At 71.5% G+C, this 115,343-nt stretch carries 96 protein-coding genes (2 of these 96 only partly in view); 41 read left to right on the top strand and 55 right to left on the bottom strand.

Features of this window, described 5'->3' with window-relative positions; translation table 11 throughout:
* From WMF29_RS31860 to WMF29_RS31905, 10 genes are all read right to left on the bottom strand, one after another.
* A protein-coding gene (locus WMF29_RS31860) for a glutamate--cysteine ligase (protein WP_437323894.1) crosses the window boundary here: on the bottom strand, positions 1-117 show its beginning. The gene continues 1,215 nt to the left of window position 1, outside the view; only the first 117 of its 1,332 coding nucleotides appear in the window; its start codon is at positions 115-117; its stop codon lies off the left edge, out of view.
* A gap of 73 nt (positions 118-190) precedes the next feature.
* Complete coding sequence (locus WMF29_RS31865) at positions 191-1,096, bottom strand: homocysteine S-methyltransferase family protein (RefSeq protein WP_437323895.1); 906 nt, start codon at positions 1,094-1,096, stop codon at positions 191-193.
* Positions 1,097-1,345: 249 nt separating this feature from the next.
* Positions 1,346-4,168, bottom strand: a complete 2,823-nt coding sequence (locus tag WMF29_RS31870) for a VWA domain-containing protein (protein WP_437323896.1) — start codon at positions 4,166-4,168, stop codon at positions 1,346-1,348.
* Positions 4,165-6,072 carry a vWA domain-containing protein gene (locus tag WMF29_RS31875; protein WP_437323897.1) on the bottom strand — a complete coding sequence of 636 codons (1,908 nt, stop codon included), beginning with the start codon at positions 6,070-6,072 and terminating at the stop codon, positions 4,165-4,167. The genes WMF29_RS31870 and WMF29_RS31875 overlap by 4 nt, the downstream gene beginning before the upstream one ends.
* A gap of 2 nt (positions 6,073-6,074) precedes the next feature.
* The gene (locus tag WMF29_RS31880) at positions 6,075-7,028 is read right to left on the bottom strand and encodes a DUF58 domain-containing protein (protein WP_272094834.1); all 954 of its coding nucleotides are present in this window, start codon (positions 7,026-7,028) and stop codon (positions 6,075-6,077) included.
* Positions 7,029-7,046: 18 nt separating this feature from the next.
* Positions 7,047-8,051, bottom strand: a complete 1,005-nt coding sequence (locus WMF29_RS31885) for an AAA family ATPase (RefSeq protein ID WP_437323898.1) — start codon at positions 8,049-8,051, stop codon at positions 7,047-7,049.
* A gap of 72 nt (positions 8,052-8,123) precedes the next feature.
* Entirely contained in the window at positions 8,124-10,064 is a 1,941-nt protein-coding gene (locus WMF29_RS31890) for a hypothetical protein (protein ID WP_437323899.1), read from the bottom strand.
* A gap of 364 nt (positions 10,065-10,428) precedes the next feature.
* Complete coding sequence (locus WMF29_RS31895) at positions 10,429-11,262, bottom strand: response regulator transcription factor (RefSeq protein WP_437323900.1); 834 nt, start codon at positions 11,260-11,262, stop codon at positions 10,429-10,431.
* A gap of 125 nt (positions 11,263-11,387) precedes the next feature.
* A complete protein-coding gene (locus WMF29_RS31900; RefSeq protein WP_437323901.1) occupies positions 11,388-12,062 on the bottom strand; it encodes a hypothetical protein in 675 nt (224 codons plus the stop codon).
* A complete protein-coding gene (locus WMF29_RS31905; protein WP_437323902.1) occupies positions 12,062-12,667 on the bottom strand; it encodes a hypothetical protein in 606 nt (201 codons plus the stop codon). The genes WMF29_RS31900 and WMF29_RS31905 overlap by 1 nt, the downstream gene beginning before the upstream one ends.
* 453 nt (positions 12,668-13,120) lie before the next feature.
* On the opposite strand from WMF29_RS31905, the gene groES reads away from it, so the two are divergent.
* The 3 genes from groES (at position 13,121) to WMF29_RS31920 (ending at position 15,735) form a co-directional block, all read left to right on the top strand.
* Entirely contained in the window at positions 13,121-13,411 is a 291-nt protein-coding gene (groES, locus tag WMF29_RS31910; RefSeq protein WP_012238539.1) for a co-chaperone GroES, read from the top strand.
* A gap of 33 nt (positions 13,412-13,444) precedes the next feature.
* Positions 13,445-15,073 carry a chaperonin GroEL gene (groL, locus tag WMF29_RS31915; RefSeq protein ID WP_012238540.1) on the top strand — a complete coding sequence of 543 codons (1,629 nt, stop codon included), beginning with the start codon at positions 13,445-13,447 and terminating at the stop codon, positions 15,071-15,073.
* A 128-nt stretch (positions 15,074-15,201) separates the two neighbouring features.
* Positions 15,202-15,735 (top strand): GNAT family N-acetyltransferase, encoded by a 534-nt coding sequence (locus WMF29_RS31920; protein ID WP_437323903.1) that lies wholly within the window; start codon positions 15,202-15,204, stop codon positions 15,733-15,735.
* 40 nt (positions 15,736-15,775) lie between these two features.
* Here the strand turns inward: WMF29_RS31920 and WMF29_RS31925 are convergent, their stop codons facing one another.
* Entirely contained in the window at positions 15,776-16,303 is a 528-nt protein-coding gene (locus tag WMF29_RS31925; protein ID WP_437323904.1) for a TrmH family RNA methyltransferase, read from the bottom strand.
* A 15-nt stretch (positions 16,304-16,318) separates the two neighbouring features.
* Complete coding sequence (locus WMF29_RS31930) at positions 16,319-17,158, bottom strand: PDZ domain-containing protein (protein WP_437323905.1); 840 nt, start codon at positions 17,156-17,158, stop codon at positions 16,319-16,321.
* Between the two features lie 64 nt (positions 17,159-17,222).
* Here WMF29_RS31930 and asnS point away from each other — a divergent pair, with 64 nt between their 5' ends.
* From asnS to WMF29_RS31950, 4 genes are all read left to right on the top strand, one after another.
* Positions 17,223-18,563 carry an asparagine--tRNA ligase gene (gene asnS, locus WMF29_RS31935; RefSeq protein WP_437323906.1) on the top strand — a complete coding sequence of 447 codons (1,341 nt, stop codon included), beginning with the start codon at positions 17,223-17,225 and terminating at the stop codon, positions 18,561-18,563.
* Between the two features lie 589 nt (positions 18,564-19,152).
* Positions 19,153-19,890: a class II glutamine amidotransferase gene (locus tag WMF29_RS31940; RefSeq protein WP_272094844.1), complete on the top strand. Its 738-nt coding sequence runs from the start codon at positions 19,153-19,155 to the stop codon at positions 19,888-19,890.
* A 28-nt stretch (positions 19,891-19,918) separates the two neighbouring features.
* Complete coding sequence (locus WMF29_RS31945) at positions 19,919-20,617, top strand: hypothetical protein (protein WP_437323907.1); 699 nt, start codon at positions 19,919-19,921, stop codon at positions 20,615-20,617.
* Between the two features lie 41 nt (positions 20,618-20,658).
* Entirely contained in the window at positions 20,659-21,573 is a 915-nt protein-coding gene (locus WMF29_RS31950) for a patatin-like phospholipase family protein (RefSeq protein WP_272094847.1), read from the top strand.
* 168 nt (positions 21,574-21,741) lie between these two features.
* Here WMF29_RS31950 and WMF29_RS31955 read toward each other — a convergent pair whose 3' ends face one another.
* The 5 genes from WMF29_RS31955 to WMF29_RS31975 form a co-directional block, all read right to left on the bottom strand.
* The gene (locus WMF29_RS31955) at positions 21,742-22,227 is read right to left on the bottom strand and encodes a hypothetical protein (protein ID WP_437323908.1); all 486 of its coding nucleotides are present in this window, start codon (positions 22,225-22,227) and stop codon (positions 21,742-21,744) included.
* Between the two features lie 122 nt (positions 22,228-22,349).
* The gene (locus WMF29_RS31960) at positions 22,350-24,257 is read right to left on the bottom strand and encodes a beta-ketoacyl synthase N-terminal-like domain-containing protein (protein ID WP_437323909.1); all 1,908 of its coding nucleotides are present in this window, start codon (positions 24,255-24,257) and stop codon (positions 22,350-22,352) included.
* Positions 24,254-25,165, bottom strand: coding sequence for a hypothetical protein (locus tag WMF29_RS31965; protein ID WP_437323910.1), 912 nt, complete (start codon positions 25,163-25,165; stop codon positions 24,254-24,256). The genes WMF29_RS31960 and WMF29_RS31965 overlap by 4 nt, the downstream gene beginning before the upstream one ends.
* A complete protein-coding gene (locus WMF29_RS31970; RefSeq protein ID WP_437323911.1) occupies positions 25,162-27,474 on the bottom strand; it encodes a beta-ketoacyl synthase N-terminal-like domain-containing protein in 2,313 nt (770 codons plus the stop codon). Before WMF29_RS31970 ends, WMF29_RS31965 begins: the two co-directional genes overlap by 4 nt.
* Before the next feature lie 25 nt (positions 27,475-27,499).
* On the bottom strand, positions 27,500-27,766 hold the full coding sequence (locus WMF29_RS31975; protein ID WP_044969499.1) for a phosphopantetheine-binding protein: 267 nt from the start codon (positions 27,764-27,766) through the stop codon (positions 27,500-27,502).
* An 84-nt stretch (positions 27,767-27,850) separates the two neighbouring features.
* Here WMF29_RS31975 and WMF29_RS31980 point away from each other — a divergent pair, with 84 nt between their 5' ends.
* Positions 27,851-28,642, top strand: coding sequence for an enoyl-CoA hydratase/isomerase family protein (locus WMF29_RS31980; RefSeq protein WP_437323912.1), 792 nt, complete (start codon positions 27,851-27,853; stop codon positions 28,640-28,642).
* Between the two features lie 168 nt (positions 28,643-28,810).
* Positions 28,811-29,659, top strand: a complete 849-nt coding sequence (locus WMF29_RS31985; RefSeq protein WP_437323913.1) for an RNA polymerase sigma factor — start codon at positions 28,811-28,813, stop codon at positions 29,657-29,659.
* Between the two features lie 61 nt (positions 29,660-29,720).
* Here the strand turns inward: WMF29_RS31985 and WMF29_RS31990 are convergent, their stop codons facing one another.
* The gene (locus tag WMF29_RS31990) at positions 29,721-31,265 is read right to left on the bottom strand and encodes a flavohemoglobin expression-modulating QEGLA motif protein (protein WP_437323914.1); all 1,545 of its coding nucleotides are present in this window, start codon (positions 31,263-31,265) and stop codon (positions 29,721-29,723) included.
* 130 nt (positions 31,266-31,395) lie between these two features.
* On the opposite strand from WMF29_RS31990, the gene WMF29_RS31995 reads away from it, so the two are divergent.
* Entirely contained in the window at positions 31,396-32,430 is a 1,035-nt protein-coding gene (locus WMF29_RS31995; protein WP_437323915.1) for an AAA family ATPase, read from the top strand.
* A gap of 34 nt (positions 32,431-32,464) precedes the next feature.
* Here WMF29_RS31995 and sixA read toward each other — a convergent pair whose 3' ends face one another.
* Together sixA and WMF29_RS32005 are read right to left on the bottom strand one after the other, a co-directional pair.
* Positions 32,465-32,992 (bottom strand): phosphohistidine phosphatase SixA, encoded by a 528-nt coding sequence (sixA, locus tag WMF29_RS32000; RefSeq protein ID WP_437323916.1) that lies wholly within the window; start codon positions 32,990-32,992, stop codon positions 32,465-32,467.
* A gap of 80 nt (positions 32,993-33,072) precedes the next feature.
* Entirely contained in the window at positions 33,073-34,968 is a 1,896-nt protein-coding gene (locus tag WMF29_RS32005) for a MopE-related protein (RefSeq protein ID WP_437323917.1), read from the bottom strand.
* Positions 34,969-35,751: 783 nt separating this feature from the next.
* Here WMF29_RS32005 and WMF29_RS32010 point away from each other — a divergent pair.
* Together WMF29_RS32010 and WMF29_RS32015 are read left to right on the top strand one after the other, a co-directional pair.
* Positions 35,752-36,312: an SMI1/KNR4 family protein gene (locus tag WMF29_RS32010; protein ID WP_437323918.1), complete on the top strand. Its 561-nt coding sequence runs from the start codon at positions 35,752-35,754 to the stop codon at positions 36,310-36,312.
* A gap of 53 nt (positions 36,313-36,365) precedes the next feature.
* Complete coding sequence (locus WMF29_RS32015) at positions 36,366-37,436, top strand: RluA family pseudouridine synthase (protein ID WP_437323919.1); 1,071 nt, start codon at positions 36,366-36,368, stop codon at positions 37,434-37,436.
* Here WMF29_RS32015 and WMF29_RS32020 read toward each other — a convergent pair.
* The 3 genes from WMF29_RS32020 to WMF29_RS32030 all read right to left on the bottom strand — a co-directional run bounded on the left by WMF29_RS32020 (position 37,417) and on the right by WMF29_RS32030 (position 40,205).
* Complete coding sequence (locus tag WMF29_RS32020) at positions 37,417-37,680, bottom strand: hypothetical protein (protein WP_012238561.1); 264 nt, start codon at positions 37,678-37,680, stop codon at positions 37,417-37,419. The two genes, WMF29_RS32015 and WMF29_RS32020, sit on opposite strands and share 20 nt — an antisense overlap.
* Positions 37,681-37,764: 84 nt before the next feature.
* Positions 37,765-39,306, bottom strand: a complete 1,542-nt coding sequence (locus WMF29_RS32025) for a hypothetical protein (RefSeq protein WP_437323920.1) — start codon at positions 39,304-39,306, stop codon at positions 37,765-37,767.
* Positions 39,303-40,205, bottom strand: a complete 903-nt coding sequence (locus WMF29_RS32030; RefSeq protein WP_437323921.1) for a Maf family protein — start codon at positions 40,203-40,205, stop codon at positions 39,303-39,305. Before WMF29_RS32030 ends, WMF29_RS32025 begins: the two co-directional genes overlap by 4 nt.
* Here WMF29_RS32030 and WMF29_RS32035 point away from each other — a divergent pair.
* The gene (locus WMF29_RS32035) at positions 40,138-42,159 is read left to right on the top strand and encodes an OmpA family protein (RefSeq protein WP_437323922.1); all 2,022 of its coding nucleotides are present in this window, start codon (positions 40,138-40,140) and stop codon (positions 42,157-42,159) included. The two genes, WMF29_RS32030 and WMF29_RS32035, sit on opposite strands and share 68 nt — an antisense overlap.
* On the top strand, positions 42,156-43,097 hold the full coding sequence (locus tag WMF29_RS32040) for a PPC domain-containing DNA-binding protein (RefSeq protein ID WP_437323923.1): 942 nt from the start codon (positions 42,156-42,158) through the stop codon (positions 43,095-43,097). The genes WMF29_RS32035 and WMF29_RS32040 overlap by 4 nt, the downstream gene beginning before the upstream one ends.
* Positions 43,098-43,217: 120 nt before the next feature.
* Here the strand turns inward: WMF29_RS32040 and WMF29_RS32045 are convergent, their stop codons facing one another.
* The 10 genes from WMF29_RS32045 to WMF29_RS32090 all read right to left on the bottom strand — a co-directional run bounded on the left by WMF29_RS32045 (position 43,218) and on the right by WMF29_RS32090 (position 57,635).
* Positions 43,218-43,733 carry a polysaccharide biosynthesis/export family protein gene (locus tag WMF29_RS32045; RefSeq protein ID WP_272094869.1) on the bottom strand — a complete coding sequence of 172 codons (516 nt, stop codon included), beginning with the start codon at positions 43,731-43,733 and terminating at the stop codon, positions 43,218-43,220.
* A 77-nt stretch (positions 43,734-43,810) separates the two neighbouring features.
* Positions 43,811-45,196 (bottom strand): hypothetical protein, encoded by a 1,386-nt coding sequence (locus WMF29_RS32050; RefSeq protein WP_437323924.1) that lies wholly within the window; start codon positions 45,194-45,196, stop codon positions 43,811-43,813.
* A 38-nt stretch (positions 45,197-45,234) separates the two neighbouring features.
* Positions 45,235-45,810: a hypothetical protein gene (locus WMF29_RS32055; RefSeq protein WP_272094871.1), complete on the bottom strand. Its 576-nt coding sequence runs from the start codon at positions 45,808-45,810 to the stop codon at positions 45,235-45,237.
* A gap of 209 nt (positions 45,811-46,019) precedes the next feature.
* A complete protein-coding gene (locus tag WMF29_RS32060) occupies positions 46,020-47,468 on the bottom strand; it encodes an AgmX/PglI C-terminal domain-containing protein (RefSeq protein ID WP_437323925.1) in 1,449 nt (482 codons plus the stop codon).
* Between the two features lie 190 nt (positions 47,469-47,658).
* Positions 47,659-48,279: a hypothetical protein gene (locus WMF29_RS32065; RefSeq protein ID WP_437323926.1), complete on the bottom strand. Its 621-nt coding sequence runs from the start codon at positions 48,277-48,279 to the stop codon at positions 47,659-47,661.
* A 9-nt stretch (positions 48,280-48,288) separates the two neighbouring features.
* Positions 48,289-48,543 carry a hypothetical protein gene (locus tag WMF29_RS32070; RefSeq protein ID WP_437293850.1) on the bottom strand — a complete coding sequence of 85 codons (255 nt, stop codon included), beginning with the start codon at positions 48,541-48,543 and terminating at the stop codon, positions 48,289-48,291.
* An 8-nt stretch (positions 48,544-48,551) separates the two neighbouring features.
* A complete protein-coding gene (locus WMF29_RS32075; protein ID WP_437323927.1) occupies positions 48,552-49,904 on the bottom strand; it encodes a tetratricopeptide repeat protein in 1,353 nt (450 codons plus the stop codon).
* A complete protein-coding gene (locus tag WMF29_RS32080; RefSeq protein WP_437323928.1) occupies positions 49,901-54,292 on the bottom strand; it encodes a hypothetical protein in 4,392 nt (1,463 codons plus the stop codon). The genes WMF29_RS32075 and WMF29_RS32080 overlap by 4 nt, the downstream gene beginning before the upstream one ends.
* A complete protein-coding gene (locus WMF29_RS32085; RefSeq protein ID WP_437323929.1) occupies positions 54,289-56,697 on the bottom strand; it encodes a tetratricopeptide repeat protein in 2,409 nt (802 codons plus the stop codon). The genes WMF29_RS32080 and WMF29_RS32085 overlap by 4 nt, the downstream gene beginning before the upstream one ends.
* A gap of 26 nt (positions 56,698-56,723) precedes the next feature.
* Positions 56,724-57,635, bottom strand: coding sequence for a hypothetical protein (locus tag WMF29_RS32090; RefSeq protein WP_437323930.1), 912 nt, complete (start codon positions 57,633-57,635; stop codon positions 56,724-56,726).
* A 533-nt stretch (positions 57,636-58,168) separates the two neighbouring features.
* On the opposite strand from WMF29_RS32090, the gene WMF29_RS32095 reads away from it, so the two are divergent.
* Both WMF29_RS32095 and WMF29_RS32100 read left to right on the top strand, forming a co-directional pair.
* On the top strand, positions 58,169-58,789 hold the full coding sequence (locus tag WMF29_RS32095; protein ID WP_012238576.1) for an RNA polymerase sigma factor: 621 nt from the start codon (positions 58,169-58,171) through the stop codon (positions 58,787-58,789).
* A 19-nt stretch (positions 58,790-58,808) separates the two neighbouring features.
* Entirely contained in the window at positions 58,809-59,795 is a 987-nt protein-coding gene (locus tag WMF29_RS32100) for a zf-HC2 domain-containing protein (protein WP_437323931.1), read from the top strand.
* Positions 59,796-59,932: 137 nt separating this feature from the next.
* Here the strand turns inward: WMF29_RS32100 and WMF29_RS32105 are convergent, their stop codons facing one another.
* On the bottom strand, positions 59,933-60,433 hold the full coding sequence (locus tag WMF29_RS32105; protein WP_437323932.1) for a TIGR02266 family protein: 501 nt from the start codon (positions 60,431-60,433) through the stop codon (positions 59,933-59,935).
* A 129-nt stretch (positions 60,434-60,562) separates the two neighbouring features.
* The gene (locus WMF29_RS32110; protein ID WP_437323933.1) at positions 60,563-63,136 is read right to left on the bottom strand and encodes a glycosyltransferase family 39 protein; all 2,574 of its coding nucleotides are present in this window, start codon (positions 63,134-63,136) and stop codon (positions 60,563-60,565) included.
* Positions 63,137-63,739: 603 nt separating this feature from the next.
* Between WMF29_RS32110 and era the strand changes: the two genes are divergently transcribed.
* Positions 63,740-64,963 (top strand): GTPase Era, encoded by a 1,224-nt coding sequence (gene era / locus WMF29_RS32115; protein WP_437323934.1) that lies wholly within the window; start codon positions 63,740-63,742, stop codon positions 64,961-64,963.
* Positions 64,960-66,774, top strand: coding sequence for a ribosome biogenesis GTPase Der (gene der, locus WMF29_RS32120; RefSeq protein ID WP_437323935.1), 1,815 nt, complete (start codon positions 64,960-64,962; stop codon positions 66,772-66,774). Before era ends, der begins: the two co-directional genes overlap by 4 nt.
* Before the next feature lie 81 nt (positions 66,775-66,855).
* Here der and WMF29_RS32125 read toward each other — a convergent pair whose 3' ends face one another.
* Positions 66,856-68,082, bottom strand: a complete 1,227-nt coding sequence (locus WMF29_RS32125) for an ArsA family ATPase (RefSeq protein WP_437323936.1) — start codon at positions 68,080-68,082, stop codon at positions 66,856-66,858.
* Positions 68,083-68,276: 194 nt separating this feature from the next.
* Complete coding sequence (locus WMF29_RS32130) at positions 68,277-68,819, bottom strand: hypothetical protein (RefSeq protein ID WP_437323937.1); 543 nt, start codon at positions 68,817-68,819, stop codon at positions 68,277-68,279.
* 71 nt (positions 68,820-68,890) lie between these two features.
* Between WMF29_RS32130 and WMF29_RS32135 the strand changes: the two genes are divergently transcribed.
* From WMF29_RS32135 to WMF29_RS32145, 3 genes are all read left to right on the top strand, one after another.
* Positions 68,891-69,625 (top strand): tyrosine-protein phosphatase, encoded by a 735-nt coding sequence (locus tag WMF29_RS32135; RefSeq protein WP_437323938.1) that lies wholly within the window; start codon positions 68,891-68,893, stop codon positions 69,623-69,625.
* Between the two features lie 73 nt (positions 69,626-69,698).
* Positions 69,699-70,313: a TetR/AcrR family transcriptional regulator gene (locus tag WMF29_RS32140; RefSeq protein WP_437323939.1), complete on the top strand. Its 615-nt coding sequence runs from the start codon at positions 69,699-69,701 to the stop codon at positions 70,311-70,313.
* A gap of 90 nt (positions 70,314-70,403) precedes the next feature.
* Positions 70,404-72,524, top strand: a complete 2,121-nt coding sequence (locus WMF29_RS32145) for an ATP-binding domain-containing protein (RefSeq protein WP_437323940.1) — start codon at positions 70,404-70,406, stop codon at positions 72,522-72,524.
* Here the strand turns inward: WMF29_RS32145 and WMF29_RS32150 are convergent.
* The gene (locus tag WMF29_RS32150) at positions 72,472-73,854 is read right to left on the bottom strand and encodes a protein kinase domain-containing protein (RefSeq protein WP_437323941.1); all 1,383 of its coding nucleotides are present in this window, start codon (positions 73,852-73,854) and stop codon (positions 72,472-72,474) included. The two genes, WMF29_RS32145 and WMF29_RS32150, sit on opposite strands and share 53 nt — an antisense overlap.
* A 293-nt stretch (positions 73,855-74,147) precedes the next feature.
* On the opposite strand from WMF29_RS32150, the gene recA reads away from it, so the two are divergent.
* The 4 genes from recA to WMF29_RS32170 all read left to right on the top strand — a co-directional run bounded on the left by recA (position 74,148) and on the right by WMF29_RS32170 (position 78,161).
* Positions 74,148-75,326 (top strand): recombinase RecA, encoded by a 1,179-nt coding sequence (gene recA, locus WMF29_RS32155; RefSeq protein WP_272094893.1) that lies wholly within the window; start codon positions 74,148-74,150, stop codon positions 75,324-75,326.
* Between the two features lie 20 nt (positions 75,327-75,346).
* Positions 75,347-75,856 (top strand): SixA phosphatase family protein, encoded by a 510-nt coding sequence (locus WMF29_RS32160; RefSeq protein ID WP_437323942.1) that lies wholly within the window; start codon positions 75,347-75,349, stop codon positions 75,854-75,856.
* A 386-nt stretch (positions 75,857-76,242) separates the two neighbouring features.
* Positions 76,243-77,013, top strand: coding sequence for a hypothetical protein (locus WMF29_RS32165; RefSeq protein WP_437323943.1), 771 nt, complete (start codon positions 76,243-76,245; stop codon positions 77,011-77,013).
* Between the two features lie 176 nt (positions 77,014-77,189).
* Positions 77,190-78,161 (top strand): HDIG domain-containing metalloprotein, encoded by a 972-nt coding sequence (locus WMF29_RS32170; protein ID WP_437323944.1) that lies wholly within the window; start codon positions 77,190-77,192, stop codon positions 78,159-78,161.
* Between the two features lie 62 nt (positions 78,162-78,223).
* Here WMF29_RS32170 and WMF29_RS32175 read toward each other — a convergent pair whose 3' ends face one another.
* Positions 78,224-78,958 carry a hypothetical protein gene (locus WMF29_RS32175; protein WP_437323945.1) on the bottom strand — a complete coding sequence of 245 codons (735 nt, stop codon included), beginning with the start codon at positions 78,956-78,958 and terminating at the stop codon, positions 78,224-78,226.
* 131 nt (positions 78,959-79,089) lie between these two features.
* On the opposite strand from WMF29_RS32175, the gene WMF29_RS32180 reads away from it, so the two are divergent.
* The 5 genes from WMF29_RS32180 to WMF29_RS32200 all read left to right on the top strand — a co-directional run bounded on the left by WMF29_RS32180 (position 79,090) and on the right by WMF29_RS32200 (position 83,512).
* Complete coding sequence (locus WMF29_RS32180) at positions 79,090-80,520, top strand: hypothetical protein (protein ID WP_437323946.1); 1,431 nt, start codon at positions 79,090-79,092, stop codon at positions 80,518-80,520.
* Between the two features lie 101 nt (positions 80,521-80,621).
* Complete coding sequence (locus WMF29_RS32185; RefSeq protein ID WP_437323947.1) at positions 80,622-81,830, top strand: serine/threonine-protein kinase; 1,209 nt, start codon at positions 80,622-80,624, stop codon at positions 81,828-81,830.
* Positions 81,831-81,945: 115 nt separating this feature from the next.
* On the top strand, positions 81,946-82,413 hold the full coding sequence (locus tag WMF29_RS32190; protein WP_437323948.1) for a peroxiredoxin: 468 nt from the start codon (positions 81,946-81,948) through the stop codon (positions 82,411-82,413).
* Positions 82,414-82,686: 273 nt separating this feature from the next.
* Positions 82,687-83,067 (top strand): hypothetical protein, encoded by a 381-nt coding sequence (locus WMF29_RS32195; protein WP_437323949.1) that lies wholly within the window; start codon positions 82,687-82,689, stop codon positions 83,065-83,067.
* A 73-nt stretch (positions 83,068-83,140) separates the two neighbouring features.
* Positions 83,141-83,512: a hypothetical protein gene (locus WMF29_RS32200; protein ID WP_437323950.1), complete on the top strand. Its 372-nt coding sequence runs from the start codon at positions 83,141-83,143 to the stop codon at positions 83,510-83,512.
* 200 nt (positions 83,513-83,712) lie between these two features.
* Here the strand turns inward: WMF29_RS32200 and WMF29_RS32205 are convergent, their stop codons facing one another.
* A complete protein-coding gene (locus WMF29_RS32205; RefSeq protein WP_437323951.1) occupies positions 83,713-84,642 on the bottom strand; it encodes a hypothetical protein in 930 nt (309 codons plus the stop codon).
* 125 nt (positions 84,643-84,767) lie between these two features.
* Between WMF29_RS32205 and WMF29_RS32210 the strand changes: the two genes are divergently transcribed.
* A complete protein-coding gene (locus WMF29_RS32210) occupies positions 84,768-85,169 on the top strand; it encodes a hypothetical protein (RefSeq protein WP_437323952.1) in 402 nt (133 codons plus the stop codon).
* Between the two features lie 135 nt (positions 85,170-85,304).
* Positions 85,305-86,126 carry an alpha/beta hydrolase gene (locus WMF29_RS32215; RefSeq protein ID WP_437323953.1) on the top strand — a complete coding sequence of 274 codons (822 nt, stop codon included), beginning with the start codon at positions 85,305-85,307 and terminating at the stop codon, positions 86,124-86,126.
* 27 nt (positions 86,127-86,153) lie between these two features.
* Here the strand turns inward: WMF29_RS32215 and WMF29_RS32220 are convergent, their stop codons facing one another.
* Both WMF29_RS32220 and WMF29_RS32225 read right to left on the bottom strand, forming a co-directional pair.
* Entirely contained in the window at positions 86,154-86,903 is a 750-nt protein-coding gene (locus WMF29_RS32220; RefSeq protein ID WP_437323954.1) for a metallophosphoesterase family protein, read from the bottom strand.
* Positions 86,900-87,940 carry a hypothetical protein gene (locus tag WMF29_RS32225; protein WP_437323955.1) on the bottom strand — a complete coding sequence of 347 codons (1,041 nt, stop codon included), beginning with the start codon at positions 87,938-87,940 and terminating at the stop codon, positions 86,900-86,902. The genes WMF29_RS32220 and WMF29_RS32225 overlap by 4 nt, the downstream gene beginning before the upstream one ends.
* Before the next feature lie 264 nt (positions 87,941-88,204).
* Between WMF29_RS32225 and WMF29_RS32230 the strand changes: the two genes are divergently transcribed.
* The 3 genes from WMF29_RS32230 to WMF29_RS32240 all read left to right on the top strand — a co-directional run bounded on the left by WMF29_RS32230 (position 88,205) and on the right by WMF29_RS32240 (position 91,002).
* Positions 88,205-89,611 (top strand): NAD-dependent succinate-semialdehyde dehydrogenase, encoded by a 1,407-nt coding sequence (locus tag WMF29_RS32230; protein WP_437323956.1) that lies wholly within the window; start codon positions 88,205-88,207, stop codon positions 89,609-89,611.
* A gap of 131 nt (positions 89,612-89,742) precedes the next feature.
* Positions 89,743-90,525, top strand: coding sequence for a dienelactone hydrolase family protein (locus WMF29_RS32235; protein ID WP_437323957.1), 783 nt, complete (start codon positions 89,743-89,745; stop codon positions 90,523-90,525).
* Positions 90,526-90,648: 123 nt separating this feature from the next.
* The gene (locus tag WMF29_RS32240) at positions 90,649-91,002 is read left to right on the top strand and encodes a DUF1801 domain-containing protein (protein ID WP_437323958.1); all 354 of its coding nucleotides are present in this window, start codon (positions 90,649-90,651) and stop codon (positions 91,000-91,002) included.
* Between the two features lie 48 nt (positions 91,003-91,050).
* Here the strand turns inward: WMF29_RS32240 and WMF29_RS32245 are convergent, their stop codons facing one another.
* Positions 91,051-93,516, bottom strand: coding sequence for a substrate-binding domain-containing protein (locus WMF29_RS32245; protein ID WP_437323959.1), 2,466 nt, complete (start codon positions 93,514-93,516; stop codon positions 91,051-91,053).
* A 141-nt stretch (positions 93,517-93,657) separates the two neighbouring features.
* Here WMF29_RS32245 and WMF29_RS32250 point away from each other — a divergent pair, with 141 nt between their 5' ends.
* The 4 genes from WMF29_RS32250 to WMF29_RS32265 are packed head-to-tail and all read left to right on the top strand — an operon-like array spanning position 93,658 to position 97,647.
* Complete coding sequence (locus WMF29_RS32250) at positions 93,658-94,635, top strand: fumarylacetoacetate hydrolase family protein (RefSeq protein ID WP_437323960.1); 978 nt, start codon at positions 93,658-93,660, stop codon at positions 94,633-94,635.
* Positions 94,632-95,297: a maleylacetoacetate isomerase gene (maiA, locus tag WMF29_RS32255; RefSeq protein ID WP_437323961.1), complete on the top strand. Its 666-nt coding sequence runs from the start codon at positions 94,632-94,634 to the stop codon at positions 95,295-95,297. Before WMF29_RS32250 ends, maiA begins: the two co-directional genes overlap by 4 nt.
* Positions 95,298-95,335: 38 nt before the next feature.
* Positions 95,336-96,487: a 4-hydroxyphenylpyruvate dioxygenase family protein gene (locus WMF29_RS32260; RefSeq protein WP_437323962.1), complete on the top strand. Its 1,152-nt coding sequence runs from the start codon at positions 95,336-95,338 to the stop codon at positions 96,485-96,487.
* On the top strand, positions 96,487-97,647 hold the full coding sequence (locus WMF29_RS32265; RefSeq protein ID WP_437323963.1) for a homogentisate 1,2-dioxygenase: 1,161 nt from the start codon (positions 96,487-96,489) through the stop codon (positions 97,645-97,647). The genes WMF29_RS32260 and WMF29_RS32265 overlap by 1 nt, the downstream gene beginning before the upstream one ends.
* A gap of 25 nt (positions 97,648-97,672) precedes the next feature.
* Here WMF29_RS32265 and WMF29_RS32270 read toward each other — a convergent pair whose 3' ends face one another.
* From WMF29_RS32270 to WMF29_RS32295, 6 genes are all read right to left on the bottom strand, one after another.
* Complete coding sequence (locus tag WMF29_RS32270) at positions 97,673-98,254, bottom strand: hypothetical protein (protein WP_437323964.1); 582 nt, start codon at positions 98,252-98,254, stop codon at positions 97,673-97,675.
* A 25-nt stretch (positions 98,255-98,279) separates the two neighbouring features.
* Positions 98,280-99,383 carry a deoxyhypusine synthase family protein gene (locus WMF29_RS32275; RefSeq protein ID WP_272094920.1) on the bottom strand — a complete coding sequence of 368 codons (1,104 nt, stop codon included), beginning with the start codon at positions 99,381-99,383 and terminating at the stop codon, positions 98,280-98,282.
* A gap of 68 nt (positions 99,384-99,451) precedes the next feature.
* Complete coding sequence (locus tag WMF29_RS32280; RefSeq protein ID WP_437323965.1) at positions 99,452-102,625, bottom strand: hypothetical protein; 3,174 nt, start codon at positions 102,623-102,625, stop codon at positions 99,452-99,454.
* Between the two features lie 48 nt (positions 102,626-102,673).
* Positions 102,674-103,753 carry a DUF72 domain-containing protein gene (locus WMF29_RS32285; RefSeq protein ID WP_437323966.1) on the bottom strand — a complete coding sequence of 360 codons (1,080 nt, stop codon included), beginning with the start codon at positions 103,751-103,753 and terminating at the stop codon, positions 102,674-102,676.
* Between the two features lie 178 nt (positions 103,754-103,931).
* Positions 103,932-104,504 (bottom strand): RNA polymerase sigma factor, encoded by a 573-nt coding sequence (locus WMF29_RS32290; protein WP_437323967.1) that lies wholly within the window; start codon positions 104,502-104,504, stop codon positions 103,932-103,934.
* A gap of 446 nt (positions 104,505-104,950) precedes the next feature.
* A complete protein-coding gene (locus WMF29_RS32295) occupies positions 104,951-106,402 on the bottom strand; it encodes an RNA polymerase sigma factor (RefSeq protein WP_437323968.1) in 1,452 nt (483 codons plus the stop codon).
* Positions 106,403-106,999: 597 nt separating this feature from the next.
* Here WMF29_RS32295 and WMF29_RS32300 point away from each other — a divergent pair.
* Entirely contained in the window at positions 107,000-108,103 is a 1,104-nt protein-coding gene (locus tag WMF29_RS32300) for a hypothetical protein (protein ID WP_437323969.1), read from the top strand.
* A 127-nt stretch (positions 108,104-108,230) separates the two neighbouring features.
* Here WMF29_RS32300 and WMF29_RS32305 read toward each other — a convergent pair whose 3' ends face one another.
* Entirely contained in the window at positions 108,231-109,259 is a 1,029-nt protein-coding gene (locus tag WMF29_RS32305; RefSeq protein ID WP_437323970.1) for a hypothetical protein, read from the bottom strand.
* Between the two features lie 610 nt (positions 109,260-109,869).
* Between WMF29_RS32305 and WMF29_RS32310 the strand changes: the two genes are divergently transcribed.
* Positions 109,870-110,688, top strand: a complete 819-nt coding sequence (locus WMF29_RS32310) for a hypothetical protein (protein ID WP_437323971.1) — start codon at positions 109,870-109,872, stop codon at positions 110,686-110,688.
* A gap of 76 nt (positions 110,689-110,764) precedes the next feature.
* Here the strand turns inward: WMF29_RS32310 and WMF29_RS32315 are convergent, their stop codons facing one another.
* The 5 genes from WMF29_RS32315 to WMF29_RS32335 form a co-directional block, all read right to left on the bottom strand.
* Positions 110,765-111,157: a hypothetical protein gene (locus tag WMF29_RS32315; protein ID WP_437323972.1), complete on the bottom strand. Its 393-nt coding sequence runs from the start codon at positions 111,155-111,157 to the stop codon at positions 110,765-110,767.
* Between the two features lie 177 nt (positions 111,158-111,334).
* Positions 111,335-112,405, bottom strand: a complete 1,071-nt coding sequence (locus tag WMF29_RS32320) for a hypothetical protein (RefSeq protein WP_437323973.1) — start codon at positions 112,403-112,405, stop codon at positions 111,335-111,337.
* Between the two features lie 30 nt (positions 112,406-112,435).
* The gene (locus tag WMF29_RS32325) at positions 112,436-113,494 is read right to left on the bottom strand and encodes a hypothetical protein (RefSeq protein WP_437323974.1); all 1,059 of its coding nucleotides are present in this window, start codon (positions 113,492-113,494) and stop codon (positions 112,436-112,438) included.
* Positions 113,491-114,774 (bottom strand): hypothetical protein, encoded by a 1,284-nt coding sequence (locus WMF29_RS32330; RefSeq protein WP_437323975.1) that lies wholly within the window; start codon positions 114,772-114,774, stop codon positions 113,491-113,493. Before WMF29_RS32330 ends, WMF29_RS32325 begins: the two co-directional genes overlap by 4 nt.
* Before the next feature lie 250 nt (positions 114,775-115,024).
* Positions 115,025-115,343, bottom strand: partial view of a hypothetical protein gene (locus WMF29_RS32335; RefSeq protein ID WP_437323976.1) — the 3' end only. It continues 743 nt past the right edge of the window; the window shows 319 of its 1,062 coding nt (coding positions 744-1,062); its start codon lies beyond the right edge, outside the window; its stop codon occupies positions 115,025-115,027.

Below are 115,343 nucleotides of genomic sequence, written 5' to 3' on the forward strand. Positions count from 1 at the left end.
GGCAGCGCCCGTCCTGGCGTCGACCCCGAACTTCTCCGCCTCGGCGCCGATCCGGTGAAGGGCTTCGGGCTTCGTGGCTTCGTGGAAGGGAAACAACAGATCGTCGAACGTCTCCAACGGTTGAGACTTCGACTCACTCCCGTGGCTTGCATCGGCCATCATCACGTTTCCGGTTGGGTTTCGTTCTCGCTTAGAGCGCGCGCCTGAGCAGGGGCGCGCGCTGCGCCGTACGGAGCATCTTCGCGAGCGCGCCGAGGTGCGCCAGCGTTGTCCCCGTCCCTCCCCCGAGCATTCGCGCGCCCGCCTCGATGAGCCGCGCCGCTGACGCCGCCCACGCATCGCAGATCTCGGCGGGCGCGATGCGATCGGCCCCGTCCGCCTGCGCAGGTTCGGCGCCGAGCAGCACGCCGACCTGAACCTCGTGCGCGACGCCCTCGAGGCGCCGGAGCACATTGAGCCCGAGATCGACCGACGCCACCTCGAAGAGCAGCGCGTCCGCGCCGCTGTCGAGGGCCGACCGGGCGACCTCCTCGAACCCCTCGCCATCGGCGGTGCGCCCCGCGCCGTCGAGCTCCACGAGCGCCCACGTCGCCAGCTGCGTCGTGCTGGCGCTGACCACCGCCGCGCGGCGCGCGAGCCGCGCGACCGTGGGGCCCACGCACGCTGCCTGGGCTGGATCGAAGCCGCACGCGACGAGGATCTCGCAGCCTGCCGCCGCCAGCCTGGCCGCATGGACGGCGTAATCCTCCGCGATCCGATCGGCCATGGGTGCGGCGGCAGTGTGGCCCAGGATACCGGCCACCGCCACGCGGCGCGCGGCCGCGCCCGCCGCCTCCGTCGCGAGCTCGACCGCGGTTCCGGTCAGCGCGGCGGCGCGGAACGCCATGCCGATGGGCGCCAGAGCGCGCGTCGTCGTGGCGGACGTGAGCGCCCGGACGACGTCGATCCCCAGCGCGATCTCCTGCTCGTGCAGCTCAGCGATCGCTCGAGGCGACTCGCGGAGCAGCCGGCCGAGGGCGGTGGTGGAGGAGACCGCGGTGCCTCGTCCACGGAGCGACGCGAGCGGATCGCCGCCGATGATGAGCGGACGACCCACGGGAGGCCGAGAGGTGGAGGCCTCGAGCGCATTCACGTCCTTCGCTGCTTTCCAGGGCTCCTCTACCACCGGTCTATAAGGGGAAACTAGCCCAAGACGGCCCTTCCGCGTCGCGAAATGGTGCAGGCCAGCGGGCTGGAGCACAGCGTTCCACGCAGCGCAGTCGGGGGCAACCTGACGGACGCGCACCGGCGCCGGGGAGGAACGGGGGATCGGCCGTCATGAGGGGCTCCGCTTTGCCATGGGTCCTCATGTGGCCGGGAGGCGCCGGCCCCCTACCCCTCGGCCCCGGCGCGCGACGAACTTCCGGTCGAAGAGCCGCACCCGGCGGACGAACAGATCGAGCAGGAAGACGACCATCGCGGCGTAGATGAACTGCTGCCAGAGCTCCTCGTGGAACGTCACCTTCTCCCCTGCCGGGTCGAAGATGGCCGCCACGCCGTTCGGATCGACCGCCCCGCCGGTCGACGTCGCGGCCTTCTCGAGGATGGCGAGCTCGGGCTCGAAGCTCGCGTACTCGCGGGGGTACGGGTTCGAGACATGCCCGTAGCTGACGGCGACGGGCCGGAGCGAGCCGTCCTCGGCCTCGCGCAGGTGCTCCGCCCGCAAGAGGAACGAGCCGTACCGATCCAGCGCAAGCGCCGTCTCGTAGCGCCCCGGCGCGGTCTGACGCATGTCGACGACCCGCGTCGCGCCGCCTGGCTCGGGCCCGATGAGGGTGAGCCGGGACGTCAGGTTGTTCTCGAACCGGTCGTCGGCCCCGAACGCGTCGACGGACGCGCGCAGCTCTCCGTCGACGATCTCGGCCTTCATGTCGAGCTCGCGCCGGTGCTTCTGGCGCATGTGCTCGTGGACGAGCTGCCCCCAGAATTTCTCGAAGCCTGGCCACCTCAGCCACTCGACGGCCCAGCGCGCCTTGACGTCGCTCGTCCAGGCCAGCGTCCACCCGAGGCCGACGCGCCAGCGCGCGAGGATCGGCTCCTCGCTGTCGCTCGTGAGCAGCTCCTGGGCCGGCGGCGGCTTCAGCTTGGTCGAGACGTAGCCGTGCAGGTTGGGCGCCGTGCGGACGTCGACGCCCCGGAGGAACGCCGCGTCGCCGACCTGGGTCACCGGAAACCACTCCTCGACGGCCGCGGCGCGCGCGACCATCTCGGTCTCCTTGGTGAAGATCCGCGGCAGGTTGTTCGGATCCGGGACCGCGTGGAAGCGCCCCCCGCCCACGTCGGCGATCATCTTGAGCAGCTGCTCGTCGAGGTCGTTCCCGAGCCCCACGGTGGTCACGGTGATCGACTCGGCGATCATGGCGGACACGAGGTCCCGGATGCCGCCCGTCGACGCCTTGCCGTCCGTGAGGAGGATGACGTGCTTCTTGCGCGCCTGCGTGACGGTCATGTCCTGGTAGGCGGCGTCGAGCGCGGAGAAGATCTCGGTCCCGCCGCCCGGCTGGATGCGCGCGATCTCGCCCGCGATCCGCGAGCGGTTGCGCGCGGGCTGCATCTTCACGTAGCGGGTCGGCGCCGAGTCGAACGCGATCACCTCGATCAGATCGTCCGACGACAGCACCCCCGCGGTCGCCTTCGCCGCGGCCTTGGCCATCTCGAGGGGCAGCCCGGTCATCGATCCCGAGCGATCCATGACGAGCGCCATCGCGACGCTCGGCATGTCCTTCTTTCGCTCGTTGTCCATCCGGACCGGCAGGATCCGCTCGATGGTGGTGCGGTACCAGCCGCCGAGGCCGTACCCCGACTCGCCGCCGGCGAAGAGGAACCCCCCGCCGAGATCCCGCACGTAGCTCTCGATGATCTCCTGCCCCTGCAGGCTGAGCGCTTCCTTCGGGGTATCGGACACGATCAGGAAGTCGTAGCGCTCCATCTCCTTGAGGGAGCCGGGGAAGCCAGCCGGCGGCCTGACGTCGACGTCGAGCTGCTGCGCGGTGAGCGCGCTCGAGAGCGGGCCGGCGTGCTGCGGCGTCCCCTCGACGTAGAGCACCGACGGGCGCCCAGGCACGTCGATGGTGGTCGCGTACCGGTTGTTCTCCTTGAACTTGTCGTCCGCGATCTGGTCGAGCTCGAGCGCGTAGGTCACCTGCCCCGCGATGCGCACGACGCTCTTGAACACGACGTCGTTCGGCCCCGCCTTGAGCTCGAGATCCCGGATGCCCTCGAGGCCGTTCAGCGCCTCCCCCTGGAAGAGCCGCGCGCGCGCCTTGGTGGCGCGGCTCGCATAGATGTCGGCGTGGATCTCGAACGTCTCCCCGACCTTGACCCGGTCGGGCATCCTCAGCTCTCGCACCGCGACCTCGGGCGGCGCGGGCCGCCGGTACGGGATGGAGAACAGCCGCACCCCGACGTCGCGCGCCCGGTTGGCCTCGGCGAGCACGTCGCCGTCCGTCTGCACGCCGTCCGACATCAGCACGGCGCGCTTGAGGTAGCCGGGCGGATACAGCCCGTAGGCGAGCTGCAGCGCGGCCTGGAGGTTCGAGCCTGCGCCGAGATCGCTGCGCTGTCCGTTCGCGTCGAGGTGGCGGCCGATGGGCGGCGCGCGCCGCTCCGCCTCGCGACCGGCCGCCTCGCCGGCCGCGCGCTCGGCGAGCCGCGGCCGCCGCGCGAAGGTGATCACCTTGATGACGCCGTCCTCGGGCCTCTCGGCGAACGCCTTGTCGAGCGTCGCGCGCGCGTCGTCGAGCGCCTCGTCGGTGACCGACTCGGAGACGTCGATGAGGTAGATGGTGGCGACCTTCTCCGTGGTCGCGGACCTCGCGAGCCGCGACAGCCCGAGCGCGATCAGCGCGACGAACGCGACCCGCAACAGCACCGAGAGCACGCGCTGCGGCAGGGGGAGGTCGGCGAGGGATCCCGCGAGGACACCGACGAACCAGGGCGCGAGCAGGATCGCGCCGAGCATCTTCGGGTTGAGGAGCTCGTACTTCACCCCCTCGCGCACCCACGTCAGCGTCGGATCCGGGTGCAGGAGGACGTACCTCCGGTACGCCCAGAACAGGATCCCGCCGAGCGCGACGCATGTGATGGCCCACGCGACGATGCGCAGCCTGCGACCACGGAACGCGCTCACACCGTCACCCTCCTGTGGTACGTGAACCACTCGATCGCGGTCACGACGAGCACCGCCGCGAGCAGGTAGACCCAGAGCTCACGGCGAACGCCGATCTTGAACTCGCTCACCGCGCCCGCGCCGCGGCCGTCGACCTTGAGCTCGGCGGCCGGGGCGATCGCGCTCTCCTCCGGCGCCGAGAGGTTCGCGGCGAACATGCTCTCCTCCTGCGCGCCCGCGGCGCCGACGCGCAGCGTGTAGAAGCCGGCGTGCTGCCCGAGGAACACGGCGCGCCCTTCCTGGATGGGGACCGTGCGCGTCGTCCCGTCGGGCTGCTCCAGGCTGGCCACCTCCGCCGACGAGGACGCCGGGATGTGCCAGACGGAGCCCGTGCGGAACGAGGAGATGTAGCTCGTGTCCTCCTCGACGAAGTTGTTGATCGCGTTGAGCAGGAAGAGCGGCCAGGCGATGCGGAGGGGGAAATCGCTCTCGCGAACGTCGAAGCCGAGCGCCACGAATTTCACGCCGCTGCGCCGCCCCTCGATCAGCAGCGGGCCCTTGTAGCTCCGGCCGACGACCCTGTCTTCCTTGTTGCCCTTGAGCACGTGGGCGCGCGCGACGTTCACGTCGCTGAGCGCCGTGTAGCGCAGGAGCGGGTGCTTCGCGTCGAGCTCGTCGAAGCCCAGGCGGTAGTTCGGGTCGTCGTCGAGGACCTCCTTGCCCACCTCGAACGGGACGCTGGTCCCGGTCGGGTTGAGGTAGAGCAGGCTCCCGCTCCCGGGCGCGACGCTCGGCGCCACGCCGTCGAAGATGGTCACGTCGAACGAGGCGGCCGCCGGGTACCGCTGCGGATCGACGAAGGTCACGTCGAGGTACTCGTCGAGGAGCAGCGCCGCCTCGAGGAACATGTTCCCCGCGGAGACGACCTGGACGCGCGCGCGGCGCCGCTCGGGGAGGAGCGCGTAGGCGCGGTTGTCCGCGGGGAGGTCGTCCGAGCTGCCGTCGGCCAGCGAAAGCTTCGCCTCGAGCGTCTTCGATGCGCCGGAGAGGTTCGGGTAGAAGCGGGGCAGCTTCTCCCTGGGCTTGAGCCGGATGCGCGTCAGATCCGTGAGCTGGCCGTCGCCGAGCAGCGACAGCTCGAGATCGAGGGGCTCGTCGCTCGTGTTGGTGACCTCGAGCATCACCTCGTAGCGGCTCTTGTCGAGCGGGTAACGCCGCACCGAGAACTCGGTGATGGCGGCGTTCCTCGATCCCTTGCCGACCGGCAGGTACGAGAGCTTGATGTCGCCGAGGCGCACCTGTCCGCCGGCGTCGGTCGGCTCGCCGAGCGCGCCGTCGCTCACGACGATGACCTCCGGCGACGGGAGCCCGCTCAGGGTGTCGCTCGCGAAGCGGAGCGCTCGCGCGAAGTCGGCGGTGGCGTCGGTCGGCCTCACCGCCGCGACGGCCGCCTCGAGCTCCGAGATCTCTCCGGTGAGCGTCGACAGGGGCGTGATGGCCGCGTCCATCTGGGCCAGCAGCATGCGGTCGCTGCCGGAGAGGCCCCGGACCATCTTCTTGACCTCTTCCTTCGCGAGCTCGAGGCGCGAGGGCGCGACGTCGATGGCCTGCATGCTCGCGCTCGCGTCGATGAGGACGACGATGTTGCGCCCCTCGACGAGGTTCGCCTGCGGGCGCGGATCCCCCAGCGCGAGCAGGAGCAGCGCGAGGAGCGCGAGCTGCAGCAGCAGCGACAGGAGCCGCTTCAGCTGCGAGAACAGGCTCGTCGCCTCCTTGTCCCGGAGGATGCGCTCCCAGATCCTCGAGAAGGGGACCGCGACGGGCCGCCGGCGCAGCTTGAGGATGTAGAAGACGACGACCACGGCCCCGGCGAGGGCGCCGATCTGGAGCAGTGTCTGCAGCGGAACGCCGGTGAAGTGCAGCATCGCTACCGGAGGAAGCCGCCTCGGCGAAACACGCGAAGGATCAGCTCATCGAAGGGGACGGACACGTCCGCGCGGAAGTAGCTCACCTGCCGCGACGTGCAGAAGCGGCGGATCTCGTCGAGGTACTGCTCGTAGGCCTCGGCGTAGCGCTCGAGCACCTTGGGGGTCACCGTGACCTCGCGCTCGTCGCCGGTCTCGCAGTCGTAGACGCGCACGTCCCCGCGCAGCGCAGGCCGGGCCTCGCGCGCGTCGACGACGTGGAGCACGAACGGCTCGAACCGGTTGTACCGGAGGACGTTGATGCCGCGCTCGAAGCCCGCCGGATCATAGAGATCGCTGAGGATCACGGCGAGGCCGCGCCGCTTGTGCTGCGCCACGAAGGTCTTCATCGCCTCGCCGAGGTCGGTCGGGCCCTCGGCGCGCGCCTGCCCGAGGAAGCGGAAGATCCTGAAGATGCGCGCCTTGCCCCGGGTCGACTGCATGCGCCCGCTGATCTCGTCGGTCGCGGTGACGATCGCGATGCGGTCGAGGTTGGCGAGCCCCACGTACGCCAGCGCCGCGGCGAGGCGCTTTGCGTGCCGCAGCTTCTCGCCGTCGCCGAACGCCATCGACGCCGAGGTGTCGACGATGAAGTAGATCGAGAGATCTTCCTCCTCCTCGTAGAGCCGGATGAGGAGCCGGTCGAAGCGCTGGTACGCGGCCCAGTCGAGGTACCGGAAATCGTCGCCGGGCGCGTAGTCGCGGTGGTCGGCGAACTCGACCCCTGAGCCGGTCTTCTTGGTTCGCCGCTCCGCGCGCATCGCCCCCGAGAAGACGCGGCGGCTCACCATCGCGAGGTAGTCGAGCTTGCGCTGGAACTCGTCGTCGAAGAGCTCCTCGTCGGGGGCGCCCGCGGAGAGCGCGGAGAAGCGGCGCAGCGGCGCGGCGGCCCTCTTGAACGCGTCGAAGAGCCCCATGCTACCTTCGACGGCGCCTCATTTGCTCTCCGGAAGGTGCTTGAGGATCGCCTGCAGCACCTCGTCGGTCTTCACGCCCTCGGCCTCGCCCTCGAAGTTGAGCAGCACGCGGTGCCGGAGGGCGGGGAGCGCGCACGCGCGCACGTCGTCGACCGACGCCGCGAACCGCCCCTCGAAGAGCGCGCGGATCTTCGCGGCGAGCAGCAGCGCCTGCGCCCCGCGCGGCGATCCGCCGAACTTCACGAACCGCTTCACCTCGTCGAGGCTGCCTCCCTCGGCGGGGTGGGTGGCCTGGAGCAGCCGCACCGCATAGTCCTGGACGTGCTTCGCCACCGGCACCTCGCGGACGAGCCGCTGCATGGCGATGATCCGCTCCTTGTTCAGGACCGGCCGCACCTCGATCGCGTCGGTGCCGGTCGTCCGCTCGAGGATCGAGTTCAGCTCGTCGCGGCTGGGGAACGGCACGTGCAGCTTGAAGAAGAACCGATCGAGCTGCGCCTCGGGCAGCGGGTACGTCCCCTCGCTCTCGAGGGGGTTCTGCGTCGCCAGGACGAAGAACGGCTCTTCCAGCGTGTAGCTCTGCCGCGAGACCGTGACGCGGTGCTCCTGCATGGCCTCGAGGAGCGCGCTCTGCGTCTTCGGCGTGGCCCGGTTGATCTCGTCGGCGAGCACGATGTTCGCGAAGATCGGCCCCTTGCGGAACGAGAACGACCGCTGCCCGCCCGCGTTCTCATCGATGACCGTGGTGCCGATGATGTCCGCGGGCATCATGTCCGGCGTGAACTGGATGCGCGAGAACTGGAGGTCGAGCGCCTCGGCCATGGTGCGGACGAGCATCGTCTTGCCGAGCCCCGGCACGCCCTCGAGCAGCGCGTGCGAGCCCGCGAGCATGCACGTGAGCACGCCGTCGACCACCTCGCGGTTGCCGACGATGACCTTCCCCACCTCCTCGCGCAGCTCTCCGATGCTCGCGCGGAACTCGTCCACCTCGGCCCGCGCTGCTTCCTTCGTCTTCTCGGCCATGACTTCCTGCTTCGCGCCCGCTGTCGCGGGGCGCCTGGTGAGGCGCGGTCGCGTTCGAGCCGCCGGCTCGACTCACTCGCGCGGCCTGATGAGCTGGAAATACCGGTTCACGTAGAACCGGTATCCATCAGGGATCTGATCCTTGTTGATCTGCTGCTCTGCGACCGTGTGATAGTCGGTGAAAACCTTCTTGTAGCCGGTCCCCTTGAAGCCCCGCTCGGCCGCGCTGAGGATCACCTCGCTGTTCGAGGGCCCTTGCTGCGTGTCGAGCCCCTGCGCCTGGACGTCCTGGGTCCCCATCTTGGGGTCGGTGCGCTTGCCCGCGATCTCGCCGCCACGGCCGGAGCCGACGCCGTCGCCCCCGGGCTGGTTGCCGCCGTTGCTGTTGCCCTGGCCGCTCCCGGCCCCCTCCTGCCCCTGCCCCTGCCCGCCGCCGGGCATCAGGATCTTCTTGCCGCCGGGCCCGATCACCAGCTCCTGCCCCTGGCCTTGCCCGCCCTTGCCCTGACCGCCCTGGCCTTGCTGGCCCTGCTGCCCTTCCTGCTCGCCGTCGCCCTGCCCCTGTTGGCCCTGCCCCTGCTGCTCGTCGCCGCTGCCCTGGCTGCCGCGCGCGCGCTTTCCGAAGCGGAGCATCCTGGCCATCCGCTGCTTGCCCCCCTGCCCTTGCTGGCGCACGAGCTCCCGGAGCTCCTCGAGCCGCTGGCGCAGCTCTTCCTTCTCCTGCTCGGACATCTCCTCCTGCTGCATCCGGTTGATGTCCTCGGCCGCCTGCTCGAGATCGTCCGCTGACATCCCGAGGTCGCGCATCAGATCTTCCGCGGCCTTGGCGAGCTCGCGGTCGAGCCGATCGAGCTGGCGCCCGGTCCGCTCCTTCTGCTCGGCCTCGCGGTCGAGCCGCTCCAGATCGCGCTCCTTCTTCTTGAGCAGCCTCTCCTGCTCGGATCGCTCCTGCTCGTTCGCGGGGGCCTTCTGCTTCTGCTTGAGGAGCTGCTCGCGCGCCTCTGCGCGCTTCTCGTTGATCGCGGCGAGGGCCTCCTTGCGGCGCGACGCCGCCTCGGAGAGCGCCTTGCGCAGCCGCTCGATTTCGGCCTTGTCGAACTTCTGCTTCTTGTCGCGGAGCTTCTCGGCGAGCTCCTTCAGGTCCTTCTTCGCCTTCTCGAGGTCCTTCTTCTCGAGGGACTCCCCCACGCCCTTCGCCAGGTCGCTCTTCTTGAGGTCGACCCCCGTCTCCTTCAGCGCCTCATCGAGCGCCTTCAGGTCGGCCTCGGCGCCCTTGAGGAGCTCGCGCTCGAGCGCCTCCATGCGGCGGAACGCCTCGGTGCGATCGAGGCGCTTGTTCGCGATGTCCTCGATGAGCTGGTTGAACCGCTCGACCGCGGACTTCATCTCCGGGCTCTGGTCCTGCCGATCGAGCGCCTTCGCCGCGTCCTTGAAGAGCTCGAGGTCGTCGGGCGACATGGTGAGCGCGTCGATGGTCGCCGCGACGGGCGCCTGCTTCCGCGGGGTGCGCACCTCCAGCAGCGCCACCGCGAGCACGCCGAGCCCCACCGCGGCGGAGGTCCAGAGCTCGCGAGGGACCGCGAGCGGCGCGGCGCCAGCGGCGCGCAGCCCTGAGGCGTGCTCGCAGGCGTCGTCGATCGCCGCCTCCATCAGGGGGGTGCGCTGCGCTGCGGGCAGCGCCTCGAATGCGAGGGCGATCGTCAGCCGGTCGTGGAGGCCGTGGTGCCGATCGAGGGCGATGGTGCCGGCGCGGGGAGGCAAGCGTCGCAGCATCGCCACGACGAGGGTGGCCAGCACGAGCAGCCCCGCGCCGAGGAGGAGCTGACGGGCGCGCGGCTCGCCGAGGTACGCCGGGAGCGCCTTGTGCACCGCGAGCGTCCCGGCAGCGAGCGCGAGCGCGAGGGTCAGCGCGCTCGGCAGCGCACGCAGCGCGCGCCCGAACCGGAGCCTCAGCTCAACCACGAGCGCGGCGCTGCGAATGCGGTCCAGTTGCTTCGTGCGAGAGTCGCTCACGGTGCTCAGCGCTCCGGGCGCCCCCCGCGGGGGCCCTCGAAGGGGAAACGTCGCAGCATTGTACCTGCTGACGGGTCAGGCGCCCGAAAGTTCCTGGGAGGCTCCGCGCGACGTGCGACGTGCGTAAAGGCTGCGCGCGACGTATGAGGCAATGACGCACGGCGAGCCCTGATGATTCCCGTGCAGGGCAGCCTCTGCGCTCAGCGTGCTGCCGGCATGGATGCGTGCTGCCGGCGGTGGGTGCGGGTCCTCCCTCCGAGCGCTGATCGGACGGTTCCTCTGCACCCGGCTCGGCGGCGGCATGCGTACGTTGCGTGGGAACGAGGGGTCGGGCCACTGCGCACGGCGCCCGCCTCGGATTGGATCACTTCATCGACTTCTTCTTGGGCGCTGCCTTGGCGGCAGGCTTCTTCGCCGCAGCAGGCTTCTTCGCCGCAGCCGGCGTAGCAGCCGGCTTCTTCGCCGCCTTGGCTGCCGGCTTCTTCGCCGCGGCCGGCTTCTTCGCCGCGGCCGGCTTCTTCGCCGCCTTGGCTGCCGGCTTCTTCGCCGCGGCCGGCTTCTTCGCCGCCTTGGCTGCCGGCTTCTTCGCCGCGGCCGGCTTCTTCGCCGCCTTGGCTGCCGGCTTCTTCGTCGCGGCCGGCCGCTTCGCAGCAGCCCTGCTCGCCACGGCACCGTTTGCCGCCGACTTCTTCGCCCCCGTCGCCCGTTCCCTGGAGGACGGCAGCGCAGCGGCCTCACGCTCCTCGCCGACCGCGCTCGCCTGGGCCTTGGCGCCGTTCGCTTCAGGCACCTGCTTCGCATAACGGGCGAGCGTCTCGCGCACCCGCGCGTCCAGATCCGCGAAATCGAACGGCTTGTTCAACCAGGCGTCCGCGGCGAAGAGCGGCGAGGTCATCTCGTTCAGGTTCTCGCCGATCCCGGTGAGCATGATGACGCCGGTGCTCGCGAACGGCCGTCCGTCGGACGTGTCGCTCTTCAGCCGCTTGCAGATCTCCCAGCCGCTCATGCCGGGCATCATCACGTCCAGGATCACCAGATCCGGCCGGTGCTCACGCGCGAGCTCCCAGGCAGCATCCCCCTCGGAGGCCTCGATCACAGAGAAACCCAGGTTCCTCAGGTGACGCGCAACGAGGCTCAACATCGCCGGTTCGTCTTCGGCCACCAGCACACGGGGCGGCATCATGCTCGCGGAAGGCATCGTGGATGCGGATGAGAGTACGTGCGCGCGAACCGGTCAAGAGAGAACGAGACCGCGCTGCCGCAGCCAGCGCTCTTCGCCGTTCGCCGTCCTCCCGAGCGACCCGAGCGCCAGGGAGGATGCGCTCACGCGGCGCGCGCCAGCGCGATCTTTTCCGTCTGCCCCGCCGCATAGAAGCGTCGCAGCGCGGCGAGCAGCTCGGCATGACGCCCATGGCGGGCAAACTCGGCCTCGAGTCGGCCCGCGAACCGCGCGGCCAGATCGTTCGCGATCCGGTAGCGATCGCCGGTCTCCGTGCCGGGTGGATCCATGAAGGTGACCCGCTCGAAGAGATGGGCGCGGATCCGCGCGGCGCGCTCGGGCTCGAAGCGCCCCGCCCCCGATGGGGCCGCCTCGTGGCGGCGCCGGAGCGGCGGGCCTGGCGGCTCGACCTCGTCAGCCAGATCGCCATGAACAAGCAGCACGTATTTGTCGACCTCGGCCTGGAGCTCGAGCTCGAGCTGGGTCGCCGGCAGCTCCCTGCGGGCTCGCTCGGCCACATAGAGGAAGTGGCTCACGCCCTCGACGATCTGGCAGATCTCGTCCAGCGTCCCCTCTCGCCCCCGCGTGATCGCCCGGCGGGGCAGGTGCAGCGCGACCTCGATATCGCCGCCATCTCCGCCGGCGTGCCGGATCAGCAGCGCTTCGCGGGCGCTGCCGTCCGTCAGCTGGATGAAATCGTCGACCACGGGCGCGTCATCGAGCGCATAGGTGCGCGCCAGGTGCTGCTGGATCCGGGCCGGGAAGGTCGCCCCCCGCATCAGTTGAGCCCGCCCGTGCCACGGCTCGGCACGAGCCCTCGTGCCCCGAGCTCATCCGCGAGGCGGCTCGATCCCGTACGAACCCAGCGCTCGTACAGCCGGAGCACCGAGCGCTCGTCCCGAGCCCCCGACGCGAGCGTACCGTCGGCCACATCGTTCAGGACGCTCACGAACCGCTCGAATTTCTCGGCCATCTCCGAAAGAACATCCGGCCCCTGGCCGACGCGCGCATTGAGGCGCAGCATAGCGGCCGCATGGTGGTAGGCGGTCGACCCGACCCCGACCACGTAGCCGCGATCGACCCCCTTGACCTCGATGTGGCCGCCGAAGAAGCCGACCACGTAGAGGACGCTGTCTCCCAGGTTGCGCAGCCGCTGGAAACGCTCGGCCCCGGAGGCTTCCAGCGCATCGCGCAGAAGAAAGGTCAGGGGCTGGTTGAAGGCAGACTCGGCATGCTCGTCCGGGTGAGCAAAAGCACAGAGCAGACCGACGAGGTAACTCGACGCCGCCTCGGTAGCAGCGACGTTCCGAACTCGGAGCGCCTCGTCCACAACCTCCTGGAAATAGCGGGTCATGCTCGGGGAGAGAGAGATCGCTTGGCTCACAGCGGCACCTCACTTATGCGGGTGCCCTGGATACCGACGTAACCCGGGCCACCGCGCGCTCAGGTCAACCAGACACGTCCTGGCGGCCTCCCTCGGGTTGGAGACCGTGAGGGCATCGCGTCACTGTGCTGCCGCAGCTTTGCCCTCATAAGGGCATTTTAGCCGAGGGGCTCCGCCGAGCCCAGCCTTGCGCCACGCACCTTCCCCTGCGATCTCCAGGACTTACAGCCACCTCTGCGCCTGGCTGCCAACGCGCAAAGTGCCGGCCTGGGGCCACTCTTGACACCCTCCAGGGGGTGGCTATCTTCGGCGCGCTCGCTAGCACTCGCCATAGGTGAGTGCTAGCAAAGTGCCCAGACTGCAATCGTATGGGACCTTGCCGCTGCTCAGACGGGCCGGCTGGGGTCTTGCCGTTCGTGGGACGCGGCGCTCGTCCCCGGAGGATTTGCAAAGATGAAGATTCGACCGCTCCAGGACCGCGTGATCGTTCAGCGCGTGAAGGAAGAAGAGAAGACCAAGGGAGGTCTCTACATTCCGGACACCGCGAAAGAGAAGCCGATCGAGGGGACCGTCGTCGCCGTCGGCAACGGCAAGGTCGCCGAGGACGGTACCGTGCGGAAGCTCGACGTCAAGGAGGGCGATCGCGTCCTCTTCGGCAAGTACTCGGGCACCGAGGTCAAGATCGACGGCGAAGAGCACCTCATCCTCCGCGAGGACGACATCCTCGGCGTGATCGAGAAGTGACGCGGGCGACAGAAGGAACTTAGGAGAGACACCATGGCAGCCAAGGAAATCATCTACAACGAGTCCGCCCGCAGCATGATCCTCGCGGGGGTCAACGCCCTCGCCGACGCGGTCAAGGTCACGCTCGGCCCGAAGGGGCGCAACGTCGTCATCGAGAAGAGCTTCGGCTCGCCGACGGTCACCAAGGACGGCGTGACGGTCGCCAAGGAGATCGAGCTCGAGAACCGCTTCGAGAACATGGGCGCCCAGATGGTCCGCGAGGTCGCCTCGAAGACGAGCGACATCGCCGGCGACGGGACGACCACCGCGACGGTGCTCGCCCAGGCGATCTACCGCGAGGGCTCCAAGCTCGTCGCGGCCGGGCACAACCCGATGGAGATCAAGCGCGGCATCGACAAGGCGGTCGAGGCGATCGTCGAGCACCTCCGCGGCTCCGCCAAGCAGACGAAGGACGCGAAGGAGATCGCGCAGGTCGGCACGATCAGCGCGAACGGCGACGAGACGATCGGCAAGCTCCTCGCCGACGCGATGGAGAAGGTCGGCAAGGAGGGCGTGATCACGGTCGAGGAGGCCAAGAGCGCCGACACGACCCTCGACGTGGTCGAGGGCATGCAGTTCGACCGCGGCTACCTCTCGCCGTACTTCGTGACCGATCCCGAGGCCATGAAGGCGAACCTCGAGGACTGCTACATCCTCATCTCGGAGAAGAAGATCTCCAACATGAAGGACCTGCTCCCGGTGCTCGAGGCGATCGCCAAGAGCCAGAAGCAGCTCCTCATCATCGCCGAGGACGTCGAGGGCGAGGCGCTCGCGACCCTCGTCGTGAACAAGCTCCGCGGCACGCTGCACTGCGCGGCCGTCAAGGCGCCGGGCTTCGGTGATCGCCGCAAGGAGATGCTGAAGGACATCGCCACCCTGACGGACGGCCAGGTGATCGCGGAGGAGCTCGGCCTCAAGCTCGAGAACGTCACGATCAGCGATCTCGGCCGCGCCAAGACCGTCATCATCGACAAGGACAACACCACGATCGTCGGCGGCCAGGGCAAGAAGGACAAGATCAAGGCCCGGCAGCAGGAGATCCGCGCCCAGATCGAGAACACGACGAGCGACTACGACCGCGAGAAGCTCCAGGAGCGCCTCGCGAAGCTCGTGGGCGGCGTCGCGGTCGTCAAGGTCGGCGCCGCGACCGAGACCGAGATGAAGGAGAAGAAGGCCCGCGTCGAGGACGCGCTCCACGCGACCCGCGCGGCCGTCGAGGAGGGCATCGTCCCGGGCGGCGGCGTGGCGCTCATCCGCGCGCAGAGCTCGCTCGAGAAGCTCAAGGTCAACGACGAGCAGCGGTTCGGCGTGAACATCATCCGCCGCGCCATCGAGGAGCCCCTCCGCCAGATCTCGGCCAACGCCGGGGAAGAGGGCTCGATCGTCGTGCAGAAGGTGCGCGACGGCAAGGACTCGTACGGCTACAACGCGGCGTCGGGCGACTACGGCAACCTGCTCGAGATGGGCGTCATCGATCCGGTCAAGGTCGTCCGGTCGGCGCTCCAGAACGCGGCCAGCGTCGCCAGCCTGATGCTCACCACCGAGGCGCTCATCGCCGAGCGGCCGAAGGAGGAGAAGCCGGCGGCCGGCGGCGCCCACGCGGGCCACGGCCACGACTTCTGATCGCGACGCGCCGCGCTGACCGCTAAGCCCGGCGGGCGAGGGCCGACTTCCTTCTCGGGAAGTCGGCCCTTCGCCATTTCGACTTCCGGCGGGCCGCGGCGCATGATCTGATCCGGCGCAGGTTCGCGATGAGCACCCTGACTACCGAGCGCCTGGCGCTCACCCCGGTCTCGCTGCCCCTGCTCGAGGCGGTCATCCGCGGAGATCGCGCCGAGGCCGAGGCCCTGTCCGGCGCGCGCTTCCCCGACGCCTGGCCTGGGCGCGCGCTCGTCGAGCGCGCCTTCAGCTCGCCGCTCGACCGGCTGCGGGACGATCCAGAGGCGTTCCTGTGGGGCACGCGGCTGATGGTGACGTGCGGGCAGGAGGAGCGCGTCGTCGTCGGCAGCGTGGTGCTGAACGGCCGGCCCGACGCGACCGGCACCGTGGAGATCGGCTACGGCGTCGAGGGCAAGTCCCAGGGCCAGGGCTACGCCACGGAGGGGTCGCGCGCCGTCCTGCACTGGACGCTGCAGCAGCCGGGCGTGAAGCGCGTGATCGCGACCACGCCGGCCTGGCATCGCGCGTCGCTCCGGGTGATCGAGAAGCTCGGGATGCGCCCTGCTGGAACGCTCGAGCACGACCTCCTGGGCGAGCTCCTCGTCTTCGAGCGCTACCCCGAGTAGCGCCCCGCCGTCCACGGGCGGGGGCCCGCCGCGGCGCCGCTCACCCGCCTGCGCGGCTCACGCCGCCGCGCGGGTCGCGCCGCCGAGCCCACTCGCACAGGGTCATGCCCGCCGCGATGGCCACGGGGTACGAGTGGTTGATCCCGTACATGGGGATCGCGATCACGTCCTCGCACGCATCGAGCAGCGCCTGCGGCAGCCCGTCATCCTCGCTGCCGAAGAGGAAGACGAGCCCGCTGGGGAACGGCGCCTCCCAGAGGGTCCGCCGCGCGTGATCGCGCTCCACGCCGATGAGCGGGCGGCCGCGCGCCGCTTCGAGGAAGCTCGCCTCGTCGGGGCACTCGACGATGGTCTCGTACTTCTGCATGCCCATCGAAGCGCGCTCGTAATAGGGCTCGGTCCCGATCAGGAAGATCTCCCGGACCAGGAACGAGTGGGCGACGCGGATGATGGCGCCGATGTTGAACGGGTTCTTCGCGCGGCAGACGGCGATGGAGAAGTCGTTCCGCAAGGGGGCGAGCTCTTCGCGGATCTCCCGGGTGGTGAGCCCGAAGGGCGGGATCTTCACGGCGCGCTGGCTCCCCTACTCGGCGGCGAAGCGATCGAACAGCGGATAGATGGGCCCCTCGTGGACCCTGATCCGCTCGGTCGTGCCCGTGGCGTGCTTGACCAGGAGCACGAGCCCGGCGCGCGGCACGGCGTCGAGCGCGCCCCGGATCGCCGCGACGGACATGCGCCGCAGCGGCTGCCCGGCGATCTCCAGCACCTCGTCGTCCTTGCGGAGCCCGGCGCGCTCTGCAGGCCCGCCCTCCATGGTGCGCGAGATGAATGCGGAGCCGGAATGCAGCTGGTACCAGAGGCCGAGGCCGAACCTGGCGTGCGCCGGCTGGAACGCGAGCGTGAGCGAGCCGCCCGCATCGAGCTCGACCTCGATCTCGCCTGCGGCTCGCTGCGTGTCGCTCGGACGGCCGATGTCGCGCACCCCGATCGGCTTGTCGACGAGCGGGTCCGCTTCCCAGACCTCCACCCGGAGCCGATCCTCGGGCAAGATCTGGAAGTTCCCGCTGGGTCCTTCGGGCCAGGTCGGCTCGAGCGTGTTCGTCTGCTCGGCCGTCCGAAAGATCTCCGCGCCGTTGACGAAGACGCGGACATAGGGGTCCGGGAGGTCGCCGGCGCCGGAATCCCAGGCTCGGCCGTCCCGAGTGCGCTCCGGGATTCTCGCACGGACGACCCGAAGCCATCGGACGTCCTCGGGCGGCGGAGGATGCAGCTCCTGGTCTGAAGGAGGCTCGCGCAGGCGGGTCGAGAGCTCGGGATAGAGCGCCGAGCAGCCGCCCGCGGCGAGCGGCGTGCCACCTGCAGCGAGCAGCACGATGAACGCGGGCAAGCAGAGCGAGAGCGCGCGATGCCGTCGGAGGACCAAGATGGCGCCATTTTTGGCCGGAGCCGGCGTCAGCCGCAACTAAACCGTGCTATTTCGGGCGCCCATGCAGGATCGGCCCGTCATTGCTACCAGCGACCTCAGCGCGCACGTCGGCAGCACTGTCGTGCTCCGCGGATGGCTCTACAACAAGCGCTCGAGCGGCAAGCTCCACTTCCTCGAGCTGCGCGACGGCTTCGGCACCGTCCAGTGCGTGATGGCGAAGAGCGACGTCGGCGACGAGGTCTTCGCGGCCGCCGACAAGGTCACCCAGGAGAGCGTGATCGATGTCGTCGGCGAGGTGAAGGCGCACCCGAAGCGCGCCGGGGTCTACGAGATCGCCGCGTCCGCCTTCCGCGTGCTCGCCCCCACCACCGGCGAGTACCCCATCTCCCCGAAGGAGCACGGGACCGACTTCCTCATGGATCACCGCCACCTCTGGCTGCGATCGAGGCGGCAGCACGCGATCTTGCGCGTTCGTCACACCATCATCCAGGCCGTCCGCGACTTCTTCGACGGGCGCGGGTTCACGCTCGTCGATGCGCCGGTCTTCACGCCGAACGCGTGCGAGGGGACGAGCACGCTGTTCCAGACCGACTACCACGGCGAGAAGGCGTACCTCACCCAGTCGGGGCAGCTGTACATGGAGGCGGCAGCGGCCGCGTTCGGGAAGGCGTACTGCTTCGGCCCCACGTTCCGCGCGGAAAAGTCGAAGACCCGCCGCCACCTGGCCGAGTTTTGGATGGTCGAGCCCGAGGTGGCGTTCATGGACCTCGCGGGCGACATGGACCTCGCGGAAGACTTCCTCTGCTTCATCGTCGAGCGGGTCCTCGAGCGCCGCCGCCCCGAGCTCGCGGTGCTCGAGCGCGACGTCGGGAAGCTCGAAGCCGTCAAGAAGCCGTTCCCGCGCATCCGCTACGACGAGGCCGTCGCCATCCTGAACGAGGCGCGCGCGGAGAAACGCAAAGTGGCTGGAGAGGCTGAAATTCCGGACTTTCCCTGGGGCGAGGATTTCGGCGGCGAGGACGAGACGGTCATCTCCGGCCGGTACGATCGTCCCGTCATGATCCACCGCTATCCGGCTCAGGTGAAAGCCTTCTACATGAAGCGCGATCCGACGGACGACCGGCTCGCGCTCTGCGTCGATGTCCTGGCGCCGGAAGGTTATGGAGAGGTGATCGGCGGCGGGCAGCGCGAGGATGATCTCGCCACCCTCGAGCGGGCAATCGAGGCGCATCGGCTGCCCCCCGAGGCGTTCGGCTGGTACCTGGATCTGCGCCGGTATGGCACCTTCCCGCATGCGGGCTTCGGGTTGGGCATCGAGCGGAGCGTCGCCTGGATCTGCGGTCTGCCCCACGTGCGCGAGACGATCCCGTTCCCGCGCATGCTGAATCGGCTCTCGCCGTAGTGCCGCGCGTCAGAGATCCTGCCGGGAAATCTGGGCACCGCTTGGCAGCGCCTCGTTCACGGCGCGATGCGCCACGGCGCCGACGCGACGGGCCGAACGCGTGCGAGCGTGGAAGCGTGGAAGCGTGGAAGCGTGGAAGCGTGGAAGCGTGGAAGCAGACGAGGCTAGCCGCTCCCCGCGCGCGCCCACGCGTCGGAATCGCAACGCTGTGCGAGGAGCGTGAGTAAGAGGTAACGCGATCGGCAAACCCGCGCGACAACGGCGGCCAGTGTGGTCAGGCCGTGCCCGCGCCGCAGCTCGCCGCTGGGGATCCGTTTTTGCTCCGCTTGCAGGGCGACTCTGTCGTATCAAGAAAGCATAGGGCGCAACCCGCGACCCACGCTCACTCGGCCGACCGACGGAGCCACCCCTGCTTGCAGATGAGGGAGCGCTCTACCGGCGAGCCGGACCCTGCCCCCGCCTCCCCGACCCAACTCGCGAGGACAAAGCTATGGCTCGTCTCGTCGGCTTTATCGGTAACCGTCCGGATCTCGGCGCGCGTGCGATCGAGCTCGAAGAACGTGCCCTCACGGTTCGCCGAAGGGAGGGCGTGATCCCTGGCTGGGGGGTCGGCTTCTACCAGGGAGGAGAGATTCTCCTCAAGCGCCGGCCGATCGACGATCGACCCGAGATCAGCCTGGTCGACATGACCAAGGACGTGCGCGCCGACATCCTCGTGGCGCATGTCCGGGCTGCGACCGTCGGCAGCTTGCGCACCGAGAACACGCACCCGTTCCGCTATCGGCAGTGGCTGTTCGCCCACACGGGCACGGTCGAAGGGTTCGCCCGCCTGCGGAACCAGCTGAGCGACTCGCTACCGCAGTTTCTCCAGCGCGACGTTCGCGGCGAGACGGACAGCGAGATCCTCTTCCACCTGTTCCTGTCCTTCCTCCACGACAGCGGCCAGCTCGATCGGCCCAACGTGGACGCGGCGAGCGCGCGGACGGCCCTGCGGTCCTCCATCGCGCTCGTCGACCGGCTCTGCGCGGAGGAAGGGGCGGGGCCGAGCGCGATGAACATCGTGGTCACCAACCCCGAGTACCTGCTCGCCGCCCACGGCGGCACGTCGATGGCGTACCGCATTTACCAGGGCAGCGAGGACATGGAGCGGCTCCTCAGCGACGGCGGGTTGGGCCGAATGCGCATGCCCGACTATGCCGCGAGCCGCCTGACGCTCGTCGCGTCGGACTTCGATGACGACCAGGCCCCCGCAGGGTGGACCCACGTTGGCGAGCGTGCGATCGTGACGTTCACCCGCGCCGATGCTCCCGCGATCGAGCCGATCTGAACGCCCGAAGGTCCCGCAGGAGGCCAGGGTGCACGCACCGCCGGCCGGCTCTCCGGACACCTCTCGGCCGTCGCCAGCGTGCCCTTCGCTGCTCGTCGCCGTGATCGCGGGCTGGTCGCTCCTGGGGTGCGGCCGAGGAGAACCGGCTTCCTTTCCCACCGCCGCCGAGCTCTCTGACGAGCGCCGCCGCCCTGACGGCGTGGCGCTCGATCCGGCGAGCACCCCGCCGCCACCGACGAACCAGGCAGACGCCGAGGACAGCGTCGTTACCCTCCGGACGCCTCTCGGCATCAGCGCCGCGCTGGATGTCGTGGACGAGTTCTTCCGGCGGGTGGTCGCCGAGGACAGCGAAGCCCTGAGCGAGCTGCTGACGCGCGATGCCCTCGCGATCCACACCGGCTCGGGCGGATCGGGGCAGCCGCCGAGCGCCGGGCTCTGGTGGGAGCAACGGTTCCGGCGACTCGAGTACGGAAAGCTCGCCGGAGAGCCGGTCTATCGGGAGTCGGAGCTCCAGATCTTCCGGGCCGAGGACGTGCTCGCGACGCCGCAACACCCCGCGATCCAGCCGGAGACGCTCGATGACCAGGACGTCGTGATCCGCGTGCCGATCGCGACAGCGCGGGTCGCGACGGATCGCCTGCTCGGCGACGAGATCGTCGTCTGGCTGCGCCGCGACGGCCCACGATTCAGGATCTACCGGCTGCTCGAGGACTTCCAGTTACAGTAGGCTTTGCGCTTGTGCCATATCTCCGACAAGATCGGGGCTCGATGAGCCGCCTCAAGATCGCGTTCGTGGGCTCCGGGGGAGCGGCGCGAGGCCTTGCGCACCTCGGCGTGCTGAAGGCTTGCGAGGAGCTGGGCATCCATCCGGAGATCTACGTGGGCGCGGGGGCGGGCGCGCTGGTCAGCGCGACGTACGGGCAAGACATCCCGCTCGATGTGCTGCTCGACGCCTACCGGCTCCCCTGGAGACGGCGTCACCGCGGGCCTCGCCTCCACGTGTCGAGCTTCTTCGGAGCTCCCGCGCTGCGCGATCTGCTCGATCCGGGATACCTCTGCTCCGGGGTGTTCTCGATCGACAGGCTCGAGCGCTACGTGCGCCGGACGCTGCCGATCAACGACTTCCGGCAGCTGCCGCACGCGGTCTTCGTGACGGCGGTCGACGTGGACAGCGCCAAGCGGGTCGTGTTCGGCCCGGGCTACGACGAGGCCACGCCGATCAGCCAGGCGGTGGCCGCCAGCTGCTGCGTGCCCGGGCTGTTCCGGCCCTACCGCATCAACGGCCGCTATCACCTGAGCGGCGAGGTGATCCGGACGCTCTCCGCCGACGTGGCCGTGAATGCCGGCGCGAACATCGTGATCATCTCGAACATCTACCGTCCCGAGGAGCGCGACGAGTCGCAGCGCTCGATCGCGAGGAGCGGCGCGCCCAGCGTCGTCCGGCAGTCGCTCAGCATTCTTCTCGCCGAGAAGGAGCGCCGCGGCGTCGAGCTCCTCTCCAAGCTCTACCCGAACGTCACCTTCCTGGACGTGGCGCCCGCGATCGGCCGGTACAGCTACATGAACCGGTTCGCCGCCAAGCCGCTCGTCCTGCGCGGCTACCGCACTGCGCTCCGCATACTCGCCGCCGCGAAGGAGAAGGGCGTGTTCGATGCCCCCTCCTCGAAGAGCGCACTGAACTAGAGCGGGGAGCAGGTTCGTGCGCTACGGGCCCATCCGCGTCGTTCGGCTCGCTGCGACGTACTTTCGTACGCCTCACTCGCCTGCCTAGCGGCTGAGGCCGTAGCGCACGAACCTGCTCGCCGCACGCCCCCGCGTCCGTCGACGGCGCCGTCGCGCAGCGACCGGCCGCTACATCCCCGCGACGATGCGGTACTCGTTCTGGTACTCCACCAGCTCCAGGCGGTTGTCGTCGACCTTGCGGCGCCACTCTTCACCCTTGCCGCCCGGGATGCGATAGCTCGCGCTGTAGGTGTAGTCGACGTAGATGACGTCATCGTCCTTGAGGACGCGCCGGTAGCGGATCTCGTAGCGGATGGCGCGCGCGTCCTGGAACTTGCCGGTGAGGTACGCGCGCAGGCCGGCGTAATCGAGGTCGTCCGCCGCGTCGATGTTGCCGCCGTCCTCGTAGTACTTGGGCGACGCGAGCTTGAGCAGCTCGCTCACGTTCTTGCTCTCCACCGCGTTGCGATACTTCTCGCAGAACGAGATGATCTTGCGGTTGTCGTCGTTGTCCTCCACGTCCGTGTTCGGGATGTAGTGGGTCGCGCACCCGGCGAGGACGGCCGAAGCAACGACGAGGAGCGAAGCGACAGCTTTTGTTTGGCGGCAGAACATACGCGGGCAGGACAACGCTCGGGGGAAGCAGCTGATTCCAGCCGGGAACCTTGCCAGATCGAGGCGCGGATCGGCAAGCGAAGCGATCACGATCACCAAGGATGACGCGGACGGGCGCGCCGCTACGCGTGCTCCTCGAGCCAGCGGAGGAGAGCGAGGTGGCCGACCGGCCCGTCGTGGTCGACAGGAAGGTCGGGATCGACCTTGCGCAGGCGCTCGTCGTCGCCGGGATCCGCCTGCAGGAGGAGCGCGACGGCGCCGCTGGCGAGCGCGCGGTGCCGGGCACCGGTGAGGCTGAGCAGCTCTCGTGCGACCGGCCCGGCGTCGTCGGCCGCGAGGACGACCATGCGGTCGGCGTCCGAGGACGCGACGAGATCGGCCGCGGCGCGGAGCGCCTCCAGCGCGCCGCCGAGCCCGGCGCCTACCGCGAAGCTCGGCCCGGTGAGCTGGTACGCGATGGCGCACTCGCCCGCGATCGCGTTCGGCGACGTCGCAGGGAAGAGGCGCGGCTCGACGAAGCGGGCTCCGCGCGCGCGCCGGCGGGCGTCGTAGGGTTCGTTGGTGTCGATCGTGGCGAGCGCGTGGCCCGCGACGATGCCGGCGCCCCGCAAGCGATCGGCGCCGACGATGGCGGCGAGCGCTGCCACCGCCGTCAGCCCGAGCCGGCAGAGCGCGTCGAGGCGCGCGAGGCGGTCGCGCGCGATGCCGGTCGCCTCGGAGAGGCGCCCTAGATCGGAGCCCGTCACGCGCGCGTGCGCGCGGAGAACCACGGCGCGGGGGCGCCGCGGGCGGCGCCCGCTCGCGGAGGACGTGAGCAGGAGGGCGGCGTTGGCGCCGCCGAACGCCGCCGAGAGCTTGAGCGCCGAGGAGAGCGGGCGGGGCTCGGCGCGCTCGAGCAGGTGAGCCGGAGCGTCGGGGTCGAGCTCGCCTTCGGAGGCCGCCGGTGGAGCGATGGACGCCTCGAGGGCGGCCGCGGCGGCGAGCGCCTCGAGCGCGCCCGCGGCCCCGAGCGTGTGCCCGATCTGAGCCTTGAACGGGTGGACCACGGGCGGAGGGGCGTCCGCGCCCGGCGCCACGTCCGAGCCCTCCCGGGCGCCGCGCGAGAGCAGCGCCGCGATCGCGCGCGACTCCATCGCGTCGTTGTAAGGCGTCGCCGTGGCGTGGGCGCTGATGAGACCGACGCGCGATGCAGGCCACCCGGCGTCAGCGAGCGCCGCGGCGCCGGCGCGCGCGAGCCCCGATCCGGTTCGATCCGGGGCGGTGATGTGCACCGCGTCCGTGGACGCGCCGAAGCCGGCGACGCGGGCGATCACCGGGGCGCCGCGGAGGCGGTCCTCGCGGACGAGGGCGACGACGGCGGCGCCCTCGCCGAGCGCCATCCCGTCACGGCCGATCCGGAACGGGCGCGACCTGGACGCCGTGGTCGCGCGGAGCGCCTCGAAGCCGGCGGCGACGAAGATGCTGAGGGCGTCGTAGCCGCCGGCGAGCACGAGATCGCAGGCGTCGCGATCGAGCCAGCGGAGGCCGAGGCCGATCGCCAGGGTGCTCGCCGCGCACGCCGCGAGCAGGTGCGTGCGCAGCGGGGTCCGCTCGAGCCCGAACGCGGCGAGCGCATCGTTGAACGGCGCGAAATAGGTCGCGCCCGGGGCCAGCGCGGCGAGCGAGCCGGCGTCGGCCCCCTCGGCGCGCGCGGCGAAGTACCGCTCCGCGGTGAGCATGCCGCCGCTGGAGGTGCCGAGGGCGATGCCGATGCGCTCGCCGCGAAAGCCCGGGCGCGCGCCCTCCAGCGCCGCGAGGGTCTGCGAGAGCGCCGCCTTCAGCAGGTCCGTGGCCCGATCGGCGCCCGGAGCGACGCCGAGGTCCGCGGGCGCGCGCGCGGCGAAGGGCCGCAGCAGGCCGGCGCGCGCCAGCTCCTCGTCGCGCGTGATCGCGACAGGCGCAGGCTCGCCAGCCCGAGGGACGCGGTACGCGAGAGGGCCGAGGCCGAGCGCCGAGACAGCGCCCGAGGCGATGACGCAGGCGTCGCTCATGAGCCGCCCCCCGGCCGGAGCGCGTCGGGATCGACGAACGCGCGTGGATCCGGCGCGCGCTCCCGCTCCTCGGCCTCGCAGATCACCGTGATGAGCAGCCCGGTCGAGGCCTGCGCGTAACGGACGTTGCCGCAGCCCATGCCCTCGGCGATCACGACCTCCTCGTCGAGCCGGCGCCGGCGGGCGCCCTCCGCCGTCGACCACGTGGTGCGGCGCGCGCCGATCACGCCCCGATCGTTGACCCGCAGATCGATCACGGCGTCGCCGTCGCGCAGGACGAAGGAATCCGTGCTCGCAGCGCGCGAGTACCAGAGCAGCGTCCCCGCCGCCGGATGGAGCATCCACCAGCGCAGGAAATCTACCGGCAGACCGCGGAGTGAAGCCCGAGGCGTCGAGGCGTCGCCGCGCCTCAGCAGATCGAGCGCGGGCACGGCGAATCGGAAGCGATCGCCGCGCGCCCACAGGTCGAGCGCGGTGGTGCCGCCCGGGCCGAGGAGGATCATCCGCAGCGCGCCCTCCGGCTCGGGAGTGTCGCTCCCCACCGCGCGTGCGCGCCCTTCGATCGCCGGCGGGGCGACCGCGATCGCGCCGCGCGCCTCGAGCACGTGACCCGTGCGCGGCTCCCGCAGCGCCATGCGGACGCGGAGCGTGCGCGGGCCGGCCCCCTCGACCTCGCGTCGGAGACCTGCGAGGCGCTCGCGCCCCTCGCGCCACGCGGAGGGGTCGAGCCGCGCGGCGGCCGTGCCCGCCGATGGGCCGGGCAGGAGGCGCGCTAGCTCGGCGTCGAGCGCGCCGCGCCGCGGAGCGCTCGCGGCGCAGGCAGGGACGCACGCGAGCAAGAGCAGGAGGCGCCCAGCGCTGACGAGGCGCCGCGCACGACGGCGGGGAGCGGGCAGCGATGTCGTCACGCGTCGCCGGGAGCGACAAGCAGGATGGCGTATCCCCGGTCGGGGGCGCCGCCCAGGACGAGCACGCTCGCGAGGTCGCGGCTGGCGAGCGCCGCGACCGCCGCAGCGGCGGCGAACCCGCCGGCGCCCTCGTGATCGCCTGAGCGCGGCGCGAGCAGGGTGCGCGGCACCTCGGCCCACGGTGAGCCATGCAGGCAGGCGGCGAGGCGCTCCTCCTCCCGTCCGACGAACACGGCGGCCGGCGACGGGACGGTGGCCTGCGCTCGCAGAGCGCTCTCTCCCGGAGCGCCGAGGCGCGCCGGCGCTGGCGCTCCCACGAGCATCCCCACGCCGTCACCCCGCCAGGAGTTCCACCAGGACACCGTCGCCACCGGGCGCGCCCCTCGCTCACGCGCCCGCGCGGCGCTCTCGAAGAGCAGCACGGCAGCGCCCTCGCTGCGGACACCGCTGCTGACGACCTGCGAGCAGATCGGACCGAGGCACCGCTCGATCATCGGGCTCGTCTCCTCGACGCTGCCGGCGGCGAGCACCTCCCCCTCCCCGGCCGTGATGAGCTCGATGGCCGTGACCATGGCCGCTTCCGCGGTCGCTCCGAGATCGGCCATCGCGAACACCGGGCCACGTAGGCCCAGGTAGATGGAGGCATGCCCGACCGGCGACGAGGGGACCAGGTTCGGAAAATCGGCGGGGCTCGCGTACTTCGCGCCCTTGTCGTAGATGCGTCGCATGTAGGCGGTCGAGGCGTCGACGCTGCCAAAGGACGCGCCGACGATGGCGCCGGGAAGGGTGCGGCTCGGCGCGACGTCGGCCGCCGGATCGCCCGCGCCGGCCTCGGCCTGAACCGCGCCACCGAGCCCGGCATCCGAGAGGGCCGTGAGGATCGCGGCCGTCGTCAGCCGGCCAGCTCGGTCGAGCCGCCTCGCCCGCGCGAGATCGAGGTGCGCGGCCGTGTTGAAGGGGATGGCTCCTTCCGCTGGCGGAGGGCCAGGCTCGAGATACGCGGCGCCGCCGCGGGACGCGAGGACGCCCAGCGGGCCGATCGTCGCGGCCGCGGTCACGACGACCGAGCGCCGCCGGGGCGCGCTGCCGGCGTCGAGCGGCGGAGGGAAACGGCCGGGCTGCGCGAGCACGAGCACGCTGTCCGTGCCGCCGAAGCCGAACGAGTTCGACATCGCCGACCGGATCGGCGCCTCGCGCGCCTCCCTGAGGTGCACGAGCTGGCACTCCGGATCGACCTCTTCGAGACCGCCGGTCGGGGGCATCACGCCGCGCGCGATGGCGAGGGCGGTGATCGCCGCCTCGATCGCGCCCGCTGCGCCGAGCGTGTGCCCGATCTGCCCCTTCGAGGAGGAGACGGCGATGCGGCTCACCTCGGGGCCGAGGCAGGCGCGCAGGGCGGCGCTCTCCATGACGTCGTTCAACGGCGTCGCGGTGCCGTGCGCGTTGACGTAATCCAGATTCGAGGGCGTGAGCGCCGCGCACCGGAGAGCGTCGCGCATGACGCGCGCGGCGGTGCGCCCCTCGCGCTCGGGGTTGGTGATGTGATGAGCCTCGGCGCCGGTCGCCCATCCGCGGAGCTCGACGATCGGCTCCGCGCCGCGCGCGCGCGCGGCGTCCTCGGACTCGAGGAGCAGGAACGCCGCGGCTTCGCCGAGGTTCAGGCCGGCGCGCCGCCGATCGAACGGGCGGCACGGCTCCGGATCGACGGCCGCGAGCGCGCCGAAGCCGGTGTAGGTCAGCCGGCACAGGCCGTCGGCGCCCCCCGCGAGCACGCGGGTGGAGAGGCCGGCGCGGAGCCAGGCCGCGCCCAGCAAGATGGCGTTCGCGCCGCTCGAGCAGGCGCTGCAGACGCTCCTCACCCGCCGGAACGGACCGACGGCGGCGCGGACATGGTCGGCCGTCGAGGAGAGCGGATGCGAGAGCATCCGCTTCAGGGGGGCGATCGCGCTGGGGTCGTGCGACAGCCAGGCGAGCAAATCCTCCGTCTCGAACATCCCGGCGGTCGTCCCGCCGACCACCAGGTCGACCGGAACGGCCCTCGGATCGATGCCCGCGTGCGCGAGCGCCTCGCGGGCCGAGAGCACGGCCATCGCGTCGGTCCGAGACCACCCTTCCGCCTCGCCGGGCGGAGCGACCTCCTCGGGGGCGAGGTCGCGGACCTCCGCGGCGATGCGCCCGCGCGTCCCGGGGATCTCGAACAAGGAGAGCGGCGCGAAGGCCCGCTCTCCTGCGATGAGCCGGTCCATCGTCTCGCTCGCCCCGCGCGCCAGGGGCGAGACGACCCCGATGCCCGTCACCCAGATGCGCACGCCCGAACGGCTCTCTGCGGCGCGTTCACGCCGCTGCGGTCGACTTGACGATGTGGGCCACGAGCGCGTCCACCGATGCGAAGATCGGCCTCGCTTCGTCGCCCTCCGGGATGCGGACGCCGAAGCGCTCCTCCACGCTCATGGCGAGCTGGAGCGCGTCCAGCGAATCGAGGCCCAGCCCCGCGCCGAACAGCGGCGCGGCGTCGTCGATGTCGGCCGGCGTCTTCCCCTCGAGGTTCAGCTCCTCGACCATGAGTTCTTTTAACTTCTGCCGCACGTCCTGCGCGTTCATGAGCACGTCCCTGCGGGGTAGCACAATTCCGCGCCTTTCCACCAGGGGGCAGCGCTTTTTCTGACGGTTTGGTAAAGAGCGCCCATGGCCCTCGTCGACTACGCCACCTCTGCAGGCGTCGCGCTGCTTACCCTCAATGATCCGCCGGTCAACGGCTACACCCACGAGATGATGAAGGACCTCGACGCGGCCATCCTCGAGGCCCGCTTCGACAACGATGTCCATGTCATCGTCATCACCGGGCACGGCGAAAAGTTCTTCTGCGCAGGAGCGAACATCAACATGCTCCGCGAGTCGGACCCGACGTTCAAATACTACTTCTGTCTCCACGCGAACGAGACGTTGAGCCGCCTCGAGCACACGCCGAAGCTCTGCATCGCCGCGCTGAACGGCCACACCGTGGGCGGTGGTCTCGAGATCGCGATGGCCTGTGATCTCCGCATCGCCCGCAAAGGCGCCGGCAAGGTCGGGCTCCCCGAGGTCGCGCTGGGCGTCCTGCCGGGCACGGGAGGCACCCAGCGCCTCGCCAGGCTCATCGGTAAATCGCGGGCGATCCAGCTGATGTGCGAGGGGCAGACGTTCGATTTCGAGACAGCGCTCGCGGTTGGCCTGGTCAATGACGTCTGGGAGACGGCCTCCCATGACGAGTTCATGGACCGGATCCTCGCGTACAGCCACACGTTCACGCTCCCGGATCGCGCGGCGCTCGCGGTCGGGCGCATCAAGCGCGCCGTTCAGACAGGCTTCGAGGTAGGGCTCGAACAGGGGCTCGCCCTCGAACGAGAGCTCCAGGCCGAGCTGTTCACGTCGGAGGACGCCCGCGAGGGGCTCGCCGCCTACATGGAGAAGCGGAAGCCGGTGTTCCAAGGGAAGTGAGCGCACGCCGCACGTCGAGCAATGCGCTGCCTCGCCGTTCTTCTCCATGGGGTAGCCGGCACCGCGGTTGAGACCCCATGAATGTAATAATAATTACATTCTAAAGGACGACCTCGGAGGGTTGGACGATTTTCAAATCAGCGGAGGCCGCTGCACGTAAGTTCAGGCATGCAACAGCTTGTTGAGCATGGGCCCCTGCTGGAGCGGCCCAGCTTCGAGACCGTGTACACTGTCGGGCTGTCGTTCCTCCGACAAGCGCTCCGCTGGCTCGGGGTGGCAGAGCGCGACATCGACGACGTCCTGCAAGACGTCATGCTCGCTGCGTATCACGCGCTGGATCGCTTCGATCCGAGGCGCTGCCCCGACGAGGCGCGCGCGGGACATCACCCCTGCGGGCACGCCCCAGGCGTGGAGCGCGGGGCGCCACAAACCGTGAGCCCGCTCGGCGAGCCCCTCAGGCGCTGGCTGTTCGGCATCGCCTGGCGACAGGTCAGCCACTATCGCGAGCGCGCCTACCGCCGCCGAGAGATCGCGGTCGGCGCCGGGGCGAGCTGGCCGTTCGAGCTCGCCGACCCCGGCTTGACCTCGGAACAGCTGCTCGCGCGCGAGCAAAGCGGCCAGCTCGTCGGCAGGCTGCTCGGCGCGATCGAGACCGAGCGACGTGTGGTCTTGATCATGCACGATCTGCTCGATGTGACGACCGCCGACATCGCGCGCGACCTGGACGTGAACGAGAACACGGTGCGCAACCGCCTCCGGCTGGCCCGCGAAGACTTCCGCGTGGCGGTGAAGCGCATGAACGCCGAGGACCGACGCGCGCTCCACCATCCGTTGAGCCTCCCGGTCGCCGAGCGCGCCCGCGCGGCCGACGAAGAGTCGCTCATGAGCACGGCCAGGCTCATCCCCGAGGTGCCGGACGCACTCCGGCGCAGGATCTGGCTCGCGGTCATGCGCGCGATCGCCGAGGCCCACGCCGCGGGCCCGGGCGCCCAGGCCTGCGCCGCGCCGACCCCGTAGGCGACCACCGCAGGCACAGAGAGGAGGCCGCCGCAACCGGAGCTCCCGGAAGCGGCCGCTCTCAGCGCTCCAGCATCCTGCCGTAGTGCTCGGCAAGCGCCGTCCCTCCCAGGCGGGAGAAGAAGGAGGAGTAGCATATCCAGATCGCCAGCCCGTTCATGTCGTCGAAGATCGGCGGGAGATACGGGGGCGGGCGGATGATCCCGTCCGTCACGTGCGCATGGAGGACAGGGACGTCCTCGTGCGCGACCTTCCCAACGAACAAGAATGGAATCAGCATCGCCCGATCGTGCTGAATGGCCGCGCGCATGAAGGCGTAGTTGAGGACGATCCCCTTGCAGTAGCAGGCGTCCTTGGTGAACGGCGCCCCTCCCGCGAGCACACCGCCGCGGAAGACGCGCCTGGCATTCTGGAAGCACTCGTCTTCTTCGTAACCTTCGGTGCGGTACCACTCGAACACGTCGAGGAACGAGGCCCCGTCCTCCGCCTTGTCCACCGCGAGGATGCGGTCGTTCAGCTTCTTCGCCCGACGCGGAGTGCTCCTGAAGGTGAGGATCTCCACCAGGACGGCGAGCCCTTCCTGAACCGCCGTGGTGCGCGGAGGCCCCTTCGCGAGCCAGCGCGCCACCGGCTGAGCTTGCCCGTTCAAGCTGGTCGCCACGTGCACCCACCCCTCGTGCGCCTCGAGGATGTCGACATCGCTCTTGGAGAACATCGCGCCGCTCCGGATCTTCACGTAGTCGCTGCCCGCGGCGGCGTCCGCGAGGAGCGAGTCGTCCACCTGGACGCGGATCGACGCGCCGCCGAAGAACCGGTCGAAGCGGGCGTTCAGCTCGAGCGCCGCCATCTCCGCCGTGATCTCGCGCTGCTGCGACGGGCCGAGCCGCTCTCCGCCGATGGCCGTCAGGAGGTCGTAGAGCACGAAGCCCATGTCCCGCACGCTCGTCTTTCCGTCCGGCAGCTTGTCCTTCGGGGACCCGTAGAGCTCGCGGGACAGCGCGTAGAACGCCTTCGTTCCCCGTCCGATGAGCATGCTCACGACCTTCCGGTACTCGTCCGCCGTCGCGCGGAGGATCTGCCCGAGCCGGTCGCGCTTGCCGAGCTCCCGCTCGGCGTCGCGGAGGATCTCCTCGAGCTCGCGCTGCTTGGCCTCCGGGTCGAACCCCAGGTCGTCCGAGTAGGTGACCACCGGCAGCTCGCGCTGCTTCGAGCGGAGAAATTGCTCTTCGACGTCCGCCTCCCAGCGGAGCGCCTGGAGGATGCGGATCGGTCGCTGCGCGTCGAGCACGCGCTGGGCCAGCGTCGCGAGGATCTCCTTGTAGGAGCGCCACGGCCCCGCGACCGGCGGGAGCGGCGCGTGCGGGATCGGCCCGTCGTGCAAGCTCAGGGACTCGAGCGGCGCCGACGGCGCTTCACCGCCCTCCCCGCCGCCGTCCCCAGGGCCGCCCGGACCGCCGGTCGCGGCCGCTCCCGCGCCGTCCTCCGCCGCGCCAGCGCTGGTGCTGCGCGGCTCGTCCGCCGGCTCGCTCACCGTGAGCTCGCGCTGCGCCTCCACGTCCGCCGCGTGCGCCCCTCTCCTCTCCCGGGCCTCAGAGCTCTGCGCCATTGCGATCGATTGCTAACACCGGCTCACCTGCCGGAGCAAACCTCCACGGGCCAGGACCCGCGCCGCAGGGAGAGCCGGCTTCGCCGGGTCCTTGTCGGCATCGCGGCCTCGGGGTACGAGCCCTGCCCGTATGAGCGATCCCGAGCACAGGAATGACGCCGAGACGACCGCCGACGAGGAATCGACCGCCCTCTCGGATGCCGCGCTCCTCGAGCGCACGGCAGAGGGGGCCAGGCGGCTCCGCTCGGCGATCGCGGCGGCGGTGGTCGGGCAGGACGACGTCGTCGAGGCCATGCTGATCACGCTCGCCGCGCGCGGGCATGCGCTGCTCGTCGGCGTCCCGGGGCTCGCCAAGACCCTGCTCGTGTCGTCGCTCGCGAGGGCGCTCGACCTGAGCTTCGGGCGCGTCCAGTTCACGCCCGACCTGCTGCCCGCCGACATCACGGGGACCGACGTGCTGCACGAGCAGCACGGGTCGAGGAGCCTGCGCTTCCAGCCCGGCCCCATCTTCCACAACCTCGTCCTCGCGGACGAGGTGAACCGGACCCCGCCGAAGACGCAGGCCGCCCTGCTCGAGGCGATGCAGGAGCGCAAGGTGACCGTCGGGACCACCACGCACGCCCTCCCCGACCCGTTCCAGGTGTTCGCGACGCGAAACCCGATCGAGCAGGAAGGAACCTACCCGCTGCCAGAGGCGCAGCTCGACCGCTTCTTGCTGGAGATTCACGTCACCTACCCGAGCGAGGCCGAGGAGCGCGAGGTGGCGCGACGGACGACCTCGGGGAAGCCGCCGGCGATCGCGGCGGTGCTCAAGGCGAGAGAGGTGCTGGCGATCGGGCGCCTCGTCCCGAGGATCCCGGTGACCGACGAGGCCGTGGACCTCGCGGTGCGCCTCGCCAGGGCGACGCGGCCGGGGGCGGAGCGCGCAGCGCAGGAGGTCCGGGACTACGTGCGCTACGGCGCGGGGCCGCGGGGGAGCCAGGCGCTGGTGATCGCGGCCAAGGCGCGCGCCGCGCTCCGCGGCGAAGCAGCCGCAGACGTGGACGACGTGAGGGCGCTGCTGATCCCGGCGCTGCGGCACCGGATCGTGCTGTCGTACCGCGCCGAGGCGGACGGCGTCCGCGACGTCGACGTGCTGAGCGCCGTGGAGAGATCGGTGCGCTGAGCGGCGCCGCGGCGCGGACGCCCGTCGACGCTCATCACCGCGCGCGAGGCGCCTGTTGCTGCGCTTCCTTCACCGGCGTGACCGCCTTCATGGCCTTCAGATCCAACGCGAAGCGCAGCGTCCCCGGCCCGCGCCCGTCCCAGCTCACCGCGACGACGCCGCTCTTCTTCAGGCTCAGGCCGGCCCAGCCGCCATCGCCGAGCAGCGACGTCACCAGCGCCGACAACGAAGGCTCGTGCCCCACCAGCGCCAGCGGCTGAGCCCCCTGGTGCTGCGAGAGCAGGCGAAGGATCTCGGCCGTGTCGCGTGAGGGAGAGAGCTCGGCGACCACCGACACCTCGTCGGTCAGCCCGGCGGCATCGGCGATGATCTCCGCGGTCTGCACCGCGCGCACGAGGGGGCTCGTCCAGATCGCCCCAGGACAACGGTCCTTCTGCTTCGCGAGCCATTTGGCGACACGCCGGGTCAGCTTGCGCCCCTTGCCCGTCAACCAGCGACCTGCGTCGCCGAGGTCCGGCGCGTCATCCACGGCATGGCCATGGCGAATGATCAGGATCTCCATGACCTGACCTTAGCCCGGACGAGCGCCAGCCGGGGAGCGCCGTGCGCGCGAAAGAGGCAGCGGCGCCGCCTCGACGCCTGTCAGAACTCGCACTGATGGGTCGCATCGTTGCAGTGCGAGCCCGGCGCCACGAAGGGACAGATGCTCCCGCTGAAGCTCTCGCACGGGAGACCGCACGTGTACGTCGTGTGCGTGTAACAGAGCTGCCCCCCGTCGCAATCGGCGTCGGAGGCGCATCGGCAGTTGAACTCGTCAGGAAACCCGTTCCCGTTTTCATCAAGGCCGTTGCAGCACTCCGTCACGTAAACGTCGCTTGCGCTGCAGTCCTCGTCAGCGCAGTCGAGCGCGCCGTCGCAGTCGTTGTCGATCCCGTCGGTGCACGCGGCGGTCCCGAACTCGGGGCCAGGCGCGGCGCCCTTCGCGCAGCTCCGGCATGGGCCGAAGGTGGCGCAGCCGGGATCAGCGCAGTCGACGTAGTGATCGCCGTCGTTGTCGAGGTCGTCGTCACAGATCTCGCGCGGGTTCGGGGCGATCTCGACGTTGAGCACGAAGGGGCCCTCGTTCGGTCCGCTCGCGGGATCGATCGTGAAGCCGTCGAGGAAGACGAAGTAGGTGCCCGGGTACAGGATGCTGAAATCGAGCAGGGAGGCCTGCGCCCCGCCGCTGTCGTCGTCGCAGCCGATCTCCCGGCCGGAGTTGCAGGCGCCTGTGCGGACGTAGAGCGCCGTGTCGAAGCCCGACCCGCGCGAGTCGAGGTGCACGCGCGACGGCGCGGTGAGCACGAAGAAGAAGACCGCCTCGCCGGCGTCGCCGCCGCACTCACCCCGGGTCTCGCTCACGTGCCCGGCGGTGTCCCCGGTGTAGGTGCCAGTCCCGGGGATGCGCTTCGGCGACAGGCAGTTGGCCTGCTCGAGCACGCACACCGGGCTGCTGGCGCAGTCCGGGTCCTGGCAATCGACCAGGGCGTCGCCGTCGTCGTCGACGCGGTTGTTGCACCGCTCCGGCGTCGGCTCGCAGTTCGGCGCGAAGGCGCAGGCGCTGTCCGCGCAGTCGACGCGCTCGTCGCAGTTGTTGTCGACGCCGTCGTCGCAGATCTCCGGCACGCAGCGCTGGCAGGCCGGCGCGGAGATGCACTGCGGGTCCGCGCAGTCGACGCGCCCGTCGCAGTCGTTGTCGACGCCGTCCTCGCACCGCTCCGGCGAGCCGGGCGGCTCGCACGCGCAGGGGAAGATGCCGCGGCAGTCCGGATCGCCGCAGTCGACCAGGAGATCGCAGTCGTCGTCCTCGCGGTTGTCGCAGCGCTCGCGCTGGGAGGTGCAGGCGCAAAGCGGCTCGGAGGCGCAGTCGGCGTCGTCGCAGTCGAAGGCGAGATCGCAGTCGTCATCGACGCCGTTGCCGCACTTCCCGGCCTCCGAGGTGGAGCAGCCGCAGGCCGGCGTTCCCGAGCAGTCCGCGTCGAAGCAGTCGACGATCGTGTCGCAGTCGTCGTCGACGCCGTTCTGACAGCGCTCGCCGGCAGGGCTCGGGGTGCAGCCGCAGATCTCCCCCGTTGCGCACGCGGGATCGAAGCAGTCGCTCACGCCATTGCAGTCGTTGTCCGCCGCGTCCGTGCAGATCTCCGGCGCGCCCGGGAAGACGGACGGGTTGAGGTCGTTGCAGTCGCTCCCGCCGCAGGACGTCGGGCCGACGCCGTCCCGATCGTCGTCGCGGGGACGATGGTCGCAGCGCCCGTCTGTGCAGTCGTCGCTCGTGCAGTCGTCGCCATCGTCACAGTCTGTGGGGCCGCCGCATGCGTCGGAGCCTCCGACGCCCCCGCCTCCGCTCGATGAGGTCGACGAGCTGCCGCTCGTCGCGCCGCCAAAGCCGCCCCCACCAGCGCTGGCGCCCGAGAGGTCGGGGAGGCTCGTCCGGCCGCACGCTCCCGCCAGGACGCCGAGCGCCGCCCATGCGCCGAGCGCGAGGAGGTACCGTCGCATCCGGGAAGGCCGCGGAGGCGCCCCCTCGAACCACGCTGAAGAGCCCGGCGTCATCTCTCACCCTCTCGCACCGGCCGCACGGTGCCCGCGCTTCGGTCCACTTTACAAGCCCGAGTTTCCATGAAAGCAAGTTTTGATCCGTTGGCGCTGGCCGGTCGGCGGGGGCGTCGATCTGGAGCGCATTTACTCGCTCTGCGCGGCCTGGCCGAGCAGCTGCCAGGGCTGCTCACGAGCTGGCCTGCGCGCCGAGCCGGCCGGATCGCGCCGCGGATCAGTTGCGGGTCGGAGCATCCGCGTGTAACGAGGGCCGGTGGGTGCGCAGCTCCAGATCGAGTACGAGCGGCCGCCTCCTGGCCTTCAGCGCGGGCGTTACCCTGCGCCACAATGGGTCATCCTGGGGATCGGCGCCGCGGTGGTGCTCATCGCAGCCGCCGTCCTGATCTGGCGAGCGCGGCGCGCCTTCAGCGCACGTGGGAGAGGCGGACCGCGCTCCTCGAGGCGAGGGTGACGGGAAACCAGGCGAGCACTTCAGGGGGAGGAGGAATGATCGACCGCGGTGCGATCGCTGGTTGACACCGAGCGGACCGGACCGGTAGGCACCATAGAGGGACGCGCACCCGGTCGGCCGATGTAGACCGCCGGCCGAGCGCGCGACGAGCCTGCAACAGTCGGGGCCCAGAGACGCGGCCCCAGTGAGGCCCTTTGGGTCCTGAAGAACACCGCGCAACCGCGGCCCGTGGATACATGGCACCGATCGAACGTGGCGTTGAGCTCGTGCATCGCGTGATCGCTCAACTGAAGAAGCGCCCTTCCAGCCATACCGCCGTGGGAGCGAGCCAGGCGGCCCTCGATGCGCTCGAGTCGAGGCTGATGGTCGAGCTGCCGCCCACGCTGCGGGCGTTCCTCGAGTTCGATTTCACGCTCGATAGCCTGGGCCCGCGGTTCAAGGGGCGGCATCGCTTCGGCCAGGACCCGTCGGCGCCTCGACCGAAGCTCACCTCGGTCCGCAAGCTGGCCGAGGCGAAGACCGACCTCGGCTGGACCGAATCGCGGCTCCGGGCCAAGGTCGTGAGGCTGCCCAACCTCCCAGGTCAGCCATGGAACGCGCTCTACCTCGGAGAGGCCAGGCGGGACGGCGAGCTCGTCATCCTCGGCCTCGACAACGAGGACACGAACGTCCGGGTCTTCCCGCGCTACACGGCGTTCGACCTGTACCTCGCCGAGCAGTGCGGCCTCATCAGGCTGCGCGAAGCGCAGCGGCTCGAGGACCTCGAATCGCACGTGGCGCTCAACCCCGAGCTCGGGACCGCCGAAGAGGACGACGAGGGCGACACGGAGTATTGATCGCGCGGCCGCGACGCCCTCGCCCTGGCGCCGCTCGGCCGTGAACGACGTCCGTGACGAACGCGATGGCTGCCGGTGCAGGAGCGCTCCACTTCCGGTTCCAGGTGGACGACGGCGACCCTCGTGACCGGCTCGACAAGCTCATCGTCCACCTGCTCGACCGCGCCGGCCATGCGGCCTCTCGCGCGGCGGTGCAGCGGTGGATCGCCGCCGGTCGGGTCCTCGTCGACGGGGTGCCGGCGCGCGCGTCGGTGGCGGTGCGCGCAGGCGCGCTCGTCGAGGTCCGCCCCGAAGAGCCGTCGCCCTCGCCCACGGCGGCAGAGCCCGACGTGGCCATCCCGGTGGTGTACGAGGACGAGCACCTGCTCGTCATCGACAAACCTGCGGGGCTCGTCGTGCACCCGGCCCGCGGCCACGAGTCCGGCACGCTGGTCAACGGGCTGCTCGCCCTGCCCGGGTTCGCCCTGGCGCCTGCCGATCCGCGCGATCCCATGGGCCACGTCCGCCCGGGGATCGTGCACAGGCTCGACCGAGGGACGAGCGGCCTGCTCGTCGTGGCGAAGGACGAGCCCACCCGCGAGGCGCTGAAAGATCGGTTCGCCAGGCACGCGATCGAGCGCGAGTACGCCGCGATCGTCGCCGGCGAGGCGCGAGACGCCACCTACGACACGCTCCACGGCCGGCACCCGACCGACAGGCTCCGGTTCACGTCGTGGATCCGCGGCGGCGCAGGCGCGCCCGGCTCCGGAGCAGGCGCGCCCGGCTCACGCGTCGCCGCGCCGCGCCGCGCCGTGACGCACGTCCGCGTGCTCGAGAGGCTCGGCGACGCGGCGACCGTCGTCGCGTGCTCGCTCGAGACGGGCCGCACCCACCAGATCCGGGTGCACCTCGCCGAGCGCGGCAGGACGCCGGTCCTCGGAGACCCCCTCTACGGCAAGCCGCCGAAGAAGCCGGCGATACGGGCGATCGCGGAGGAGCTGGGGCGGCAAGCCCTCCACGCGCGCGTGCTCGGGTTCATCCACCCCGCCACGCAGAAGCCCGTGCGCTGGGAGAGCGCGCTGCCAGCGGACATGCGCAAGGCGCTCGACCAGCTGCGGGCGCTCGCTACCAGATCTTCGATTTGATGTGGCCCTTGGACTTGATCAGGATGTCGACGAGGGCGCGGTCGTAGAAGTTCTTCTGGTAGAGGTCCGGCGAGACGCGGCTCTTGTAGAGGGCGCGCCCTTCCTCGATCTCTTCGGACAAGACCGTGAAGAGGTCATCCTGCTGGATGCCCTGCACGATCTTCTCCTCGTTGTAGAGCGAGAGATCGCTCGCGATGGCGCGCGCGAGGCGGCGCGCCGCCTCTTCCGTTTCAATCAAGGGCATCCGTCTCTCCTCCAGGTTCACCAGCCGGGGGCACGCGCTCCCGAGCCGACGGGGGCCTAGGATGCAGCAGCCCAGGCGGCGCTGTCAAAGTAGCTCGTCGTCCGACGACCCGCCCCCGGACCCGCGCGGCTGCGCGAGGGGCGCGGCGGGCATGTGGGTGGTCGCTCCGGGCGCGCCGGCGGCAGGCCGATCCGCTTCCTGGCGCGCCGCGGCGAGGGCCGCGAGCCCCGAGAGGAGCGGGAACGCGACCAGCGCGTAACGCCCGGCACCGAAGAACACGGCGTGCGTCGCCGCGGTCGCAGCGAGGACGGCGAGCGCCGCGCCCACGAGAACCGGCGCCCGGAGGAGCGCGCGGCCCTTGAGCAGCGCGAGGCCGAGGAGCGCGATGTAGCCCACCCATGCATGGATGTGCAGCGCGGCGACGACCCCCAGCGCGAACAGCGCGAGCCGAGCGACGTCGAGCGCGCGCTGCGCGAGCGGGGGGCGGCGAGCCGCGCCGGGCGCCTGCGCGGGCCTGCGCGCCGCCCACACGAGCGCGGCGAGGAGGACGACGCGCTCGAAGACGGTCTCGACGGCGCCGAGCGCGACCTTGTGGGCCTCGCCGAACGCCGACGGGTTCGAGGCGTGGAGGTACCACCCGGCCGCGCCGCAGTAGTCGAACGTCGCCGCGAGCTTCCTGGGCACGAGCCCGAGCCATTCGCCCGGGTGCTCCGCGATGTACCGGCGCGCCTCGCGGCCGAAGCAGGCGTCCTTGCCGGCTTCATCGAAGACCTCGCGGCACGCCTCGGGTACCTGGACCGGCGCCCAGGCGCCGGTGGACGCCGGGTCCGCTCCGATGAGGAGATTCCATCCGCCGTTCACGCTGACCAGAGCGCACTGGTTCATCCGCAGGCAGTTGCGCGCGGTCCACGGCGCGCACACGAGGAGCGCCGCGATGACGGTCAGCAGGACGGGCGCCGCGCGCGCGACAAACGGCGAGAGGAGCCGGGGACCGCCCGCGGGCGGAGAGCCCGAGAGGGCGAGGCCGGCGAACAGGGGCGCGAGCAGGAGCGCCTGCGGGCGGACGAGGGTGGCGGCGCCAAGGAGCAGCCCGATGACGGCGAACGGGGCCAGCGCGGGGCGGCGCTCCCGCGCCCTCGCGGACGCCCACGCCGCGCAGGCGACCAGCGAACCGGTGACGCCCTCGGTCATGAGCGCCGGGGTATACGCGACGAGCCCGGGGTGGAGGGCGACGAGCCCACCGGAGAGCGCCGGCACGGCGCGCGAGCGCGGCGCAGCGCGGGCCGCCAGACGATGGACGGCGAGCGCCGCGAGCGCGCCGAGCGCGGCGTTCAACAGCATCGCGACCGCGGGGTGTGTGCCGAGCAGCGCGTACAGCGCGCCAACCGCGCCCGGATAGCCCACCGGGTAGTGCGCGGCGTACGTGACGACGCCGTCCGGCCATAGCCACGTGTAGCCGAGCCCCGCCGCGATCCGCTCGGCGATGCGCTGGTAGTACGTCCCGTCGGCGGTGGGCGGGAAGCGCTCGGCCGCCCAGAGGACGACGGCGAGCCGCGCGGCGAGGGCGAGCGCGAAGATCGTGCCCGCGTCGCGCCGACGCGCGACGACCGAGGCGCCGCCGCTCATGACGAGCGCGCGAGCGGCAGCGGGAAGCGCGCAAGCAAGCCGGTGGCCCGCAGCGCAGCGACGACCTCGCACGCGGGCAGACCGACGACGTTCGAATAGGAGCCGTCGATGCGCGCGACGGCGAACGCGCCGATGCCCTGAATCGCGTAGGCGCCGGCCTTGTCGAGCCCCTCGCCGGTCGCCGCGTACGACGCCACCTCGTCGTCGTCGAGCTCGCGGAAGCGCACCCGCGTGACGATCGTCTCGGCGTGGAGCGCCTCGGCGGGGCCCGCGACGGATGCCGTCGCGACGTCGGGCCGATCGCCGTCGGCGATCGCGAACCGCGTCCAGACCTGGTGCTCGCGGCCCGAGAGGGCGCGGAGCATGGCGCGCGCGTCGCCCTCATCCCGCGGCTTGCCGAGGATGGAATCGCCGAGGATGACCGACGTGTCGGCGACGAGGATCGCGCCGGCCCCGGCCGCCTGGCGCAGGCGTCGCGCGGCCGCGAGCTTCGCCAGGGTGACGCGCTCCAGGTAGGCAGCGGCGTCCTCGCCGGCGCGCCCCGCCTCGTCGACCTCGGCTGCCGCGACGCGGAGAGGCAGGCCGAGCGTGGTCAGGATCTCTCGCCGGCGCGGCGAGCCGGAGCCGAGCAGGAGCGGGTGCGAGTCGTCGATCATGATCGTGCGGACGCCGGCGGCGCCGGCCCCGGCCGGGCGTGGTCCTAGCACGGCGCGAGCGCGACCGCGGAGCACGACGCAATCCGACGCAAACCGAGCCCCGGACGCCAGCGCATCGCGACACGTCGATTGCTCTTTTGACTCTCCCCCCGGCAGTAGTAGAGGGTCGGGCGCGATGCGCGCCAACCGGAGGGTGCCTGCACGATCGAGCCTCCCGCTGCTGGTGGCGTCCGGGGTCTTCACGGCAGCCCTCCTTCCGGCGCCGGCGCGCGCGGACGAGTGCGCGCCGGCCAGCGGGCTGTCGGGCTGTATCGACGCCGACAACCTCTGGCCTCACGCAGGCGGCGGCCCTTTCTTCGCCGTGGGGAGCACAGGGACGGCTCCGGACGCGAAGGCCTCGTTCGGCCTCGTGGCGAGCTACCTGTCGCGGCCAGTGGGCCTGCGCACCGACTCGCCCGACCCCGAGGGGACGGTCATCCATGCGCTGGACAACATGGTCGACGCGACCTTCCTGGCGTCGTTCGGGCTCACCGATCGCCTGGAGGTGACGGTCGCCGCCCCCGTCACCCTGTACCAGGACGGTGCAGGCTTCTCCGACGTCCTCGGCACCGACACGGAGCTCCAGCGCAGCGTGATGCGCGACGCGCGCCTGGGCGCCGCGTTCGCGATCTTGCCGCCGGCCCAGCGTGGTCCGCTCGACGGCTTCTCGCTGGCGGCGCGCCTCGATCTGGGTCTGCCCACCGGCGACAGGTCGGTGTTCGCCAGCGCCGGGACCGTCACGCTCGCGCCGAGCGTCGCCGCGGCGTACCGGCTCGGCAAGCTCCTGCTCGCGACCGAGGTCGGGGCCCGGCTCCGTGGATCGAGCACACTGATCGATACCGAGGTCGGCCCGCAGCTCCTCGGCGCCCTCGGCGCCTCGGTCGATGTGCTCCCGGACCGCTGGCTCACGGCGTCCGCGGAGGCGTTCGCCCTCTACACGCTCGCCGAGCAGCCCGCCGGAGCCCCGGCGCTGGTGCCGGCGGAGTGGATCCTCTCGGCCACGAGCGCCCCGCTGCTCGCAGGCGACGTCTCGCTGTCCGTGGGCGGCGGCAGCGCCATCCCGTTCGCCTCCGACGGCGCGCTCACCGCGCCGCGCTTCCGGTTCAACCTGGGGCTCCGCTATGCGCCGACGGGGCGCGATGCAGACGCCGACGGCGTCCTGGATCGCGACGACGAGTGCCCGCTCGTCGCGGAGGATCGCGACGGCTTTCGGGACGGCGACGGCTGCCCCGATCCAGACAACGACGGCGATCGGATCCCCGACGGTCGCGACAGGTGCCGGGACGAGCCCGAGACGATCGACGGCTTCCAGGACGGCGACGGCTGCCCTGATGCGGACGACGACAGCGACGGCGTCCCGGACGACGCGGACGCCTGCCGGAACGCCGCCGAGGACCGCGACGGCTTCCAGGACAGCGACGGCTGCCCGGATCCCGACAACGATGGCGACGGGATCCTGGATGCGAGCGACACGTGCCCCATGGGCGCGGAAGACGTCGACGGCTTCAAGGACGACGACGGCTGCCCCGACCCCGACAACGACATCGACCAGGTCCCTGACGCCAGCGACCAGTGCCCGAACAGCGCCGAGGATCGCGACGGCTTCCAGGACGACGACGGCTGCCCCGAGCGCGACAACGACGAGGACGGCGTGGCCGACGCGGCCGACGCATGCCCCATGACCGCCGAGACGATCGACGGCACGAACGACGCCGATGGCTGCCCTGAGCCGGGCGGCAGGTCCTTGCCGCGGTGGTCCGGCGATCAGGTCGTCCTCGACGGCCTGGTCCGCTTCCCGGCGGCGAGCGCCCGCGTGCCGCCAGCCCTCGCCGCGCAGCTCGGCATGATCGCGCAGCTCATGCGCGGGCGCATGCCCCTCGACATCGTCATCGTGGAGGCCTACGCCGATCGTCAGGGCGATCAGTCCGCGCGCGCCATCGAGCTCGCGGGCGCGCGCGCGAGCGCCGTCAAGGATCTCCTTGCAAACGCGGGCTTGCCGGCGGACCGGATCACGGCCGCCGCTGGCGACCCATCAGCCAAGCGCGCGCCAGGCGCGCCCCAGATCGAGGTGACGGCGACCCGCGCTCGGCGCTCTGAAGGAGCCCCGGGTGCTCCAGGCGCCGCCCCCTCGACGACCGGAGAAAAGAAACAGCGATGAATGTCCTCGAGGCACGCCGTGCCCGCCATTTGATCATCCGCCTCGACCGGGGCGAGGAGCTCCCCGCAGCGCTGGTGCGCGCCCTCGATGAGGCTGAGGCGCGCGCCGGCTGGATCGAGGGGGTAGGCTCGCTCGAGAAGGCCGAAGTGGCGCTGTTCGATCAAGCTTCCCGCACCTACGCGAAGACGCGCGTCCTCGACGGCCCGTGCGACGTGGTGGCGCTCTCTGGGAACATCGCGCTCCAGCAGGGAGAGACCTCGCTTCGGCTGTCGGCCACGCTCGCCCGCGAGTCGGGCGTCGGCCTCCAGCTCGCCGCCGGCGAGCTCGTGTGGGCGCGCGTCTACGGGCTCGAGCTCCGCGTCACGGCGTTCGACGATCTGCCCCTGGTGCGGGTGTTCGACGATCGAACGGGCACGATGCAGCTAGCAACCCAGTCGTCGGCCCTCCCCGCGCTCGCGGGCGAGCCGCCCCGCCTGGCGCCTCCGGTGCACGCCGCGGAGCCGCCGCGCGCGACGCCTCCAGCGCCCGCCGCGGAGCCGCCGCGCGCGACGCCTCCGGCGCACGCCGCGGAGCCGCAGCGCGCGACGCCTCCGGCGCCCGCCGTGGAGCCGCCGCGCGCGGCGCCTCCGGCGCCCGCCGTGGAGCCGCCGCGCGCGGCGCCTCCGGCGCCCGCCGCGGAGCTCGCCGCCGCCCCGCTACCGCAGCGCCCGATCCGTCCTCGCCAGGAGGACGAGCCCTATCCGGAAGTGGGCGACAGCGTGACCCACTTTCACTTCGGCGAGTGCACCGTGATCAGCTCGGATGGCGAGCGGATCCGCCTCCGCCAGGAGCGCGACGGCCGCGTGCGCGAGGTCTCGCTGACGATGCTCCGCATCGAGCCTCCCACCGTCGACGCGGCGACAGGCAGGAAGCAGTTCCGCCTCGCACGGAAGAACTGAGAGCGACCGCGCCCGCGCCACCTCGGTCGAGAGGTGGCAGACGGCGCCTCGGCGCTCAGAAGACGCGCTGGGCGATGTGGAGCCACCTCGGTCGAGAGGTGGCAGACGGCGCCTCGGCGCTCAGAAGACGCGCTGGGCGATGTGGATCGAGTCCCCTGCCTGGAGCGGCACATCGGGGATCTTGTTGTCGATGATGTCCTCGACCGAGACGGTGGCAAACACCGTCTTGCCCTGAGACTTCCTGCGGATCGTGACCCGATCCTTGTCCGCGATGCTGTTGAACCCACCCGCCATCGAGATGGCGCGGAGCAGCGTCATGCCGGGCTGGAGCGGCAGGGACCCAGGCTTCTGCACCTCGCCGAGCACCTCGACCCGCTTCGAGTTGTACTCTTTGATGCTCACGCTCACGCTGGGATCGGTGAGGATCTGCCCCTCCATGAGCTTCGCCCGCACGAGCTCCGCGACTTCCTGAGGCTCTAGGCCCGACACCTTGAGCCGCTTCACATAGGGGAAGTCGACGGTGCCATCCGGCGCGACGGTGAACGTCGAGGGGAGCTTGTCTTCTCCGACGATGCGGAGGTCGAACACGTCGCCGACCCCGATGGTCGTCGCCTCCACCGGCGGAGGCAGGTTCACTGGCTGGGGCTTTCGCGCTGAGCACGCAGCGAGGGCCAGCGCGAGCACGGCGGCGGTCCACCGACCAGGACGCCGCATCACATGAACCAGCGCACGCCCAGGTAGGCTTCGAACTGCTGCCATCCGAGGTAGTTCGGCGTCGACTCGTTGGGAGGCAGCAGAGATGTGCTGCTGATGTTGTTGCCGTAACGCAGCGTCGAGTTGATCCCCAGCGAGTCCCCTATCCGGTACTCGCCGAAAAGAGACGCGTCGATGCGGATGTCTGTCCAGGGATCCGCAGACGTGGAGTTTGCCCCATTCCCCGGAATCGCGGGATACACATGGGCCGCCACGCCGCCGTCGGCGATCAGCAGAAAGCGCCCGCCGAAGAAGTAGGTCAGCTTGAGGTAACCGCGATCGCGCTCGTAGTAGCTCGCGAGATAGCTGTCGTGGAAATCGCGCGTGAAGCCGGCCGACAGCGACGACAGCGCCAGCGTCGCCGCCTCGGGATCGGCCGACGGGTTCGGCGTCAGGTACCACTTCAGCTCGAGCTGACCGATGACGCTGTCGAAGTCGTGCACCTCGGCCTGGCTGTCTGACGTGTAGAAGCTCGCGCCCCAGCCCGCCATCGCGAGGAGGCCGAATGATGATGTCACGAGGCCGTTGATGCCGAGCTGCGCGCGCAGGGGATGAGACGAGAGCTGTGCAGCCGGATTCGGGTAATTCACGAACCCGAGCGACGCGTCGTAGATGAGCGCGGTGCGGGGCAAGAAGCGCCAGCGACCCCGCGTCCGGATCGTGTGGTGCAGGTTCGTCAGGCTGTCGAACTCGTCGACCTCGAAGAACGTGCCCAGGAAGCGATAGCCGAGCCGCCAGTCGAGCAGCCCTCCGCCCGGCGTCCACACGAGCTCCGCCCCCGCGTCGGCGTGGAGGCGCCGAAAGCTCTGGTTGGAAATCCCGAGATCCGAAGAGGCGATGGTCCGGCCGAGCGACGCATCGAGGATCCCGGACCAGGGGCGACGGGGCAGGATCGTCAGCTTGGCGTCGAGCAGGCCGCCGATGTTGCGCTGTTCACTCAGCCGCTCCCGCCCTACCTCGTTGCCGGATACCGGGAAGAACTCCTCGTAAGTCGCCGCGATGCCAGCGCGAAACTCGACGTCTGGCGGCGGCGCGTCGGGCGTCACCTCCTGGCGCTGCTGGCTCAGCGTCGAGAGCGAAAACGACGGCGTGATCCGGAGCCGCAACGAGCCGACAGGCCCGATATCACCCAGCCGAGCATCGTCTTTCTCGTCTCGGCGGAAGAAGTTGGAGTCATAACCGAACTCAGCAGCCACCCCGGGATGCAGCTCGAGATCGCCGGTGCGTATCCCGATGCCCTCTGTGTAGCGCCGATCCTTGAGCCACGGCTGATCCTGCGCCAGGGCCAACGCCGGGGACAGAGTGAGTGTGACTGCAGCAGCGGCTATGGTTTCACGAAGTTTCATCGCCTATTGGGCAGTGGCAATCCGAGAGAGGCGGTCGCCTACCGAAAACAGCTACTGCACGCAGGCGGCTCGATGATGATCTGGCTGACGGGATACTCGGAAGGATCGTCCTTGGGGAGGTTCGGATCGATCGTGGCCGTCACGGCGCTGTCGCCGATAAAGCCTGCTTCCTGTCCGATGCACTGGTTGGCCTCAGCCGTCAGTTGCTCGGTCCGCTGTCGCAGCACCGTCAGGATCGTGAACTCATGGTTGGAGAGATCGACGTCACGCCGATTCACGGCGAGCTCCAGGCCCTGCCGCCGCTCGCGGGCGGAGCGGATGGCGACGTCGATCTGATTCAGCTTGTCGTCAAGACAGAGCGTCTTCACGACGTCGCGCTGCGACCGGGCCGTCTCCAGCTGGCGACGAACCGACGTGCGGGCGCCGTCCATCCGGGCGAGGTAGGTCTCGCTCTGCGCGAGCTGCTCTGCCGGCGAGAGCGTCACCTGCCGCGCGAGGCCGGCGGAGGCGTCCGGCGGAGGCGCCGTCTGCGCCTGCGCAGCGGCGATCCCGTGGCCGATCACGACCGAGATCAGCGCCACTGCGGCGAAGCCAGGGATCTGTTCACGCTTCATCGAAGCCTCCGGAAGTCAGACCCGCGCAGTATAGGTGCGGGCAGACGTAATTGTCAAAACGCAATGAACATGCCGAGCAGCAGCGCGCGTCCGTCGGGAGCACCCGTACGGCGCTCTCCCCGTTTCGATGCGCGACATCACCACGCCATTCACGTTCAAGCGAGGAGAGAGGATTGCGTCTTGTCCACGGATCCGGGAAGCATCGGGGGCTATTGGCTCACGAAAGTGACAGGAATCACAACCGTCGCGCCGCCGCCCTCGGGCGGCGCGAACTGCGCGCTCTGGACGCGCGCGACGACGCACGAGACCACCGTACCGGACAGCCCGCCGCCGCCGGAGGGGGTCGCCGAGAGCACCTCGCCGTTGGGGCCGATCTTCGCGGTGATCCGGACCGACCCCTTCATGCTCGGGTCCTCTTGAAGACCTTTGTTGTAGCAACGGCGGAAGCCTGCGGTCATCCCGGCCACGACGGAGGGCGCGTTCGAGACGCTCCCGCCGGAGACCGCGGCGCCGCCCACCTGGGCGTTGCCGACCGGCCCCTTGACCGTCTGCGCCGAGCCGGCCGTCGCAGGGCCACTCGTCCCGGTGTTGCCGATCGTGGCGAGGCCACCACCGCCGGCAGCGCCAGGTCGCACAGTGCCACCCCCGGCACCGCCCATGTTCAATCCCGCCACACCGCCCTTGCCGACGCCGGCCCCTGAGGCGGCCGCGTTTTCGAGCAAGCCGGTGGGCACGTCGCCCGAGCTCAGGACGCTGGCGGTCGCGTTCCCGCTCGAGTTGAGCGCGCCCAGCATCTGCATGTCGAGCTGCGCGAGCTCGTTGGTGAGCGCCGACGCGCGGGCGTCGCTCATCCCGCCAGAGCCCTTCCCCGGGCTGGCGGCCGCCGCGCCCTTGTTCCCTCCGCCAGCGGCCTTCGGCGCTTCGGCAGCAGGCGCCGCCGTCGCGGCCGGCGTCTCGGCGTCCTCCTTCGGCGGCAGCTCCACCGGCGGCGGGGGCAGCTGCTTCACGGACTCGAGCAGCTGCGCGACGTCGAGCTCATCGTCGACCACCGGGTCCATCCAGTCGGAGTAGATCGACCCCACGGCGCCGAAGTGGAACAGGAACGAGAACGCGGCGATGATCGTGGTCGTCCAGTCGATGTCGTTCGCGATCCCCGACCTCACCGAGACGGGCAGCTGCGGCTTGGGCTGCACCGGCGGCGGCGCGACGAACTGGAAGAGGAACGTCGTCTCCCCCACGACGAGCTTGCCGCGCGCCTCCTCGGTGAGCTGGACCTGGTAGGCCTGGACATTGCCGACCGCCACACGCTTGGCCGATGACTTGAGCGCGGAGAGCTCGGAGACGCCGGCCTTGAAGGCGACCCGACCGGTCATCCCGTCCAGGAAGTTGAGGAAGTACTCGCCCCCCACGAGCTCGAACACCCGGAAATTCGGCGGGATGTTCTTGCTCGGGATGACGAACATGCTCTTTTCGCTGGGGCCGATGGTGACGTGGGTGCGCTGCTTGATGACGCGCTCCTCGATCACCTTCCCCCCCTGAACCAGGCCGATCCTGAGGACCTTCGGGCCGGTCACCGGTGCGACCGCCCGCATGACCGCGGTCATCTGCCCGGGCTGCCCGGGGCGCGACGGGGTGGGTTGCGGGTGCTGCTGGGTCATTCCAAAGGGCTCCGGGAGAGGGGGGACGAAGCAGGCGCCGATCGCGATCGCGCGCCGCTGGCGGAGCCGCGCTCCGGGGCCCGGTAGGCCCCGGGCCCGGATCCGCGAGCGACGCGCCGCGCAGCGGAGGGCACCATAATTTGCGAGGGTACACGGACATCTCGGGGCGGTCCAGGAGCGCGCGCCGCGCTCACCTGGGCGCCCGTCGAGAGCGTCGAGGCGTTCCGGAAGGGGCCCCTGGGCCCCCGACGCCATCGACGTTATCGGCGCCATCGGCGCCATCGAATGATTCCAGGGCGACCCGTACGAGCGCGTCGATCGCCTCGCGCCCTCGCGCGGCGGCGGCGCGGCCGGCCCGCCCAGCGGCCGCGGACGCGATCGCGCCGGCGCCCCCCGCGCCCAGGACGAGCGCGATGACCGAGGGCCCGGCCTGCGCGAGGTACGAGAGCGTGGCCAGGAGCAGCGCGGCGAGCGCGGACAGGCGCGCCGCCGCGCGCGGCCACCCCGCGCCGGCGTCGAGCCGCTGCTCGACCTCGGCGAGGAGCTCGTTCGCCGCCGCGATCTTCGCGCGCGGGTCGGCGGCGGCCATGACCTCGAGCGCGAGGCGGCGCTCCCAGCTCTCCGGCGGCGACCGCCTCGCGAGCTCCGCCAGCCGCGCCTCGACGGGCAGCGCGCGGAGCGAGCGCGCGAGCGACATCAGGTCGCCGCCGGTCACGCGCGCGACCTGCGCAGGGTGCGTCCAGGAGATCGCGGCGCAGGCGGCGCTCGACGCGATCGACAGCGCGCTCAAGAGCACGGCGACGGCGGACACGCCCCCCGCCTAGAACGGCTCCTTGAAGATCGCCTGCTCGATGCGGTCCAGGAACGGCTGACGCAGCTCGGCGAGCGTGAGCTTCGGCTGGATCCGGCTGACGTCGACGGCCGCGATCGGCTTCTGGATGCGGCCCGTGATCGTCACCTCCGCGAGCGTGATGACCCCGCGCTGCTTGCCCTTCTCCTGCGCGCTCGCCGGCGCGCCGTGGCCGAGGATCGCGAGCAGGACCGAACCCAGCGCAAGTGCCTTGTACATGCTCATGGTCTCCCTCACGTGTCGGTCGCTGCGTCGGCGACGCCTCCATCCGGCGCGGCGGCAGGAGGAGGAGCCGCGGGCTGAGCCGCGGCGGCAGCCGCGTTGAGCTCCCCTTCCTTGAGCTTGGCGCGGTTCAGGAGCTCCTCCGAGTCGTCGCGCTGGCCCTTGTTGCGCAGCTCCTGGAACCTCGTCAGCGATTTGATCGCCTCCGCCACCTGCTGCTTCGGCGTCATGCCGGGGACGGCGGGGGCGAACAGGTAGAGCAGGCCGAGGTCGTAGTGGACCTGAGCCAGGTTCGGGTCGCGGGCGAGCACCCAGTCGAACTCGCGCTTCGCGTCGGCGTAGCGCTCGAGCAGGCGGTAAGCGTCCCCGAGGTTGAGGTGCGCGGCGACGTGCTCGGAATCGAAGCGCACGGCGCCCTCGAGGAGCGGCAGCGCCTCCTGGGCGTTGCCCGCCTCGAGCAGGTAGGTCGCGAGCTGCACCCGCGCCTCGACGAGATCGGGGCGGCGCGTCACCGCCTTGCGGAACTCCTCCAGCGCCGCGGCGCGCTGCCCCTGCTCCCGGTAAATCAGGCCGCGGAGCAGCAGCGCCTCGGCGTTGTCCCTGTCGCGCGGCGGGTTCTCGCTGACCGGCTCGAACCCGTCCAGGATCGCCTGGAGCGCGTACAGCGCGAGATCGAGGCGCCGGTTCCTGTAGTGATCGCGGGCGATGATCACCATCGCCGGCCGGTAGTCGGGGTTGATCTTCAGCGCCTCCTGCGCGATCCGCTGGGCAGAGCCGGTATCCCGCTGGAGCGACTTGATCTCCGCGAGCGTCGCCGCGACGGCCGCCGACTTCGGCATCTGGCCGCGCTTCTCGTTCAGGAGCCGCTCGGCCTCGCCGAGCTGGCTCTTCCTGGCGAGGAGCATCGCGTACGCCACGATGGCGGGCTCGTAGTCCGGCACGAGCGTGAAGGCCTGGCGGTAGCTCGCGCCGGCGCCCGCGTCGCGGAGCCGCTCCTGCACCACGCCGAGCGAATAGAAGGCCTGGTGCGCGCGCGGATCGGCCTGCGTCGCCTGCCCGAACTGGGCCCTCGCGTTGACGAGATCGCCGGTCGCGAACGCCTGCAGGCCGCTTTGATAGAACGCCGCCGCCCGGGCGTTCATGGCCGGCGCAGCCGTCTGGGCGGGCAGATCGTAGGGGCGCGCCGAGCTCGGCGTGTCGTTCATGCCGTACGGCGCCTGGACGGGCGCGGTCGCGGCGGGCCCCGCTGGAACCGTGGGCGCCTTCGGCGGCGGCGTCGCCTCCTCGCCGCAGGACGCGAGGGCGAACGGCGACGTGACCGCGAGCAGGCTGGCGAAGAGGGTGACGGGGAGGCGGCGCTTCATGGGACGACCGGCAGGGGCAGGGGGAGGCCGTCGGGCGCGAGCGGCGGAGTCATGCCGGGCCGCGTCCGGAGGAAGAGGCCATCCTTGTATTCGAACGGGCGCTTCGTCTCGGGATCGATGACCCCCTGGCTCCACTCGCGGAGCTTGGCGTCGCCGAGGATGTCCGTGAAGAACGCGAGCCGCTGGATCGCGAGGTCGACCGCCGGATTCCGGACCTTCCACGCCTTCGCCCAGACGACGGACTCGACGTAGAACTTGACCATGGCCTTGTCGGCGTCGTTGAGGAGCCGCTCGCGCGCCGCGCGCCACTGCTCGCGCCGGTTCTGCCGGAGCGCGTCGGCCGTCTCCTGGAGATCCTCGCGATCGCTCGTCTCGGCGAGCTTGAGCAGCTTCTCTTCCTTGTCCGTGTAGAGCCTCAGCCCCGGCGGGCGGGCGTTGTAGAGGCCGGTGCGGCAGGAGTCGTAGAGCGAGCCCTGACGCGCCCGCGCGGCCACCGACCACGGCCGCGACTCATAGGCAGTGATGACCTCCTGGAGCTCCTTCCAGTACCTGTCGTTGGCCTTCGTGATGTCCGCCTCGAAGGCCCGCTTCACCTGGTCGATGACGCCCTCGTAGCGGTGGTGGCCGGTGTCGTAGTCGAACTCGGCCTTGATGCGATCGTCGATGGCCTTGTAGGCGCACTCCGCCGCCATATCGGCCTGCACCGAGCCGAGGGCCTTCACCTTGTCGCCGGTCGCCGAGCTCCGGAAGGACGTGAACGCCGTCATGGTGTTCTTGCACCAGTCCCGGGCCTTCGGATCGCCGCCGGCGGCGCGCATCTTGGACGCGTGGTACGCGGCCTGGACGACATACCCGCTCGCGGCCGGGTTGTTCTTGTTGGCCGCATAATACGCCTCCATCGACTGCGTGGCCTTGGTCCGCGCGGCGCGGTTCGGCCCCTCGTCGGCCCCCCGCTCGTCCCAGGCCTTCAGGTCCGCCGAGGCGACGAGGAAGTCGATGTCGGCCTTCTGCTCGGGGGGCGGGTTCAGGCTCATGAACGTGGCGCGCGAGGCGGTCATCTTGTCGCGCTCCCCGATGTTCGCGTAGAGCAGCACCGAGTTCCTGGCGGCGTCCCGGCGCGCCGCCTGCTCGAACCGACCGTTGCGAGCGATGGTGTCGTAGGTCTCGGCCGCGCTGCGGTAGTTGAAGAAGAGGACGTACGCGGCGGAGAGCGCGTCGTAGGCCTGCTTCAGGTACTTCACCCGCTCGGCGTAGCGCTTCGGATCGGGGTTCTTCGGAGGGTTCGCGCCTGGATCGCCCTTCTCGAGCTTCGAGAGGTTCTCCTCGCTGCCGTACTCCTTGATGAACAGGGAGTACATCTCGATGGCCTGGTCGTAGTCGCCCACCTGCTTGTAGCAGTAGGCGCCGTTCATGGCGGCCTCCGGCGCCTCGTCGCGGGCCGGCGCCTTCTCGAGCGCGACCTTGTAGAGCGCCGCGGCCTCGCGCCAGGCGGCGACGCGCGCGGGGCCGTCCGGCATCTTCTCGGCCTTCTCGAAGGCCCGGGCGGCGTCGATGTAATAGCCGCGAGAGATCGTCGGCCGGGCGATGTCGCCCTCCTTCAGCTTCTGCTCCTCGCTGACGGCGCAGCTCCGCGTGAGCGCCGCCTCGGCGAGCTTGCGGCTCTGCTCGACGTTGTTCTCGAGGTTCGACATCGTCGTGAGCCGCTCCCACGCCTTGTAGCCGAACTCCGTCTTGCCGCACTGCGCTTCGTAGATGGGCTCCATCCGCTTGCGCGCCTCGGCGAACTGGCCGTAGAGGAAGTAGTAGTCGGCCGCCTGGAACGCGTAGAGGTCGAGGTTCTTCGGGGCGTCGAGCGCGGGAGGGACCCGCTGGATGTACTCGTCCCGCGCGGTGACGGCCGCCTGGACCTGGGGGGGCAGCGGCTCGGCGACCACGCGCTGCTGATCGCCCTCACCGACGATCTTGACCTTCTCGCGCGGCTCGATCCCCTCGGCGCCGCTCGTCCGCTGGAAGAGCTTGTGTCGATCCAGGAGCGCCTGGTGGGCGGTGTCGACGACCATGTACGCTGCTGGCTGCAGGTACTTGTCGTCCTCGTTGGAGTCCCGCACGCCGACCGCCGAGCTCCTCGCCTGCTCGATCTCGTGCGTCGCGGGCGAGCGATCCATCGCCACCGTGATGACCACGACCATGTGGTGCGCGTCGGCGAGCCAGTACCGGCTCTCGTACGCGTCCGGGGCGTTCTCGTCCTGGGCCAGGTAGCCGGCCCAGCCCTGCGCGGCGAGGCGGTACTCGCCGAGCGCCCGCTCGAAGATCGGGTCGCGCGTCTCCTTGTCGCCGACCGTCAGCGCCTGCTGCACGAGCGCGCTGCCGGCGTTGGTGTGATCGGCGGCGGCCCGGCGCAGCCCGCCGCGCACGAGCCGCTCGGCGGTCTGGATCGCCTCGGGATCGTCCTTGTTCGCCTCGACCCAAGGGGTCGTCCCGACGTACTGGGCGAGCTTCGTGCGCGCCTCGAGCGCCTTCGCCGAGTTCATCGCCCGCTCGGCCGTGCCCTCGCGCGACTGCGAGGTGAGCGTGTCGTAGATGTCCGCGATCTGGTTCTGGACGACGGGCGCGTCGCGGTGCATCGGCCACTTCTTGAGGAGGATCTCGCTCACCTCGATCGTGTTCCGATACTGATTGAGCTCCTTGAACTCCAGCGCGAGCGCCTTGTAGATCTCGACCGTCCACTTCTGATCCTGCGGGATCAGCTTGGGATCCTGGACGCGATCGATGGCGATCCGCATCTTCTGCTCGGCCATGCGCGGGTCGGTCTCGACGTCGAGGACGTCGTTCCGCGGGACGTAGGGCTCGTCCGGTCCGGGGCCGACGAAGTCGAGGTACGTGAGCGAGCCGGCGATGTAGGTGTACGCCTCGGCGCGGAAATCCGCGCCAGGATCGCCCGTCAGCTTCTCCTGTTCGTCGGTGTAGCGGAGCAGCTCGATGAACTGGCGTACCGAGGTCTCGTAACGCTGCTGCTTGAAGTACGTCCAGGCGAGCTTGTACATCGCGACGCCGTGGACAGGGGGCTTCTTGTACTTGATGGACTGCCGGTACGCCGACTCCGCCCTGTTGTAGTTGAACGGGCCGCCGGCGCGGTCGATCTCGTTGAAATGGTAGTCGCCGATCTGCCACCAGACCTCGGCGACGTAGCGGGGCTCCGCGCCGAGCGCCGTCTTCTGCGGGATCGGCTGGCAATCGTCCGTATACGGATCGACGTACGCCGTCTCGTCCTCGGTGACGGGCGCCCGCCCCCGCGCGCCCTTGCGCGCCTGGAGCGCCCGGCCGCCCGGCGTGGACCCGATGGGCGTCGGGTGGCGCGCCTCCCAGCCGGTCCAGTAATCGTTGTCGTGGTCCTGCGGGAGCTTGCCGACGATGTCGCGCGTCGGATCCTTCGGGTCGGTCTCGACGGGATAGGGATACTTGTTGTGGCACACGAGCGAGCGCCACACCTGCTGCGCCTCGGGGAACCGGACCGAATCGTTCAGCGCATGGCCGAGGTAGTAATAGATCCCGGCGAGCTCACGGTACTGGGGGAACTCGCGGATGACGCGCTTGTAGAGCGCGATGGCCGGGAGCAGCGCGACGCTGAGATCCTCGCTCGCGTCGTTGTCGGTGCGCGCGCGCTCCTCGTAGAGCGCAGCCAGGCGGAACATCGCGTCGGGCGTGTTCTCGGGGTGGGCGTTGGGGCCGCTGTAGCGCTCGACGAACACCTCGAGCCGGCGGATCGCCTCTTCCCGGGCGTCGCGGAGCCCCTTCCTCTCGATCTCGATCTCGCGGTCGAGCGACGAGAGGATGCGGCGGCGCCTGTCCTCGTAGTGGTGCTGCACGATGCGCGTGATGGCGCTCCGGTAGTCGCGCGCCGCCTTCTCGTAGGCGCCCGCCTCCTTCTCGAGTTCGGCGAGCGCCGCCAGCTGGGCCGGCGTCGGAGGAGGAGGCGGCGGCGCCTGCTTGCGCCCGACCGACATCGGCGGCGCGAAGGGTTGCACCGCTGGCGCAGCCGGCGCCGTGACGCCAGGTTCAGCCGTCGTCGGCGCAGCCGTGGCGCCGGGCGCAGACGTCGTCGGCGCAGCCGTGGCGCTGGGCGCAGACGTTGTCGGCGCGGCCGCGGGAACGGCAGACGCCGCCGGCGCTGGCTGGGCGCCCGGCTGGGAGAGCGCGAGCGGCGCGACCGCCAGCACCAGCGCAAGGCTGGCAAACCCGAGCGCGCCGCGCGGGCGACGGCGCCCCGGTCGCACGACGCCGCCGAGCGGCCCGCGCGCGCCCGCCGGTCCGAGGATCTGCGCCCCTGCTCCTCTTCGCAGCGCGCCAGAGATCTGCGGCGCGCTCGCGCCGCCACGCTCCTTGCTCACTTCTCGTCCTCCGGATCGCCGCTGTCGTCGAGGACCTCGTTGAGCTCCTCCTTGAGGAGCCGATCCTCACGGGCACGCTCGACCTGCAGGCTGCGAACGCGCGTCATCTGCTCCTCGCGGACCTCCCACGCCTCCTCGGTGATGCCGACGTCGGCGCGCAGGATGATGTTCTTCAGCCGGTCGCGGACGAGGCCGAAGTTTCGCATCGCGACCTCGCCGACGACGAGGCGCGCCTCCCTGTCGAGCGCGTCGAGCTGCACCGAGTAGTGGACGACGTTCGCCGTCTCCCGGCCGACGATCTGCCGGAGCCCCGAGGACTTCTGGGCGACCTCTCCCTCGATGTCGCGGAGCGCCGCCTCGACCTTCGCGTCCGCCGCGTCGCCGGCGCGGAGCACCGGCATGATCCGCTGCGCGTACGCCGCGAGATCCGCGCCGCCGGCGCCCGCCGCGGCCAGCTCCGCCTCGCGGGTCAAGGCGTCGCGGTGGGCCTTGCGCGTCTGCGCGTCCTCGATGAAGCGCTGATCGCCGAAGCCGACCTGGACCCGGCCCGCGCTGACCTGCTTGCGGAGCACGTCGGTCTGCTGGCGGTAGAGCGCGAGGTCGCGCTCGTTCTGCGCGAGCTCGATCTCGAACCGGGCGATGCTCGCGGGATCCCGGACGACCCCGGCGTGCGGCCCCTCGCGGAGCAGCCGCCTGAGCCCGTTGATCGTCGCCTGCAGCGAGTCCGTCTGCAGCGTGAGCTGCTGCAGGCGCTGCGACTGGGTGTTCCACTGCTTGAGCGCCTGCGCCTCGCGATCCTGGAAGTCGGCGTCCGTGACGGGCACCCGCGCGAGGCGCTTCTCCAGCGCCCTACGCCTCGCGCGCGCGCTGCCGATCTCGCCCGAGAGCGAGTCGTCCTCCACGTCGTCCATGCCCTGGCCGAGCGCGAGGCGCGCCAGCGCGACCCGGTTGAGCAGCGCGAGCGCCTTCTCCTCGCCGGCCTTGAGCTCCGGGAAGGCGCGCACCCGGTTGGGCGAGCTGAGCACGGCGTTCAGCTTCTCGATGAGCTCGTTCGACTGCTTGATCAGCTCGCGGCAGTGGTTGATGTCGTCGATCACCGCGAACGCGGCCGGGCCGTCCTCGGCCTCGCGCGCCCACTGCACCGCCAGCGGCGGGAGCGAGGTGGTCGTGTCGAGCGCCTCGAGCTGCTCCTGGCTCAGCTTGTCGTAGTAGACCGCGGGATCGCTCGTCGAGCCGAGGAAGGCGTCCACGCGCGCGCGCATCGGGTCGTACGTGGCGCGGACCCCCTCGTACACCTTCAGCGCCTTCTCGAAGCGGCCCGCGCGCAGCATCAGGTCGCCGCGGAGCAGCGAGCCGTCCGCGATGTTCTGGCTGTCCGGCTCGGCGATCGCGAGGATCTCGAGCGATCGCTGGGCGCGATCCACGTCGCCCAGGCGGACATACACCCACGCGAGCTCGTAGAGCATCGTCCCGAACTCGGGCGAGACGCGGTCGATGTGGCCGTAGGCCTGCACCGCCTGGGACCACTGGTCGGCCTCGTAGAAGAGCCGCCCGATCGCGAGCCACGCGAGGTCGATGACGCGCCGGTGCTCCGCGGTGTCGGCCGGGAGCTGCGTCACCTTCTGGAACAGATCGATCGCGGCGACGTAGCGGGTCTTGGGCACCGCCGGGGGCGCATCCCCCTCCTTGAGCGGCTCGGGCGGGGGCGTCGCCTCCTTCACCGCGATCAGGCCGAGCAGGTACCTCGCCTGGTGGAGGTACTCGCTCTGCGGGTCGACCGCGCCGAGCGAGGCCTTCGCGCCGCCGAAGTCCTTCTTCACGTAGAGGCCCTTGCCGCGCGCGTACGCGAGGGCGCTCCCCGCCGTGGAGGCCGGGACGCTGTTCATCGACGCGAAGACGGCGTCGAGCGCGTCGTAGTCCTTGATCCGGAGGCAGATGTCCACGAGCCGGCCGAGCGCCTTCGCCTGGTAGGCGGCGAAGCGCGGCTCGGCGCTGCTCGCGACGATCCGCAGGAAGACCCGGCGGGCCGAGAGGTACTGCTTCGAGCGAAAGTACGTCTCCCCGAGCAGCGTGAGCGCGTCCGGGAACGCCGTCGGATGGTCGGGGTACTTCTCGACCACCTGGTTCAGCACGTTGGCCGCCCGCTCGTAATCCCTTGAGCCCATCAGGAGCTGGGCGTCAGCGATGCGCTGGGCCGGCGTGCGCTGCTCGCCGCGGGACTTGTGGATCGCCGCCTGAATGGCGCCCAGCCCGGACGTGACGCTGCCGATCTGCTGAGAGGCGCTCGTGTAGGCGCGCTCGGAGTCCAGGGCCCACGCTCCGGCGGGGGCCGCGGTCGTGGCCGCGCCGAGCACGAGCAGGCCGAGCAAGGCAGGGAGTCCCCGCGATCCGGTGTCCCAGGTCATGGTGGCTTGTCCTAACGAGCTCGAACCTACTTCCCACCCGCGGCGGCGGACGGCTGCCCGGGAGCATCCGAGAGGCCGCTCACGATCTTCTCGACGAAGCGGACGGCTGGCCGCTCTTCGAGCGGGGTGGTGACGCCGCCCTTCTCGAACGCGACCGCCTGGAGGTTGATGGTCTTGCCCTCGACCGCCGTGAAGGAATGGCTGGAGCGCACCTCGAAGCGGTAGCCCCGGAGGTAGGAGAACACCCCGTAGCCGTTGCCCTGCAGGTTCACGAGCACCTGGAGCGTGTGATCTCCCGGCGGAACGGAGCCGTTGAAGATCGGGATCTCGGTCTGCTCGGCGAGGGCGCCCGACTGATCGGTCTTGTTGTACTGGACCGCGCCATCCAGGACGATCAGCACGCGCGTGACGCGGAACGCGGACGACAGCTCGTTGTTGAATCGGATCGAGGCGCGCGAGCCGGCGCCGCCGCCGGAGAGGATCGTGTCGCTGAGGAGCGAGAGCCGCGTGTGGCTGCGCCGGATCTGCTCCTTGAGCTCGTCGATGCGCTGCTCCAGATCGCGCAGCCGCACCGCATAGGTCGGACCGTCCATCGCCGGAGCGGCGGCCGCGCCTGCAGCCGGGGCAGGAGGCGCCGCCGGGGCGGCCGTCGCGCCGGGCGCCGCCGCCGCGCCCGCAGCGGGGGCGACCGTCGCGGCAGGCGCCGCCGCTCCCGCAGCCGGCGCGACCGTCGCGGAAGCAGGCGCAGGAGCCGCTTGCGCTCCGTTGACAGGCGCGGGCGCTGCGGGGACAGCCGGTGCTGCGGAGGCCGCCGGCGCCACAGAGGCGGCGGGAGCAGCGGCCTTGCCCGTCGCGCCGCCCGGGGCCTGCGCGAAGGCGGGCATCGACATCAAGAACGAGGCTCCCACCCCCACAGCCAGCATCCTGATAAGTCGCATCGAAAGGTAACCTCGTGGTTGAACCCTCGTCAGCAGAGGGGGGGCGACCTCTCGCCCGGTGCCGGGGAGTCTAGTGGCGGCGGGCTTCCGAGCGCAACGACCTGGACACCTGCCTCCTCCCCCGGCGCAGGCTCCCGTCGCTCACGGCACAATGACAGCGCGGCGCGGCCGAAATCGTGTGAGGCCCCTCCCGCAGCGGGCGCCGCGGCGTCCTCAGCCGGTCCGCAGGGCGCTGCCCCGAGAACGTCACGCGACCGCGACCGGCTCTCCCCGCCGGCGGCGCGCGGCGCGCGCAGAGATCTGCGCACGCCCGTCCCCCTGCCCTTCCCCGGCCTCGGGCGCTGCGGGCGAAGGGGGCTCGCTCGCTCGGGGGCGGATCCGCTAAGGTGCGCTTGTGTCAGGGGAAGGAGTGCTCCTCAGATCTTCGAGCCGCGCTGCGCGTCCGATCCGACGCCGCGGTCGCCGCCGCGAACACTCCGCCGCCCGGGCCGCCGAAGGAGCGCCGCAGAGGCTCGGCCGCTCCGGGAGCTAGGATGGTCCCGATTTCTCGAGAGGAGGTCACGGACGAAGCGCTGATGATGCGCTTCCAGGGCGGCGACCGCGCGGCGTTCGCCGGGCTCGTCCGGCGGCACAAAACGTCCATCTACAACTTCATCCTGCGACAGGTCCGCGGGCCTGCGATCGCCGAGGATCTGGTGCAGGATGTGTTCGTGAAGATCGTGCAGAGCGCCTCCGACTTCAAGCACGAGGCCAGGTTCACCACCTGGGCGTTCGCCATCGCGCGCAACGTCTGCATCGATCACCTGCGCAAGATGTCGCTCCGGCGCCACCCGTCGCTCGACCAGGGCTCCGGGGAGGGCGGCGACGGCCCGACGCTCGGCGAGCGGACCGCGGACCCGGCGCCCCAGGCCGCGGTGGACCGCGTCGCGATCGGGACCGAGATGGGGCAGCGCATCGTCCGCGCGGTCGAGGGCCTCCCGCACGAGCAGCGGGAGGTCTTCCTGCTCCGGGAGATCGGGCACGTGCCCTTCAAGGACATCGCCCACATCGTGGGGGTGCCCGAGAACACGGTGAAGAGCCGGATGCGCTACGCCCTGGAGCGGCTCCAGGAGGCCCTCTCGGAGTACGAGGATTACGCGAGGGCGCTGCGCTAGCGCTCCGGAAGAGCTGTCTATGGACTGCGAGAAGTTCGACCAGCACGTGATGGACGCGCTCTACGACGAGCTCGACGAGCTGACGTATGCGGCCATGAAGCGGCACATGGACGGCTGCGCCCGGTGCGCGTCGGCGTTCGCCGGGCTGCGCGCGGCCCGCGATGTCGGCGCCTTGCCGTTCGAGGAGCCGAGCGAGGAGCTCGAGGCGCGGATCCTCGACGCCGTCGAGGTCGCGCAGAAGAAGACGCCGTTCCGGCGCAAGGCGCTCCGCGCGCTGGCCTGGGCCGGCAGCCATGCGATGCGGCCGCAGCTGGCGATGGCGGCGCTGTTCGTGCTCGTCATCGGATCGAGCCTGCTCCTGCTGCGGCCGAAGACGGGCGTGGCGCCGGTGCGGGTCACCGAGTGGGGCCAGCCCGCGTCGGATCAGCACGAGGCGCCCCGCAGCGCCGCGCCTGCGCCCGCGGCCACCGCGATGGAGGAAGGCGACGGCCGGCGCTCGGCCGAGGCCAAGGCGAACGACGCGCCCAGGGCGGAGGCGGCGAAGGAGAAGAGCGCGCGTGCGTCCGCGTCCCCGGACGACGGCGCGAGCGCCGCGTTGCACGAGGCGCAAGCGCTGCAACGCAAGTCGGGCTGCGCGGCGGCCGTCGGCAAGCTCGACCAGGTCGGCGCGCAGTACCCGGGCACGCCGTCCGCGCACGCCGCGATGTGGGAGGCGGCCCGGTGCTACCAGGCCTCCGGGGACACGGAGAAGGCGCGCGAGCTGCTGCTCGCGCTGCGCTCCGCGAAGGGTTACGGCGACCGCGCCGAGCAGCAACTCGCGGGCCTCGAGGCGAACGCCGCCGGCGCGCAGGCGCAGAACTCGGCGCCGGCGGCCGCCCCCGCCGCGGCGGCGCGGCGCGCTGTGCCCAAGGCGGCGATGCCCGCGGCGCCGCCGCGCGACGCCGAGGAGCCAGGGGCTGCGGGCTCCTCGCGGGCGGCGCCCGCCGATGCCACGATGTCGCGCTGACGGGCCGCCGACACGGCCCGCGCCTCCGCCGTCCCCGGCGCCGCGCCTCGACCTCACCGCGCGCGCCGTGCCTCGACCTCACCGCGCGCGCCGCGCCTCGACCTCACCGCGCGCGCCGCGCCGCGGTGGCGCCAGCCTCAATTCGATCTCACCGGCGCGTCGCGGATGTAGGCGATCGTCCTGATCGTGCCGACGATGCGCTCGCGATCGTCCGGCGTGAGATCGACGAAGCGGATCCCCATGCCCGGGTTCGGGTTGTCGTGGAGGGGGCGCACCTCGTTGATCCACTGCACCGTCCCCTCGAGCACGTACGAGCCGTCGGCCCCCGGCGGCGAGAAGCGGAGCGTCAGCCGCGTGCCGATCGAGAGGGGCTGCGTCGTGCGGACGAAGATGCCCATCTCCGAGATGTTGGTGATGGACGCGTAGAGGAACGTGTCATCGGTCTCGCAGTCCACGAGCCAGGTGACGTCGAGGCGCTCGGACGAGCGTCGGTCGAGCGAATCCGGGGCGGGGATCTCGTGCTCGGCGTCCTCGCCGGAGCCTTGCGTGTCGCCGTAGGCGCCGGCCTGCGCGCACGAGGGCGACGTACCGCCAGGCGTGTCGGGCGGATGGTTCGAGTCACCACGGCCCCCGGTCATGAGTCTGCGACTAGCCGCTTTCCGCACGCGCGTCGAGGGCGCTCGACGAGGAGAAGCACGCGTGCGTCGCCAGGCTGCGCAACAGGAGCCGCGCGGCGCGGCATGCGTCGGGAGCCCCACGATGGCGGCTCACCGCACGCGGATGACACCGGCGCGGACGCGGTCCTCGTGTTCCGGCCCACGCGTCACCTGAAAGCGCGTCTCACCAGCGAAGAGGCCAAAGTAGAGCGTGTAGTCGCCCGGGGTGAAGTTGGGCTCGAGCTGGAGCTCGTGGTCGTCCACGACGACGTCGCCCGGCTGCCACAGGCTGAGCGGGTAACGCCCCTCGATCACGGGATGGTCGCCGTTGTATCGGCGCTGGAACCCGTCGATGTGAACGAACATCTTCCAGTTGCCGGTGACCGGCCGGTGGACCCGGAAGTAAGTCCGCAGGTGGTAGCTCTTCTGAGGGACGACGCTCGATACCTTCTGGCCGTCGTCGTCGGTCAACTCCCAGCCGAGCACCTCCAGCTGATCCTCGAACATCGCGTCGAGCGGGTTCTCGGGAACGGCGGGCTCATCGAGGACGACACGGCCGAGCCAGCTCTCGTTCGGCCTGCCTCCGAGCTCGTTCGACGCAAGGAGGATCTGGCTGGAGCGGCCGTCGAGGACGGGCAGGTTGCGCTGGTAGCGCTTGCGAAAGAGACTGTTCAACCGGGGCAGATCGTCGGACTTCACGACGAGCCAGCGGCGAGCGTCCGGAACGGCGGCGCCGTCCACGGAGCTCCCCGCGGCGGTGAGCCAGTCGAACGCCTGCAGGACGTCCGTGAACGAGGTGACCTCGCCGCCCTGGTAATAAGCCGCCGTGCGGCTCCGGACGCCGAGCGTCGCGAGCGGCTCGCCGGGCTTGCGAAGGGACTCGTAGGACGCGAAGACCTCCTTCGGCGAGAGCTGGGCCGCGAGCGCCGGATAGTACCAGAAGCTCAGCGCGAAGCCGGCGACGAGGCCGGCGAGCGGCGTGCCGATGGCGCGTGGGACGGAAGCGCGCGCGACGGCGTGGCGGAACGCGTCGCGCGCCACGAGCAGCAGCACGGGGCTCGCGGCGAGCAGCATGGGCAGCGCCCACCAGGCGTTCATCCCGTACGCGGCGAGGTGGTTCGGCATCCTCGCCACGGTGCCCCACCCGATGCGCTTGCCGACGAAGAGCATCGCGCCGACACCGACGAGCGCGGCCTCGATGACGATCAGCAGGAAGAGCAGGTTGCCGTTCCAGATGCGGGCGAGCTCCGCGGCGCCGGCGTGCACCTCGTCGAGCAGGCGCCGCGCCCACGCGCCGAAGCTGCGGTCGAGGTCGCGGGGCTGCTCTTCGAACCAGGTGAGCGAGACGAGGCCGGCGAACGCGAGCAGGACGAAGCGCATCGCCGAGGCCGCTTCGCCCTCGAAGCTCTTCGGGAAGACGGGCTTGTCGACCGAGAAGACGCTGAGCGCCCTGTCCGGTGAGGTGACGAGATCGCGGTAGAGGACGAAGGCGAGCACGGCGCAGCCGACGGCGAGCGCTCGCGAGGAGGGAGCGCCGCGCTCGAGATCGCGGATGGCGAGCGCGGCGATGGCGGCGAGGAGCGCGGGGCCGCTGAACGGGAGCGCCCCGGCGTGCGGCGCGAGGAGCGCAAACGCGCCGTAGGCGAGCGCAGACGTGACGATCAGCGCGATCCGGACGCCGGCCTCGCGATCGAGGCGGGGGGCGACGCCCTCGCCCGCCCGGTCCGCAGCGGGGGCCCGGAAGAGCCGGCCGACGGCGAACGGCAGGAAGGCGCTCCACGGGAAGAGGGCATGGCCGAGCTGGCGCAGCGTGAGATCGAACGTGGACTCGACCGGCGGCTTCTTGAGGAGCGCCACGCCGAGGGCGCGGGGGAGCGGCTCGCCGGCGCTCGAGCTCGCGAGCACGAGGGCGCCCTGCGCCGCCGCCGCGACGCCGAGCACCAGCGCGGCGGCGCCCACGAGATCGCCCAGCGTGGGCCCCCGGCCTTCCGGCTCGGGCCAGGCGCCGGACGTCCGGAGCAGGAGCCAGGTCAGGCCGGCGCCGAGCGCGGGGACGGCGACCCCGATCAGCAGGCCGCGGCTGAGGTATCCGGCGACGACGCCGAGGATCCCCACGGCGAGCCACGCGGCCGACGCGAGCAGGGCGCCGCGCTGCGCCCCTCGCCCGCCCTCGAGCAGCGCGCCGGTCAGCCCGCAGAACGCCATCGTGAGCGCGGCCATCGTGACGATGTCGCCGAGCAGGGTGCGCGCCTGCATCACGTAGAGCGGCATCGTCACGAGCACCGCGACGCCGTACAGGCCGGCCCTTCGATCGACGAGGCGGGCGAGGAACTCGTAGAGCACGAGCGCGCCGGCGAGCCCCCACAGCGCGAGCGGGAGGCGCCCGGCCCAGTCGTGCAGACCGAACACGCGGAAGCCGAGCGCCATCGAGGTGAACCCGAGCTCGCCCATGCCGAGATCGGTCAGGGTCGGCAGCTGCCCGGGAGCGTCCGCGAGATCCAGGCCGCACGCGCCGAAGACGTGGATGGCGATGCGGCGGGCCAGGTCGGCCCGGTCGAGCTCGTAGGGGTCCCAGATGCCGCTCTTGCCGACGAGGGGCAGCAGCGCGATGGCCGCGAGCGCGAGGGCCGCGAGCCTCGCGAGGCCGGCGCGCCCGCTCCCGGCGGCCATGCGGTCGCGATCCATGGCCGGCGCGTCACCGATCTCAGCCGAGCGCGCCTCGAGAGGGGGTACCTCGGCGCGGGGCGGGGCTCCGCTCGCGTGCGGGACGGGGTCGGCGGGCGGGGCTCCGCTCTGTGGGTCCCCTCGGTGGACGCTCGACATGCAGGGCATCCCCTTACCGCCTTCGCGCGCGCGTGACCACGGATCGTGGGGAAGCGTTTGTAGCCCCCTTGTGCGTCTGCTATCGCGCGCGGCGTGGTGAAAGCCCGTCCCCAGAGCGCGCCCCAGGGCGCGAAAGCGCGCCCGCAGGCGCCGAAGCCCGCCTCGGCTTCCCGCGGCCCCCGTCCTGCCGAGAAAGACAGCCGAGGCAGCCGTCGAGGAGCGCAATCCAGCGAAGCCCCCCGGGCGAGCGACGCGGCGATCCCGCGAGGTCGCCCCCCCCGGCGCGAAAATCAGGCTCACGCCGACGAAAGGTCGCGACGTGCGAGCGAGCAGGGCGGCGCGACGCGCGCTGCCGAGCCGGGCAAGGAGCGGCGGGCCGGCGCCACACGCGCGGCCGAGCCGGGCAAGGAGCGGCGGGCCGGCGCAACGCGCGCGGCCGAGCCGGGCAAGGAGCGGCGGGCCGGCATGGAGCGCGCTGCCGAGCCGGGCAAGGAGCGGAAGGCCGGCGCGACGCGCGCTGCCGAGCGGGGCGAGGGGGAGAAGACGGCCAAGCAGAGGGGCTCCGCGGCGCGCTCCTCCGGCGCGGCCCGCGGCCGGGCAGGGCGTGGGCCCCGCGCGGGCGGTGGCGCGGAGGGTCGACCGCTCCCGGACGGGAGGGCCGCCGGCCGAGGCGCCACGCAGCAGCGGCGCAAGAAGGCCGCCGAGCCGAGGCGGACGGAGGAGGCCGACGCCGCGCTGCCGAAACGATCCGGGCGCGTGGCCCTGGTCGGGCGCCCCAACGTCGGCAAATCGACGCTGCTGAACGCGGCGCTCGGCCATCCGCTCGCGATCGTCTCGCCGACGCCTCAGACGACGCGCGACGCGATCCTCGGGGTCGTGCACCACGGCCCGGCGGAGATCGCGCTGCTCGACACGCCCGGCCTTCACCGGCCGCGCACGGAGCTCGGGCGCGTGATGAACCAGGCGGCGCGCGAGGCGGCGCGGGGCGCCGACGTGATCGTGTTCGTGACCGAAGCCCCGGATCCCGCGCGCCTGCCGCGGCGCGTGAAGGAGGACGAGGACGGCCCGCCGCTCGCGCCGCACCCGGGCGATCTGACGTTGCTCGCGGACCTGGGGAGCGAGGCGCCGGTGGTGTTCGTGCTCAACAAGGTCGACAGGATGCGGGACAAGGCGCTGCTCTTGCCGCTCCTCGACGCGTTCGCCAAGCTCCGGGATTTCGCGGCGATCATCCCCATCTCGGCGCTGCGCGAGGACGGCGTCCAGCGCGTGCTCGACGAGGTGGCGAAGCTCTGCCCGGAGCGGGACTGGGGCTTCGCGCCCGATGAGCTCACCGACAGGCCGACGCGCTTCTTCGCCGCCGAGTACGTGCGCGAGCAGATCCTGCGCGCGACCAAGGCCGAGGTGCCCCACGCGAGCGCCGTGCAGATCGAGCGCTACGTCGAGCCGACAGGCGAGGGCGCGCTGCACATCGACGCGACCATCCACGTGGAGCGGCCCGGGCAGAAGAAGATCCTGATCGGCGCGGGCGCGGAGCAGCTGAAGCGCATCGGCACGGAGGCTCGGCTCCGGATAGAGGAGCTCGTCGGCCGGCAGGTGAACCTCAAGCTCTGGGTCCGGGTGACACCGGAGTGGCGTGAGTCGCGGGAGCGGCTGGACGAGCTCGGTTACAACAAGGGAGAGACCTCGTGAGCGCGGCAAAGCCAGCCCTTTCCAGATCGAACAAACGCACCCAGGGAGCTGCCGCAGGCGGGCGGACGGCGAAGAGGGGCGATGCCCCCGAGAAGAGGGGCGGCGTCGCTCCCAGGAAGGGCGCTGCCGCCTCCGGCAAGGGCGCTGCCGCTCCCGGAAAGCGCGCTGCGGCGCCCGGCAAGGGCGCTGCCGCTCCCGGAAAGCGCGCTGCGGCGCCCGGCAAGGGCGCTGCCGCTCCCGGAAAGCGCGCTGCGGCGCCCGGCAAGGGCGCTGCCGCTCGCGGAAAGAGCGAAGCGGCGCCCGGCAAGGGCGCTGCCGGATCGAAGAAGGGCAGCAGATCCGCCCCGGGCAAGGGCCGCGCTCTCTCCGAGCCGATCAGCCACGAGGCGGCGGAGGAGAGGGAGGAGCTCGCGGCGGAGCTCGCCGAGGAGGTCGTCGCGGCCGCCGAGGACGCCGCGGCCGATGCGCCTGCGCTGCCCCCGTCGGCCGGGATCGTGGCGCTGGTCGGGCGGCCCAACACCGGAAAGAGCACGCTGTTCAACCGGCTGATCGGCAAGCGCGTCGCGATCGTGCACGACGAGCCCGGGGTGACCCGCGATCGCCACTACGGCGACGTCACCTCGCGGGGACGGCGCTTCACGCTCGTCGACACGGGCGGGTTCGACCCCGAGAGCGATGATCCCATGCGGCAGGGGATCAAGCGGCAGATCGACCTCGCGATCGCCGAGGCCGACGTCATCGTGTGCGTGCTCGACGCCGTGACGCCGGTCACGCCGTCCGAGCACGCCGAGCTCGGCCTGCTGCGCCGCGCGGGCAAGCCCGTGATCTACGTCGCCAACAAGGCGGACTCGCCGAAGGCCGAGGTGGAGGCGGCGGAGCTGTACCGCCTCGGGATGGAGCGGCTCATCCCGATCAGCGCCCTCCATGGCCGCGGCATCTCGGATCTGGAGATGGCCATCGAGGCGGCGCTGCCCGAGAAGCCCGCCGCGCCCGAGGAGTCGGCCGAGGGGGCGCTCCGCATCGCCATCATCGGGCGGCCCAACGCGGGGAAGTCGTCGCTCGTCAACCGCATCGCGGGCGAGGAGCGCATGCTGGTCGACGCGACGCCCGGCACGACGCGCGATCCGATCGACACGCTGGCCGAGCGCGACGGGAAGCGGTTCTTGCTCATCGACACGGCCGGCATCCGGCGCAAGTCGAAGGTCGCGAAGGAGGACAGCGCCGTCGAGGCGGTCAGCGTGATCCACGCGATCCGCGCCATGGAGCGGGCGGAGGTCGTGCTCCTGCTCTGCGACGCGGCCGAGGGCGTGGCCGAGCAGGACGCCAAGATCCTCGGCCTCGCGGTCGATCGCGGGTGCGGCGTCGTGATCGGCCTCAACAAGATCGATCTCCTCGACCGCAAGACGCTCGCCAAGGCGGAGCAGGACGCCCGCGACAAGCTCTCGTTCGTGCCGTGGGCGCCGATCGCGCACGTGAGCGCGCGCAGCGGGCGCGGCGTGGCGAAGCTCATCGAGACAGCGGCCCAGGTGGCCGACGCCTACCGCAAGCGCGTGCCCACCGGGGAGCTCAACCGCTTCTTCGAGCAGATCCTGCTCACGCACCCGCCGCCCACGCACGGCGGGCGCGCGCCCCGCCTGTTCTTCGTCACGCAAGCCGAGACGTCGCCGCCGCTGTTCGTCGTCGTCGCGAGCGATCCCGACAAGCTCCACTTCAGCTACCGGCGCTACGTGGCGAACCAGCTCCGGCAGGCGTTCGGGCTGGAGGGCGTGCCGGTCCGCGTGAAGTACAAGGAGCGCAGGCGGCGAGGGTAGGCCGGGGGCAGCCCAGCTGCCTCCTTCAGACCGTTTCCAATTACTGCAGGACAGCCAGAAGAACGGCCGAGCTGCCCGTGGCTACCCCGCCGCCCCGGGCAGCGGCGCCAGCACGTCGGCGATCCTCGCGAGGCCGGCCACGTCGTGGATGTCGTACGGGAACGCCGGGACGTCGACGCGGACGCTGCCGCCGCTCTGCTCGTCCTCGAGCGCCGCCTCGAGGGCGATCAGGTTCAGCTGATCGAGCTTGCCCATGCGGCTCTCGTCCTTGGCGGCCTGAAGCAGGCGCGCCGCGGCGCCGGAGGCGAGCGCAAGGCTGCTCCCGTCGAGCGCGGCGGCGATCTCGCCGACGGCTGGGAGCGCGCCGTACACCGGGTGGACGCGGTTCACGACGAACGCGTCGCGACGCATCTGCTGCTCGCGCAGGCGCTCGGCGAAGTACAGCACCTCGCGCACGCAGAGCGGATCGGGCGTCGTGACGAGCACGTAGGCCACGTCGGGGCCGCGGAGCGCCGACGCCACCGCGTCCGCCCGCTGCTTCCAGCCGCCGAAGACCGCGTTCATCTCGCTGATGAACGCCGCGATCTGCTCGAGGAAGCCGCTGCCGGTCAGCTTGCCGATGCCCCGCAGCACCGCCGCCGTCGAGCGCGCCAGCAGGTTGAGCGAGAGCTTGCCGGAGCTCTGGAAGGCCTGCACGAACCACCGCGTCGCCGCGCCGTCGATGGCGCCGACGAGGCGCTCCGGCGCGTCGAGGAAATCGAGCGCGTTCGCCGTGGGCGGCGTGTCGAGCAGGACGAGGTCGTAGCTCGGGTCGCTCCTGACGGCGTAGAGCTTCTCCATCGCCATGTACTCCTGCGTGCCCGCGAGCGACGTGGAGATGTACTTGTAGAGGACGTTGCCGAGGATCCGGTCGCGCTGCTCGGGCGTGGGGGCGAGCGACGCGACGAGGCCATCGAAGGTCGACTTCGTGTCGAGCATCATGACCGTCATCGAGCCGGGCACGTCGACCCCCGCCCTGGCGAAGCGGGCGGGCTCGATCGTCTGCGCCTCGGTCGTCATCTCCTCGAGCCCGAGGCTCTGGGACAGCCGGCGCGCCGGATCGATCGTCAGGCAAAGGACGCGCTTGCCGCGGCGGGCAGCGGCGAGACCGAGCGCTGCAGTCGTGGTCGTCTTGCCGACGCCGCCGCAGCCGACGCAGAGGATCACCCTGCGAGAGGCGAGCAGCGGGGCCAGACCGGCGTGGTCTGCCTGGAGGGACGCGTCGGCGGCGGGCGGGCTGTTCCGAGGGGGTGCGAGCGAGCCGGGCATTGCGCGCGACCTGAGGCCGCGGCCCCTTGTAGCACGAACCGGGGGGGCGCGAGCGCCCAGCCTGCGGCGCAGCGACCGTCCGGCCTGCGGCGCAGCGACCGCTCAGCCTGCGGCGCAGCGACCGTCCGGCCTGCGGCGCAGCGACCGCTCGGCCTGCGGCGCAGCGCCCGCTCAGCCTGCGGCCTCGCGATCGCTCAGGCGGCGGCGCGGAGGATGCGCAAGCACCCCGCAGCGGCCCGGGCAATGGAGACGCCACGCTCCGACGTGCCGCCACGGCCGCAGAGCAGCACCTCGCCGCCTTCCACCGAGAGGCTCTGGACCTCGACCTCGGCGGTGAGCGTGGCGATGCGCGAGCCGACCGCCGCGCTCTGCACGGCGTCCGGGTTGGCGAGGAGCGGGGCGTAGGCGGCGAGCTCCTCGCACGCCGGCCATGCGCCCGCCCCGGCGACGAGGCAGCCGCTGTTGTCCACGAGGACCACGACGTCCAGGTTCGCCTCGGCGCGGGTCGTCGAGAGCTGATAGTGCAGCGCGGTGACCGGATCGTCGCTGCGGCGGCGCCGGCGCTCGGAGGTGGGGATCCCCTCATCCAGGGCCGACGTGCCCTGCTCGATCGAGGGCGCGCCGGGATCGACCGGGCGCTCTGCGCGGCCTCCCGGCCTGCCGCCGCGCTGGGCGCCAGCGCAGCCGTCCGACGCGGGCTGAGGCACAAGCTGCTGGTTCGATAACGAGAGCGACACGAACACCTCCTCGACGCGAAGGATGGTCGCAGCGCACGAGGGCGGCCAACTTTGCTAAGTTCGGATCGACGATGCGCGGCTTCATCGATCTGCACTCCCACTGGGTCGCGGGCGTCGACGACGGCGCCCGCACCGTCGAGGAGAGCCTCGCCCTCCTCACCGCGCTCCGCGGCGCCGGGTTCGACACCGTCGTGGCGACGCCGCACATGCGCCCCGGGATGTTCGACAACACCCGGCAGGGCCTCCAGGCCGCCTACGACGCGACCTGCGCCGCGCTGCGGGCCGCCGCCGGCGCGCGCGACCTGCCCGCGCTCGAGCTCTCGTCGGAGCACTTCTTCGACGACATCGTCTTCCAGCGCCTCCTCGACGGCAGCGCCCTCCCCTTCCCGGGCGGCCGCGCCGCGCTCGTCGAGTTCCCGACCCGGAGCTTCCCCGCCCGGGCCGCGGAGCGGATCTTCGACCTCAGCCGCCGCAAGCTCCGCCCCGTCATCGCCCACCCGGAGCGCTACGAGCCCGTCTTCGACGACATCTCCTCGCTCGATCCGCTGCTCGACGCGGGCGCGGTGCTCCTCCTCGACGTCGCGGCGCTCACCGGCAAGTACGGGCGCACCCCCCGCCGGGCCGCCGAGCAGCTGCTCGAGGCCGGCTACTACTACGCCGCGTGCAGCGACGCCCACGCCGCAAAGGACGTCCCCGACGTGCGCGACGGCATCAAGGCCCTCTTCGCCAGGGTCGGCGAGGAGGAGGCGACCTTCATGCTCCTCGACGGCCCGCGCGCGATCCTCGAAGGCACCGTCGACCCCTGAGGCCGCGATCCGCCCGCTCGCTTGACGGGCCGGCGCCCATCGCTATAAGCGAACGACACGTTCACTATTCATCATGGCGCAGTACCTCAAGGACGACGTCCAGGAGAGCATCACCTCCGCCGCGCTGACGATCTTCGCGCGGAAGGGGTACGAGAGCGCGACCATGGCCGAGATCGCCCGGGCGGCCGGCGTCTCGACGGGCAACATCTACCGGTACTTCGCGAACAAGGACGCGCTCTTCTACGGGATCGTCGACGACGGCTTCGCCCGCGCCTTCACGATCCTGCTCCGCCGCCGCGTGAAGGCGCTCGACGGCGTGGAGGACGTCCGGGCGCTCCCGCCGACGGCCGCCTACCACGTGATCTCCGAGGAGCTCCTCCGCTTCTGCATCGAGAACAGGCTGCGCGTCGTGATCCTCCTGGGCCGGTCCGGCGGCTCCAGGTACGAGCGGTTCTCCGAGGAGACCGCCGAACGCCTCATCGCGCTGGCGATCGAGCACTTCCGCGCCCTCGACCCATGCCTCTCGGTGACCGGCGCGATGCGGTTCAACCTGGACCAGATCTACCAGGGCTTCGTCAGGACGATGGTGAACGCGCTCGCCCGCTTCGAGGATGAGGCCAGCATCCGAGAAGCGGTCCACGGTTACTCGAAATACCACCTTGCCGGACTCAGGAGCTTCTTCGTGTAAGCTTCGCTTCGCCTCGCCTCAAAAGTGAACGAACCATTCACCCATCGAGCTCGACCCCTCGCGGAGGCGGGGGGCGCAAGGAGGCCCATCATGCTGGAGAGCACGCTTGATCTGCCCGTCGAGGCGCGCGCCGTCCTCGAAGAAGAGGCCGCGCTCCTCGAGCGCGTGCGCGCCGCGCTGGACCGGGCGCAGGAGCGCGCCGCGCGCGCCTTCGGGCGCGCGCCGCGCGAGCTCAGGTCCGTCGCGGCGCTCCGGGAGCTCCGCGACGAGGCCGCCGCGGCCTCCGTCGACGATCTGCCGGCGGTGCTCCTCGAGATGAGCGTGCGGCAGCGCCTCATCGAGCAGGAGCCCAGGGAGGCGCTGCCCGACCCGCTCTGCCCGTACCTCGCCCACCTCCGGGTCGACGAGGGCAAAGGGGCGAAGGACTACCTGCTCGGCCACGCGACGTTCCTGGATCCGTCGGCCGACGTGCGCATCCTCGACTGGCGCGTCGCGCCGGTGGCGCAGATCTTCTACCGGTACCGCGAGGGCGACGAGTACGAGGAGACCTTCCCGGGGCGCGTGGCCGAGGGCGTGGTGAAGGCGCGCCGCATCGTCGTCGTGGAGCGCGGCGCCCTCACCCGGATCGTCGGCGACGGCCTCGTCCTGACGCGGCGGGGCGACGGGCGATGGACCCTCGCGGAGCGCGCGGCGCTCGCCATGCAGCCGGGCGGCGCGGGCACGGCCGCCCGCCCCGGGAGCCTCGGCGTCGGCGCCGGCGCCACGGACCAGGCGAGGGCCGCGGAGGTCACCGCCCTGCTCGACGCCGACCAGTACGCCGCCGTGTGCGCGCCCCCCGAGCAGCCGCTCCTCGTGCTCGGCAGCGCCGGGAGCGGCAAGACGACCGTCGCGCTGCACCGCCTCGCCAGGATCGCCGCGCTGGATCCAGCGCGCTGCCCGCTCTCGGCCATGAACGTCGTCGTGCCCGAGGAAGGCCTCGCGCGGCTGTCGCGCCGCCTGCTCTCGCCGCTCGGCGCGGGGGAGGCCCAGGTGAAGACGCTCGACGCCTGGTCGTCGGCGACCGCGCGCGAGGTCTTCGGCAAGCCGATCGCCCTGTGCGACGATCCCCCGGCGCTCGTCTCCAGCCTCAAGCGCCACCCGGCGCTCTACCGCGCGCTGCGCGAGCGGTTCGCCAGGCTCGCCCCGGCGAGCACGACGCTCCCGCGGCTGCGCCGCCGCCTCGCCGACGTCTTCACCGATCGAGGGTTCCTCGAGGGCGTCGTCGCCGCCTCGGGCGGGGACCTCCCCCGGAGCGCGATCGAAGAGACCGTCCGGCACACCCTGCTGCAGATCGCCGAGCCGCTCGACCGGCAGCTCGCCTCGATCACCGTGGCCTCGATGAAGCGGGCGCTCGACGGCCGCGCCGTCGCGGAAGGGACGCCGGACGAGCTCGCGGGGACGCTCGACATCGACGATCTGCCGATCCTGCTCTTCCTTCGCGCCGCTCGCCGCGGCCTGGACGGGGCGGGGTGGTCGCACCTCGTCCTCGACGAGGCCGAGGACTTCTCGCTGTTCGAGCTGTTCGTCCTGGGGAAGCTCCTTGGCGAGACGCGCAGCGTCACGCTCGCCGGCGACGAGGCGCAGCAGACCTCCTCGAGCTTCGCCGGGTGGGACGCGGCGCGAGCGGCGCTCGGCGTGGGCGACGCGGCGACCTGCCGCCTCGCGGTGTCGTACCGTTGCCCGCGGCCGGTGGCGGAGCTCGCGCGGCGGCTCCTCGGCGAGCTCGCGCCCGAGGCGCCCGCGCGCGCGGCCCGGGACGGCGCGCCGGTCGGGCTCTTCCGCTTCCCGAGCGAGGCGCAGGCCCACCTGTTCCTCGCCGGCGCGCTCCGCGACCTCGTCGGGCGGGAGCCCCGCGCCTCGGTGGCCGTCATCGCGCGGGACGCAGGCGCCGCGCGGGAGCTCCACGCCCTGATCGCGGAGCTGCCGGAGGCGAGGCTCGTGCTGGAGGGGGCGTTCTCGTTCGAGCCGGGCATCGACGTCACCGACGTGGACAGCGCGAAGGGGCTCGAGTTCGACTACGTCGTCGTGCCCGACGCGACCGCGGCGGCGTACCCGATGAACCACGAGGCCCGCCGGCGGCTCCACGTCGCGGTGACGCGGACGTCGCACCAGCTCTGGCTCATCTCCGGAGCGGCGTGGTCGCCGCTCCTCGGCGACGCGGCGGCGAGCTGACGCTCGCAGCGGCGCCCTGCGGGCGCGGCCCGGCCGGCGCGGAGACGGCGGCGGGAGGGAGCGGGCTGTCCCTCACCGCCGCGGTCCCGGCGAGCGCGACCCCGAGGACGGCGGCCCCGAACACCAGCAGCGCCTGCAGCCAGCGCCGTGGGGCGCGCGGAGGCTCCACCTCGTCGTCGGCCGAGCGGTCCCCGGGATCGAGCGACTCGAGCGCGGCGCGCAGCTGCTGCGTCCGGAGGTGGGACGCGTCGCCCAGGATCTGTCCGAGCCAGCTGGCGACGAGGGCGTCGTTGCCCGGGTTCGCGGCGCCCGGGATCGCCTCCTCGAGCGCGCGCATGAGCTGCGCGGCCGTCGCCGTGCGCGCGGTGGGCGACTTGGCGAGCGCCTCGGAGACGAGGCGATCGAGCGCAGGCGGGATCGGCTCGGGCGGCGGCGGCGCGCTCAGGCGCTCCGCGAACCCGCGCCGGGACGGGACCGCCCGCGACGACAGCGGCGCGGCAGGCCGCTCGCTCGCGATGTGGGTCATCGTGCTCTCGCTGTCGTCGGCCTGGAAGGGATGAGCGCCCGACAGCAGCTCGTAGAGGAGCACCCCGACCCCGAAGAGATCGGACCGCCGATCGCACGGCTGCCCCCGGATGTGCTCCGGCGCCATGTACGGCGCGCTGCTCCGGAACAGGAACGCGCCCCCCTCGCCGCCCGCCGCGCCCGCCGCGCCCACCGTCAAAGCGCGGCCGCCGTCGCCGCCCAGCGCCGAAGGCCGTCGCTCGGACATCCGCCCTTCCTCGAGCCTCGCGATGCCGAAATCGACCATGCGGACGAGCCCCTCGGACGTGATGAGGACGTTGTCCGGCGAGACGTCGTAGTGCAGGAGCTCCCGGGGGTTTCCGCCCTCGTCCCGCAGCTCGTGCGCGGCGTCGAGGGCCGCGCAGATCTGGTAGGCGAGCCTCGCCGCGACGAGCACCGGCGCCGGGCGCCCGCGCGCGGCGCGCAGCACCGACGAGAGCGGCTCCCCGCTCACCCACTCCATGGCATAGAAGAACGTGCCGTCCGTCTCGCCCAGATCCACGACGGGCACCACGTTCGGGTGCCTGATGCGCGCGGCCAGCGCGGCTTCGTCGAGGAATGTCCGAACGGCCTCGGGATCGGGCGAGAGCTCCGGGCGGAGCACCTTGATCGCGAAGAGCCGCTGAAACCCGTGCTCCCGCCTGAGCCGCGCAGCCCAGACCTCGCCCACATCGCCTGCGGCCACCCGCAGGACGAGCTCGTACCGGCCCAGGGAAAACCCCGGGAAATAGCGCCCCCCGCCCCCCACGCGGAAGATGTGGCCCACGGTTGAAGAGCCCGCCAGTGCTCCCGGTGTGCGACGATCACGATTGTTGCCCTGGTTGTGAGACTCGACCTCAACCAGGAACTACTTCCGACCGCGACATCACCGCGCTCCGGAGCGCCTGCCGGGCCGACGCGTTGCGCGGACATTTTCGGTCCTATCCGGGGTGCGGGGGTCTTGATTCCTGAACAGCCGGACAGTAAAGCTGCCGGAAACTGTTGCCCCGCGCGGCGTGGGTCCACCTCCGCGGTCCCCCCGTCGTCGCCCCCCTCCCATCGCTCCCTCCCGAGGTACGCATGAGTGACGAGAAGAACACCAAGCAGAAGTCTGCCGCCCTCGAGCTCGCGATCGCCAGCGTCGAGAAGGAGTACGGCAAGGGGGCGATCATGCGCCTCAAGGACGGGCAGACGCTGCACGACGAGGTCGCGGCCGTGCCGAGCGGCTCGCTCGGCCTGGACATCGCCCTCGGCATCGGCGGCTACCCGCGCGGCCGCATCGTCGAGATCTACGGGCCGGAGTCGAGCGGCAAGACGACCCTCACCCTCCACGCCATCGCGGCCATCCAGCGGGCGGGCGGGACGGCGGCGTTCATCGACGCCGAGCACGCCCTCGACGTGAACTACGCCAAGAAGCTCGGCGTGAAGACCGACGAGCTGCTCATCTCCCAGCCCGACTACGGCGAGCAGGCGCTCGAGATCGCCGACATGCTGGTCCGCTCGAACGCCGTCGACATCATCGTCGTCGACTCCGTCGCCGCGCTCGTCCCCAAGGCCGAGATCGAGGGCGACATGGGCGACAGCCACGTCGGCCTCCAGGCCCGGCTGATGAGCCAGGCGCTCCGCAAGCTGACCGGCACGGTCTCGCGCTCGCAGTGCCTGCTGATGTTCATCAACCAGATCCGGATGAAGATCGGCGTCATGTTCGGCAGCCCCGAGACGACGAGCGGCGGCAACGCCCTCAAGTTCTACGCCTCGGTCCGGCTCGACATCCGCCGCATCGGCGCCATCAAGGAGGCCGCCGCGGGCGGCAAGGAGCCGGCGGTCGTCGGCAACCGGACCCGCGTCAAGGTCGTGAAGAACAAGATGGCTCCCCCGTTCCGCGAGGTGGAGTTCGACATCCTGTACGGCCAGGGCATCAGCCACAGCGGCGACGTCATCGACCTCGCGACCGAGGCGAGCATCATCGAGAAGAGCGGCTCCTGGTTCTCGTTCCAGGGCGAGCGCATCGGTCAGGGCCGGGAGAACGCCCGCACCTACCTCGAGCAGCACCCGGCGATCCTCGACAAGATCGAGTCGATGGTCCTCGCGAAGCAGGGCATCTCGCGCGTCGGCGGGGCCGCCCCGACGAACGGCGCCGCGAGCCCCGGCCCGAAGGGCGGAGCGGCAGCGGCCGAGGCCCCCGCGCAGGCAAAGGGTCGCGGCGAGGCAGCCTCGTCCGGCCAGGACGCCCGCCGTCCCCCGGGCAAGACGAACTGACGCCGGCTGCCCCCGACGCCATGCACCTCTACGTGATGCGGCACGGCCCGGCGGAGGAGCGGGCGACCAGCGGGCGCGACGCGGACCGGAGGCTCACCCCCGAGGGCCGCGAGCGCGTGGCGCGGGTCTCGCTCGAGCTCCACCGCCTCCGGGGCGGCGCTCCGCTGCCGCTGGTGCTCGCGAGCCCCCTCGCGCGCGCGAGGGAGACCGCCGAGATCGCGGCGCCGATCTGCGGCGCGCCGGAGGTCGAGCTCCGGGACGAGCTCGCGCTCGACGCCGGGCTCCCGACATCGCTGGTCGCCGCGCTCGCCCGAGGCGGCGCAGATGCGCTGCTCGTCGGGCACCAGCCGAACGTGGAGCACCTCGTCCGTACGCTCCTCGACACGCCCGGCCGGGGCGCGACAGCGCTGCTCCCCGCCGGCTTCTGTACTGCCCTGGTCGTCGCTCTCGAGCCGGAGCCTTCCCAGCGCGCGCAGGGCCGCTGGCGCATGGCGCAGGTCCTCGATCCCCGGGCGCTCGCCTCGCGATGAGGGAGGCGCTGCGCACGCGCCGTGTCATGGCGGGAGAGAGAGCAGGAGCAGAAGACGCGCGTCCGAGGCGGAAGGCGGCCCGACCGGAGCATGCGCGCGTGGCCTTCACTACAAACACATGAATTTGCAGAGGAAATCCAGATCACCGGCGCGCGGCGGTCGGGGCGCCCTCCCTCTCCCTCCGGAGGGACCGGCCACCCGCTTACATAGTCACAAATCCGAATGATTTCGATGTTCTCGGCCGCTCGCTTGACAAGGATCCCACCCGAGAATACGCCCAAATAAGGAGGATTGAGATGGCGGGACAGATGGCCTTCCCCTTCGCTCAACCCCCTCCAGGCCGTCTGTCGCGCAGCGGTGGGAAGGGCGCGGCGCGTACTTCCCTGTTGCCACGTGTCTCCCGGGCGGTCGTCCGGGTGCCGGACCCCCGCCATCATCCGATCGACATCGATCTGCCGCCGGGGCAGCCGCACATCTACGTGCACGAGGGGGCGCGCCAGGCGCTCATCCGGCGGCTGGAGCTGGCCCAGAAGCGGCCGGTCCTCCTCTCGGTGACCGACAACTACCGGCAGATGATCTCCTCCTCCCTCCGGGAGGGCATCCTGCAGGCGCGCGTCCACCACATGTTCCTGGATGCGCCGGCGCTCGTTCAGGAGGCGCTCGTCCGGTACGTCGTGACGCAGGACCGGGCCGCCTCGCTCGTGGTCGGCCAGTACATCGACGAGAACGGCCATCGCATCCGGGCGAGCCGGCCGGTGAGCACGCCGCTCTCGACGCAGGGGCGGACGCACGACCTGCTGCTCCTGTTCCAGAAGCTGAACCACGGGTACTTCGGCGGCGGGGTCGACGCGCTGATCACCTGGGGCAAGCGGACCAAGGCGCGGAAGCCGCGGCGCACCATCAAGCTCGGGAGCTACTCGGCGGTCGAGCGGCTGATCCGCATCCACCCGGTGCTCGACCGGCCCTGGGTCCCCCGCTACTTCATCTGTTACGTCATCTACCACGAGATGATCCACCACGTGATGCCGGCGAGCCACGGCAACGGGCGCCGGATGCTCCATCCGCCCCAGTTCCTCGCCCGCGAGCGGCTCTTCCGCGACTACGAGCGCGCCCTCGCCTGGGAGAAGGACCACGTGGGGCGGCTCCTCCGCACCTGACGCATCCATCGCCCGCGGACGCACGGCATCCGTCGGCGCCGAGCGACGAGCGCGACGAACGCGAGGAACCATTGCGCGAAGGTGCGGCTGGCTCTAAACCGGCGAACCCCCGTGCGGGCCGCGCCAGCTGGCGCCCCGTGGGCGACCCCGTAACCTCGAAAGTGTGGAAGGCCAGCGTGCAGGAGATTCTCACCCAGGAAGCGAGCCCGAAGCGGGCGATGGAGGCCCTCGAGTGGGCCGTCCAGCGAGCAGAAAAGGCGGAGGCCGAGCAGCCCGAGGCGGGCGCCGAGCCACGCGCCTCGTCCAGGGTGATCTCCGGGCGGCCCGCCGACTTCAAGGCCGCGACCGCCGCCTACCTGCCCGATGTCCGCAAGATGCTCGACCGGGTCATGATGAGCGACGACGCCGAGGCCGGGCTCGACGCCCTGCTCGAGTCGGGCGCCCTCGCCGCGATGCTGCCCGAGGTCGAGGCGATGGTGGGCTTCGGCGACGGGGAATGGCGCCACAAGGACGTGTGGAAGCACACGAAGCAGGTGGTGCGTCAGGCCGTCCCGAGGCTCGAGGTCCGCTGGGCGGCCCTGCTCCACGACATCGGCAAGACGAGGACGCGCTCCATCTCGCCGACGGGCGAGGTCCACTTCTTCGGTCACGCCGAGGTCGGCGCGCGCATGTTCGACAAGATCGATCGGCGGCTGCCGCTCTTCACGAAGGAAGAGGCGCTGAAGAACAGCATCCGCTTCCTGATCCTGCACCACCTCCGGGCGAGCCAGTACGACGCGTCGTGGACCGACAGCGCGGTGCGCCGGTTCGCCAAGGAGATGGGCGGCTGCCTGAAGGACGTGCTCGACCTGTCGCGGGCGGACATCACCACGAAGCGGCCCGAGAAGAAGCGGAAGGGGCTGAAGCAGATCAGCGAGCTCGCCGAGCGGGTGCTCCAGGTCCAGGCGGAGGACGCGGTGGTGCCGCCGCTGCCGAGCGGGATCGGCGACGCCATCATGCATGCGTTCGGGCTGCCGCCGTCGCGGCGGATCGGCGAGATCAAGCGCGCGCTGGAGGAGGCGGTCGAGGGGGGCGAGGTGGCGTCGCACCAGGAGGCGGACGTCTACATCGCGTTCCTCCGGGAGCACGCGGGGCGATTCGGGATCTGAGGGCGTAACGCAGAGCAGGGGCGCGGAGGGGGTGCCGGCTGCCCGGCCCCCCGGGGGAGCGCTCAGCGCAATGGGGCTTCGCAGGTGAGGCAGCGGGGGGGGACGCCTTCCTTGTGGTAGTGCTCGCCGCAACGGCCGCAGAGGCGGGCGTCGGCCTCGAAGGCGATCAGCTTGTCGGTCGCCTTGCAGCGAAGGCCGGCGACCTGCGGCGGCTCCAGCGAGCGCACCTCGCCGGCGGCATCGTCGGGCGGAGGCAACGCGCCTTCCTTGATGTCGGCCGCACGGGCGGGGATACGCACCCTCGCCTCGGCCAGCACGCGCGCGGCCGCCGGGAGGTGCGATCGCAGCGGGATGGCGATCGCCGTGCCGCTGCCCTGGACCGTGAGCGCAGTCTCCGTGAGCAACAGGCCCGTGACATCGTGCCAGCCGATGCGCTCGATCTCACCAGGTCCGCTCTCGATCCCCACCCCGGCATCACCGACACGAAGCGACTTCATCGACCACTGACCGAAGAGCCCCACCGCCGCCCCGAGGAGCAAGGCGCCGAGGAGCAGGTACGTGGCCGCCGGGTGCGCGCCCGCGTCCTCGCCCCGGAACCACTGGCCATAGACACCCGCCCCGGCCAGCAGCGCCGCGACGGACATGCCGAGCATCGTGAGGCCGAGCTCGAGCGACGCCTTCGGCTCGAAACGTCGCTCGCTCCGCGGATCGGTCCGCTGTCGCAACACGACCTCACCGCCCTGCCCCGTGGTCCCCGAACCCTTGCGCCTGCGCTTCCCCGGTCTGTCGGCTGCCATCGGCGGCTTCCTATCGGAGGAGACGCCCGGACGCAAAGGGGCTCAGCCCAGACCGGCGCTCTGCACGAGCAGCCAGACGGGAGCCGCACCCCGCCCGCGCCGCAAGGACGGAGAGGTATGCTGGCACCGCGATGCCCTCGATGCCCAACGCAGCGACGTACGTCCTGCCAGCGCTGGGCATCGGGCTCGCAGCCCTCGCGATCCTGGGGCCAGGCTCGCCACGCATGGCCACCGGCGTGCGGGTGTGGGGGACGCCCGTCGCCGGAAGCGAGGCGCTGGCGCTCCGCATCGAAGGGGTGCGCCGCCTCCACGGCGCCGACGATCCCGCGGCGATCCCGCAGATCGAGGTGAGCGCCACCTCCGCAGGGGCGCCGCTCGAGCGATGGACCGGCTCGCTCGACAAGGACGGCATCGGCGAGGCGCTGCTGCGCGCGCCAGCAGGGCTGCAGGAGCCGGTGACCGCGCGGATCGCGCTGGGCAGCGTCACGCTCCTGGAGCGGCAGCTCCCGCTGTTGCCTCCGCTCCCAGCGGCGGAGACGAGCCCGCTGCCGGGCGCGGCGAACGCGACCGCGCTGCCAGGCGCGGCGCACGGGGAGCTCCGCCTGCAGGTCACGGCGGCGCGGGGAGCCCTGGCAGCGCCGTTCCCGGAGCGGGTGCGGGTCGCGATCGAGGCGCAGGACGGAACGCCCGCGGCAGGGGCGCGCCTCGAGGTGAGCACCGTCGGGGCGGAGCTCGTGGAGCACGGCAGCGGTCCGGCGCAGATCACGGCCGATGCGCGCGGCGCCGCGGAGCTCACGCTCAAGCCGCTGGCGCACACGGTCGAGCTCACGCTCCGCGCGACCCACCCGGGGAGCGCACCGCCGGGGACACGGAGCGCGAGCGGCACCTGGGAAGGGAAGCTGCCCGTGATCCCGGGAGCCGTCTGGCTCGATCCGGGCGGACTCGATGGCGAACGGCCCGAGCTCCGGTTGATCTCCCCGGCGCCGAGGCCGCGCGCCTACGTCTCGATCGGAGGTGCGCGCGGCCGTGCGCTCGGGGCGATCGTCCCGCTCGCTGCCGATGGGGCGGGCTTCTTCTCGGGGAAGGTGACGCTCCCCGACCGACCCGCGCCCGGGGAAGCGGACTGGGCGGTGGTCGCGAGCGACCCCTACGAGCAGGGCGCGGGCACGGTGGCCTGGCCGATCGCGTCAGCGGCGGCGTCCGCCTCGCCGCGGCGCGTGGAGCTGCTCGCGGACGGGATGCCGGCAGCCGAGGCGCGCGAGCGGGCTCGCGCATCGCATGCGCGGCGCGCTGGCCTCCTGGTCCTCGCCGCGTCCGCGGTGGTCCAGGTGCTGCTGCTCGCGCTGCGATCCCGGACCGCGCGGCGCCGCCTCGAGGCGCACGTCGCCGACGCCTCGGGCGGCGAGGGCAAGGACGGAACGCATGGCGCGCCGCTGTCCAGGGAAGATCGCGACCGGCTGCTCGCCGCCGTGCGGGCGGAGCCGCTGCTGTCGGTGCTCGCCCTCGCCGCGCTCGTCGGGCTCTCCTTCGCGGCGGTCGCGGCGCTCGCCACCTTCCGATGACCCGAGGGGGCGCGCCGCCTCGTGGATTTGATCCGCGGCGGGCCCCGAGCCGCTAGACTGGACGGCCAGGCGGCACGGGGCGGGAGGACGACAGACAGGGCATGTCCGAGCAGCAGCGGTACCGGGTCATCAAGCGCCTCGCCTCCGGAGGCATGGCGGAGGTCTTCGTCGCCGAGAGCGCGGGGATCGAAGGGTTCAAGAAGCAGGTCGCGATCAAGCGCGTCCTGCCGCAGCTCAGCAAGAAGGAGCAGTTCATCGCGATGTTCCTCGACGAGGCGCGCCTCTCGGCGCACCTCTCGCACTCGAACGTCGTGTCGGTGTTCGACATCGGCGTCGGCGACGGCACCTACTTCATCGTCATGGAGTACGTGGACGGCGCCGACCTGAGGGCGCTCCTCGATCACCAGAAGAAGGTGGGCCGGCCGATGACCGTCGAGGTCGCCGCCTTCATGGCCGCGAAGATGTGCCAGGGCCTCGCCTACGCGCACGATCTCGCGACCGCGGACGGAAAGCCGCTCCAGATCGTGCACCGGGACATCACCCCGGCCAACGTGCTCATCACCCGCTACGGCGAGGTGAAGATCGTGGACTTCGGGCTCGCGAAGGCGTCGAGCCAGCTCGCCGAGAGCGACGCGGGCATCATCAAGGGGAAGTTCGGCTACCTCGCGCCCGAGACGGTGCTCGAGCAGGGCGTCGACCAGCGCGTCGACATCTTCGCGCTCGGGATCATCCTCTGGGAGATGCTCGCCGGGCGCCGGCTGTTCCTCGGCGACTCCGACTACATCACGGTGCGGCTGGTGCGCGACGCGGTGATCCCGTCGCTCCAGCAGATCAACAGCGATGTGCCGCGCGAGCTGGAGCAGATCATCCGCCGCGCGCTCGCCCGCGACCCGTCGGCCCGCTACCTGTCGGCGCGCGAGCTCGGCCGCGACCTGACCCGCTTCCTCTACCGCTACGGCCGCCCGGTGAGCGAGGACGACGTCGCCTCGCTCGTGGAGCGCGCCAAGGGCGGGCCGGCGCGGGCGGTCGACGGGACGCAGAAGATCGCCGAGCTCATCGACATGATGCTCCTCGAGTTCAAGTCGCTCACGAAGGAGCCGACCGCCGGCGGCAGCGGCCTGAGCCTGCTGCCCACCCTGGAGGGCGCCCCGATCCTGATGCACGGGGAGGAGCACCCGAGCTCGCCGCCCCCGCGCAGCGAGGGGCCGCTCGGGGGGCTCGCCGACGAGCTGGAAGGCCCCGACTCGCTCCACCAGGACGAGTCCTCTTCCTCGGTGACGGCCTGGTTCCGAGGGCTCATCCCGCGCTAGATCCCGCACGGGGAGGCCAGCGACGTGACGTCCGCGCCGCTGCGCCGTCCCATCCCATGACCCGCCACCGGCCAGGGGGAGCCTTCCTCCGGCCCACAGCAAAGGCAAAGAGAAGATGAGCGTCGAGATTGGAAAGCCGTTTCCGCGCTTCGCCCTGCCGAACCAGGACGGCAAGACCGTGAAGCTCGAGGATTTCGCGGGCAAATGGCTCGTGCTCTACGTCTATCCGAAGGACGACACGCCGGGTTGCACGATCCAGGGCAAGTCGTTCACGGCCTCCAAGGCAGATTTCGACGAGGCCAACATCGCCGTGGTCGGCGTCAGCGCGGACGACGTCGCGTCGCACAAGAGCTTCTGCGACAAGTTCTCGTTCACCATCGACCTGCTCGCCGACACGGACCACGAGCTGCTCAAGGCCGCGGGCGTCGGGCAGAGCGAGTGGAAAGGCACCCTGTACTGGGACCGGACGACATTCGTCATCGATCCGTCGGGCGTGCTGCGAAGGACCTACCTGAAGGTGAAGCCGGACGGGCACGAGCAGGCCCTCCTCAAGGACATCGCGGAGCTCAAGGCCCAGGCCTGAAAGCCGCGACCGCCTGCGGGGGCAGGGCGCAGGGAGGAGACGCTCCACCTACGCAAAAACTTGCTCACGCTGGATTTGCTGGCATGTCGCCCCTACCCTGTCGCCCTTGTGGCACCACGCCCTTCGTTTGCTCCCGGTCGAATCGTATCGCTCACGGCCTTCGCGGCGATCACCGCGGCGGCGCTCGCGACCGCTGCCGCGGTGGGCGCCTGTAAAGGCTCGGGGGGCGGCGGATCCGTCGGCTCGAGTACGGGCGACGCGGGCGGCTGTCCGATGGGGCCGAGACAGGCGCTGTTCACCATCACCGTGCGCGCGAGAGGCGCCACCGTCCCGCCGGACGCCACCGTTCACATCGCGTGGAGCGCCGCGGACGAGCCGATCTTCGTCCTGAGCGATCCGACCACCTGGAAGACGCTCGACGAGGCCAACCTTGTGTGCGCCGTCGATCGCGCTCAGCCTCCTCCCGAAGCGCTGGAGGCGCTCGTCTGCGAGCTGTGGACGGCCGGGGTGACGTGGGTGAAGATCTCGGGGACAGGCTACGACGACTTCGAACAGACGCTCGCGCCCGTCATGAACGACGAGTGCGAGACCTTCCTGCCTCAGAACGTCGATATCGAGCTCGTCCCGGCGGTCGACGCGGGCACGGGTGAGTAACCGGTAGCCGGAGGGCGCGCCTGAGTGAGGTGATCGCTGCCAAGCCCGGGCGCCCTCTCCTGTCGAAGGCAGCATGCGCCCCCATCCCCTCTTGGCCCTGTTCGTTCCAGCCTTCCTCTCCGCCTGCAGCAAAGCTCCCGAGGCGAAGGCCCCGGCCCCCGGCGGGCAGACGTTCTCCGAGGCGGTCGCGATGATGTGCGACGTCGACAGTCGAGCCGGGCTCGACCCGGAGGCCGATCCGATCAGCGTCGGGCAGATGCGGTCGGCGTGGATCGCAGAGCACGTGGAGAGCCCCGATGGAATCGAGCTCCGCACGATGCTCAGCGTGAAAGGGGCCGCAGAGCAGGGCGCGATGCTGCGCGACGAGGCCAGGAAGGCAGGAATCGCGCGCTGCGCGCTCGCGGACTCGCTGGAGGCGGACGGGACAGGCGGGCTATCGCCATGACGCCGTGAATGCACAGGATCGGCAGCGACGCACGGCCATCGGGGGCCGGGCGCAGCTGGCCGGAACGTGCGACGGGGGATGAGAGAGGTGGGGGGAGATGGCCGAAGCGGAAAAGAGGAGCCGAAGAGAGAGGACGAGAGGGCGGCCCCTTTGAAGCCAGGTTGACGTGGGTGACGAAGCTTTGGATTTGTACCTCTCCGTCAGGAGAGCACTTCCGTGGCATCCTTCGCCCCGAGAACGTTATCGATCCAGCGGTCGAGGGTCGTGATGTCCGTGCATGCCTGGATGCGCGCGCTCTCGCACTCGGCGAGCACGATCCCTGCGCGCGCGAGCAGCCGGAGCAGCGTGCCCCTCTTGGCCTTCAGCTCGCCCTCACGCAAGCCCTCGAGCTTGCCCTCACGCAAGCCCTCGAGCTTGCCGCGATCGATGAGCTTCTGCACGAACGGGGGGAAAGTTGCCTCGCCTTCGATCTGCCGTTCCATGACCAATGCCTCCAGAGCCCGCCGCATGGGCTCTCGCAACCCGTTCCAGATGACCTGAAAATAGACCGCCGCGTGCTCCTGGTCGAGCCGACCGAGGGCGGCGAGCGCGGCCTGGACCACGGTGAGCCCGTTCGGCCCGTTGCCGTGCACCACGGCCGAGAGCACGGCGAGCTCGATCTCTTTCTCGGCTTCGGTAGGGTCGGTGATCTCGGGGACGACCGCTGGACCGAGCACCAGCGGCTCGATGTGGCCCAGCCCCAGACCGAGGTCGATGTTCTCCGCCGCCCAGGTGGCCACGCCCGCGTCCGGCGCTACGACAAGGACGACCGTGCCGCAGCGCTTCCTGGCGCGCACGGCCGTGACGTACGTCGGCCACGAGAACTTCTTGTCGGGATCCTCGTCGCGCTGGACCTCGAGGACGATCGCCAGCGCGAGCGCGCCGCTCGCGTCTCGAAGCTCGAGCACCAGGTCGGCGCGGAACTCGACTGGGACCAGCTGGTCGAGCGACGACTCGACCACCGCAACCGAGGCGTGCGGCGGCACCTCGACGTGGAAAAGCGTCGCGAGCAAGCGGGGCGCGAGCTCCGGGTGCTCACGGAAGATCTCGACGAGGGCGTTGTGCTCGAGCGTCGGCATGACGAGGGGCATCGAGCACGCACCGTGCCGACATGAAACGACGGGAAAACGCGAGGAGAGAGCCGACTCCGGGGTGGCGGCGCCATGGCGAACCTGCGCTGCGAAGAAGCTCTCCGCCACGGAAAGGCAGCGGTCCATTGCAGCTCAGGAGTGCGCGCCCTGTTGACGATCACCAAGGCTCACCGCCCCTGAACCGCGGCGGCCCCGTCGCCCCCACCACCCTCGCCGCCGCCGACAAGGAGCGCCCTCACTTCGCCGTGTGGCGCGCGATCGTCGCCACGCACGTCCCCCCGTTCAAGGAGGCCTGCTGGCACGAAGGCCAGATCTCCAACGACGATTGGCTCCCCCATTTCACCTGCAAGGCCACAGGCGAGGCGATCCGCGAGGCCGCCGTGCGGCACCCTGAGCGGCGGATCGAGGTGCTCTGCGGCCACACCCACGGCGCCGGCGTGGCGGAGATCCTCCCCAACCTCGTCGTGCGCACCGGCGGCGCCGAGTACGGCGAGCCCGCGGTGCAAGGCGTCATCGCGACCGCGTAGGCCACCATCGCGCCGCGCGCTCGGCTCCCTGCCGCCCTACCGCCCTCGAGGGCGTCCATCCCACGGCCCCTCCGGCCCCGACACGATGTATCCTGCGCGCCACGACCTCCGCCGACCTCGGCAGAACGGTGAGCCATGCCGACGAACGACCCCGACAGCCAGCTCGACGAGCTCCTTCGCGCGCTCGACGCAAACCCTCGCGCCACGGACGTCTTCTATCCAAGACAGGTGAACGCGAGCCCTCCCGCCGGCGCGACGGACTACGACATCCCCGTGGCCCCCGGGGTGACGCTCGGCGCGCGCTGGCACCTGTCCGACCCGGGCAATCCGACCGTGCTCGCGTTCCACGGCAATGGCGAGACCGTCCCCGACTACGACGACATCGCCGAGGGCTGGCACGACATCGGGCTCAACCTCTTCATGGTCGATTACCGCGGCTATGGCTGGAGCCGCGGACAGCCGACGATGCGCTCGCTCCATGAAGATCCCTTGAAGGTCTCCGACTTCTTCCAGCGCGAGCTCGCCGAGAAGAGCCGCGCTTCAGGCCTCGACCGGCCGCCGGTGCCCGTGCTCTTCGGCCGCTCGCTCGGCAGCTCCCCGGCGTCGCGCATCGCCGCGCACCGCGGCGACGCATACCGCGCGCTCCTCCTCGAGAGCGGGTTCAGCGACGTTCGGCACCTGCTCGCCCTCTTCGAGATCGACCTCGGCGATCTGCGCGACGAGGCGCACCGCAGCTTCTCGAACCCGGAGCTCCTGCGGAACGTCGAGATCCCGGTCCTCGTCCTGCACGGCGCGCGCGACACGCTGCTCCCGCCGGACCACGCCCGCGAGAACCACGCGGCCGTCCCCCACGAGAGGAAGGCCCTGCACCTCATCGACGGCGCCGGGCACAACGATATCCTCCTCTTCGCGGCCGCCTATTTCGGAGCGATACGGGCCTTCCTGCAGAAGCACTGATCGAAAGCGCCGAGCGGCGCTCGCCTGCTACACCTCGAACAGCAGGAACGACTTCCCCGTCAGCTTCCTGAGCAGCGGCATCGCCACGTTGTAAACCGGAGTCCCGTTCGACATGCGCCCCTCGAGCGCCCCGTGGTGCGCGTGGCCGTGGAAGACCACGTCGGCGCCGTACAGATCGATCGGCGCGGCCAGGCGGCTCGTCCCAAGGAAGGGCCTTATCTCCACGTTCTCGCCGACGGTCGTCTCGAGGATCGGCGTGTAATGCATGATCACGATCTTCTTCTCGCTGTCGAGCTGGGACAGCGCCGCCTCGAGCTTCAGCGCCTCGCTCACGGCCTCCTGGACAAAAGCCTTGAGCGGGCCCTCGCCGAACGCCTGGAGCGTCGCGCTCCCGAAGCCGCCCATGAAGCCCTTCACCCCGGCGACCCCGATGTCGTCGCGCAAGATCAGGTGATCCCCGTCGAGCACCTCGACGCCCGCGTCGCCCAGGAGCTTCGCTATCTCGGCGCCCGCCCCCCGGTCGAGATCGTGGTTGCCCAGCACGGCGGCGCACGGCACGGAGAGCCCGGCGAGCGCGTCGGCCAGCACCTTCGCCTCCTCGGGATGGCCGCGATCGGTGAGATCGCCGCACAGCACGAGCAGCTCCGCCTCCGCGTTCACCGCCTTCACGAGCTCGCGCATCCTGGCGCCGTGCTCCGGCCGGCAGTGCAGATCCGAGGACGCCGCGATGCGGCGCTTGCCCGGCTCCCCGTTCCCTCCGGCGACGGAGGCGCTCATGATCCAGACTTGCGGACCCGCGCCGCCTCGACCTCCACCCCCGGCCCCTCCGCGCCGCCCTGAGCCCCGTCGCGGCCCGGCCTCTCCTTGCCGAGATTGCCGAGATTGCCGAGATTGCCGAGATTGCCGAGGCGAGGCCGCCCCGCCGCAGACCGCCGGCGCTTCCGGCCCAGCGCCCCCCGCGCCGCCTCGGGCGCGGCCCCAGGAGGCGCCACCACGAGCCCGAGCTTCTCATAATCGTGCGCGTACTGCCGCCTGCTGATCAGGTTCCCCCGGCAGACCCGGAGCGGCGCGTCGCCGGCCCGCATCTGCTCCAGCGTGCGCCGGCAGAGCTCGTCGATGAGCCACCCGGGCACCCGGCTCCGCGCGCCCGGATAGACGAAGCGGTACAGCGTCAGGTGCGCGAAAAGGACCTCCCAGTAGGGACCGAACCGGGCGAGGAGCCTCTCCCAGTCCATCTCGTCCCCGCACGCGTAGATGAGGTGGTTCACGTCGGCGCCGTCGTACCGCTCCCGCTCGTCCACGAACGCCTTCGTGAAGATGATCTCCTCCACCGGCGCGATCAGGCAAGAGTGCCCCAGGATCGTGGCCGGACGCGCGTGCTCGAACCAGCCGCCATCCACCACGGCCAGGCCGTTGCTCGACGAGAAGATGAGATCGATGAAGCGATCGCCCGCGTAGGCCTTCCCGATCCACAGCGGATCGATGAGCTCCGTCGCGAAGCCGGCCCGCTCCAGCGCCCTGAACGCCGCCGGCACCTCGCGCTCGTCCAGCATCACGTCGAGATCCTTCGTGTCCCGGAAAATGCCCGTGTACGCGAAGAAGGCATACGCCCCCGCCACCATGAACGGCACGCCGGCGCAGAGGAGGGCTTCCATCGCCCTCACCCTCACCTCCAGCTCGCCCGCGCGGGAGAGCTGGCCGGCGGGGTCGTCGAAGGCCGGAGGAGCGAGCGCCGCGCGCTCGCCTGCGCGCGTCGCCCGGGCTGAAAGCGCGTGCTCCGCGTCGCCTGCGACAGGGGATCCGCTGCGGACCATCCCCCTCTGCGTAATGAACAGGACGTGCGATGGCGACCCCCCTCCCCCCTCACGCGCCCGGAACATGCGTGGACACGTGGACACGTGGACACGTGGTCCACGCCGGAACGACGCGAACGAGGGAAGAGAAGCGGGCTCGTCCTCGCTGACCATTGCACGACGTGGCGGGTCTGGCCCAAGCTCGCCTGCCGGGGCCGCTCGGCGCGCCCCGAGCTGGCAGGCGACGAGCCGCGGCCCCCCGACGCTCGAAGAGGAGGCACATCCGTGAACACCGCCATCGCGACGATCAATCCAGCGACCGGAGAGACGATCGAGACGTTCGAACCCCTCTCGTCAGCGGCGCTGGAGCAGAAGGTGGCGCGCGCGCACGCCGCGTTCCGCAGCTTCCGGCAGACCCCGATCGCCGAGCGGGCCCAGAAGCTGCGCCGGGCAGCCGACATCCTCGACGGCGAGAAGGAGCAGCTCGGGCAGCTCATGACGCTCGAGATGGGGAAGACCATCGGCTCCGCCATCGCCGAGGCCCAGAAGTGCGCGACCGCGTGCCGCTACTACGCCGACAACGCCGAGCGCCTGCTCGCCCCCGAAGAGGTCGCCACCGACGCGGGCAGGAGCTACGTGGCCTTCCATCCGCTCGGCGTGGTGCTCGCGATCATGCCGTGGAACTTCCCGTTCTGGCAGGTCTTCCGCTTCGCCGCGCCGGCGCTCGTCGCAGGCAACGTCGGCCTCCTCAAGCACGCCTCGAACGTCCCCCGCTGCGCGCTCGCCATCGAGGACATCCTCCGCCGGGCCGGCTTCCCGGAGGGGGTCTTCCAGGCGCTGCTCGCGGGGACCGACGTCGTGCCGCGCCTCCTCGCCGACCCGCGCATCGCGGCCGCGACGCTCACCGGCAGCGAGAACGCGGGGCGCAGCGTCGGCGCCCACGCCGGAAAGCACCTCAAGAAGGTGGTGCTCGAGCTCGGCGGCAGCGATCCATTCATCGTCATGCCGAGCGCCGACCTCAACGCCGCCGTGGGGACCGCCATCCGTGCGCGCATCATCAACAACGGCCAGTCCTGCATCGCTGCGAAGCGCTTCATCGTGCACGAGTCGATCGCGCCCGAGTTCGAGCAGCGCTTCGTCGCGACCATGCGGCGCCTGCGGGTCGGCGACCCGATGGATCCGTCGGTCGACGTCGGGCCGCTCGCCACCCCGCAGATCGCCGCGGAGCTCGAGGAGCAGGTGCGGGCGTCGGTGGCCGCGGGCGCGCTCCTCCTCACCGGAGGCAAGCGGCTGAAGGGGCCGGGCAACTACTTCCCGCCGACCGTGCTCACCGACGTCCAGCGCCCCTCCCCCGCCGCCGACGACGAGCTCTTCGGCCCGGTCGCGGCGGTCTTCCGCGTCACCGACCTCGACGAGGCCATCCACATGGCGAACTCCACCCGGTTCGGCCTCGGGGCGAGCGCCTGGACCCGCGACGCCGACGAGCGCGAGCGCCTCATCAACGAGCTCGACGCCGGCCAGGTGTTCGTCAACGGGATGGTCGTGTCCGATCCCCGGCTGCCGTTCGGCGGCGTCAAGATGTCCGGCTACGGCCGCGAGCTCTCCTCGTATGGCCTGCGCGAGTTCGTGAACGTCAAGACCGTCTGGATCGCCAAGGACGAGCGGCCGAGGGGCCTGCCTGCGTCCGAGTGATCCGAGGAACGGAGCGACCGAAGGACGGCGAGCTCGAGCGATCGAGCGACCGAGCGATCGCCGGGTGAGCCGCGCGGCCGCCGTCCGGCCGCCGCTTCCCCGGCGTCCTGCGAAGGGCGATGATGGTGGCCATGTCGCTCCCCGGCTTCACCGAAACGCAGTTCTCGCACGACGGCGTGGCGCGGGTGGTCTACCGCCGCGGCGCGGGCCCGGGTGTCGTCGTCATGCACGAGATCCCGGGCATCACCCCGTCGGTCGCGGCGTTCGCCGAGCGCGTGGCGGACGCCGGCTTCACCGTCTTCATGCCGCACCTCTTCGGGACGCCCGGCAAGCCGGACACGCCCCCCTACATCGTCGAGCAGCTGGCCCGCGCCTGCATCAGCCGCGAGTTCCACGTGCTCGCGTCCAGGCAGGCGAGCCCGATCACCGACTGGCTGCGCGCGCTCTGCCGCGATGTCCACGCGGAGCTCGGGGGCAAGGGCGTCGGCGCGATCGGCATGTGCCTGACCGGCAACTTCGCGCTGGCGCTGATGGTCGACCCTGCCATCGCGGCGCCCGTGCTGAGCCAGCCGTCGCTGCCCTTCCCGCTCTCGCGCGAGCGCCGGGCCGGGCTCCACCTCTCCGACGACGGCCTCCGCACCGTCAAGGAGCGCGTCGCCGCCGGCACCCCGGTGCTCGGGCTCCGCTTCACCCGCGATCCGCTGTGCCCGAAGGAGCGGTTCGACCGGCTCCGTGCCGAGCTCGGCGACGGCTTCGAGGGGATCGAGATCGACTCGTCCGCAGGCAACCCCCACGGGATCCGGCGCACCGCCCATTCGGTCCTGACGCGCGATCTGGTCGACCGCGAGGGCCACCCGACGCGCGAGGCGCTCACGCGCGTCCTCGCCTTCTTCCGCGAGCGACTCCACCCCTGACCGCCCGGCGCGAACGCGAGAACGCGAGAGCGCCCAAGCCGGAACGTCACGGGACGATGCACGGCCGGTTGCGTCTCCGTGAACGTCGACTTACCGTCATTCATTGTGTCGGACGATCCGGCCGTGGCCGCACTGCTGAGCGAGTATCCTCCTTCAGCGCAACAGCTGACCTTGCGCGTGCGCAAGCTGCTCCTCCGCATCATTCCCGACGTCCACGAGCACGTCTATCCAGGCTGGCGGCTCATCAGCTTCCGAATGGGCAGCGGCGACCAACACAAGATCTGCTGGCTCGCCCCGCAGCGCTTCGGCGTGACCCTCGGCTTCGAGCGCGGGGCCGAGCTGCCCGATCCGAACGGCCTGCTCACCGGCGAAGCCAAGCAGGCCAGGAACGTCCATGTCCGCTCTGCCAAGGACGTGGACGTCCCCGCGATCGCCGCGCTGGTCGCGGCCGCCGTCGCGCTCCACCGGGACCGATAAGGCTCGCGCGGAGCGCCCCGGCGCGAGGGCCGCGGGCTCCGCCGCCGCTCAGCGGCGCCCCTGGACGACCCGCCCGCCCGTCTTGCCGAGCGCGTACGAGAACCCGAGCTCCAGCGTGGAGCGGGTGACGATCGCCCCGAGATCGAGCCCCTGCTCCACCATGAGCCGCGCCGCCTCGGGCGCGATCCCGACGAGCACCACCTCGGCCCCGAGCAGCCCGGCGGCGCGCGCCGCCTGAGCGAGGTGGTTCGCCGCGCTCGCGTCGACCACCGCCATGCCGGTGACGTCGATGATCACGACGCGCGCCTGGTGCTCGGAGATCTCCCTCAGCATCGCCTCGATGAAGCGGCCGGAGCGGTGCGTGTCCAGCGCGCCGACGATCGGCATGACGAGGACGCCGCGCGCGATCGGCACCACCGGGCTCGACATCGCGGCGATCGTCTCGAGGAGCGCCTCCTGGCGGCTGCTCAGCGACTCGAGCGCCCTCGTCCGCTCCTTGATCCGCGACAGGAGCCGCGCGTTCTCGATGGCGACGGCGGCCACCGCGGCCACGCGCTCGATGAGCGCCAGGTCGGTCGCCGAGCACGCGTCGGGCTGCGGGCTGGCCAGGACGAGGACCCCGAGGACCGCCTCGCGGGAGAGCAGCGGCACGCCGACCAGCGTGCGCGCGCCGCTCCGGCGCGCCTCGGCGACGTCGCGGAAGCGCTGGTGCTCGCTCGACGCGGCGTCGATGACGAGCGAGCTGCACGAGCGCATCACCCGGCCCACCAGCGAGTCGTCCGTGACGGGCGCGCGCTCGTCGTCGACGAGGCTCTCGCGCTGGGCCATGCCGATCACCAGGAAATCGAGCGCGCGCTCGCGCCCCCCCGCGCCCAGCCTGCGGTTCGCGATCCTGCGGGCGGAGCTCGAGGCGAGGTGATCCGAGAGGGCGCTCGAGAAAGGCGTGCGCTCGAGGGTCACGAGGTCGACCCCCGTGTCGATGCAGCGCGACGCCGGCAGATCCGCGAGGGCCTCCGGGACGCCGCGCGTGGCCATCTCGTAGAGCGCCTGCACGCCGCGGTACCCCATGTCGTACTCGCGCTGCACGATCGCCGCGTGGATCACGCCGTCCTGGAGCATCGCGACCGTCGAGGTGACGAGATCGAAGGCGACCACCTTGAGATCGCCGGATCGCCCGAGCTTCATCGAGGCAAGCCCCAAGCTGGGGCCGTTCTCGCTGCACACCCCCAGGGCGCCGGCGAGGCCGGGGTTCGACCGCACCGAGTCGACGGCGAGCGCGATCGCGCTCTCCACATCGAACAGGTTCTCCGAGAGCGACGCCACGCGGACCGACGAGCCGGCGATCGCCTCGCGGAACCCCTCGATGCGCCCCTGGGCGTTCGGCACGGCGAAGGACTCCGCCTGGACGGTGATCTCGCCTCCCTGCGGCATGAGCCGCAGCATCGCCTCGCCCGCGATCCTCCCGGCGGCCCGGTTGTCGGTCCCGACGTAGAGCAACGACCGGCTGCCCGGGGCGGCCGGCGTGTCGACCGTGATGACCGGGATACCCGCCGCCATCGCGCGGGCGATGGCCGGCTCGAGCGCCACGGGGTCGATGGGCGCGATCGCGATCCCGTCCACCCGCCGCCGGATCCCTTCCTCGAGGAGCGCCTCCTGAGCCGCGGCGGCGGCGGACATGACGCTCCTGAACTCGACCCCGACCCGGAGATCGCGCCCCGCCGCCAGCGCGCCGTCCCGCAGGTTGTTCCAGTACGCCGTCATCGGCCGGCGGGGAGCCTTGTAGACGCGGATCATCGGCTGGCCTCGCGCGCCGCTCGCGTCGTAGGATCCGCGCCATCCATCGGCGACGCGCCCCTCGCCCCCGGCATCCTCCAGGATGGCGAGATCGATCGTGTTCCAGCGCGGGCCGGTCTGCGCGCTCCGGATCCCGTCCGCGAGCGTCTCGATGAGCTCGAGGAGCTCGACCGACTCGGCGACGGAGCTCAGCACCTCCTCGAGCAGGCGCAGCTCCTGGGCGCTCTGCGCCTTCTCCTCGAAGAGGCCGCGCCGCTCGAGCACGACGCCCACGCTCACCGCGATCGACTCCACGAGCGCGCGCCACGGGCCCGAGAGCGGCGCCGCGTCCGGCTGCTCCAGGGCGAGGTAGGCGCCAGGCGCGCCGAACATGGGCACCGGTACGACGTGGACGTGGACGCCGTCGAGCGGCCAGCCAGGCGTTTCCGCGCGCTCGGGAAGGTGCGCCCGGTACCAGGCGGACGCGGGGACGAGGCACGGGCCGTGCGCCGCCTCGGGCGCCGCGGCGGGGCCGAACGGAGCCGATTCGCTGAGCACCCCGCCGTCGGACGGCATGTTCCCCTGGCCCGGCAGGAGGCCGTCGAGCCCGACGATCGCTCTGTAGGAGAGCCGTCGGCCGGTGCGAATCAGCAGGCTCCCGCGCCGCGTGCCGGGGAGGCCCTCCATGGCTCGCCGCACGAGGTCGTGGAGGGTCGAGAAAACGTCCAGTCCGGTGGTCATGCAGATCCGTTCAGCCGCTTGCTCGCTCGCTCGCTGCCAAGGGCGCACGCGAGCACATGCTGGTAGCAGGCGGGAGCGGGCTCGTGCTTGTCAAGCAGAGACGATGAGACCACCGTAGGACCACGAGGAGCTCGCACCCGCATGAAGCTCGCCTCTCTCCGCGGCCCCGGCCGTGACGGCACGCTCGTCGTCGTCCGCCGCGACGGCCTCGCCTACGCGCCCGCCGGCGCGGCCTTCCCCACGCTCCAGGCCGCGCTGGACGACTGGGAGCGCGCCGAGCCCGCGCTCCGCCGCATCGCGGCCGACGTCGAGCTCGGCGAGGCGGCCGTGGCGCCGCTGGTCACGGAAGAGCTCGCTGCGCCGCTCCCGCGCGCCTACGAGTGGATCGACGGCTCGGCGTACATCCACCACATCGTGCTCGTGCGCAAGGCGCGCGGCGCCGAGCCCCCCGAGACGCTGACGACCGATCCGCTCGTGTACCAGGGCGGCTCCGGCGTCCTCCTCGGTCCGGCCGACGACATCGTCCTGCGCGACGAGGCCTGGGGCCTCGATTTCGAGGCCGAGGTCTGCGTCGTCCTCGGCGACACCCCGCAGGGCACGCGCCGCGAAGAGGCCCACCGGCACATCCGCCTGTTCCTGCTGGCCAACGACGTGACGCTGCGCAACCTCGTGCCCGCCGAGCTCGCGAAGGGGTTCGGGTTCTTCTGCTCCAAGCCCGCCACCGCGTTCTCGCCGTTCGCGATCACGCCCGACGAGCTCGGGGACGCGCTCCGCGACGGGCGCGTCCACCTGCGGCTCCGCTCGACCTACAACGGCGCGCTCATCGGCGATCCCGAGGCCGGCCCGGAGATGCACTTCTCGTTCTTCGATCTGATCGCGCACGTCACCAGGACCCGCAGCCTCACGGCGGGGACCCTCCTCGGCAGCGGCACCGTCTCCAACGAGGACCCGGCGCGCGGCGTGTCTTGCCTCGCCGAGAAACGCATGCTCGAGATCCTCTCGGACGGGGCGGCCAGGACGCCGTTCATGAAGCCAGGAGACACGATCATGATCGAGATGCTGAATCACGCGGGAGAGAGCCTGTTCGGGCGCATCGCGCAGCGGGTGGTGGCCGGATGAGCGCCGCAGTCCAGGGGCTCACGCTCTACGGTTACTGGCGCAGCTCGTGCAGCTGGCGCGTGCGCATCGCCCTGGCCCACAAGGGCATCGAGCACGCGTACCGGCCGGTGAACCTCGTCCGGGACGGCGGCGAGCAGCTCCGCGACGACTACCGGGCCAAGAACCCGATGGCGCAGGTGCCCCTGCTCGAGTTCGAGCAGGGCGGCGCCGTCCGGCGTGTGTCCCAGTCGGTGGCCATCATCGAGCTGCTCGAGGACCTCTTCCCCGCGCCGCCGCTCCTGCCCGCGGATCCGTACCTGCGCGCCAGGGCGCGGCAGCTCGTGGAGATGATCAACTCCGGCACGCAGCCGATGCAGAACACCGCCACGCTGAAGTACGTGAGGGACGAGCTCGGCGGCGACGAGAAGGCCTTCGGGCGGCGCTTCATCGCCGCGGGCCTCGCCGCGTTCCAGGCGGCGGCGGGCGAGCTCTCCGGGCGGTTCTGCGTCGGCGACCACGTCACGGTGGCGGACGTGTTCCTCGTGCCCCAGCTCTACAACGCGCGGCGCTACGAGGTCGACCTCGCGCCGCTCTCGACCCTCACGCGGATCGAGGCCGCGTGCATGGCGCTGCCTGCGTTCCAGGCGGCCCACGCCGACCGCCAGGTCGACGCGGTCGCCTAGCTCGCCCCTGCGTTACCCCCTCGCGACGGAGGACCCGGATGGCCAAGGTGGAGTCGATCGGCATCAAGCGGGTGGAGGCGCTGCACTACTACGTGCGCGACCTGGAGCGGAGCCGCAGGTTCTACACGGAGCGGCTGGACTTCGCGGAGATCGCCGCGAGCTCGCCGGAGCTCACGGCGGCGGCGGCGCAGCGCTCGGTCGTCTTCCAGGCCGGCGAGTGCGTCGTCGTCTGCTCGCAGCCCGCCGGCGAGGGCGGGCGGGCGTGGCGCTACCTGCGCAAGCACCCGGACGGCGTGGGCACGGTCATCTTCGAGGTGGAGGACATCGACCGCGCCTTCCGGCTGCTCGACGGCCGCGGGGGCACGCCGATCGACGAGATCCATCGGGTGACCGATTCCGGCGGCACCTTCGCCTCGTTCTCGATCACGACCCCGTTCGGCGACACCACCTTCCGCTTCGTGGAGCGGCGCGGCTACCCCGCGCTGTTCCCCGGCTGCGCGGCCTACGACGCGCCGCGCGGCGGCGCGAACCGCTTCGGGATCGCCCGGTTCGATCACATCACCTCGAACTTCCAGACCATGGCGCCCGCGCTGCTCTGGATGGAGCACGTGCTCGGGCTCGAGCCGTTCTGGCAGATCGCGTTCCACACGAACGACGTCGCGAAGGACGCGGACCACGGCTCGGGCCTGCGCTCGGCCGTGATGTGGGACCCGGCCTCGGGCGTGAAGTTCGCGAACAACGAGCCCTACCGGCCGCACTTCAAGAGCTCGCAGATCAACGTCTTCAACGAGGAGCACCGCGGCGACGGCGTGCAGCACGTGGCGCTCGCCGTGGAGGACATCCTCACCGCCGTGCGCGCGATGCGCGGGCGGGGCGTGGAGTTCATGCCGACCCCGGCCGCCTATTACGACATGCTGCCCGAGCGCCTGCAGCGGCTCGGCATCGGGCAGATCGACGAGGACGTGGCGGAGCTGCGCGATCTCGAGGTGCTCGTCGACGGCGACGGCGCGCGGTCGTACCTCCTCCAGATCTTTCTGAAGGAGTCGTCGGGCACGCACCGCGATCCCGAGGCCGGGCCGTTCTTCTTCGAGCTCATCCAGCGCAAGGGGGACCGCGGCTTCGGCGCCGGCAATTTCCGGGCGCTGTTCGAGAGCATCGAGCGGCAGCAGAAGGCGGGGGGGCACGGCTGATGCTCGATCGCGTCGTCGCCGGGATCGTCCCGCCCAAGCACCACATCGCTCTCCGGAGCGAGGCGGGCGATCTCCGCTACGAGGAGTGCCTGACGCGGGCGGGCTTCGACGGCCCCTACACGATCGCCTACCACGAGCGCCGGCCGCACGAGCACCGGGTCGCGGAGGCCGCGCACGGCTTCACGCTGCCGGTCGCCGCGGCGGCGCGGCCCCTCGCCAAGCGGCACTACCGGTCGCAGGATCTGCCGCGGCGTGGCGGGCCCGCTGTCGACTGCCGCGTGCCGCTGCTCGTCAACGACGACGTGGTGATCGGGCTCGTCCAGCCGGACGCGGCCGATCCTGTGTACTTCGCGAACGCCGACGCCGACGAGCTGTTCTTCATCTTCCACGGGGGCGGCGTCCTGCGCACGATGCTCGGCGATCTGCGCTTCGAGCAGGACGACTACGTCGTCATCCCGAAGGGGCTCTTCTACCGCTTCCTCCCGGACGCCGCGCCCCAGCGCTGGCTCTCGATCGAGGCCGAGGACATCCATATCCCGCGCAAGTGGCGCAACGAGGTCGGCCAGCTGCGGATGGACGCGCCGTACTCGCACCGCGATTTCCGGCGGCCCACGTTCGTCGGCCCCCTCGACGAGGGCATCCGCGCGCTCGTCGTGAAGCGCGGCGGCGCCTTCCACGGCTTCGCCCTCGAGCGCTCGCCGCTCGACGTCGTGGGCTGGGATGGGACGGTGTACCCGTTCGCGTTCCCGATCCAGCGCTTCCAGGCGCGCGTCGGGCTCGTGCACCTGCCTCCGGACTGGCACGGGACGTTCGCCGCGCGGGGCGCCCTCGTCTGCAGCTTCGTGCCGCGCCCGGTCGACTTCCACCCGGAGGCGATCCCGTGCCCGTACCCGCACTCGTCGGTCGATTGCGACGAGTTCCTGTTCTACTGCCGCGGCAACTTCACCTCACGCCGCGGCGTCGGCCCCGGCAGCATCTCGCACCACCCCGCCGGCGTCCCGCACGGTCCGCACCCCGGCGCGTACGAGGCGAGCCTCGGGGCCCGCGAGACGAGCGAGCTCGCGGTCATGCTCGACACGATCCGCCCGCTCTCGGCCACCGCGGCCGCGCTCGCGGTGGAGGACCCGGGCTACCAGGACAGCTTCATCGCGAGCCCATAGCGGGGTCGAACGAGGGGGGCTTCCCTCAGGGCCCTCCGGGCTGCGGCTCGGAGCCCGCGGGCTGGGGCTTGTTGAAGCAGGCGCTCGTGCACTCGTTGAAGCGCTGCGACTCCTCGAAATCGATCCCGTTCAGCCCATTGCAGGACATGCCGATGATGCAGCGGGCGTTGCACACGATCGACCCGATGCAGTCGTCGGGGTTGGTCGAGAACGGGAATCCCAGCCCGCACGCCATGAAGACGTCGTTGGCGTCCTCGCAGACGGTGCGGAAGATCGAGATGCCGCAGCCACGGAGCCTGTCTCGCTGGCCGTCGCAGGCGTCGAACAGGTAATTCTCGTCCTTGCATTCGAGCTCCTCCTCGACGCAGGTCACGTACTCGTCGAAGGAGGCGGTGCAGCTCGCCTCCACCGCGGCCGCCCGCGCGGTCTCCGCCTTGTCGACGCACTCGAGGTACCTCGCCTCGCTGCAGCCGGAGCAGTCGCAGATGCGGTCGCAGGCGCGCTCCTCGGGCGAGGGGCAGCCAGCGGACACGAGCGCGCCGCCGGCGGCGGCCAGGGAGAGGAGCAGCCGATGGGTGAGCGGGGGACGGCGCTTGGGGGCGAGCACGGTGACCTCCTCCCCCTACTCTATTTTATTTCGGCATCTTGCCGAGCCGCTCGAGCAGCGCGCGCACGAGGAGCGGCCACGCGACCGTGGCGTCCGCGTACACCTCGGCGAAGCGCCCGCCCTCCTGCGGCGGGGTGAACTTCCCCCAGCTCACGCCCTCGGAGTACGTGCAGCCGGACAGGCCGCCCCAGTGGACAGGCTCGGGGCAGATCCGGACGCCGTACTGGAACCGCGGGTGATCGACCTCGATGTCCAGGCGATCGCCGACGATGTCGTAGAACGGCGCGACCTGCTGGGCCCAGTTGCGCGGCACGCCGCCGCCGATGGTGAAGATGCCGAGGCGCTTCTTCTTGCGGACGAGGCGGGCGTAGCTCAGCAGATCGAGGAACGGGTTGTACGGCGGCGGCACGGCCTCGCGCCACACGTCGAAGCCCGGCTTGTCGCCGTGCTGCGCCTTCACCTTGCGCAGCATCCACGTCGCCACGTCGAGGCCCATCTCGCTGTCGGTGAAGGCCGGCACGTAGACGGGCACGTCGCGGAGGTACGCGCTCCGGAGCACGCCCGGCGAGTCGCCCATGTCCGCCAGCGCCTTGCCGAGCTGGCGGCAGATGATCTCGCTCGACCAGGGAGAGCCGGGGTCCAGCTTGTCGAGCTCCTTCCGGACGAAGACCTCGATCGCGTTGAGGTTCTTCTCCATCTCGAGCGTGTCGTAGACGCGGTTGTACCCCTTCTCGAAGTACGTCTCGTCGGAGATGCCCGGGTTCGCCTTGTAATGGGTCAGGCCGACCGCCTCGCTCAGCCCGTGCGCCATGAGCGCCCCCGTGCTGATGATGCAGTCGATCATGCCGGCCTCGATCATCCGGACGATGACGACGCCCATCTTGGCGACCGTCATCGCGCCGGAGAACGTCGCGACGACGAGGCAGTCCTCGTCGCGCACCATCGCCTCGAGCACGTCGCACGCCTCGCCGAGCGCGCGGCCGCTGAACGCGGTCCTGCTCATCGCGCGGAGCAGATCGTCGAAAGAGTCAATCTTCAGCGGGTCGAGCGCGGCGAGCGGGACGAGCTGGTCTTCGACGCCGTCGCCGAGCTGGCGGTGCGAGGGACGAGGATGCTTCGGAGAGGACATAGGGCGCGACATATAGCCGCGCGGGGGGTGGGCCGTCGAGCGCGAAGCTCGCCGCGAAAGCGGCAAACTCAGGGCCGGACGGCCAGCGAGCACGCGAGGCGGCGCGTCGGTCTGCCCGCTGCTTTACCCTCCGTTGCCCCGGGCTTCCCGGCGCCCTGGCCGATCCCGCGATCGCCGCCTTCGGCGCGGCGGGCCGCGAGATCGGCGCGAACGAACGCGAGCGGGCTCGCGCCGGGCTGGCCGTCGGTCCGCCGCTCCAGATCCATCAGCGCGGCGATCTTCGCCACGCAAACGTCACGACCTGACACACGGACGTCATAGACAGCCGTGCTCGCGGGCGCGCGGTGGCCATCGACCGTCGCGAACGCGCTCGCGCGATCGAGCAGGAAGCGCGCGCCGGGCGGACGCGCGGCGCACGCCGGCATGCGGGTGAGCTCTGTGCGGACATTCGGGACGATCGCCCAGCCGTCGAGCGGCAGGAGCGGCGGGGCCTTCGCGGTCGCTCCTTGCGCCGCCGTCGCCGCAGGCGGGATCGGCACCGTCCGGCCGAGCGTCAGGCCGTGGAAGCTGAGCAAGAGCGGCACGCCTGCGCTCGTCGGCTCCCCCAGCGCGGGCTCGCCGAGGTTCGCGAGCGACGCGATCGGCCGCGGGGCCTCGCCGGAGGACCACGCGACGAGCGACGCGCCGCGGAGCCACGCGACGGGCCCATCCGGCGCCTCGCTGAAGGCGACCTCCGCCTCGGGCATCAGCTCTTGCGGCACCTCGGCGACCTCGGCGCCGCGGCCCGGCCTCACCTGGATCAGCACGTCGCGCCCGGAGGCGCGCACCCCGAACAGGATCCGGCCGCCGGACGCCGCGAACCGGGCGAGGATCGCGTCCCGGCCGACGCCCTCGGGCGCCGGGCCCGTCCACGAGCGGACCCTGGCCTGGAGCTCGGTCGGGTCGAGCCAGCGCAGCGTCCAGCTCGCCCGCGGCGCAGCGGAGGCGCCGCGCGCCTGGAGACCGGCGCCGGCGCCCTTGGCAGCAGCGCCGTCGGGGGAGCGCACCTCGAGCGCGGCGACGGTGGAGAGCTGGCCCCAGCGCCTGGCGCTCACCGACGAGACGCGCCGCTGGCCATCCGGTCCGGGCTTCGCGTCGCGGGTGAGCAGCGCGAGCGCCTCCTGGGCGCTGCGCGGCGGCGGCACGCCCACCGGCGAGGGCGGCGGCCCCGGCTGTGTCGTGCAGGAGAGCGCGCGCTCCGGCAGCGCCGGGGCCGGCGGCGGGCGGAGCGGCAGGAGCGGCGCGGCCCCGAGCGCAGCACCGCCGGACGGCGCTCCCTGCGCGGGCAGCGGCGGCCCCCAGCCCACGCGGAGGTGGGTCGCGATCCTCAGGCCGACCTCGTTCACGGCCAGCATCCCGGGCTCGGCGAGCAGATCGCCGCTCTGCGCGATCTCCTCGGCGGCCTGAGGTGGGACCTCGATGGGCGACCACGTGCGGCCGGCGTCATCCGAAGCGAGCACCTTCCCTTCCCCGACGGCGATCCCGCGGCCGGCGTGGACCACGGCATGCGCGGCGCCGGCGAGGCGAGCCCGCGAGGCCTGGCCGCCGGGGGAAAGGACGACGGCGGTGAGGTCTCCGGCCTCGTCGGCCACCACGAACGACAGCGCGCCGTCCTGCCCCTCCTCGATGGGGCTGACCACGTTGACGTCGTCGCCCCCGCCGCGCAGCCAGCCGAGCTGGAGCAGCGGAGCCTCCCTGCCGCCGGCGTCGATCACCGCGACCTGGGCGCCGGGCGCGGCGCCCTCGCGGCCGTCGCCGCCGCGCGGCGTGGGCTCGTCGCGGGGCGCGACGTCGCTGTCCCAGAGCCCGCGCAGGATCGCGATCCGTCCGTCGGCGAGCGCGCCGGCGCCGCGCCAGCGGACGTCCGTGCCCGGGCGGACCGTGCTCCACCGGCCGCTCGGCTGCCGCACGCACACGCTGCCCTCGTCGTCCGCGTCGCACGGCGCGAGCAGCAGGGCGCCGCCGCTCGGGGACACGCGGAGCTCGGCCTCGCCGCTCCGCACGAGGACGGGGGGTTCGCTGCCGAGCGGGCGGTCGGGCTTGACCTGGAGCACGCCGAACGGATCGTGGCGGCCGTCAGGCCCGCCCTCGCCGAGCGCGCAGGCCACCCACGCCGCTCGCCCCGCCCGGCCGACGCCGCAGGCGTTCAGCCAGTCTCCGCGGCCGAAGGGGGCGACCTCCTGGAGCGCGCCGGTGGCGAGATCCACGCGGGCGAGGACGCCGTGGCTCGCCGTGATCGCGGTGGACGACCACGCCGCGCCGCTCGAGATCGCCGCCTCGAGCGGGTGGCGCCCCGTCGCGCGGATCCAGCGGAGCAGCGGCGCGCCCGAGCCGAGCTCTGGCGCGTCGTCGGCGGGGGCGGGCCCGAGCCGCGCCTCGGCGACAAGGATCCGCGCCTCGCGCTGCTCGGACGACGAGGCCCTGCCCTGCGTCACGGCGATCAGCTCGCCGTCGCGCAGACGGACGTCGGCGAGGCGGAGCAGGGCGGCGGGGTCGGCGTCCTCCCCGTCGCCGCCCGGCGACGGCGCCACGGGGCGCCACGACGCGCCGCCGTCCGCCGTGACCGCGAGCCCTGCCGCCTCGAAGAGCCCGGCGCCGTGCCGAGCGTCGCGGAACGCGAGGGCGCGCAGCGGCAGGGCGGGCAAGCCTTGCAGCGTGCGCGGCTGTCCCGTCTCGATGTCGAGGAAGATCGGAACGTCGGAGATGGCGTCCCAGACGGCGACGACGGCGGGACCGCCGCCGATGCGCTGGAGGTCCGTCTCGGAGCGGGCGAGGACCGCCGGCGCGCCGAGCGGGTCATCGAACCGGTAGACACCGCGGACTCCGCGCCCGACGAGCCGCGGGCCGGTTCCGGACGGAACCAGCACGAGCTCGATCAGGGGCTCGGGGCACGCCGCGGTCTCCTGCCGTGCCACGCCGTCGGCCCCGACGAGGACGCGCTGGCCGCCGACCAGCGCGATCGTGCCGCCGGCGACCCGGGGCCCGATCGCTGTCGCGCCGCTCGCGTCGACCCAGCGGGCGGGCACGGGCGCTGGAGGCGGGGGGAGCGCCGCCGCGGGCGCGCCGCGCTCTTGCGGCGCGGGTCGGGGCGGCGCGCCGCCGCAGCGGGCGAGCGCGAGCGCAGCGAGGAGCGCGGCCGCGCGCCGCGACCGGCGCGGTGGCGCTGCGAGGCGGGGAGCGCCCGCCGCTCTGGACTGCATCATCGCGGCTGAGACTACCGTGATTCGCAGGCCGCCGCGGCGTCGTGAGGCTCAGTGGACGGCCGAGCTCACCGGGACCGGGGCGGCCTCGTCCGCCAGCGCGGCCGACCTGCTGGCGAGGAGAGCCATGAGCCCTCTGGCGCCGACCACGGCATGGTCGGACACGCAGTTGTTGAAGATCGCGTGGACCTGCTCCGCCTCCTGGGAGAGCCGCGCGACGGTCTCCGCCCACGGAGCGAGCTCCGCGGGATCGTAAACGTACCTGAACTTCTCGTTCACGCCGACGGGCGCATCCCAGGTCTCTTCGCGCCGGCCGTGGAAGCGCACAACGGCGAGGCGAGGATCGGCGACGAGGGCGGTGGGAGGCATGCTGTTCTGCTTGCCCTGCGGCTCATCGACGATGACGTAGAATGCGTCGAGGTCTCGGAGGAGGTCCACGACGCGCTCGATGCGGCCGGGCATGCCCCAGGATCCGTGCCTGAGCTCGACGGCGAACGGGAGCCCTTCCATGCGCCTCCGGCACTCCTCGATGACACGCACGTTGCCGCGCGTCGCCGTGAACCACGGAGGGAATTGGAAGAGCACGTACCCTAGCTTGCCCGCCTGGCGCAGCGGATCGACCGCCGTCCGGAAGCGCTCCCAGAGCGCGTCTCGGGTCTCGGCCGGCAGGTCTGCCGGGTAGAGGCGCCGTCGGTCGAAGAGCGAGGGTGGCAGCGCGCCCTGGACGTCCGGGGGCAAGCGGGCGGGCTCCACGGGGTGCTGGGTGAGCGGCGCGAACGCCTTCACGTTGAACACGAAGTCAGGCGGAGTCCGCTCGATCCACTGCGCCACCATCCCTGGACGCGGGAGGGCGTAATAGCTTGAGTTGACCTCGACCACGGGGAACTGGGACGCGTAGAACTTCAGCCGTTCTGCCGGGCTCGACACGCCCTTCGGGTAGAATCTATGGCTCTTCACCAGGGTCGGGTCCGTCCACCCGGCGGTCCCGGCGAGGGCGTTGCCGATGCGGGCGGGCACAGGCGCGCACGCCGCGAGGGCCGCGGCGCGCGCGAGACGCTGCTCCTCCTGGTCCTGGTGTGGAGTCTCCTCTGAAGGCGACCGCGGCGGGTCGCGCAGGGCTTCTTCGTGCATAGCGGGGGCAACCTAAGATCTCTTTGCGGCGATGGAAGCGCTCGCCCGAGAGATACGGCGACAGTTGCTCATTGCCTCTCACGAAGGTCCGCTCTCCCCTCGTGCGCATACGCTCCAGCTCGCGTCGTGCGCATACGCTCCAGCTCGCTCGCCGCGCTCCGCTCGACGAATCCCCGGATTACCAGACCGGCCGCGCGATCCGCTCGGCGAGCGCCTTTCGGGCGACCTGAAGCCTGCCGGCGGCCGTGGCCGGGTTCAGCCCGTGCTCCCTGGCGTAGGACGTCAAGGGGTGGTGACCTGCCGCGGCGAGGAGAAGATCGCGATGGTGCGCAGGCAGCTCGACGAGCCTGCGGAGCGCTGCGCGGGCAAGCAGCCTGCCGTCCGGATCGACGCTTCCTTCGTCGACGAGCGCGCGCGGCTCGTCGACCGGGACCTCGCGGCGGACGTGGGCGCGCCCCAGGTGATGGCCTGCCTGCCGCCACGTGATGCCATGGAGCCAGCCCTGGAGCGCGCGGCGCGGCGCGATCCTAGGATCAGGGCGGTACCTGCCAGCCTGAATGGCCTTCCAGGCGGCGATGAGCACGTCCTGGAGCACGTCCTCGCAATCGCGCGCGTGGACGCCGCACGCGATGAGCCTGGACAGGATCAGGCGCCGCTCCGCGACGAGAGCGTCGAGGGGCGGCGATACCTCGGGGCGCAGCGACATCGAGAGTCCCGGAGCAGGCGGCGCGCCGCGCTTGCGACGGCTCATCGGGATCTCCGGCGCACCGCGCCTCGGCAGACCGGCGCCGGGCAGCAGGGAGAGTGTTCGCGACGGTGGGTGGGTGTTCCGACGGCACGCCGCAGCACGCCGGTGTTGCGTTCTATGGTGAGCCATCGCTCGTCGAATGACGCGTCCATGCGCGCGAGTTCTCCAGCGCACCCGCCCTTCGCTGCGAAATCGAGCGAGCACGCTCGTTTGCACGCCGGTAATATCGAGCGAGCACGCTCGTTTGCACGCCCGTGATACCGACACCGCGCTCGCGCCGGCGTGGTGATGGGTCGAGCGCGCTCTCCGGCTGAAGGGGCCGGAGAGCGCTCGATGGGCTCAGGGCGCGATGGACGCCGACCGGAGGAGCAGAGCTCCTGGTGCTCATGTCACCTCGACGGCACTCTGTTCCGGCCGAGGGGAGCGGGCCGGGGCTGGGCTTCACGGATTCACGGAGAGCCGTTCAACGCGTCCTCGATGGCGGGCAGGTATGCGCTGCCTGGGAACGCCTCGCGGAACCGGGCGGCTCGCGCTGCGGCCTCGACGCGCCGACCGGTCTGCTCGAGGGCCTGGATCGCCAGGGTCTCGCGTTGCTGGGCTCTCGGGCTGCGCGGGTAGCTCCGCGCATGGCGATCGAGCGCGCCGAGCGCCTCGCTCGCTCTTCCCGATCCAAGCGCGGCGATCGCGCGCTGGATCAGGGTCAAGTCGGCATCCATCGGCGGGACGGCCGCCCCCGCGCCGGCCGCGGCGGGCGGAGCCGGCGCGGGCGCTGCCGAGGACAGCGCCGCCGGGGCGTCGGCGAACGCGCCTGGTGCGCGGGAGCCAACCAGAACCGCCGCGGGCGTGTCGCCGCGAGCGAGGGCGATCTCCGGCGGGGCGGTGCGTGGCAGCGCCGCGTAGAGCGTGCCGGCGCCGGCGCCGGCCCCGCCCAGGAACAGGGCAGCGCCTGCCGCGACGAGCTTCGCCCGCGTGACCTCGATGCCACCCCTCGCGAGGTTCGCCTGGGCGCGGCGCGCGTCCCACGCGGGGACAGCCTCTGCTGCGCCCTCGCCGGGCGGGAGGGCTCGCGCAGCCTGGTCGGCTGGCGCGCCCCCGTCGCCCTCCCCGGTGGCGAGCAGCGCCTGAAGCCGCGCCCAGAGCACCTCGCCGAGGTCTTCCGGCAGGTCGAGCGGGGCGTCCCCGAGCTCGAGCAGCAGCGGCCCGTGGACCAGGGCGAGCGGCGCCAGCGCCGAGCGCGCGCCGTACACGCCGAGCGCGTCGCGCTCCCGCGCGCCCAGCCGCCTGACCGCGGCCGCGAACTCCTTGCGGGCCCGCCGCAGCCGGTCCCACGCGGTGTTCTCCGAGATCTGGAGCGCCGCGGCGATCTCGCGCATCTCGATGCCCTCGAGCTCGTAGAGGAGGAACACGACGCGCCGGTCGCCCTCGATGCGCTGGACGAGCCCGCGGACGATCCTCTGCGTCTCGGCCTGCGCGAACCGCTGCTCCGCGTCGTACCCCGGGTCCGCGACGTCGACGCGCTCGCCGTCGGAACGCGCGAGCAGCTCCCGCCGGTTCCTGGAGAGCCGCAGGTGCCGCAGGGCGAGGTTCGACGCGATGCCCGCCACCCACGCCTTCACGGAGAAGCGGGGGTCGTACTCTCCGAAGCGGCGGTGGACGACCAGGAACACCTCCTGGGCCACGTCGCGCAGGTGCCGCGCCGGCACCCCCATCCGCCAGAGCACCCGGAGGACGTACCGGAGCAGGCCCGTGTACACCTCCTCGAAGGTGGGCCGCGGGGGCGGCTTGGCCGACGGTCCGGGGGCGGCGTCGGCCGTCAGCCCGGGGTCGGCGCCAGATGCCGGTCCAGGGTTGGTGTCATGGGCGGGGGCCGGCGGAGGCCGGGGGGGTTGAGACGCCGTCATCCCTACGTGTTCCGGCGAGATGGGCCGGATTGTGGCGAAATCGTACGCGGGGCAGAAAAAGATCGGGCCCCGGTGACCCTCCTTGCGGGGGCGCCCGTGGCCGCCTCGATGACCACCGCCGTTCTGTGGCATTACATGATGGCTCCACGTTCCGTTGCGAAATCAACCAGGCGCATCGGCGAGCGGCCATCGACGAGCCTGTCAGCATCTCTCGGCACGATCTGAACGCCGTACGACGAGATTCGCCCGGCGTGCACGCGATGAATGCGAACCTTTTGCGCAGATCATTCCGAGAAGAACCCGATGGCGGACGCAATGCGGACCCGCGAGCGTCCATGAGGAGGGGGCTTCTCGCGCCATTCTTCCCGTGCTTCCCTCCGGAGGCGTTCGCGGGAGCACCGCGCTCGGCAGCTGCGCCGTGAATGAACAGGTGAGACGATGAGGAGAGGGACTCGACAGGAGAAGCGGGGGATGGTGGTGGCCTCGTGCGCCACGGCCGTCGTGCTGGGGGCTTGGGTTGGTGGCTGCGAACCGACCCCGCACTGGCTTTGCCCCTGGGATCCCGAGCCTGGGTACAAGGACAGTCCTTGTCTTGTGATGGAGGAGCCCACGGATGCCGACGGCGGCGCCGATGCGTGCGGCGATGCCGGTCCTGATGCCGGCGACGCCTGCGGGGAGGGGGGAGCTGGCGCCGATTTCGACAGCGCGACGGTCCCCGGGTTCGATCCCACCCTGCGGGAGACCTGCACCGGGCAGTGCGTGCCGAGGGAACCGCTCGGCTGGTCCGAGCCGGCGCTGGTCTGGATCGGCCCTCCGGATCGCGCGCCCGACTGTCCCGCCGCTGCGCCGAGCATCGGCTACGAGGGCCATGGGGACTTCGCGGCGGCGGCGCCGCCCTCATGCCCGGCATGCCAGTGCGATCCGCCGGACGCCTCGTGCGAGCTACCGGCGGCTTGGAACGCCTACGCCAGCTTTCCATGCGACGTCCCCGGCGCCGCCGAGACGCCGTTCACCGCTCCCGAAGGTTGGGACGGTACCTGCACATCGGCCAACGCGATCTCCGCCGGACAGATGTGCGATGGCGCCCTGTGCGCACAGTCGCTCGAGATCCCGGCCCCCCGCGTGCTTCCGGGGAGCTGCGCGCCCAGGATCGCGGAGAGCCCCGAAGAGACGGAGAACTCTGAAGGTGCCGAAAGCTTCGCGATCCTCGCCCGGGCGTGCACCGGCACCGCGTTCGCGCCGTGCGCCGATCCGGGGATGACCTGCACCCCGGTGCCGCCAACCGGCGATGCCGTCCCCCCGGAGGGGTTCCTGACGTGCATCTATCACGAGGGAGAGCGGGACTGCCCGGCGACCTACCCGGACCGCAACGTCTTCTTCGCGGGCGCCGAGGACACGCGCGGCTGCGCCCCCTGCGGCTGCGACGAACCTATCGGGGGCAGCTGTAGCGTCCTGGCGTCGGCGTTCAGCGATGGTGCGTGCTCACAGTTCGCCGTCGGCGTGGTGGTGAGCTCCGAGGCCGCCTTCTGTGGCACCATCTCCCCCGGGACGGCGCTCGGGAGCAAGTCCGCGAGCGTTGTGAGCTTCGATCCGGGCGCCTGCGAGCCGACGGGCGGCGAGCCGACCGGCAGCGTCGCGTTGCTCGGCGCAGCGACGTTCTGCTGCCGCCTTGGGCCGACCCCTGATCCGGTACCTGCCTGAGACAGGCGGACTAGGTTCTCACGGCCGCATCCCGCAGAGCCTCATCCAGAGCCTTCCCGCAAGAGCCTTCCAGCACGCGTGATGCACCGGGCCCGCGTGCTCCGCTCGGCAAACCGTCGAGCCCGGATCAGAACGAAGCGACGAGGTGCAAGGCTCCCGCCCTGGACGTCTCGGCCACGGACCAAGTCGCACCACCAGGGAGACGAAGCTGCGGACGCGCGAGGTTGGCCACGAACTCGCCAGTGAGCCGTGCGGCAAGAGCGTACGAGAGCGGCACCTCCACGCCGCCGCGCAGCCCGAGCCCCGCGTAGGGCCATAACGCCTCCCCCGAAGCGTTGACCATCCCGAAATGCCGCACGCGGCCTGCCGTCACGAGACCGCAGCCGAAGAACCAGGCCACGTGCCCACAGGGGACGACCGAGCCGCCGAGCGAGGACACGCCGTAAAACGTGCCCCGATACCGCTCGGCAGCGACCGGCATGTTCACACGTCCCTCCAGCGAGAGCGAGAACGCCTCCCACCGGGCTCCCGCGAACCCCGAGAATCCGACCGCCGGCGCCGGCGCGAGCCCCTCCGCGATCAGCGCCCCGGCCCCGGCCTGAAGCCGCGGCCACGCCAGCGCGAGGCCACGGCGCTCCGCGGGCCGCGCCGGCGCGGCGGGCTCGCATGGCGGCAGCGGCGCCGCGGCCGGCGCGCGCGGGGGCCCCGACGGCGCTCCTCCCGGGGAGGCCGTCTCCGGCGGCAATGGCGCGGAGGCCCTCTCCGCCGGCGCGGGAGCTGACGACGGCGATGGCGCCGGTTCCCGCGCCGATCGCACCGGGCGCAGCATGATCGCAAGGGCGGTGCCGACGTCCTCCACCAGCGCCCCGCAGGCCGCGCTCGTGACCTCCTGGCCGCCGAGCCGCCGGCCGTCGCCGTCGTACAGCGCGATCTCCCCCAGGAAATCCCGCCCCTTGCGCGCGAGGACCACCTCGACCCGCCGGCCGTCGCCGCCGTCCACGAACGGGTCGATCCCGCCGAGCTGCGCGGCGACGACGTCCCGGAGCGCCTGCTCCTCGGGACACCCCTCCGCGCCCGGACCGCGCGTATAGGACAGCCGCGCGCCGCCCGGCGGGACCTGACCGGAAGCTGGCGGCGCGGCCAGCACCAGGGACACGGCAAGACTCCACCCGATGGCGTTCAGACGTGGATGGCGCAAGGGACTCCGCTCGATCGTCAGACAAGGGGTGCAGGGCAGCGCCAAGAAGCCACGACCGGCTGCGGCATGCCCCGAGTGGAATTACGGAGCACGGCCGCCCCCTCGCAACGGATTTTTCCGGACCGCGGCGCCCCGCCACGCCGGCGCGGGCGGGCGCCGGAGGCCTCGAGGTCTGCCGGACGGGTCGCTCACCCGTTCGGGGAGGCCTCCGGGCCTGTCCAGCAGGTCGATGACCTCTGGAAAGAACCCGATCGGCCTGCGCCAGCATGACACCGACCCGTTCCGGGAAGCCCCGCGGTATCTCCCAGCATGCCGGCGACCCGTCGACGAACCCCATCGGTATCTCCAAGCACGCCGGCGACCCATCGACGAACCCCGCGGGCGGGTCGCCCGCCTCGGCTACCGCCCCGCCCCGGTCCGGGATGCAACCGCCCTATCCCACCCGCATCAGGCCCGCGCTCCAGCATCTCTGAAGATATTCGCTGAGCTGCGCGCCAGCACGGTTCATAGCACGTTAACGGCGACAGGAGCGCTCGACGAAGGACAGAGCCCTGCTTAGCGTGCCACGATGGACCAAACGTTCGATGCTTCGATCTACGTTCGCGCGCCCATCATCAACATTGCCAATGGCGTGACCCTCGCCAACGCGCTGGTCGCAGCCTGTCCCGAGGCGGCGCCGGAGAACGTCGCCAAGGCGTGTACGAAGCTGAAGGCCGCCGGGGAGGCAGGCCAGAAGGCGCTCACCGCGCGCCGCCGGGAGAACGGCACCCTGTCCGAGGACGACGTGCGCGTTCTCGACCGGGAGGCCGACTCGAGCTTCGGGGCGCTGCGCATGCGCCTCATCGCGACCTCGATGCTGCCCGAGGCACGCTTCCCCAAGGCACGGCGCGCGGGAGAGCTGGTGAAAGAGCTCTTCGGCGATGACGGCCTGTCGTTCCTTACCACCGAGTACTCTGCGCAGAACACGGTGATGGCCTCCATCGTCGCGCACATCGAGGAAGCGGGCCTGAAGCCGGAGATCGACGCGCTCGCCGGGCCCGAGTTCCTCGAGCAGATCGGCAACGTCCTGCCCCGCTACGACGCGATGGTGAAAGACAAGCTGCAGAAAGAGGCCGCCGCGACATCGAACCTCGCGACGTACGTGCGCGCCATCCAGTCCGCCATCGTCAACTACGCGACCAAGGTCGCCGGCATGGTCGACGAGGACGAGCCCGAGACCGTCGAGGCCGTCCGGAAGGCCCTCCGCCCGCTCGACGCGCACCGCGAGGCCAGCGCCCGGCGCGCCCAGGGCGGCGCCAAGGGCGAGGCGACGAGCGGCGCCCCGGCCGCCCCGGCCGCCCCGCCGGCGCCCGGCGCGGGAGCCGACGAGCCGACCGCGCCGGTCTGAGGGGCATCGCAGCAGGACCGGGGCGCCAGGTGCCTCCGGCGGCACCTGGCGTCCAGCCCCGCCACCAGGGGCTCGTTCAACCGGCCTTTGCCGCGCAGCGCAGCCCGCCGCCAGCGCCTCGCCCCTCGAACCGGCGCGCGGCAACGGCCTTCTTGTTTGCGCAACCGTGGCCCGCCACGGCGGTCAACACGTTGCCGAGCGCACCGGCGCGGCGACGCCGCCCGTCGTCGAGGTGAAGCACCCGCCCGATGGGCTCGTAGGCGTGGTGCTCGCTCAGCATCCAGCCGCCAGGCCCCTGGGAGCGAGCGCTGAGCATACCGAGCGCCCCGCGCAAGACCTTCCACAGCGTGACATCGTCGCGTGTCCCGGCGCCGACGATCGGGGTGCTCGAGAACGCCGCGAACGCCTTCCTGCGCTCCGCGGGCCCCATGCAGACACCCCGGTAGACGTAGCCGACCCGCACCGTCACCGGCTGAGCGCCTTCGAGGGGGCGCCCGAGGCGTCCTTGCGTCCCACGAGAACGTCGTCTCGCTGTTCGGCTCGCAGGGGCAGGCGAATCGCTCCTCGAAGCGCCGGCCGGCGATCTCGACGACCAGGTCGATGCGCTCGAGCGAGGCGGGCACGCCGCGGCGGCTGGGCAGGATCGTTAGGGCATCAGGCCGAGCGCGAAGAGGGCATCCGACCAGAGCGGCCAGAGCGTGCGGTAGGGGTGGGTCGCCAGCAAGATTCCACCGTTCGGGAGGCGCCGGACGTAGAACCGGGCGTGGTCGACAAGGAACTCGAAGTGATCGAGGGTGATCTCGACCTCCGACGGGGCCGAGCCGCTGCCTGTCTCCGCGCCCCCTCCATCGCTCTCCCTGCGCTGCCGCGTCCGCTCGTAGATCTCGCGCGCGCGCGGCTCCGCGGCGCGCCACGCGCCGTCTGGTGTCTCCGCCGCGGCTTCGAGCGCTTCGAGCAGGGCGGAGGGCGGTGTTGCCATCGCCTTGAGGACGGTTTCGCGGGAGAGCGAGCTCGAATGCGCACCCGCATGTCGTAGCGCGACGCACGCGCCGGGCGGCGCGGCTTCCACCCGCGCGCGGAGCGCATCCAGCGACAGGCCCGCGGTGCGCGACACCCTGTCCTTGTCGTGGAGGCAGATCCACGAGAGGGCGAGGTCGCGCGCGAGGTCACGAGCGTCCGCGTTGTACGTCGCGCACAGGGCGACCGGCGCGAGCCAGGTGCGCGCCGTCGTGCAGCCACCGGTCGAGACGCGCCCGCTCGCGTCCGGCGCGCAGAGGCGGAGCAGGACGCCCTCGATATCTTCCAGCGCCATGTGCCACGCGAGCACGGCCTCGGCCTGCACGGAGCGCGGGCCGCGGTCCAAAGCGAGGTCCATCCGCGTGAGGGGAAAGTCCTCGATGCGGCGGGGGTGCACGTGGATGGGACCCTTCGGCTTGAGACGCTCGCTCTTGTCGGTGAAGCAGCGAAGGATGCAATGGACGAAGTGCTCCTGGCTCAACGATGCGACGAAGTAGGTCTCCGCGTCGATGCGTCCGAAGTGGGCACGGAGCATCGCGACCACTTCATCCACGGAGATCGTATTGCATTCCGTGTCGTGGTCCATGATCGCGCGCATGCTGTACTGTGGCTCCTTGATGATGGCCGACAGCGCCGCGCCGAACGCATCGACCCGCTGTGCCTCGTCACACCAGGCGAAGAAGAACGGACCTTCTCTCATCGATCGATCATCCTCGTGAGGTAGCCTGCGTCAGGACATGAGGCCGAGCACGAAGAGTGCGTCGGCCCAGAGCGGCCAGAGCGTGCGGTAGGGGTGGGTGGCCAGCACCACGCCGCCGCTCGGGAGGCGGCGGACGTGGAAGGGGGCGTGCTCTTCCAGGAAGCGGGTGTGCCCGCGCGTCGTGACGTCCACCCAGAAGGCGGGGGGGACCTCCCCCGCGTCTTCGTCGTCGAGCTGGCGGCGTAGCTCCACGAGCTCGCGCGCCTTGGGCTCGGCCTCGCGCCACGCGTCATCTGGCACCGCCGCGGCCTCGAGCGCTTCGAGCAGGGTGGCCGGCGGCGTCGCGAGCGCCTTGAGGACGGTCTCGCGCGAGAGCGAGCCCGTGAGCTCGCTCGTGCTGTTCATGGGCACACGCGCGCCGTGCGGCGCGGCGTCGACGCGCGCGCGGAGCGCCGAAAGCGACATGCCTGCGATGCGTGGGACGCTCTCCTTGTGGTGGAGGCTCACCCATGACAGCGCGAGGTCGCGCGCGAGCTCCGCGGCGTTCGCGTTGTAGGTCGCGCACATCGCGACCGGGGCGAGCCAGTCCTCCTTGTCCGTGCAGGCGCCGGTCGGCACGCGCCCGCTCGCGTCCGGCGCGCAGAGGCGGAGCAGGAGGTCCTCGATGTCGCCCTGGACCACGTGGTAGGCGGCTGCGGCCTCGGCCTCCACGGAGCGGGGGCCCCTGCTCACCGCGAGCTCGTAGGGGTAAAAATCCCACTTGCGTGAGCCCGCCGTCAAGCGGAGCGGGCCCCAAGGATGGAGACGTTCGCTTTCGTCGGTGTAGCACTTGAGACCGAACGGGATGGCGCACTCGGAACCGTTCAGCTTCACGCCAGAGCTTAGGTGAGCGTTGTTCGTTTCTCCGAAGTGAGCGCGGATCATCGCGAGCACTTCCTCCACGGAGCGTGTCTCGCACCCTTGCTGGTGGCTCATCATCAGGCTGAGGAGAGCCACCGGGTTGACGAGGGCCGACAGGGCCGCGGCGAACCCGTCGAGCCGTTCTGCTTCGTCACACCACGCATAGAACCAAGGTTGTGATTGGCTCATAGCCGGATCACCATGATGAACTTGTTGGAGTCTATTAAGGTTACGTTCTTTCCAGTCTTCCAGTTGAACAGGTAGCCGTCCCGAACCGTGATATTCGGGTCATCAAACGTCGCCCCCTGCTCCATGATGAGCTCGTATCGGGCCACGTCTCCATCGAGCCTTTTATCCTTCAGCGCCTTCATGGCGTTCGTGAGCTGCTTGCGCACCGTGTCGACCTCGATCTTCCCGCCCTTGGCCTCGCTCACCGTCAGCTTGTGCCCGATGGATATGGACAGGAAGTCGGGCGCCTTCCCCTCATACCCACCAGCGGTTGATTCCCTCGGAATGTCGAGCACCGTGCGTACACCATCGTCGCCGACCCCGACGAGCGACCTGCCGTCGTCCACCAGGAACTTCGCCGCCTTCTTCTCGAAGATGTCCACATCGAACTTGGTGATCGCCCCGCGGAGGTTCTTGTACCCCCGGACGCGTTTCGTTTTCACGATCTTGGCGAACACCTCCTCGATCTCGGCGATCTCCCCGGCCACCCGGATCGCCGCCGGCCGCAGCCCGCTGCTGATCTTGACCGCGCGCCACATCGGCCCGACCGCGCCGAGTCCGAATCCCATCCCCGAGAAGATCCGCTCCTCGTCGCTGAGCTCCTCGCCCGACGGCAGGCACCACGCCTTCCCCGTCACCGCCTCGCACAGATCGAGCGCCGGCCCGACCACCGGCACGAAGCCGACCCCGATGCGCGTCGTCGCGTGCACCAGCGTCTGCATCACCTCCGCGTACGCCTCGAACCCCTCAGCGACCGTCGACATCGCCCCCGCGAACGCGCTGATCGTCTGGTAGAGCTGCGTCTGCTCCAGATCGAACCCGTCCCCTGTCCACAGGTTGAGGTTGTCCTTCATCTGGTCCGCGAGCGCGCCGAACCGCGGCTTCAGCACCGTGTCCACCTGCACCCGCAGATCCGGCGGGATCGGCGTCTCGATGAACCAGTCCGACGCATCCATGAACTGCCGCACGAACCCGGTGATCCGGTTCTGCGCCTTCAGGAACGCGTTGGTCTCCACGAGCGACACGCCCATCCGGTCGCGCAGCGCGATCTCCAGCGCCGCGCTGTTGGCCCGCCACGCCCGCACGTTCGCCACGAAGTCCGCCCGGAGGACCACCACCCGGCCGCTGACGTCCGCCTCCAGCGCCGCGAGCACCGCGTCCGCGTACGCCGCGTAGGGATCCCGCCCCTCCTCGAACGCCCCGTCGACCCCCGCGATGTCCGGCACCTCGACCCACGGCACCTCGCTCTCCCCGAGCGCGTACGCTTGCGGGTCGTCCGCGATCGATCCCTCGCTGTCAGTCCAGCAGGACGGCAGAGAGAGAGCAGCGAATGGAAGTGCGAGAGCGGATGCCCACCCCCGGCCCGTGCTCGGCGCTTCGCGCCTGCGCGCGGTCCGCCCCTCCCTAATCGCGCGCTCCGCGCGCTCAGGGAGGGGTACGCCGTCTGGCAAGGGCCGAAGTCCGGAGAAGGGAGAACGTGCACGACCTGCGTCAGGACATGAGGCCGAGCACGAAGAGCGCATCGGCCCAGAGCGGCCAGAGCGTGCGGTAGGGGTGGGTGGCCAGAACGACGCCGCCGCTCGGCAGGCGACGAACGTGGAAGGGGGCGTGCTCTTCAAGGAAGCGGACGTGGCCGCGCGTCGTGATGTCTGCTCGCCAGGCGGGCGGGCCCTCGCCCTCGGCGGCCTCGTCGATCTGGCGGAGCAGATCCATGATCTCCTGCGCCTGGGGCTCGGCAGCACGCCATGCGTCGTCAGGCACCGCGGCCGCATCGAGCGCTTCGAGCAGCGTCGCCGGCGGCGTTGTGAGC

It is taken from the genome of Sorangium sp. So ce381 (genome assembly GCF_051473845.1).
GTDB classification, from domain to species: domain Bacteria; phylum Myxococcota_A; class Polyangia; order Polyangiales; family Polyangiaceae; genus Sorangium; species Sorangium atrum.

Bases quoted from the DNA above. Each gene is read 5' to 3' on its own strand.
- WMF29_RS31875 (WP_437323897.1), bottom strand. From the start codon at position 6,072: ATGCTGCACTTCACCGGCGTTCCGCTGCAGACACTGCTCCAGATCGGC.
- WMF29_RS31880 (WP_272094834.1), bottom strand. From the start codon at position 7,028: ATGGGGCTCTTCGACGCGTTCAAGAGGGCCGCCGCGCCGCTGCGCCGC.
- WMF29_RS31885 (WP_437323898.1), bottom strand. From the start codon at position 8,051: ATGGCCGAGAAGACGAAGGAAGCAGCGCGGGCCGAGGTGGACGAGTTC.
- WMF29_RS31895 (WP_437323900.1), bottom strand. From the start codon at position 11,262: ATGCCTTCCGCGAGCATGATGCCGCCCCGTGTGCTGGTGGCCGAAGAC.
- WMF29_RS31900 (WP_437323901.1), bottom strand. From the start codon at position 12,062: ATGCGGGGGGCGACCTTCCCGGCCCGGATCCAGCAGCACCTGGCGCGC.
- groES (WP_012238539.1), top strand. From the start codon at position 13,121: ATGAAGATTCGACCGCTCCAGGACCGCGTGATCGTTCAGCGCGTGAAG.
- groL (WP_012238540.1), top strand. From the start codon at position 13,445: ATGGCAGCCAAGGAAATCATCTACAACGAGTCCGCCCGCAGCATGATC.
- WMF29_RS31920 (WP_437323903.1), top strand. From the start codon at position 15,202: ATGAGCACCCTGACTACCGAGCGCCTGGCGCTCACCCCGGTCTCGCTG.
- asnS (WP_437323906.1), top strand. From the start codon at position 17,223: ATGCAGGATCGGCCCGTCATTGCTACCAGCGACCTCAGCGCGCACGTC.
- WMF29_RS31950 (WP_272094847.1), top strand. From the start codon at position 20,659: ATGAGCCGCCTCAAGATCGCGTTCGTGGGCTCCGGGGGAGCGGCGCGA.
- WMF29_RS31955 (WP_437323908.1), bottom strand. From the start codon at position 22,227: ATGTTCTGCCGCCAAACAAAAGCTGTCGCTTCGCTCCTCGTCGTTGCT.
- WMF29_RS31960 (WP_437323909.1), bottom strand. From the start codon at position 24,257: ATGAGCGACGCCTGCGTCATCGCCTCGGGCGCTGTCTCGGCGCTCGGC.
- WMF29_RS31975 (WP_044969499.1), bottom strand. From the start codon at position 27,766: ATGAACGCGCAGGACGTGCGGCAGAAGTTAAAAGAACTCATGGTCGAG.
- WMF29_RS31980 (WP_437323912.1), top strand. From the start codon at position 27,851: ATGGCCCTCGTCGACTACGCCACCTCTGCAGGCGTCGCGCTGCTTACC.
- WMF29_RS31985 (WP_437323913.1), top strand. From the start codon at position 28,811: ATGCAACAGCTTGTTGAGCATGGGCCCCTGCTGGAGCGGCCCAGCTTC.
- WMF29_RS31990 (WP_437323914.1), bottom strand. From the start codon at position 31,265: ATGGCGCAGAGCTCTGAGGCCCGGGAGAGGAGAGGGGCGCACGCGGCG.
- WMF29_RS31995 (WP_437323915.1), top strand. From the start codon at position 31,396: ATGAGCGATCCCGAGCACAGGAATGACGCCGAGACGACCGCCGACGAG.
- sixA (WP_437323916.1), bottom strand. From the start codon at position 32,992: ATGGAGATCCTGATCATTCGCCATGGCCATGCCGTGGATGACGCGCCG.
- WMF29_RS32005 (WP_437323917.1), bottom strand. From the start codon at position 34,968: ATGCGACGGTACCTCCTCGCGCTCGGCGCATGGGCGGCGCTCGGCGTC.
- WMF29_RS32020 (WP_012238561.1), bottom strand. From the start codon at position 37,680: ATGCCCTTGATTGAAACGGAAGAGGCGGCGCGCCGCCTCGCGCGCGCC.
- WMF29_RS32025 (WP_437323920.1), bottom strand. From the start codon at position 39,306: ATGAGCGGCGGCGCCTCGGTCGTCGCGCGTCGGCGCGACGCGGGCACG.
- WMF29_RS32035 (WP_437323922.1), top strand. From the start codon at position 40,138: ATGCGCGCCAACCGGAGGGTGCCTGCACGATCGAGCCTCCCGCTGCTG.
- WMF29_RS32040 (WP_437323923.1), top strand. From the start codon at position 42,156: ATGAATGTCCTCGAGGCACGCCGTGCCCGCCATTTGATCATCCGCCTC.
- WMF29_RS32050 (WP_437323924.1), bottom strand. From the start codon at position 45,196: ATGAAACTTCGTGAAACCATAGCCGCTGCTGCAGTCACACTCACTCTG.
- WMF29_RS32055 (WP_272094871.1), bottom strand. From the start codon at position 45,810: ATGAAGCGTGAACAGATCCCTGGCTTCGCCGCAGTGGCGCTGATCTCG.
- WMF29_RS32060 (WP_437323925.1), bottom strand. From the start codon at position 47,468: ATGACCCAGCAGCACCCGCAACCCACCCCGTCGCGCCCCGGGCAGCCC.
- WMF29_RS32070 (WP_437293850.1), bottom strand. From the start codon at position 48,543: ATGAGCATGTACAAGGCACTTGCGCTGGGTTCGGTCCTGCTCGCGATC.
- WMF29_RS32075 (WP_437323927.1), bottom strand. From the start codon at position 49,904: ATGAAGCGCCGCCTCCCCGTCACCCTCTTCGCCAGCCTGCTCGCGGTC.
- WMF29_RS32085 (WP_437323929.1), bottom strand. From the start codon at position 56,697: ATGACCTGGGACACCGGATCGCGGGGACTCCCTGCCTTGCTCGGCCTG.
- WMF29_RS32090 (WP_437323930.1), bottom strand. From the start codon at position 57,635: ATGCGACTTATCAGGATGCTGGCTGTGGGGGTGGGAGCCTCGTTCTTG.
- WMF29_RS32095 (WP_012238576.1), top strand. From the start codon at position 58,169: ATGGTCCCGATTTCTCGAGAGGAGGTCACGGACGAAGCGCTGATGATG.
- WMF29_RS32100 (WP_437323931.1), top strand. From the start codon at position 58,809: ATGGACTGCGAGAAGTTCGACCAGCACGTGATGGACGCGCTCTACGAC.
- WMF29_RS32105 (WP_437323932.1), bottom strand. From the start codon at position 60,433: ATGACCGGGGGCCGTGGTGACTCGAACCATCCGCCCGACACGCCTGGC.
- WMF29_RS32110 (WP_437323933.1), bottom strand. From the start codon at position 63,136: ATGGATCGCGACCGCATGGCCGCCGGGAGCGGGCGCGCCGGCCTCGCG.
- era (WP_437323934.1), top strand. From the start codon at position 63,740: ATGGAGCGCGCTGCCGAGCCGGGCAAGGAGCGGAAGGCCGGCGCGACG.
- WMF29_RS32125 (WP_437323936.1), bottom strand. From the start codon at position 68,082: ATGCCCGGCTCGCTCGCACCCCCTCGGAACAGCCCGCCCGCCGCCGAC.
- WMF29_RS32135 (WP_437323938.1), top strand. From the start codon at position 68,891: ATGCGCGGCTTCATCGATCTGCACTCCCACTGGGTCGCGGGCGTCGAC.
- WMF29_RS32140 (WP_437323939.1), top strand. From the start codon at position 69,699: ATGGCGCAGTACCTCAAGGACGACGTCCAGGAGAGCATCACCTCCGCC.
- WMF29_RS32145 (WP_437323940.1), top strand. From the start codon at position 70,404: ATGCTGGAGAGCACGCTTGATCTGCCCGTCGAGGCGCGCGCCGTCCTC.
- recA (WP_272094893.1), top strand. From the start codon at position 74,148: ATGAGTGACGAGAAGAACACCAAGCAGAAGTCTGCCGCCCTCGAGCTC.
- WMF29_RS32160 (WP_437323942.1), top strand. From the start codon at position 75,347: ATGCACCTCTACGTGATGCGGCACGGCCCGGCGGAGGAGCGGGCGACC.
- WMF29_RS32175 (WP_437323945.1), bottom strand. From the start codon at position 78,958: ATGGCAGCCGACAGACCGGGGAAGCGCAGGCGCAAGGGTTCGGGGACC.
- WMF29_RS32180 (WP_437323946.1), top strand. From the start codon at position 79,090: ATGCCCTCGATGCCCAACGCAGCGACGTACGTCCTGCCAGCGCTGGGC.
- WMF29_RS32185 (WP_437323947.1), top strand. From the start codon at position 80,622: ATGTCCGAGCAGCAGCGGTACCGGGTCATCAAGCGCCTCGCCTCCGGA.
- WMF29_RS32190 (WP_437323948.1), top strand. From the start codon at position 81,946: ATGAGCGTCGAGATTGGAAAGCCGTTTCCGCGCTTCGCCCTGCCGAAC.
- WMF29_RS32195 (WP_437323949.1), top strand. From the start codon at position 82,687: ATGGGGCCGAGACAGGCGCTGTTCACCATCACCGTGCGCGCGAGAGGC.
- WMF29_RS32200 (WP_437323950.1), top strand. From the start codon at position 83,141: ATGCGCCCCCATCCCCTCTTGGCCCTGTTCGTTCCAGCCTTCCTCTCC.
- WMF29_RS32205 (WP_437323951.1), bottom strand. From the start codon at position 84,642: ATGCCCCTCGTCATGCCGACGCTCGAGCACAACGCCCTCGTCGAGATC.
- WMF29_RS32215 (WP_437323953.1), top strand. From the start codon at position 85,305: ATGCCGACGAACGACCCCGACAGCCAGCTCGACGAGCTCCTTCGCGCG.
- WMF29_RS32220 (WP_437323954.1), bottom strand. From the start codon at position 86,903: ATGAGCGCCTCCGTCGCCGGAGGGAACGGGGAGCCGGGCAAGCGCCGC.
- WMF29_RS32225 (WP_437323955.1), bottom strand. From the start codon at position 87,940: ATGGTCCGCAGCGGATCCCCTGTCGCAGGCGACGCGGAGCACGCGCTT.
- WMF29_RS32235 (WP_437323957.1), top strand. From the start codon at position 89,743: ATGTCGCTCCCCGGCTTCACCGAAACGCAGTTCTCGCACGACGGCGTG.
- WMF29_RS32245 (WP_437323959.1), bottom strand. From the start codon at position 93,516: ATGACCACCGGACTGGACGTTTTCTCGACCCTCCACGACCTCGTGCGG.
- WMF29_RS32250 (WP_437323960.1), top strand. From the start codon at position 93,658: ATGAAGCTCGCCTCTCTCCGCGGCCCCGGCCGTGACGGCACGCTCGTC.
- maiA (WP_437323961.1), top strand. From the start codon at position 94,632: ATGAGCGCCGCAGTCCAGGGGCTCACGCTCTACGGTTACTGGCGCAGC.
- WMF29_RS32260 (WP_437323962.1), top strand. From the start codon at position 95,336: ATGGCCAAGGTGGAGTCGATCGGCATCAAGCGGGTGGAGGCGCTGCAC.
- WMF29_RS32265 (WP_437323963.1), top strand. From the start codon at position 96,487: ATGCTCGATCGCGTCGTCGCCGGGATCGTCCCGCCCAAGCACCACATC.
- WMF29_RS32275 (WP_272094920.1), bottom strand. From the start codon at position 99,383: ATGTCCTCTCCGAAGCATCCTCGTCCCTCGCACCGCCAGCTCGGCGAC.
- WMF29_RS32280 (WP_437323965.1), bottom strand. From the start codon at position 102,625: ATGATGCAGTCCAGAGCGGCGGGCGCTCCCCGCCTCGCAGCGCCACCG.
- WMF29_RS32285 (WP_437323966.1), bottom strand. From the start codon at position 103,753: ATGCACGAAGAAGCCCTGCGCGACCCGCCGCGGTCGCCTTCAGAGGAG.
- WMF29_RS32290 (WP_437323967.1), bottom strand. From the start codon at position 104,504: ATGAGCCGTCGCAAGCGCGGCGCGCCGCCTGCTCCGGGACTCTCGATG.
- WMF29_RS32295 (WP_437323968.1), bottom strand. From the start codon at position 106,402: ATGACGGCGTCTCAACCCCCCCGGCCTCCGCCGGCCCCCGCCCATGAC.
- WMF29_RS32300 (WP_437323969.1), top strand. From the start codon at position 107,000: ATGGAGGAGCCCACGGATGCCGACGGCGGCGCCGATGCGTGCGGCGAT.
- WMF29_RS32310 (WP_437323971.1), top strand. From the start codon at position 109,870: ATGGACCAAACGTTCGATGCTTCGATCTACGTTCGCGCGCCCATCATC.
- WMF29_RS32320 (WP_437323973.1), bottom strand. From the start codon at position 112,405: ATGAGAGAAGGTCCGTTCTTCTTCGCCTGGTGTGACGAGGCACAGCGG.
- WMF29_RS32325 (WP_437323974.1), bottom strand. From the start codon at position 113,494: ATGAGCCAATCACAACCTTGGTTCTATGCGTGGTGTGACGAAGCAGAA.